This window comes from Streptomyces lacaronensis, assembly GCF_047337785.1.
Classification (GTDB): Bacteria; Actinomycetota; Actinomycetes; order Streptomycetales; family Streptomycetaceae; genus Streptomyces; species Streptomyces lycopersici.
The window spans coordinates 1,365,248-1,480,030 of the sequence record NZ_JBLHDK010000003.1; the positions used below are offsets into that span (position 1 = coordinate 1,365,248).

Genomic DNA, 114,783 nt, shown 5'->3' on the forward strand with positions numbered 1-114,783 from the left:
AATCCCTGGCAGCGCCCGGCCAGGGCCCGGGTGCGGCGCCGGAGTCCGTCCAGCGAGGCCGGTGGCACGGTGGCGGTCAGCGCGTCGCGGATCTCGCCCCGGGTGACGCGTTCGCAGTGGCAGACCACGGTGCCGTACGCGGGGTCTGCGGCGATGAGGTCGGCGCGCTGGTAGGGGCGCGGAAACGCCTCGCCGATGGTGGGCATCCGCACGGGCTCGATCTCCCGCTCCGGCCCGGGGTCCAGCCCGCAGCCGATGAGCAGCTCCGCCACATGCGCGGCGATCGCCATGGAGGCGGTGAGTCCGGTGGAGCGGATGCCGCCCACGGCGACATACCGCCGGCCAGGGTCGGCGTGGATCTGGTAGTCGCCGTGCTCGGTGGCGGCGCGCAGCCCGGCGTAGACGGCGGTGACCTCCTCCTCCAGCAGCTCCGGCAGGATCCGCGCGCCCTTCTCGCGGAGCGAGGCCAGTCCGTCGGCCGACGATCCGGTGGCCGTCTTGTCGTCGAGGTCCTCGGCGGTGGGGCCGAGCATCACATTGCCGTACACGGTCGGCGCCACCAGCACGCCCTTGCCGAGCGCGGTGGGCACCGGCAGCAGGATGTGGTCGACCAGGCCGCGGGCGAACTTGTCGAAGACGATGAGCTGGCCGCGGCGCGGGGTCACGGTGAACTCCTGGTGGCCGAGCCGCCGGTTGATCTCGTCCGAGTACAGCCCCGCGGCGTTCACCAGGTGACGGGTGCGCAGCACCCCGCGCGGGGTGGCGATCTCGTGGTGGTCCGCCCCGGTGGTGATGGCCCCGGCCGGGCAGTTCAGATGCAGGGCGACGCCCGCGCGGACCGCCTGGGTGGCGTAGGCGAGCGTCGTCGTCCAGGGGCAGATGATGCTCTCGCCGGGGACCTCGAGCGCGCCGAGGGCGCCGGGGCCCAGGCGGGGTTCGCGGGCGTAGACCGCCTCGGTGCCGAGGATGGCCGTCTCGTCGTAGCCGTTGCGCGCGGCCTTCTCGGCGAGCGACGGCAGCGCGGCGAGCTGCTCCCCGTCCCAGGCGACGAGCAGCGCGCCGAGCGGTTCGAGCGGGATGCCGGTCTCGGCGGCGTAGGCGGTCAGCCGCTGGTAGCCCTCGCGCACCAGGCGGGCCTCCAGGGTGCCCGGGGTGGCGTCGAAGCCGGTGTGCAGGATCGCGGTGTTGGCTTTGGACGTGCCGTCGCCGACGTCGTTCGACGCCTCGACCAGGGCGATCCGCAAGCGGTACCGGGCCAGTTCGCGGGCGATGGCGGCGCCGACCACCCCGGCGCCGATGATGGCCACGTCGTAGACCTCGTCGGGGAGGTCACCCGTGGTCGTAACGGTCATGCTGGTCCCTTGCTCGGTGGTGGACACGGCTCCTGGTGCGCGGGGTCCTCAGTCGTGGTCGGCGGCCGTCGGCGCGTGGTCCAGCAGCGCGGCCACGGCCGAGCGGAAGGCGGCCAGCCGCTCGGCGGCCCGCTCCGCGCCGATCCGCGGTTCGTAGACGGCGGCTGGCTCCCACGCGGGGACTGCCTCCTCGACCGTCAGGCCCGGATCCAGCCCCATCCGCGCGGCGGCACCTACGCCCAGCGCCGTGACGTCCGGCAACGCCGACACCTCCACCGGCCGCTGCAGCAGATCGGCCTGGGTCTGCATCAGCAGCGCCGAGCGGGTCAGTCCTCCGTCCACCCGCAGGACGGTCAGCGGCGCGCCCAGGTCGGAGGCGGCCGCCTCGGCGATCTCCACGACCTGGGCGGCGATGCCCTCGCACAGGGCGCGCACCAGATGTCCGGCGGTGGTGTCGAGGCCGAGCCCGGTCAGCGAGCCCTTGAGGTCGCCGCGCCACCACGGAGCGGCGAGTCCGGCGAGCGCCGGTACGAAGGTGACTCCCCCGGTGTCGGGCACGGTCCCCCCGACCGGGTCGAGGTCCTGGGGCCCTTGGATCACCCCCAGGTCGCTGAGCCAGCGCACCGCGGAGGCGGCGGTGTACACCTGTCCGTCCAGGCAGTAGCTGGTGCGCCCGCCGAACCGCCAGGCCACACAGGAGACCAGGCCGTGGGGGCCGCGCCGGGGCCGGTCGCCGGTCTGGGCGAGGAGGAAGGCGCCGGTGCCGTAGGTGCACTTGGCGGTGCCCGCCTCGGTCACCCGCTGCGCCAGCAGGGCGGCCTGCTGGTCGACCAGGAGTCCGGTGAGCGGGACCTCGCCGCCGAAGGCCGTGGTGGTGCCGACCGGCCCCGCGGCGTCGACGACGCGCGGCAGCCGTTCGGCGGTCAGCCCGTAGAGGTCCAGCGCCTTCGGGGACCAGGCGACGCGGTCGAGGTCGAGCAGTCCGGTGCGCCCGGCGGTGGCGGCGTCGGTGACGAACGCGCCGGTGAGCCGGTGGACCAGCCAGACATCGCTGGTGGTGACCACGCCCTCGCCGGTCAGATGGCGCCGGATCCACGCCATCTTGGGCGCCGCGAAGTACGGATCGAGGGGCAGGCCGGTGAGTTCGCGCAGCGTCTCGGCGTGCGGCGCGAGCTGCTCGCACACCGTCTGGGCCCGCCGGTCCTGCCAGACCAGGGCGTCCGTCAGCGGCTCTCCCGTGACGGGGTCCCAGGCCAGTACGGTCTCGCCCTGGTTGGCCAGCCCGACCGCCATGACCGGCTCCCCCGCGGCCGCGAGGGCCTGCCGCCCGGCATCGAGGACCGAGGTGAGCAGCGCGGCCGGATCGACCTCGACCAGTCCGCCGGGCAGATAACGGGGCCGTACGGGCACCTCGGCCGAGCCGAGCACCCCGCGCTCCGGGCAGAGCACCAGCGCCTTGGTGCCCGAAGTGCCTTGGTCGATGGCGAGGACCGGGCCGGTCGCGGGGCCGGCCGGGGTGCGGTGGCGACGCTCTGCAGGCAGCATGTCCGGTTCTTCGCTCGGGACGGGCGGATCGCTTCGGGCTCGGGGGACGGCGCGCTCGCGGGACGGGGCGCTCGCGGGACGGGGCACGGATCTTGCCGGAAAGCCTGGTGCAGGCGCGGGGCGGGCGTCAAGACGGTCCGTTCGGGCACGGACCGGAGTCCCCCGTTCCCGGATCGTTGCGCCGGGACTATAAGATCCCTGCAACCATCCCCCAGGCACCTCGTTTCCCCGCGTCCGGTACGTCAGCTCCGTACGAAAGTCATCCGATGCCCGAGGAAGAGTTCCGCCCCGTGTACCACCCCGCGGGCTATGACGGCGGGCTGCGCGTGGCGCTGCAGGATCTGCGCACCGGGCGCTGGATATCGATGCGCAATCTGCTCGCGGAGACTCCCACCTGGTCGCTGTGGACCCAGCGCACCCAGGTGCTGGCCACGGCCGCCGCCGGATCCAACGTGGTGGACGCGTGGCGGACCGAGGAGCCGCGGAGCGTGGCGGCGCTGGTGATGCACACCCGGGTCGGGGTGGAGCGCGCGGTGCGCGCACACCGTGAGGGACATCCCCGCACCCGGGAGCTGTGGCGCGAGGCGTGGCAGTCCTGCCAGCTGGCCGCGCACCACTCCCCGGCGGATCCGGTGCCCTGGGTGTGTCTGCTGGCCCTGGCCCAGCTGGACAAGGAGCAGCGGCAGGAGGAACACCGGGTGGCCCCGCCGGGTCCGCTGCTCTTCCCCGGCCCCTGGGGGCTGCTGGCGGAGGCCGACCGGCGCGATCCGTACAACCGCGAGGCGTACCACCGGATGCTGCAGTTCGTGTACGCCCGGCGGGCCGGGGGTTCGCTGGCCGAGGCGGTCAACTTCGTGCAGTGGGTGGTCTCGGGCGCGCCCGAGGGGTCCGCGCTACAGGTGCTGCCGCTGTACGTCCATGTCGAGCGGTACCGCGAGGAGCGGGGCTACGAGAAGGCGCTCGACCTTCACTGGGCCACCGAGGACGCCACCCGGGACGCGAGGAAGGCGCTGCTCGGCTGGTTCGACCACGCGGATGTCACGACGAGTTCCCTGCTCGATCTCAACCATCTGGCACACGCCCTGTGGGGCGCGCTGCTGTTCCCCGACGCGGCCCGCGTCTTCGAGACGCTGGGGCCGTACTTCACCCCGCTCCCCTGGGCCTACCGCACCCGCGACGCCGCCGACCGCACCTTGGCTGAAGAAATGTTTCTTCGCGCCCGGGTCCGCTCGCTGGCCGGGGCACGTGGGCCAAGACCCGGGTCCGGCGGCTGAGCCGATCTCCCCCCACCTGTACCACCCCTCGCCCGCCCCAGCATTCGGAGGTGCATTCATGTCCACGGCATGGTCGAGTTCAAGTCCCGCCCCCCACCGGGACGACGAACAGCGGCTGCGTGAGCTCGGCTATCAACCCGTCCTGGCCCGCCGCATGGGCGGCTTCGGCAATTTCGCCATCAGTTTCTCGGTCATCTCCATTCTCTCCGGATGCATGACGCTGTACGGCTTCGGGCTGGACACCGGAGGCCCCGCGGTGATGATGTGGGGCTGGGCCGGAGTGGGGCTCTTCGTGCTGTGCGTCGGGCTCGCCCTGGCCGAGGTGACCAGCGCGTACCCCACCTCGGGAGCGCTGTACTACATGGCCGACCGGCTGGGCGGACGGACCTGGGGCTGGTACACCGGCTGGCTCAATCTGCTGGGGCTGCTCGGGGCCATCGCCGGAATCGACTACGGCGCCGCCCTGTTCACCGGCGCGCTCTTCAACCTCCAGTGGGGATTCGATCCCACACCGGAATCGACCATGCTCATCTTCGTCTGCGTTCTGCTGCTGCACGCGGCGCTGAATCTGTTCGGAGTGCGGCTGGTGAGCGTGCTCAACTCGGTCAGTGTCTGGTGGCATCTGGCGGGCGTCGCCATCATCGTCGGCGCGCTGGCGATCGTGCCCTCCCACCACCAGTCGCCCGAATTCGTCTTCACCGAGTTCGTCAATGACACCGGCTGGTCGAACCCGCTGTATGTGACCGCGATCGGGCTGCTGCTCGCCCAGTACACCTTCTCCGGCTACGACGCCTCCGCGCATCTGTCCGAGGAGACCTCCAACGCCTCGGTCCACGCCGCCCGGGGGATCGTCCGCGCCATCTGGGTGTCCTGGGTGGCCGGATTCGTACTGCTGGCCGGGCTCACCTTCGCCATCCAGGACTACACCGGCACCCAGGGAAGCGCCACCGGAGTGCCACCGGCGCAGATCCTGATCGACGCCCTGGGCACGGGCGGTGCCACCGCGATGCTGCTCATCGTCATCGTGGCGCAGCTGTTCTGCGGGAACGCCGAGGTGGCGGCGGCCAGCCGGATGGTGTTCGCCTTCAGCCGGGACGGCGCGCTGCCGGGCTCACGGCTGTGGCAGCGGGTCAGCTCCCGTACCCAGACGCCGGTGAACGCGGTGTGGCTGTCGGTGGCGGTGGCCTGTGTGCTGGCCCTGCCGTCCCTGTACTCCGAGACGGCCTACGGCGCGGTGACCGCCATCAACGTCATCGGGATCACGCCCGCCTACGCCATCCCCGTCTTCCTGCGGCTGCGCGCCGGGGACCGGTTCCAGCCGGGCCCGTGGAACCTGGGCCGCTGGAGCAAGCCGGTGGGCTGGATCGCGGTGGTGTGGGTGGCGGTCGTGACGGTGCTGTTCTGTCTGCCGCAGTCCAGTCCGGTGACGGTGGACTCGATGAACTACGCCTCGATCGCGCTGGCCGTGGTGCTGCTGCTGGCCACGGTCTGGTGGTTCGTGGCCCGCCGCTCGTACAACACGCCGTCCGCGTACGGCTCGGCGCGCGAGCAGGCGGAGATCGCCGAAGGCATCGTCTAACGGTTCCTCGTATGCCTGAAGCCGGATGCGGAGGGGTCTTCCGCACCCGGCTTCAACGGCTCATCCGGAACGGCGCAGCGACTCGGCCGGGGGCCGCTCCCGGCCCGCGCCGTAGGCGAGGAAGTACGCGGGCGCCCGCTTCAGCCAGGGCGCCTTGGTGAGCACCTGGGCCAGCCGCAGCGGCTCCCCTCCGGCGACCGGTGAACGCCCTTGCAGCAGCGGCCCGATGACCCGGGCGTGGGCGATCCGCTGCAACCCCTGCGTCGCGACGGTGGTCGGCCACCGGCGACGCTGGACGGCGCGTACGTCGGCGAGGCCCACGGTGCCCTCGCGCAGCGGCCGGGCCAGCTGGCGGGCGGCGGCGACCGCGTCCTCGACGGCGAGGTTGATGCCGATCCCGAACACGGGCGACATCGCGTGGGCCGCGTCCCCGATGCACAGCAGTCCGGGCCGGTGCCAGCGGCGGAGCCGGTCCATCCGTACGTTCAGCAGCTTCACCTCGTCCCAGGACCGCGGGCCCGGCTCACGGTCGGCCGGCTCCCGCCGCATCCACGGGGTGGCCTCGGTGAACGCGGCGAGGAACCGGTCGAGACCTTCGGCGCGGCATTTGGCGTCGGCCCCCTTGGGGATCAGGGCGGCGCACTGCCAGTAGTCGCCTCGGTCGATCATCGCGGTGAGGAAGCGTTCACCGACGTTGCCCACCAGCCCCTGGGGGTCGCTCTCCTCGCGCGGCAGCCGGAACCACCAGACGTCCATCGGGCAGGCGAACTCCTGGAGTCCGAGCTCCGGCAGGTCGCGGGCGAGCGATCCCCGGCCGTCGCAGGCCACGGTGAGGGTGGCACGCAGCTCGCCGGTGGAGCCGCTCGTGCGGTCGCGGTAGCGCACCCCGGTGACCCGTCCTCGCTCCATGAGGAAGGAGGTCACCTCGGTGTTCGTCCGCAGTCGGAAGGTGGGTTCCCGCTCGGCCTCGTCCGCCAGCAGATCGAGCAGATCCCACTGCGGCACCATCGCCACGTAGTTGTACTTCCCCGGCAGTGAGCCGATCTCGCCGACCGTGAACAGTTCGCCGCCCCGCCCTATGGGCAGCTGGATGGAGTGCACATGCCGCTGCGGCAGGGCCGAGAACCGGTCGGCGAGGCCCAGGTCGTCCAGGAGCCTCAGCGTACTGGGGTGCACCGTGTCGCCGCGGAAGTCGCGCAAGAAGTCCCCGTGCTTCTCCAGGACGGTGACCTCCACCCCGGCCCGGGCCAGCAGCAGGCCGAGGACCATCCCGGCGGGCCCGCCGCCCACCACGCAGCATGTGGTCCGCTCCATCTCATGGCTCCCTTCGACGTCCCCGAGACCATGGGCACCCTCTCAGGACGGGTTACCCCGCGGCGCCACGCCACACCGGCGCCGCGGGGGCTCCGGGGCCTCCGGTTCACGATCGGCTTGAATCTTCCCGCGCCCGCGTCCGTATCCCCGCGTGATGGTGTGGGGCGTATAAGGAGGTCTGTATGGCAGCCGAACCCGATCCGGACCGACCAGCCGGGCGCCAGGTGATCGAGCCGACCGCCATCTTCCCCGCGACGCCGGAGTACGACGATGCCTCGGACGGGCCGGTCGAGGGATGGATGGAGGAGCTCGACCTCTTCCGGCCGCCGGGCACCGAGCTGCCGCCCGAGGCGCCGCCCATGGCGGATGACGACACCCAGGAGATGACGGGCGGCCCGTCCGCCGCCGATGCCTGGCCCCCGCAGGAGGCACCGGCCGCGCCTCGGCAACCGCCCGCACCGCCCGGCCCGGCCGGGCGACGCCGCCCCAGCGCCGCCCTGCTGGTGCTGGCCGGGCTCGGCGCGGGGGTCGCCCTCTCGCTGGTGGTGATGGTGGACCGGGACTCGGCGTCCGGCGCGGCCGGGGGCGGCGCGTCGGCCACACCGACCGCGACCTCCGGCGCGCCGCAGACGCCGAGCGCCCCCGCCTCGCAGGGCCCGGACGACCAGTTGCCGCCGCCGGGCGACCCGGGCGATGTGCTGACCCTCGGGAGCACCGGTCCGGAGGTCACCGAGCTCCAGAAGCGGCTGCTGCGGATCCCGAACGTGTATCAGGACGGGCAGGTCAACGGCCAGTACGACCAGACGCTGGCCCAGGCCGTCTCCCGGTTCCAGGTGTGGTACGGGATCCGGGGCGACGCGAACGGGGTGTACGGGAGCGCCACACGGCGCATTCTGGAGTCGCGCACCTGACGCCACGGCCGGAGGCGGACAGGGGCGGGGACGCCATCAGGCGGCGCCGAAGACCTGGGTCCAGTACGTGCCCGCGCGGCTGCCGGTGGCATGGCCGACGCCGATATGGGTGAAGTCGGGCTTCAGGATGTTGGCCCGGTGACCCGGGCTGTTCATCCAGCCGCGCACCACCTCCTCCGGGGAGCGCTGGCCGCATGCGATGTTCTCGCCGATGCCGCGGTGGGTGGCTCCGGCGGCCCGGGCCCGGTCCCAGGGCTGATGCCCCCCGGGGCCGGTGTGGGAGTAGAAGTCGCGGACCACCATGTCGTCGCTGTGTGCCTGCGCGGCCGCGGTCAGCCGCGGGTCCGGGGCGAGGGGCGCGAGCCGGGCGGCGGCGCGCTCCGCGTTGGTGAGGGCGATGACCTCGGAGGCCAGGCGCAGCAGCCCGTCCGGGGTGAACGGCCGGGCCCATACCGCCGTCCAGTAGACGTCCCCGGTGGTGGGCCCGTCGGCCCGGCCGATGCCCAGGTGGACGAGGGCCGGGTCGTGGAACGGGCCCCGGCGCTCGGCGCCTTCGAGGCAGTAGTCCACGAACTCGCGTGGGGTGCGCGGCCCGGAGACGATGTGCTCGGCGATGGTCAGCGGGCGGTATCCGTGCGCGGCGATCCGGTGGAAGAGCGAGGTGCCGTCCGGGCTCTCCAGCGCCAGCGCGCCGTGGGCGGCCATGGTCCGGGCGTGTGCCTCGGCCGCCGCGGTCAGCCGTCCGTCGAGGGCCACGGGCGCGGCCCCGGCCCCTGCCCGCGCCGCGTTCACCACGTCGAGGGCCTGCCGCGAGGCCGCGTCGGCGGGCGCCGGGGCGGCGGGCGCCGGGGCGGGAGGCGCGAGAGGCATGGGAGGCACGAGCACGGGCGCGGGGGACGCGGGCGGCGGGGGCGCGGGCGCGGGGGCTCCGTCGTCGGCGACGTCGACGCCGAAGTCCCGGGCCACCCCGGCCAGTCCGTCGGCGTACCCCTGGCCGATCGCCCGCACCTTCCAGTCGCCGCCACGGCGGTAGATCTCGGCGAGCAGCAGCACCGTCTCCCGCGCGGGGCGCGGCGGGGCGAACCGGGCCAGCGGCGCTCCCCGCTCGTCCAGGACGCTCAGCACGGGCGCCGGGAGCCGCCCCAGCGGGGTGCCCGGGTCGGCGGGGCTGATGACGAGGGTGACCCGGGCGGCGCCGGGCCGCAGCGCCCGTGGCCGCAGGGTGACGGTGTCGCCGTCCAGCCGGGCGCCGGGCGCGGTGGGCTGATTGAAGAAGACGAAGTCGCCGTCGCCCGCGACCTTTCCGTCCTCGCCGGTGATCAGCGCGGACAGGTCGAACGGGCCCGGCACTCGGATGGTCAGCGCGCCGTCGGGCAGCGCCTGGTTCCCGCCGGGCACCAACTCGCCCATATCCGCTCCTCACCGCCGCGTATCTGGGGCAACGCGTCAATGGGGGCAACGCCCAAGCGCCCCCGGCGGTTCCGGCGGGGGCCCTGGGCGTGCTGTTCGGAGAGGTTGGTGATGCGGCTGGTTGGGGTGTGGCAGCGGTCAGACCGGCACCGCGACGTACTTGTACTCCAGGAACTCGTCGATGCCGACGCGGCCGCCCTCGCGTCCGAGCCCGGACTGTTTGACGCCGCCGAAGGGGGCCGCGGGGTTGGAGACCAGTCCGGTGTTGAGGCCGACCATGCCGACCTCGAGCCGCTCGCTCACCCGCAGCGAGCGGTTGAGATCCTGGGTGAACACATAGCCCACCAGACCCCATTCGGTGTCGTTGGCGGTGGCGAGGACCTCGTCCTCGTCGTCGAAGGTGAGCACGGCCGCGACCGGCCCGAAGATCTCGGTCTCCATCAGCCGGCTGGCCGGGGAGACACCGGTGAGCACCGTGGGCGGGTAGAAGCAGCCGGGGCCCTCGGGGGTGCTGCCGCCGACCAGAACCTCGGCGCCGCGTGCCACGGCGTCCGCGACCAGCTCCTCGACCTTGGTACGGCCCGCCCGGTCGATGAGCGGCCCGACCTGGACACCGGCGCGGCTGCCGGGGCCGACCTCCAGCGCGCCCATGCGGCGGGCCAGCCGGTCGGCGAACTCCGCCGCCACGGAGGAGTGGACGAAGAAGCGGTTGGCCGCCGTGCACGCCTCGCCCATGTTGCGCATCTTGGCGGTCATGGCGCCCTCGACCGCGACATCGAGGTCGGCGTCCTCGAAGACGATGAAGGGGGCGTTGCCACCGAGTTCCATGGAGGTGCGGACCACCGCGGGCGCGCTCTGGGCGAGCAGGGTGCGGCCGACCTGGGTGGAGCCGGTGAAGGAGAGCTTGCGGATGTGCCCGCCGGTCAGCAGGGGCTCCACGACCTCTCCGGCGCGGGAGGTGGTGACCACGTTGAGCACCCCGGCCGGAAGCCCCGCCTCCGCCAGGATCCCGGCCAGCGCCAGGCTGGACAGCGGGGTCTGCGGGGCGGGCTTGAGCACCATGGTGCAGCCCGCGGCGATCGCCGGGCCAATCTTGCGGGTGCCCATGGCCAGCGGGAAGTTCCACGGCGTGATGAGCAGACAGGGGCCGACCGGGCGGCGCATCAGCAGCATGCGGTTCTTACCGTCCGGCAGCGTGGAGAACCCGCCCTCGACGCGCACGGCCTCCTCGGAGAACCAGCGGAAGAACTCCGCGGCGTAGGCCGCCTCTCCGCGCGCCTCGGCCAGCGGCTTGCCCATCTCGGCCGTCATCAGCGCGGCGAGCGCGTCGGCCCGCTCCATGATCAGCTCATAGGCGCGGCGCAGGATCTCGCTGCGCGCGCGGGGCGCGGTGGCCGCCCACTTCTCCTGGGCCTCCTCGGCCGCGGCCAGGGCGCGCTGCCCGTCGGCGGGGGCGGCGTCGGCGACGTCGCACAGCACCTCACCGGTGGCCGGGTCGTCGACCGGCATGGTCCGGCCGCCCGCCGCGTCGGACCACGACCCGGCGATGTAGAGCTGCTTGGGCACCGCGGCGAGGACCTCGGCGGCCGAGGGGTACGAGGGGGTGGACATAGGGGCAATCTCCTTAGTGACCGCCGCCGGTCCGAGGGGTTCGGACCGGCGGGCGGATCGGGCTCCCGTGGGCGATGTGCGGTACGCGTCAGGAGTCCGCTGTTCCGGCGCTGACGGCGGCGGACCAGGCGCGCAGACCCTCGTCGATCGCCGCTTCGTCGACGACGAGGGCGGGGATCATCCGGACCACATGGTTCCAGGCGCCGCACAGGAGCAGCAACAGCCCTTCGTCCACGGCGGCGCGCTGGACCCGGGCCGCGGTCGCCGGGTCGGGCTCGCCGTCAGCGGTGACGAATTCGCTGGCCAGCATGAGGCCGAGGCCGCGCACATCGCCGATGGCGGGGGTCTTGGCGGCCACGTCCTCCAGACCGCTGCGCAGCCGCGCCCCCATGGCCTCGGCGTTGGCGACGAGGTTCTCCTCACGGACCACGTCGAGGGTGGCGGCGGCCGCCGCGCAGGCCACGGCGTTGGCGCCGTAGGTGCCGCCCTGGGAGCCTGGCCAGGCCTTGCTCATCAGTTCCTCGGAGGCGGCGATGCCGGACAGCGGGAAACCGCTGGCCAGCCCCTTGGCGGTGACCAGGATGTCGGGGCGGATACCGAAGTGGTCATGGCCCCAGAACCGTCCGGTGCGGCCCACCCCGGTCTGCACCTCGTCCAGGATCAGCAGGAAGCCATGGCGGTCGGCACGCTCCCGCAGGCCCTGGAGGAAGCCCTCGGTGGCGGGCACATAGCCGCCCTCGCCGAGCACCGGTTCGACGATGATCGCGGCGGTGTCGTCGGGCGGGGAGATGGTCTGCAGGACGTAGTCCAGCTCCCGCAGGGCGAACCGGGTCGCGGTCTCCTCGTCCCAGCCGTACCGGTAGGCCGTGGGGAACGGGGTCACCACGACACCGCTCATCAGGGGCGAGAAACCGGACCGGAAGCGGGTTCCGGAGGTGGTCATGGAGGCGGCGGCCACGGTGCGGCCGTGGAATCCGCCGTGGCAGACCAGGACGTTGGGCCGGCCGGTGGCCTGGCGGGCCAGGCGCAGGGCCGACTCGACGGCCTCGCTGCCGGAGTTGCTGAAGAACAGACTGTCGAGGCCGGTGGGGAGCACCTCGCCCAGCTTCTCGACCAGCCGCCGCAGCGGCGGGTGCATCACGGTCGTGTACTGGCCGTGGATGAGGGTGCCCACCTGCTCCTGGGCGGCGGCGACGACCCGCGGATGGCAGTGCCCGGTGCTGGTGACGCCGATGCCCGCGGTGAAGTCGAGGTATCGCCGCCCGTCCTCGCCGTCGATGTAGGCGCCCTCTCCGCGGACGGCGACCACCGGAGTGGCTTGACGGAGCTGCGGCGACAGATTGGTCATGTTCTCTCCCACACCCACGGGTCGGCGATGCGCTCGGACACTTCGAGGGTGAGGGGACGGACCCGGTCAGGACAATGATCACTGTGTCGCGGGGTGGTGATCGCTATGGACGATCTGTCAACGACTCCGGGGACGGGACCTGTCAAGAGGCCGGCCGGGATCGTGGTTGCGCTCGGCGTACGGGCTTGCCAGAGTGAGCGGCATGGACGGCTCCGGCGGCACCGCGTACGACCCTGCCGGACGGCCGCTGACCCGGCCTGCCGAACCCCCGCGGATCCCGGGGCGTCCGCCGCTCAGCCTCGCCGAGGTGCTGCGGCTGCCGGTGCTGGCCGCCGGGGCGCCGGAGGTGGTCTCCGGCCATGGGCAACTGGCCCGGCCGGTCCGCTGGGTCCACATCACCGAGCTGCTGGACCCCGCGTCCTTCCTCAAGGGCGGTGAGCTGGTGCTGACCACCGGGATGCCGCTGCCCGAGGACCCGGCGCTGGTCCGCCGGTATGTCGACGAGCTCGCGGACGTCGGCGCCGCCGGGCTGGTCATCGAGCTGGTGCGGCGCTACCACCGGCCGCCCTCGGAGCTGGTACGGGCCTGTCTGGCGCGGGACTTCCCGCTCGTCCTGCTCTCGCGGACGGTGAACTTCGTGGAGGTCACCCAGGTGCTCCACTCCCTGATCGTCGGCAGTCAGGTGGAGAGCCTGCGCCGGGCCCAGGACGTCCATGACACCTTCACCGCGCTGACCCTGCGGGGCGCCGGGCCCGAGGAGGTGGTGGACATGGCGGCCGAGATGAGCGGGCACCCCGTGGTGCTGGAGAACCTGGTCCACCAGGCCGTCATCTGCGGTTCGCCGGGGCGCGGGGTGGAGGGGGCGCTGACCGGCTGGGAGCGGCGCTCGCGCGCCACGCCCTCGCCCGACCGGACCGGGCTGAGCGGTCCGGAGGACTGGCTGGTGACCGCGGTGGAGTACCGGGGCGAGCGATGGGGACGGCTGCTGATGCTCCCGGACGGGGCCCGGGAGCCGGCGGTCGGCCCCGAGGACGCGATGGTCCTGGAGCGCACCGCCACGGCGCTGACCATCGCCCGGCTCACTCATCACACCCGCTGGGAGCGGCGGGCCCAGCGCACTCTGCTGCTGGACCTGGTGGAGCAGCGCTGCCGGTCCAGGGGCGAGGCCCGGGCCAGGGCCGAGGCGCTGGGCGTGCCGGTCGCGGGCCGCCGGCTGATGGTGGTGCTGGTCAGCCCCGGGCCCGGCGCCGGGGAGACGACCGAGCTGGAGGACCGGCTGACGGACGAGCTGGGGGCGGCCGGGGCCGCCGTACTGGTCGGCGCGGTGCCCGGTGACCACATAGGGGTGCTGCTGGCCCTGCCCGCCGCCACACCCTGGCGGCCGCTGGTGGAGCGGCTGAGCCGGTCGGTGCGGGAGTCCCGGCCGGACGCCGTGATCAGCGTCGGCTCGGAGGTGTCGGACCTGTCGCAGACCGCCCGGTCGTTCCAGCAGGCGGCGCGGGTCGCGGACGCCGCCGTTCCGGGGACGCCGGACAAGGCGTTCCACGAGCTGTCCGACATCGGGCTGCGGCAGTTGCTGTACGCGCTGCGCGGCGATGTGCGGCTCCAGGAGTTCGTGGAGCGGCAGTTGGGACGGCTGGTGGACTACGACGAGCGGCACGGCACCGATCTGCTGCCGGTGCTGCACACCTTCCTGGACGCGGCGGGCAACAAGACGGTGGCCGCCAAGCGTGCGAATCTGTCCCGGCAGGCGTTCTACCAGCGGCTGCACTCGGTGGAGCGGGTGCTGGGCTGCGATCTGGAGTCGGGTGAGCAGCGCACCCAGCTCCATGTGGCGCTCACCGCCTTCCGTCTGCTGCGGCTGTCCCGGGGCCCGGCCCCGTCCTGAGACGGCGCCGCGCCACGGCCGGCCCGGATTCGAATCCGGGCCGGCCGTGGCGCGTTCGTGGACCTCCGCGGCGCGGAGGTCATTTGACGAAGTCGTCGACGACCTTTGGCGGCCAGCAGCCGACGTTGAGTACGCCGATGGAGTACGCGCGGGAGACGAGGGCCGCGCGGTTGGGCACCCGCAGCTTCCGCAGCAGTCGAGTCACGTGGTACTCGACACCCTGCCGGCTGAGGTAGAGCCGGGATGCCAGGGGGATGGTGGAGAGCCCGGCGGCGATGCCCTCCAGGATGCGCGCCTCGGTCTCGGTGAGGAGCTTCTTACGGTTGGTGGCCATGTCCACCTCCTCGCCACCCGCCGTGGGACGCATCACCACGAGGATCGAGGCCACATGGGCGGTGCCCTCGCGCACCGCCACGGCGGTGAGCCCGCTGGTGAAGGCGGCCCCCTCGGCCCCGATGGCCACCACATGGGTGGTGAACCGGTGGCGGGAGCCGTCGAGGAGCCGGGTGAACTGCCGCTTCAGCGCCTGTCGGACGCTGGGGTGGACAAGATCACAGAAGTCGCGGCCGCACACGTCCGAGGAGGCGTCGTCGAACTGCCGGAAGAATTCCCGGTTCGCCTGCTGGACGATGAGCGACGGGTCGAGACAGACGACACACGCCCCTGGCTGATCGAACTGGCGCAATAGATCCGTGTACTCGGTCTGCTCGTGTCCAAGCTCGTGGGGGGTTGGCCGAGCCGAATCCGCTAGTAAAGGCAATGCCAAGGGACTGCCATCCCTTCCTAATTCTCAGTATTCGGAATTGAATATCGATATTCAATTCCGAATGTTCATTTCAGAATTGAGACTAGGGATCTACGGGTACGGAAGTCAACGTCAACAGGGGTGTCGTCGCCCAATCCCGTGGTGGGGTGCCCCGAAGGTTCGGTCCGCACCCCACCCCTTCGGTGGGCCGGTACGGTCGGTTCACGAATCCTCGTCAAACAGCGTCCAATTATCGCCGTTAACGCTCCGTTCACGAATGCATGCGAGGCAGCAGCTCGATGAGCTCGCGCCGCCCGGAGACGCCCAGCTTGCGATAGGAACTCGTCAGATGCTTCTCGATGGCGCGGGAGCTCACCCCCAGCTCGGCCGCGACCTCCTGGTTGGTCAGGCCGCGTCCGACGAGGGAGGTCACGGTGCGTTCGGTACGGGTGAGGGTCGCCTCCGGCGGGGCGGCCGCCGCACCGCTGCCGTCCGCCGCCCGGATCCGCTCGACCAGCCGTGGCACCCCGCACGCCGAGGCCAGGGCCGCGGCCTCCCGGAATACCGCCGCCGCCTCGCCGCCGCCCGGCCTCAGCCGCTTGCCCAGCAGCAGGAGCGTGCGGGCGAGTTCGAGTTCATTGGCCGAGGCGCGCAGCACATCGACCGATTCGTGCAGCAGCCGCATCCCCTGGTCACCGTCGCTCAGCCGGGCCTTCGCCCGCAGCGCGCGGCCGAGCGCCACCGGGGCGCCCCATTCCGTCGCCCGCAGCAACTCCTCCTCGGCCAGCGCCCCGGCCGCGTGGGGGTCGCCGACCCGCCGGTGGAGGTCGGCCGCCCAGGGCCGCCAGGAGAAGAGCACGGGATTGCGCCAGCCCGACGCCTCCAGCTGCCGGCCGCAGGCCAGGAGGGTTTCCAGGGCGCCGGCCCAGCGGCCCTGCTCGGCGTCCTGCGCCGCCTTGACGAACTGCAGCGCCGCGGTCAGGGCCAGGCTCGAGGAGCGGCGCCGGCCGGGACCGTCCAGAATCCGCTCGATCAACGCGGAGTCCTGGAGGTCCAGGGCGACGCGGGTGAGGGCGAGGGTGGAGACGACCCCGACCTCCTGCCAGTGCACCTCGGCCAGCCGCACGGCGCGCTCGGCGTACTCACGTGCCTGGGCGACGCGGCCACGTGCGCCGAGCACCATGGCCTGCTGAACGTTGACGAGCGCGTCCACGACCGTGCCGCCCTGCCGCCGTGTCTGCCGCTCCATCGCCAGCCAGGAGCTGATCCCCCGTACCGAATCGGCGGCCACCAGCCCGATCACCACCAGCGGCAGCGGGGTGTGGACCTGGTCGGAGGTGGCCGGTTCGCGCTCCAGGATGCGGTTGGCCAGCCGGGAGACCTCGGCCGCGGGCCATCGGGCGGTCAGCACCGCCGCGTTGAGCAGCACCGCCGTCAGCTCGCGCTCGGCGGAGGTGATCAGCGGCGGCTCCTCGCCCAGCGCGGACAGCCGCTCGACCGCCGCGGCCAGCTCCGCCGGATCCTCGTGTCCGGCGTGCCGCAGCCGCGCCTCGAGCCGCAGCGCCACATCGCGCGCCGTGCCCTCCAGCGAGGCGGCGGGCCCCAGGTCCTCGGCGACCTGGTGCAGCAGATCGATGACCGACGGCGGTCCCAGGCCCACGATGGTGGGCGAGATCCGCAGGGCCGCGGCGGCCCGGAGCCTGGCCGTGGTCAGCAGGGGGATCGCCTGGGAGATATGGCGTTCACAGGCGGCCGGGTCGAAGGCGCGCTCCGCGGTGGCCAGATCGATCAGCAGCCGGGCCCGGCCCTCCCCGGTCAGCGAGCCGCCCAGGAGGGCGCGGCGCAGATAGCGGGCGGCGGTGCGTGGCGCGCCGCGGCGCAGCGCGGTGTCCGCCGCTGCCCGCAGCACCTCCACCGCCCAGGGGTGGTCGGAGCTGGTGACGGCCAAGAGCTGGGCGGCGACGAGTTCGGCGGGGCGTCCGTTGTGGTACATCAGGGCCGCCGCGGCGTCGTGCAGCCGCTCCCGTTCGGCCACGGTCATCGAGGACTCGACGGCGTCCTGCACCACCCGGTGGAGGAAGCGCGGCTCCTGCTCGGCGGCGAGCAGCCCCAGCTGGTGGAGGTCGCGCAGCGCGGCCAGGAAACCGATCTGGTCCAGCCCGGCCAGCCGGGCCAGGAGGTCCGGTTCGGCCTGGTCGCCGAGGACCGCGATGGCGGCGGCCAGGTCGCGCGGGGGCCGGGGCTGGGCGCGCAGGGAGCTGGCCAGCCGCTCGCGCAGCTGGGCGGGGCGCAAGGAGCGGGCCGATTCGACATGTTCGGCGGTGGGCCGGTGACCGCGCATGGCCAGGTCCGCCAGCACCGACTTCAGAAACAGCGGGTTCCCCGCGGAGCTCTCGTGGCAGGCGCGGGCGAACTCCTCGTCCCCCGGCACGCCGAACTGCTCGAGGATCACTTCCTTGGTGGCGCCCAGCGACAGCGGCGCGGGGCGCAGCACCCGCCGCGCCGCCTCGACGATCTCCCGCAGCAGTGGATCCCCGGGGCGCCGGTAGCCGTCCCGCAGCGCGCAGACGACCACGGCGCGCAGCCCGTGCAGCCGCTTGACGAGGAAGGCGAGCCAGCGCAGCGACGGGGTGTCGACCCACTGCAGATCGTCCACGAGGATGAGCAGCGGGCGCTCGGCGCCGGCGGTGGCCAGCACCGAGCGCAGGCCGTACAGCACCTCCTCGGGGATGGTGACGGCCCCGTCCTCGCCGAGCGGCGGGGCGTCGTCGGAGAAGACCGTCCGGCAGAGGTCGACCTCTGCCTCGACGCGCTGCCCGCGGAGCGCTTCCGGGGCGCCGGTGAGCAGGCTGTCGAAGAGCTGGCGGACCACGCCGAGGTCGAAGTCCTGCTCCATGGGCGCGGCGTTGGCGCGCAGGACTCTGATCTTCTCGCCCTCGGCGAGCATCGGCAGCTGGTGCAGCAGCGCGGTCCGGCCGGTGCCCAGTGGGCCGGTGAGCAACAGCAGTGACGAGTCCCCCGCCGCCGCGGCCCGCAGGGCCTCCGCGACCTGCGCCAGCTCGGCCTCCCGTTCAAGCAACATCGATTCCGCCTCCCTGTGCCGCCCGCAGCAACGCGATCAGCTCCGCGCGACCGCCGATCCCCAGCTTTCGGTACGCACCGCTGAGCCTCAGCTCCACGGTGCGTCTGCTGACGGAGAGGGTCTCGGCTATCTCCCGGTTGCCATGGCCGAGTCCGACGAGGGAAGCGGTGCGCTGCTCGGGTTCGGTCAGCGTCGCCCACGCCGGATGCGGGACGCGGCCGCGGACGGCGGAGGGCCCCGTCCGCTCGGACAGCTCGCGCACCTTCGCGACCAGCTTGCTGGAGGGCCGGTGGGCGATGACGAAGGTGAACAGCTCGGCCACCAGGGGGGCCGCGGCGCGCGGGTTCCCGGTGTCGAGTTCGGCCGTGGCCAGCTCCATCAGGGCCCCCGCGTAGGCGAGCCGGGCCGGGGTGCCGCGCAGGGTGGCCACCGCCTCGCGGAGCCGCTCGACCCGCCCCTCGCGGGCCACCCGTCCGGCGCCCAGCTGGGCCCAGCCGAGCGTGTTGGGGGCGCCCCACAACCGGGCCAGCGCGAGCTCCTCGTCGGCGAGCCGCCGTGCCTCCTCGTGGTCGCCGAGGGCGTCGTGGACCCGGGCGGCCATCGAACGCCATGGCATCAGGGCGGGGTTGATCCGCCCGCGGCCCAACTGCCATCTGCCGGTGGCCCGGAAGAGCTCCGCCGCCTCGGGCAGCCGGTCGTCCTTGACCGCCACCAGCGCCCGGGCGAAGAGCAGATAGCCCCAGGAGGCGCCCTCGCGCGACTCGGCGGGGGCGGAGGCGGCCGCGAGCACACCGGCCTGGCCGAGGTCGCCGTTCTCCAGGGCGATGAGGATCCGGACGGCCAGCAGATACGGAACGGTGTAGCGGTGCCAGAGGGAGCGGGGCAGTGATCGCTCGGCGGCGGCCACGTCCCGTTCGGCCACGTCGAGCCGGCCGCGCCGCAGGTTCAGCTCGCCGCGGACGGCCAGGGCCTGGGCGGCGGCCGCGCGGGCGTGCCGCCGGCGCAGGTCGGTGTGGAGGATGTCCAGCCGGACCTCGGCCTCGTCCAGGTCGTCGGTCAGCAGCAGGGTCCGGGCGGCGGTGAGCCGGGGCAGGATCAGGGCGCCCGCGCCGCCGTCCAGCGTGAAGACCCGGTGGGCCAGCGTCCGGGCGGTGGGCAGGTCCGTCCCGCGCAGGGCCAGCCGCCAGGCGCGCGCCGCGGCCTGCACCGGGCAGGTGGGGTCGTCGGGCAGCGGCGGGATCCCGTCCGGGACCAGATCGGTGTCGTCCTGCCCGTCGGACTCGGTGAGCCAGAACAGCCCCGCGAGCGCCCCCCGTTCCTCGCCGTCGGTCGAGGGCAGCACGTCGACGATCGCGCGGCGCAGCGCCTTGTCGTCGCCGCGGGAGAGCCCGAGGTCGGCGGCGCGCGCCCGGATCCGGCCGGGCCCGCCGTCCCCGGTGCGGATGATCTCCGCCAGTCGGCGGCCCGCGGCCTCGGGGGCGGCGAGCACTTCGATGGCGGCGAGTTCGAGGCCGAGCCGCGCGCGTGGCGCCGGGTCCAGCGGCTCCTCCAGCGCCCGGGACAGACAGGCGATCGCCTGGGCGGTCCGGCCCGCGCGCAGTGCGGCGGCGCAGGTGCGGCGCAGCACGGGGATCACCCAGGGCTCGTCGACCGGGCGGGCGGCGAGCAGCAGCCGGGCGATGTCCTCGTCGGCCACGGCCGCCCGGTAGGCCAACTCTGCGGCGCGGGCGTGGAGTTCGGCTCGCTCGTCACCGGGCATCTCGGCGAGGATCCAGCTGCGCGCCTCGGGCCGGCTCAGCCGGAACCCGGTCCCGGAGGCGATGGCGAGCCCGCTCGCCTGGAGCACTTCCAGCACTCCGGGCTCGCTCGCGGCGCGAGGGCCGGCGAGCGCGTAGAGCAGGGAGAGATCCAGCAGATCGCCGCAGACGGCGAGCGCGCGGACGAGCGCGACGGCCGTGCCGGACAGCCCTCCGAGCACGCGGACGGCGTGTTCACCGCCCACGGCCTCGCTGATGGTGGACAGTTCCGGCACTCGCCCGGCGACTGGCGCGTAGCCGTGTTTGGTGAAGCGGCGCAGTGCCTCGGACAGCACCTCGGGGTTTCCCGCGCTGGCCTCCAGGGCCGCGGAGATGAAGGCGTTGTCGCCGGGGCGGCCGCAGATCAGCGCGACCGTGGCGGCCACGTCGCGCGGGGCGAGCGGGGCCAGTTCGCATTCGAGGGTGATCACCTGCAGCGGCGCGGTGGACAGCGGGCACACGCTGGGGCGGAGCCCTCCGGTGCCGCTGACCAGGAGGGCCATCCGGGCGTCGGACAGCCGCCGTATGAGCGCCCCGAACCACCGCAGCGAGGCCGGGTCCAGCCATTCCACATCGTCGACGACCAGTAGTGTGGGCCGCTCCCGGGCGGTCCGCAGCAACTCGGTCAGGCCCGGTAAGCGGCTCTCGGGTCCCTGTCCGGTCAGGGCCTTCATCGAGCCTTCGGTGAGTCCGTCCACCGGGGCGAGCAGCTGTCCCACCACGCCGTGGCGCACATCGCGCTCACCGGGGGTCGCCTTGGCACGCAGCACGCGGAAGCCCTGGTCCTCGGCCAGCCGGGCGGCGAGGTTCAGCAGGCGGCTCTGTCCGTAACCGGGCCTGCCGATCAGTGTCACCACCGAGGAACGGCCCCGGCCGAGATCGGCGACGGTCTGGGCAAGCATGGCCTGCTCTCGTTCACGGCCGGGGAACGGGAGCCCGTTGAGCAGCATGGTGTGACTATATGCCTGGGGTGGGGCATGGACCTGTCACCGAACCACCGTGCACGCGTCAGCGCCGACCGCGTGAGGCGAAGACCCATGCGGGGGCCTGTGGGTCGGGAAGGCTCGGGGTGTTCAGCACCGAGGCCAGCTCCCCGCGCTGACCGACGCTCAGCTTCCGGTAGACGCTGGTGAGATGGGTCTCAACGGTCCGTACGGTGACGAACAGCGACTCGGCGATCTCGCGGTTGCCCGCCCCGCGCGAGGCCATCTGGGCCACCTTGCGCTCGGTGCCGGTGAGCAGGTCGACCGGTGAGGCGGTGATCTCGCGCATCCGGCCGCCCGCGGCCACCAGCCGGTTGCGGGCGTCCCTGGCGAGCGCGAGCGCGCCGCAGCCCTGGGCGAGGTCGACGGCCGAGCGCAGCCGCTCCCGTGCCTCGCGCGGCCGCCCCGCGTCCAGCAGCGCCCCGCCGAGCAGGAACTCGGCCCGGGCGTGCTCGGAGCGGGCGGGCGACCTGGAGAAGTGCTCGACCGCCTCGGTGAGCCCGGCGATGCCCTCCTCGCCGGGGGTGGTCACCCCGCGGGCGAGGGCGGCGAGCCCGAAGGCGCGCGGGGTGCTCCAGCGGCGGGCCAGTTCGGCGCCGTGCTCGACCAGGTCCCGCGCCTCGTCCGCCCGCTTCTCCGCCGCGAGCAGACAGGCCGCCTCGGTCCACCAGGGCAGGAACACCGGGTTGGCGAAGCCGGACTCCTCCAGGGAGGCGCCGCAGTCGAGCAGCAGCCGCAGCGCGGTGGCGCTGTCGCCGAGCGCCCAGCGGGCCCGCGCGCGGGCCATGAGGTACGAGTGGTACTCCATGACGAACCCGTCCAGGTTCGGCCGGGTGACGGCGGCCAGCAGCTCCTCGGCCCGCTCCGGTTCGCCCCGGTCGATCAGGATCGTCGCGAGCGCGGTCTGCGGCATGGTCACATTGGCGCTCCAGCGCTCCTCGCCGATGATCTCGACGGCGGTCTGGGCGTCGGCGAGGGCGTCGGGGATGGCCCCGACGCCGTGCAGCAGCAGGGCGCGGTAGGACAGCGTGATCACATACGACCAGACCGCGGCGCTGTCCTGGCCGTGGCGCAGCGCGTGCTCCAGGTTCTCCATCGCCTCCTCGATCTCGTCGGCCAGGCCGAGGGTGAACGCGGAGAAGAGCAGCGACCAGTTGTCGAGCCGGTCCGCTGAGCTCAGCGCACGGCGGGCCTGCCCCACCGCCCGCTGTACCGAGCGGCCCTCCATCGCGGAGAGGACCGTCATCATGGCGAGCATCTGGCGCTGGGCGGGGGTGTCCCCGGCGGGTTCGGGAATGCGCGTGAAGCGCTCCCGGACCGTGTGGATCGTGGCCTTCTCGTCGGATCCGCTGATCAGCAGCGTCGATTGGACGAGGGTGCGCAGCTCGCGGTCGCGCGGATCCGGGTCGGGCCCCAGCTGGGCCTCGAGCTCGTCGAGCACCTCGCTGAGCACCCGTACGGCGGCCGGTGACTGCTGGACGGTGAGGCAGGTGAGGCCGAACTGTACGGCGATGGGCGCCTTGGTGCGGACGTCCGTGGCCAGCGTGAGCGCCCGCTTGAGCAGGCGGATGGCCTCGGCGGGATTGATCTCCGCGAGCGCCTTGGCGAGCGGGACATGCGCCGACAGGCTGTCCGGCTCCGCCTCCAGGACCCGGTAGAGATAGCGGGCGGCGGCCTCCGGGGCGCCGCGGTGCTCGGCCTGGGCTGCGGCCTCCCGGAGCACCCAGCCCATCCACGGCTGGGGGGTGCCGGGCACCAGCAGCACCTGGTTGGCGACCTCCTCGGCGGGCCGCCCGGCGTCGCTCAGCAGCAGGGCCGCCCTGGCCCGCAGTTCGGCCAGCCGCTCCTCCCCGGCGGCCTCCAGCACCGCCGAGCGCACCACGTCATGGGCCAGGTCCGCCCGGTCCGGCGCCATCACCTCGGCCTCGCGCAGCTGCTCCACGGCCTCCGCGACACGGGCGGCGGGCACTCCGGCCAGCGCGCCGATGTGCTCCGCCTCCTCCTCGCCGAGCACCGCGATGGCGGTGGCCACGTCCCGGACCCAGTCGGGCCGGGCGTCGAAGAGCGCGCGCACGGACAGGGCGACCACGTAACTCCCGACCTCGGCGATCTCGCGGATGCCGGTCTCGTCGGGCGCCACTCCCTTGGCCCGCAGCTCGCGCAGCAGCCGGGTGACGGTCAGCGGGTTGCCGCCGCAGACGGCGGCGGCGCGCTCGGCGAAGGAGGGCGCGACGGAGGCGGCGAAGACCTGGTGAGCCATTTCGGCCACTTCCGCGTCGGTCAGCGGGTCGAGGCGGATCACCGTGGAGCGCGGCTGGGCGAGGATGTCCGCCAGGGCCGCGGGGGCGACCGGTTCCGCCTCGCTGCGCTGGGCGAGCACCACCAGCAGCGGCAGCTGATCGGCCCGGCGCAGCAGGAAGTCGATCCAGCGCAGGGAGCGCTCGTCGCACCAGTGCACATCGTCCAGGACGAGCACGAGGGGGCCCTGGGCCATCAGGTTGGCGGCGAGCCAGTACAGGCCGTGCAGCACCGGGTAGACGCTGGCGGCCGTGGGCGGCCCCTCCTCGCCGGGGCGGGGGCTGAGCGCGGGGAGGGCGCGGCGGGCGCTGCCGCGCAGCAGCGGGGAGTCCTGGGCGTCCTCGGCCGAGAGCCCGAGGCTTCCGAAGAGGGCGCGCACCCCGCCGTATCCGGCGCCGGCCACCACTTCACCGCAGGCGCCGTACAGCACGGTCATCTTCCGGCAGGCGTCACCGTCGAGGAAGGCGCGCAGCAGGCTGGTCTTGCCGATTCCGGCCGGACCGGACAGGACCACCAGACCGGAGCGGGCGCCGTGGGCGGCCTCCGCGTGGGCGGTCAGCGCGGCGAGTTCGGCGGCGCGTCCGACCAGCGCGCCAGGTAAACCGGAATCCGCTTTCCGGTCCACCACACAGCCTCCTCAAGCCACCAAATGCGAAGAATTTCGGAAAAGTGTGCTGCTGACGCGATCAGTAGGTTACACGAGCGCAATGACGACGATCAATCTCGATCAGTCGTCGGCCAATCCCGGTTGGTCATCCCGACCGGAGTCCGATCGGTGAAGTCCGGCTCCCGATCAGTCGGGCCCGGAAAGCGATCAGCGAAGCCCGGAGACGGAAGGCGTGGTGAGGGCGTTCACCATTCCGTCTCCGAGCCGTTCGGTATCACTGTGTGGGTACGAGGCGTGAAGTCGTCTATGGCATCTCCCTTCGTCGGCAAACGATCACGGGGTCGTCCGGGCCTCTCCCAGAGCGGCTTCCAGGGCGACGGCAGGCGGGTGGAGCTCGAACCAGACGACCTTGCCCGCCGCCGTACAGGTGGATCCCCAGCAGCGGGAGAGCAGATCCAGCAGATGGAGCCCCCGCCCGCCCTCGTCATCGCCGCACGCCCGGCGCACCCGGGGCTGCCCGGGGTCCTCGTCCGCCACCTCGCAGCGGAAGGCGCGGTCGACGGAGCACACGGAGAGCGTCAGGCGGATCGGTCCACCCGCGTGCCGCAAGGCATTGGTGACCAGCTCGCTGACGAGCAGTTCGGCGTCGTCGGCGAAGTCGTGCAGCCTCCACGCCGACAGCTGGGCGAGCGCCAGCCGCCGGGCCGTCGGCACCGAGGACGGCTCGGAGGGGAGCAGCCAGGACGTCCCGCCGCTGGTGGCGGGAAGCGCCGTGTCGGGGCGGTGCGCGGTGCTCATCGGCGAGCCGTTCGGGAGGGTGGTGGCGTTCATGCTGAGGGGTCGGGGCTGGTCCGGGGGGCGGGGATGGCGCGCCCGTCGGGAAGGATTTCACCCGTGTCCGCGAAGATCACCACTCCGTTGCAGAGCAGGCTCCATCCCTGCTCGGGGTGGGAGGCCACCGGGCGCGCCGAATCGTGATCCGGTGCTTCGGCGGGAGGACATGGGGGTTGATGGAGGCACATGGTCCGAACCTTCGATCTTCCGCCATAGGAGGCGGCGGAACTCACCGAGACCACCATGCTGGTCCCGCGCGGCCGGACGCGGCGAGGGGAGATATCCCCGCATCGGTACCCGTCCCGCTCCCCTCCCCCGCCACCACGGTCACCGACGGGCGGCCGCCGCTCACCCTCGGTGAAACCCGCCCGGCGCCCGCCCGGGGTGTGTGCGGCGGCCCCCGGCCCGGGCATAGCCTGGAAACAGGGCTTCGGGTCCGTGCGGGCACAAGGTCCCGCCCACCCGGGGCCGGTGCGAGGCATCGATGGGTGCGGTGGCGACAGGCACCCCGACCGGGCGGCAGACAGTCAGGCTGCCGGCCGAGGTGACAAGTTTCGTGGGACGTCGGCATGAGGCGGCCGAGGTCAAGCGGATGCTGTCCGCGTCCCGCCTGGTCACCCTGACCGGGGTCGGCGGGGTCGGGAAGACCCGGCTGGCGCTGCGGGTCGCGGACGAGGCGCGCCGGGCCTTCCCCGACGGGGTCTGGCTGGCCGAGCTCGCCGAGCTGGACAACCCCACGCTGCTCGCCCAGGGCGTCACCGAGGCGCTGGAGATACGCGACCACTCCTCCCGCCCGGCGATGGACATCCTCGTCGACCATCTGCGGGACCGGCAGGCCCTGATCGTTCTCGACAACTGCGAACACCTGCTGGAGGAGTGCGCCCGGCTCGCCGACCGGCTGCTGCGCGCGGCCCCCCGGCTGCGGCTTCTGACCACCAGCCGTCAGGCGCTGGGCACCGCCGGTGAGCAGAGCCTGGCCGTCCCCACCCTGGGGCTGCCGGACCCCGAGGGTCCACGGCCCTCCCTCGCGACGCTCGCGCAGTGCGACGCGATACGGCTGTTCGTCGAGCGGGCCGCGGCCATCGTGCCCGGGTTCCAGCTCGACGAGGACAACCGGGACGCGGTCGAGCTGACCTGCCGCCGGCTGGACGGCATCCCGCTGGGCATCGAGCTCGCGGTCGTACGGCTGCGTGCCCTGTCCGTACAGCAGCTGCTGGACCGGCTGGACGACCGGTTCCGGCTGCTCACCACCGGTTCCCGGACGGTCCTTCCCCGCCATCAGACGCTGCGGGCGCTGATCGACTGGAGCTATGAGCTGTGCACCGAACGGGAGCGGCTGCTGTGGGCCCGGGTCTCGGTTTTCGCCGGAAGCCTGGACCTGGAGGCGGCCGAGGCGGTCTGCTCGGGCGAGGGCATCGACCGCGAGGAGATCCTGGACCTCGTGGCCGAGCTGGTGGACAAGTCGGTGCTGCTCAGAGAGGAGCACCGGACGTCGGTGCGCTACCGGATGCTGGACACGCTGCGCGAGTACGGCCGTGAGCGGCTGGCCGCCTCCGGGGAGGAGGCCGTGCGGCTGCGGCGCCACCGCGACTACTACCGCGGCCTCGCCGCGGACGCGCGGGCGGCGCTCTTCGGACCGGCCCAGGTGCAGTGGTTCACCCGGCTCCACCTGGAGCACGCCAATCTGCGCACCGCCCTGGAGAGGTGTCTGGCCGAGCCGGAGCAGACCGTATGCGGACTCGACATGGCCGCCGACCTGCTCTACCACTGGATCACCAGCTACTACCTCGGCGAAGGCCGCCGCTGGCTGGACCAGGCGCTGACGCGGTGCACCGAACCCGACGGGCCGCGGGCGCGGGCCCTGTGGACCAACAGCTGGCTGGCCATTATCCAGTCCGACGTCGACGCCGCCGCGGCCATGCTCGAGGAGAGCCGGTCCATCGGCACCCGGCTCGGCCTGGAGCCGGTGCTCGCCTACGCCGCGCTCTACTCCGGCATGGTCGCCATGTACCGGGGCGATACCCGGTCCGCGATCGCGCTCTACGAGGAGGCCGTGGCCCGCCATCGCGCGACCGGCGATCCGGTGGGGCTGGCCCTGGCGCTCATCCGGCTCTCGCTCGCCCATTCCTTCATCGGCGACTCGCCGCGCGCGATCGCCCTGGGCGAGGAGTCGCTGGAGGTGTGCGACGCGTACGGGGAGGGCTGGCACCGGGCCTACACGATGATGGCGCTCGGCGTGGACGTCTGGCGCCAGGGCGACACCGCGAGAGCCGCCGCCCTGGAGAAGGAGAGCCTCACGTTCAACCGCTCGCTGGACGACCCGCTGGGCGTCGGGGTCAACCTCGAGGTGCTGGCCTGGATCGCGGCCACCGAACAGGACCACTCGCGGGCGGCCAGGCTGCTCGGCGCCCTGGGGATCCTCTGGCGCGCCATCGGCGCCCCGCTCTCCGGCTACGGGCACCTGGTCCACTACCACGAGGAGTGCGAGGCCGCGGTGCGGCGGGCCCTGGGCAAACCGGCCTTCAACGCGGCGTGCAAACAGGGTGCCCGGCTGTCCTACGCCGAGGCGCTGGAGTACGCGCTGGAGGACGAACTGCCCAGCGGGGAGACGTCTGCGGGCGGGCGGGCGTCGCCGCTGACACCCCGGGAGTCCGAAATCGCGCGGCTGGTCGCGCGCGGGCTCAGCAACAAGGAGATCGCCTCGTCCCTGGTCATCGCCCAGCGCACGGCCGAGGGCCATATTGAGCACATTTTGAGCAAGCTGGGTTTCACCTCGCGTGCGCAGGTGGCGGTCTGGGTAGCGGAACAGCACCGCACCACCGAGGCCGATGGCGAACGCCCGCCGGAGGATACGGCCTGAAGGCCGTGCCGACATTCTCAAGGGGCAAGGGGCGGAATTCTATTCGAGACCGGAGCAGGTGTCCCGGAAGTTTTCACAACCCCCACGAAAATCCTCGCCCGCCCCGGCTTCGAGAGATCATGCGTCAGGCTCGAGGGACGAGCCGCAACGGCCGTGTCAGTGCGTCGACGCGGCTCATGCGACCGAGGAGGTCCCGCCGTGACTGTTGCCGCAGTCGGCAATACCGGTGATGCCATGGAGCTTTTCCGTGGCACCGCCCACAGCCCGTCGTTCTTCGCGCTCAACCGCGCCGGGGTCACGGGTGGCGGACAGGAGCTCGTGGACTTCTGCATCCCCTGCAATCCGTACTTCCCCACCCCCGCGATGTTCGCCGTGATGGCGGTCAGGCTGCGGGACATCCTCACCTACTACCCGAGCTCCGCGGAGACCATCACCGCCGAACTGGCCGATGTGCTCGGGCTGCAGCCGCAGACCATGGCGATGGGCAACGGCTCGACCGAGCTCATCACCTGGATCGACCATCTGCTGGTGAAGGAAAGCCTGGCCGTGCCGATTCCCACCTTCGGCCGCTGGACCGACCAGCCGATGGAGACCGGCAAACGGGTCGATATGTTCCAGCTCCCGGAAATGAGCGGATTCGCGCTCGACCCCAACGCCTTCGTCAACTTCGTACGCTCCCGGGGCTCCCGGGTCGCCGTGATCTGCAATCCCAACAACCCCGACGGCGGTCTGGTGTCCCGCCAGGCCCTCATCGGCATCATGGACGCCCTGGCCGACCTCGACCTGATCGTGATCGACGAGTCGTTCCTGGAGTTCGCGGACGCCGAGGCGTATCCGAGCGTCGTGGACGAGGCCATCCTGCGTCCGAATGTGATCGTGCTGCGCAGCCTCGGCAAGAACTTCGGGCTGCACGGGGTGCGCTTCGGCTATCTGGTGGCCAATCCGTCGCTCGCCGTGCAGATCCGCTCCCGGCTGCCGAAGTGGAACCTCAACTCCTTCGCCGAGGTCATCGTCTTCATGCTGAAGCGGTACCGGCAGGAGTACGTGGAGAGCCTGCGCATGCTCAGCCGCGACCGGCAGCAGATGACCACCCAGCTGGCCGGGCTGCCCGGGATGACGGTCTACCCCTCCCAGGGCAACTTCGTCTTCGTCAAGCTGCCGGCCGGGACGGAGGGCAGCTGGGTCCGCGACCAACTGCTGTCCCAGCACGGTGTGCTGGTGCGCGAATGCGGCAACAAGCTGGGCAGCAGCAGCCAGTTCATGCGGTTGGTGGTGCGCTCCCAGCCGGATGTGCAGCGGCTGCTGACCGGGCTGAGCACGGTGCTGTACGGGACGTCCTTCTACGCTCCGCAGGTCGGCTGGGACCAGCAGCCGTCGCTGCCCTCGGGATACGCGGAGTCCTCGGGGTCCATGGGAGTCACCCCCTCGCAGGCGCAGTCCCTGGACTACTCCTACCAGCAGCCGCCCCAGCTGCCCGCGGCGCCGATGGCGCAGGAGCCCCAGCCGATGTACTCCGCGGCCGCCCTTCCGGCCCCGCAGGGCGTCGCCGGCGACCTGTACGGGCAGGCGTCCTTCGCGGGCGCGGGCATGGGCGCGGGCGCCTCGCCGGGGTACATCCAGCAGCAGCCGCTCCCGGAGCTGTCGCCCGCCTATGTCGCCACTCCCCCGGCCCAGCCGCCCCTGTACCAGGCCCCGGCCGCGCTGCCGCAGCCCCAGATGGTCCAGGCCCAGCAGCCGCAGATTCCGCAGCAGATGCCCGCGCAGCAGTTCCAGGCCCCACAGTTGCAGCCGGTCCAGAGCCAGGCGCCGCAGGGCCAGGCGCCGTTGATGCAGATGGCGCCCCAGCCGCAGAGCGCGCCGTACCAGGGCGCCCAGGCGCAGACCTCCCAGATGCCGATGGCCCAGGTCCAGGCCCAGATCCAGAGTGCCCAGGGGCAGGGGACCGCGGCGTACGTCCAGACCCGGCCCGAGGAGACGACCCTCGACCAGATCCCGGTCTACGGGCAGCAGGACACGGGAATACCCGAGCCGTCGCCGATGGAGCGGACACAGGCCATGACCTACGACCCCGCCGAGCTGAAGGCCGCGGCGGCGGCATCGGCCCCGGTCGTTCCCCTCAGCGAGCAGGACGACGACCCGACCGGCCAGACCCCGGCGCTGCAGCGCTATCCGCGCCCCGCGGCGTACCTCCAGGACGGCTCGACGGCATGACCGGGCCCCGGTGCCGAGGTCATGACCGACGCAGCCGGTCGTCGCACGGCCAGGCCGGGGAGACCCCGGCCGCCGCGCAGACCGCGATGTGCAGCAGCAGGGGATGGGTGTACGGCTCCCCGTCCCCCGGCCAGTGCACCACACCGGGCTCCTCGCTCCCCGTGAGGCCGTCCGTGGGGACGGCCCGCCCGGGCGGGCCGGTCACCATGGCGCCGGCCGCGTAGACGGCCGGTGCGGGCCAGTCGACCCCGACGTCCGAATGGGGCGGCACGATCCACCACCAGCACCCGGCGCCGGTGAGCACACATCCCGCCCGGGGCAGCAGGGCCATCACCCCGGGGCCGTGCCGCTCGGCGATCCCCACCGCGTCGTAGGCCCGGTCCGTCCGCAGCGCCGCAGGCAGTTGAAGGCGGTGGCGGCCGGACACCGCACGGAATCCGCGCCGGCCGAACCGGCCGCGGACGAGGCCGGTCAGCGCACCGGCGAAGGCGTACGTCATCTAGGGGCACTTCACAGAGGTCGGGCCGATGGTGCCTGCGGTCGCCGCGGCTGAGCGCGGTAACGGGATCATGCTGCAACTATGCGCATCGCCGGGGACACTTGGCAAGGGCCACTCTGAATTGTGCAGAGTCGTCAGTGCAATGTGTCTGTTCCGCATTGGCCATGGCACACTGCGAACATCAGCGTTGGGGAGGTCAGGGAGGGATTCAGGTGAGCGAACCGCGGTCGGCGCCGACCGTGGGTCAGGTCGTCCTCGGCAAGAGGCTGCAGGATCTGCGGGAGAAGGCGGGGTTCAAGCGGGACGAGGCGGCCAAAGTCCTGCGGGTGGCGCCCGCCACCATCCGCCGCATGGAGACCGCCGAGGTCGCGCTGAAGGTCCCGTATGTGCAGATGCTGCTGGACGCCTACGGGATCACCGGTGACGAGCTCGACTCGTTCATCACCCTGACCGAGGAGGCCAACAAGCCCGGTTGGTGGCAGCGGTTCCACGACATCCTGCCGGACTGGTTCAGCGTCCACGTCAGCCTGGAGGGCGCGGCCGAGATGATCCGGGCATACGAGCCGCACTTCGTGCCCGGGCTGCTCCAGACCGAGGACTACGCCCGCGCGGTCATGCAGACCGGCGCCGTCGGCCAGGCCGGCTCCCGGCAGACGGAGCGCCATGTGGCGCTGCGCATGGAGCGGCAGTCCCTGCTCACCCGGCGGGATCCGCCCCGGCTGTGGGTGGTGATGGACGAGACGGTACTGCGCCGGCAGGTGGGTTCGGCGGCGGTGATGCGCCACCAGGTCGACCGGCTGCTGGATGCCGTGGAGATGCCCCACATCACGCTGCAGATCTCGGAGTTCTCCTCCGGGCACCATCCGGGCACCTATGGGCCCTTCGTCCTCTTCCGCTTCGCTGTACCCGAACTGCCGGACATGGTCTACGTCGAGTACCTGACCGGCGCCGTCTACCTGGATGAGCGCATCGAGGTGGCCTCCCATCTGGAGGCCATGGACCGCATGGCGGCCCAGGCGGCAACCGCACGACGCACAAAGGAAATCCTCCGGGATTTCCGCAAGGAGCTCTGATCGGAATGGATCGCATTCACAACGGCATGCGCGCGAGCGACCTCGGCAGTGAGGGCTGGCACAAGCCGTGGAGCGGTGGCAACGGCGGCAATTGCGTCGAAGCCATGAAGCTGGACGACGGCCGGGTCGCGATCCGTCAGTCGACCGATCCGGACGGTCCGGCGCTGATCTACACCCGCGGCGAGATCATCGCGTTCATCCAGGGCGCCAAGGCGGGCGAGGCGGACTTCCTCGTCTGCTGACGCGGCCCCGTACGCCGACGCCGACAGCCGGTGGACCGTCGGCGTCGGCGCGGCGTCGGTGTGCCGTTATGTGGCGTCCGCCGCCAGTGCCCGCAGCAGACCGATGGTCAGCGCGGTACGGGCCGGGATCGGGGCGAGCACGGTGTGTTCGTGGCGGGCGTGGGCACCGGAGCCGAGGGCACCGAGCCCGTCGAGAACCGGACGGCCGAGCGCGGAGACGAAGTTGCCGTCGCTGGCGCCGCCGACCGCGGTCTCCTCCAGCTCCCAGCCGTGTTCCGCGGCGATCGCGTGGGCCTGTTCGAACAGCCGGCGGGACGGGCCGCTCGGGACCATCGGCGGACGGTTCCACTCACCGGTGACGGTCAGCCGCACCCGCTGGTCGGAGGGGGTGAGGGCGTGCAGCGCGGCGTCGATCCGCTTCATCTCCTCCGGTTCGGCGATCCGGATGTCGATGCCGCAACTCGCCTGTGCGGCGATCACATTGCGCCCCGTACCGCCGCTGATCAGCCCCACGTTCACCGTGGTCCCCCGCTCCGGGGCGCTGAGCGCGGCGATCCGCGGGACCACCTCGGCCAGCGCGTGGATGGCGCTCGCGCCCGCGAACGGATCGAGACCCGCGTGCGATTCGATGCCGTGGGCCGTCACGTCGAACAGCCCGACGCCCTTGCGGGAGGTCTTGAGCGCCCCGTCCAGCGATGCCTCGAAGACCAGCGTGGCCAGGACGTCCTCGCTCAGCCGCTCGATATGGCGGCGGGAGGCGGGGCTGCCGATCTCCTCGTCGCCGTTGAGCAGCAGCCGCACCGAGGGGTGGGGGAGCTCCAGCTCGCGCAGCAGCCGCAGGGTCCAGACGGCCTGCACCAGGCCCGTCTTCATGTCGAAGACACCGGGGCCGCTCGCCCGGCCGTCCTCGACCTCGAAGGGCCATTCGGCGAGCGTTCCGGCCGGCCACACCGTGTCGTAGTGGCACAGCATCAGCACGGTGCCCGGGGCCGTGCCGCGATAGGTCAGGGCGAGTACATCGCCGTGCGGTCCGCAGTCGTGGCGCTCGGTTCCGTCCGGCTCGCCGAGCCGGTCGACGACCCAGCCGCTGATCGTGGCGAGTCCGGCGTCCAGCAGCCGCTTGTCGTTGCTCGGCGTCTCCAGTTCCACCAGCGTCCGTAGGTCTTCGATCATCTCGGGCAGCGCCTGGGCGGTGGCGGCGGCGAGGTCGGAGGGGGTCATGCGACGAGGATTCCTTCCCGGGGGTGGCGGGGGTGAGGGAGCGGCCGGGGATCAGCGGACGGGCGCGCCGGGACCGAGCGGAATGCCCAGCGCCCACCAGAGGTAGAAGAGCAGGGTCCAGGCCACCAGCATGGCCACGGACAGCGGCAGGGTCAGTGAGGCGAGGGTGCCGATTCCGGCGGAGCGCCGGTAACGCTGGAGGAACCCGAGCGCCATGACGAAGTAGGCGCTCATCGGCGTGATGGCGTTGGTGCAGGAGTCGGCGATGCGGTAGACGGCCTGGGTGGCCTCCGGGGGGATGTGCAGCAGCATCAGCATGGGCACGAAGACCGGGGCCACCAGCGCCCACATGGCCGAACCGCTGGTCATCGCCAGATTGATCACCGTACACACCACCACGATGCCGAGGAAGGCGACCGGGCCGGTGACCCCGAGGTCCTTCAGCAGATCGGCGCCGCGGATGGCGAGCACCTGGCCGACTCCGGTCCACTTGAAGTAGGCGAGGAACTGGGAGATGGCGAAGAACAGCACCAGGATGGGGGCCATGTCCCGCATGCCCTGCGCCATGAAGTCCGGGATGTCACGGCCGCCGCGGACGGTGCCGGCCGCACGCCCGTAGACCGCGCCGAGGAGGGCGAAGAGCAGTCCGAGCACCACGGCGATTCCGGAGAGCACGGGCGATTCGACGATGCTGCCGCCCTCGCCGCGCAGCGGTGACCCGGTGGGGATCATCGCCACCACGATCACCGCGAGGTAGCTGACGAGGGCGACGGCGGCGCGGCGCAGCCCGCGGCGCTCCTCGGGTGCCAGGGCGAGCTCGACATCCCCGGTGGCTTTCCCGGTGGCTTCCGCGTCCGCCTCCTCGGGCTCGGGCGGAAGTGCCGCCACCCGCTTCACCAGCACCTTCTCGGTGACGAACGTGATCACGGCGGCCAGCACCACCGAGGAGGCGAGGGAGAAGAAGTAGTTGGACAGCGGGGTGACGACATAGCCGGGGTCCACGGTGTGCGCGGCGGCCGTGGTCAGCCCGGACAGCACCGCGTCCATCGGGGTGATCAGCGGACTGGCGTCATAGCCCGCCGATACGCCCACGAACGCCACGACGATCCCCAGCAGCGGACTGCGCCCGACGGCCCGGAAGGCCAGCCCGCCCAGGGGGACCAGCGCCACATAGGCGGCGTCGGACGCGATGTGGGCGACCATCGCGGTGAAGGCCAGGGCGAAGGTCATCCACCGCGCCGGGACCTTGGCGACACCGGCCCGCAGCATCGCCGCGAGCAGCCCCGACCGGTCGGCGACGGCGACACCGAGCATGACGACCAGGATGGTGCCGAGCGGTGGGAAGGTGGCGTAGTTGGTGATCGCGTCGTTGATCATCGACCGCACGCCGTCGACCGAGATCAGGCTGCGCACCGCCACGGTCTTCTCCCCAGCCGGGTCGACCGCCGAGACGTCCGCGGTGGCGAGCCCCCAGCTGATCAGCGCGAGGAAGGCGCTGAGGATGGCGAACAGCCAGAAGGGATGGGGAAGTTTGTTGCCCGCGCGCTCGACGGCGCCGAGCACCCGGAGCAGTGCGGACAGCGCCGCCGAGGAGTCCCCGGGCGCGTCGGGAGGCGGTTTGCCGGGGGTGTTGTCGGGTGTGGTCGTGGTGTCGTTGGAACTCACCGTCCGCACTCCTTCGTCGACGACGCAGTAGTGGTCGTCCATTAGAGAAGGAATGACGGAATGAGGCAAGTAAAAGACTCGTTACGCAAGAATGATTCACGCATGGAGCGCCAATCGCACGATAGATTCCTCACCATGGCAGCCGTTCCTTCCACCCCACCGGTGCTCGACGACGCCGACCTCGATCTGGTGGCGGCCCTGCAAGTGGCGCCGAGGGCGCCGCTCAGCGCCCTGGCCGAGGTGCTCGGCAGCTCCGCCAGCACCGTCGGCCGCCGGCTGGCCCGGCTCGCGGAGGAGCGGCTGCTGCGGGTGATCGGGCAGGTGGAATGGCCGATGCTGGCCGAGGGCAACCCCCTGCACATCTGGGTGTCCACGGCCCCGGGGCAGGCGTGGGAGGTGGCCCGGCAGCTGTCCGAGCTGCCCGAGATCCCCTTCGTCGCCACGACCACGGGCCGCGCGGATGTCTACTGCTCCCTGCACGCCACCCGCCGCGACCGGGCGCGTGAGCTGCTGATGACGCGGATCCCGTCCGTCCCCGGTGTGCGGTCGGCCCATACCGAGCTGGTGCTGCGGGCGACGGCGAAGTCCGACTCCTGGCGGCTGCGGCGGCTGGGCGACGCCCAGACGCGGGCGTTGCGGGAGGTCGCCGACCCGGTGGAGGAGCCCGCGTCCGTCACCGGGTTCGGCGACGACGAGCTGCGGGCCATGGAGCTGCTGCGCCAGGACGGCCGGGCGAGCGCCGCCGATGTGGCGCGCGGGCTCGGCATCAGCCGGTCCACCGCCTACCGGCTGACCCAGTCGCTCCTCCAGCGCGGGCTGGTGCGGCCCCGCGTGGAGATCGAACCGGCGCTGCTCGGCCATCCGCTGGAGGTCGTGATCGAGCTGCATGCCGCGCCCGGGGCCATCCAGGAAGTGGCCGACGCGCTGGCCCGGCACCCCTCGGCGCGCTATGTCTCGATCGTGGCGGGCACCTCCTCGGTGATCCACCACGGGGTGTTCCGGGACGAGGACGGCCTGGCCGAGCTGCTCACCCGCGATCTGGCGACGCTTCCCGGCATCACCGCCTGCGAGGTGTCGGTGGTCCTCGACGTGCTGCGCCGGTACTGGATCGGCCGCGAGGACGGAAGACTGCTGGGCCAGGACCGATGAGTTCCGCGCGGCGCGGCGGTCTGAGAGGTGGAACAGGGGGCGGCGCCTTCCCGCCCCCGCTCACCGAGGAGACACCATGAGCAGCGACGAGATCACCATCAGCCGGGACCTGGACGCACCGCGCGAGACGGTGTGGCGGGTGTGGACCGAGCCGGAGTACTTCGCCCGCTGGTTCGGCGCCGCGCCCGAGTCCGTCGACCTCGACGTCCGGCCGGGTGGCGCCTGGAGGGCGATCGTCGCCACTCCCGCGGGCGAGATGCCGATGCGCGGTGTCTACCGCGAGGTGGTCGGCCGGGAGCGGCTGGTGTGGACCCTGGACCTGCCGCAGGGCGCGATGGAGATGACCGCCACCTTCGCCGATCTGGACGGCGGCCGGACCCGGGTGGTGCTCCGGCAGCCCGCTCCGCCGGAGGAGCAGTGTGCCCAGGCCGAGGAGGGCGCGGCCCAGCTGCTGGACGCCTTCGCCAAGGTGCTCGCGTCGGTCTGAGCGCTCCCGGTCACTCCCCCGGCGGCGGTCCGTCCCACTCGATGACGTCCACCTCGTCACCCACGGCCAGTTTTCCGGCGCGGATCACGGAGAACTGGCAGCCGAACAGGGTGGCGCCGTCGGGGCCGCGCCGGTAGCCGGCCATGGTGCGCAGCGGCTCGGGCCCCGCCTTGACGCCCGCGCTCTGATCGACCGTCGTCACGGCACACCGGGCGGTGTGCTTGGCGAAGCCCAGCTCGGCTCCGCCGACGGCGATTCTGCGGACCCGGTCCTCCCGATGGGGTTCGTGCCATCCGCCGATCACGATGCCGGGGCGGAAGCGGTTCATCGGCAGTGGAGCGCCGCCCGCCTCGGCGATCCGCTCGTTCAGCCCGTCCAGGCTGGCCCGGGAGACGATGTGCACCGCGGCGCTGTCGGCGTAGCCGCAGGTGCCGGGGATCCATCCGTCGGTCACCCGGTCGTGCTCCGGGGGCACCCGCACCAGCCTGCTCGGCGCGCCCAGAAACCGGGAAAGCCACGTGGCGGCGTCCTCGCCCTGGTCGATGCCGAGATAGGGGGTGCCGAACACGGTGACCTCGCGCCGGGCGGAGGTGGTGTCGATGTCGATGGCCACCTCGTCCTCGCCGGGGGCGGACAGGGTGAGCCGGGTGCCGTGCCGGTCGATGGCGGGGCGGATGACGGCGAGCCGGGGATCCCGCCGCTGAGTGCGGCACTCTCCGTCCTCGCCGATGACCATGAAGCCGCGGTCGTGTTGCAGACCCGCCTCCGTCAGCAGCACCTCGGACTGGGGAACGCCCGCGCAGCCCTTGATGGGATAGCAGGTCAGCTCGACAACGATGGCCACGCTGGCACCTTACCCGAAGGGTGGCGGCGCCTCCGAGCGGCCGCCGGGGCGCTCATCCCCCATCGCCCGGTGCCCGACCGGCGTTTCATGGCACGGCCCGGTTCCGCCATGCGCCCCCGGCCCGGCGGCCAGCGGCAGGGCGTAGCGCCGAGTACGCCGAATGACCCACCCCGCACGGCCGGTGACCACGGGCATACGCCGTAGGCGCGCTGCGCCTCCCGTCGGCGGGAACCCAAAACGAACCGTTTCCAGGGGGCGACGGACGAGGCCGCGGGAAAAGCGCGGCCCCCCGGCGCGGCCCGGGGTCCCGGACAGGCGGGGTGAAGGGTGATGATTCCGGGGCCGCTCCTGCGAGCGGCTGGAAGGGAGGAAGTCGATGTGAGGCAATGATATGCGCGACGGCGCGGCTCCCGCCATACACGGGCGGCGTGATTCTCCCCCCGTTCCCCGCCGCCATGACGACCGGCCTTTTCGGAGAACTGCCGCGGCGCACGAGCGGTCGGCGAGCCGATGCCCGACAAGGGATACGGTAAACGCCGAGTCAAGTCCGCTCGGTGGCCCATGAGTTGGCCGGTGCCGAGCGGCTTCCCCTGTTCCGCGGGCCATACCGGAGGCGAGAGGGCATACGCGTCGGGGCCCTGGTTCCGCGCCCGGCGCCCTCGGCCGCCTCGCCGTCGCCGCGTCGTCTCCCCGCCGTGTCGGCGCCGGGGCCGCGTCCGCTCCCGGCGGGCTCCGGCCCTGAACGCCACGGTCGGCGGCGGCCCCCGGTCGATACGTTTTAAGTCTCCCGTCGCGCCCCGGGAAACTCCGCCGGGCACCTCCGGCGCGTTCGCTCACGCGTCCCCCTCTTCCCCGCCCCACCGCAAGGCCGTCCTATTTCCCGCCCCTGCCGCCGCCTCCCGCTCTCCCCTTCCCCTCCGCCCCTCTCCGGCATTCGCCGGATGCCGGGGAGGGGACCGGAACGGCCGGTTCCAGCGCGGTGCCGCGCGGTTACGGCGGCCTCATCGGGCCCGGCCGCCAAGCGGCCGACCTTGACCGGGAGGTGACGCAATAGCGCCGGGGGAAAGATCCCGTGCCGCGCGCCCGGCCCGCACCGGACGCCGTATTGAGCCGCCCGCCGCTCGTCCGGTCTTCAACCTCCCGTGCCCCGGCGGAAATTCACCCGAACCGCCGTCCGGGATCGGTCACCGATCACCCGGAAACCAATCCGGCGGAATAGCGCCCGCCCGGTCCGGCACCCCGGAGAATCATTTCCCGCCGTACCAGGACGTCCGGCTGCGCGTGATCGCCCGCGCCCGCCCCCGGACCACCGCTCCCGCCCCGCCGGCGGCCGTGCGCCCCCGGCCCTCCATGCGCCTCCCACCGCGCAACTGAGGGGGCGTCAGCCGATTCCGGGGTGGCACCGGGCGGCGCACGGCGGTCCATGAGGCCCCCTGCGCCTTGTGACCGGCCGGGCCTGGCTGCGGTACTCGTACAGCCGCCGGGTCCTCCGGAGGGCGACGTCGAGAGCCGTTGTGGAGAGGAACCAGCCTCATGGCCGTACGAGGAAGTCACCGACGCCCCACATCGCCCAGCCGGGTCTCGCCGCTGTGCGCGGCGCTCACCGCGGGCGGTGTCGGCATCGTCCTGCCGTTCCTCGGCACCGGCGCCGCCCACGCGGCCTCGGTCGACACCTGGAACCGGGTCGCCAAGTGCGAGAGCGGGGGCAACTGGCACATCAACACCGGCAACGGCTACTACGGCGGACTGCAGTTCTCCCAGCACACCTGGGAGGCGTTCGGCGGCACCGCCTACGCCGCGCGGGCCGATCTGGCCTCCAAGGCCCAGCAGATCACCGTGGCGGAGGCGGTGCTGCGCGCACAGGGCCCCGGCGCGTGGCCGGTGTGCTCCGTCCGCAGCCGGCTGACCCGGTCCGGTCCACCCGCCGGAGTGACGAGCCAGAACGCCCACCCCCGCGCCCAGCACCCGGCCAAGCCCAAGAAGTCGGCCAAGTCCGCCGCGAAGTCCCGGGCCCGGCAGCACACCGCCCGGCGCGCGGCGGCGTCCGGCTCCTACGCGGTCGTCCGCGGCGACACGCTGTCCCGCATCGCCACACGTGCGTCGGTCAGGGGTGGCTGGAAGGCGCTGTACCACGCCAACCGCGGGACCGTCGGCCCGAACCCGGATCTGATCCACCCGGGGCAGCGGCTGACCCTGCCCGCGGGCTCCCGGCATCCGCACCAGGCGGCCCCCCGCCATCGCGCCTCGACGGTCTCGAGCCACACGGCGGTCCGCAAGACGGCGGCCCGCCCGCATACGGCCCCGGTCAGCGGGCCGGTCAGCGCGGGGTACGGCATCCCCGGCTCGCGGTGGGCGACCGGCCATCACACCGGCGTGGACTTCGCGGTGCCCACCGGCACCTCCGTGCGCGCGGCCGCCCCGGGCACCGTGGTGGCGGCCGGGTGGGGCGGCGCCTTCGGCTACCAGGTGATCATCCGCCACGCCGACGGGCTCTACACCCACTACGCGCATCTGACGGCGCTGACGATACGCACCGGGCAGTCGGTCCAGGCGGGCCACCGGATCGCCCGGTCCGGCAGCACCGGGAACGCCACCGGGCCGCATCTCCACTTCGAGGTCCGCACCGGTCCGCGCCACGGGTCCGACATCGACCCGCTGGCCTATCTGCGCTCCCACGGCGTCAGCGTCTGACGCCGCACACCGGACGCTTGGCGTCCGCACGGTCCATCTCCGAGGGGTGGGGGAAGGGGAGGCCGCCCGAGGCACGGCTCGGGCGGCCTCCCGCCATCCGCGCGAGGACCGGTCAGTACCAGATCGCGACGGGCAGCCCGGTCTCCGTCGTCTGAGGCGGATCGGGAAGGCTCCGGGCGGCCTGGAGCGCGATGCGCCGCGCGCTCCAGGCCGCCGCCGCGGCGTCCAGGACGTCGTCGGGCGGCACCCGCCCCGCCGGTCCGAGGTCGTCGGGCAGGACGATGCCCTGGTCCTCCAGCAGCCGGCGGCGCACGGCCTGGCCGTTCCAGCTCTTCTTGCTCCAGGGCACGGGCCGCCCCTCGCCGAGGGCGGCGAAGGAGACCTCGGGATGGACCTCGTACAGCCGGTGGTCGCCCCCGTCGCGGCAGGCGTTGGCCTCGCGCAGCTTCGCCGCCAGCCCCCACGACTGGCGGCTCAGCCCCTGACCGGTCAGCCGCCGGCAGACCACGTTGGCGTCGTCGTAGCCGTCCGCCTCCCAGACCTCGCGCGGCGGTACGGAGAAGACCCGGGAGCGGTGCGGGGCCACCATCGCGGTGGCCAGGAGGTCGGCCTCGCGCCATCCCTCCGCCAGCAGCCCCAGCGGCATGTCGACCGCCACCACGGCGGCGTCCGGCACCCGGCCGAGCAGCTCGCTCAGCACCGCGGCGGTGTCGGCCCCGGCGAAGCGGCCCTCCTCCTCCAGGGTCACGGCCACCCAGCCGGTGCGGCAGGCGTCCACCCCCACGACGGGCGATTCGGCGCATCCGGGTGCGGGCGGAGTGTGAAACGCATCGCGACGGGAACCCATGCGCCGTATCCGACCACGCGGATGAGCCGGTGCGGGGCCGAACGGCGGGAAAGGACGGCGATGGGCGTACGTACATGGATCCAGGATTGGCCTGTCTACCGCCAGCTGACCGGAGGCGACCCGCTCGGCCGCGGCGCCGCCACCACCTCGGCCGCCACCCGTGAGCAGCGCCCCCGCACCGTCACGGCCGACAAGGTGGTCAAGTCGGTGTGCCCCTACTGCGCGGTGGGGTGCGCCCAGAACGTCTATGTGAAGGACGACCGGGTGGTGCAGATCGAGGGCGACCCCGACTCACCGGTCAGCCGCGGCCGGCTGTGCCCCAAGGGCTCGGCGTCGCTCCAGCTGACCACCGGCGAGTCCCGGCGCCACGAGGTGCTCTACCGCCGCCCGTACGGCACCGACTGGGAGCGGCTGGACCTGGACACCGCGATGGACATGGTCGTCGAGCGGGTGATCCGGACCCGCCGCGAGGGCTGGCAGTGGGAACGGGACGGGGTCGGCGTCAACCGCACCATGGGGATCGCCAGCCTCGGCGGCGCCACCCTGGACAACGAGGAGAACTACCTCATCAAGAAGTTGCTGACCGGGCTCGGGGTGATCCAGGTGGAAAACCAGGCCCGGGTCTGCCACTCCTCGACCGTGGCCGGGCTCGGCACATCCTTCGGCCGCGGTGGCGCCACCACCTTTCTGCAGGATCTGCAGAACGCCGACTGCATCGTGATCGAGGGCTCCAACTTCGCCGAGGCCCATCCCGTGGGCTTCCAGTGGGTGATGGAGGCCAAGGCGCGCGGCGCGAAGGTCATCCATGTCGATCCGCGCTTCAGCCGCACCAGCGCGCTGGCCGATCTGTACGTACCGATCCGGGCCGGCACCGACATCGCCTTCCTCGGCGGCATCGTCAACCACGTCCTGACCGGCGGCCACGACTTCCGCGACTATGTCCTGGAGTACACCAACGCGGCCAGCATCGTCGGCGAGGAGTTCGAGGACACCGAGGACCTGGCCGGGATCTTCTCCGGTCTCGACCAGGAGACCGGCCACTACGACATCTCCACCTGGGCCTACGAGGGCGCCGAGGTGCAGGCGCCACAGGGCGCGCCCGACGAGCTGTACGAGGACCGCACCCGGCGTGGCGCGTCCCTGTCGACCGCCGCCTTCTCCGAATCCCACGGCTCCGGCGGCGCGCCCACCTCCGCCAAGGTCCCCACCGACCGGACCCTGCTCCATCCGGCTTGCGTCTATCAGATCCTCAAGCGCCACTTCTCGCGCTACACACCCGAGATGGTCGAGCGGACCTGCGGAATTCCCCAGGACACCTTCCTGGAGGTGTGCCGCGCGCTGGTGGAGAACTCCGGCCCGGTCCGCACCTCGGAGTTCGTGTACGCCGTCGGCTGGACCCAGCACACCGTGGGCGCCCAGTACATCCGCACCGCGAGCATCCTCCAACTGCTGCTCGGCAACATCGGCCGCCCCGGCGGCGGCATCCAGGCGCTGCGCGGCCACGCCGGCATCCAGGGCTCCAGCGACATCCCCACCCTGTTCAACGTGCTCCCCGGCTACATCCCGATGCCGCACGCCCACGCCCACGAGGACCTGGACACCTTCGTCGAGGCCGTAAAGACCGAGAAGGGCTTCTGGGGCGAGATGCGCTCCTACGTCGTCAGCCTGCTCAAGGCGTACTTCGGCGACGCCGCGCACGCCGACAACGACTACTGCTTCGGCCATCTGCCCCGGCTGACCGGCTCCCACAGCACCTACCACACGGTGAAGGAGATGCTGGACGGAGTCTGCAAGGGCTACTTCCTGATGGGCGAGAACCCCGCCGTGGGCTCGGCCAACACCAAGATGCAGCGGCTGGGCATGGCCAACCTGGACTGGCTGGTGGTCCGTGACTTCTCCCTCATCGAGTCCGCCACCTGGTGGAAGGACGGCCCGGAGATCGAGACCGGCGAGCTGCGCACCGAGGACATCGCCACCGAGGTGTTCTTCTTCCCCGCCGCCGCCCACACCGAGAAGTCCGGCTCCTTCACCAACACCAACCGGATGCTGCAGTGGCATTTCGCCGCCAAGGAGCCGGACGGCGAGGCGCGCAGCGATCTGTGGTTCATGTACCACCTGGGGCGGCGGATCAAGGAGCGGCTGAAGGACTCCACCGACCCGATGGACCGGGCCGTCCAGGATCTGGCCTGGTCCTACCCCACCGGGGGACCGCTGGACGAGCCCAGCGCCGAGGCGATCCTGGCCGAGATCAACGGCCATGACGCGCGCGGCGAGCCGCTCAGCGCGTACACCCAGCTGAAGGACGACGGCTCCACCTCCTGCGGCTGCTGGATCTACTGCGGGGTGTACGCCGACGGCGTCAACCAGGCCGCCCGCCGCACACCGCACACCGAGCAGGACTGGGTCGCCGCCGAATGGGCCTGGGCCTGGCCGGCCAACCGCCGCATCCTCTACAACCGCGCCTCGGCCGACCCCGACGGCAAGCCGTGGAGCGAGCGCAAGGCCCTGGTGTGGTGGGACGAGGAGCGGGAGCGGTGGACCGGCCATGACATCCCGGACTTCATCCCCGACCGGGCGCCGTCCTACCGGCCGCCCGAGGACGCCCAGGGCCCGGACGCGCTCAGCGGAGTGGATCCGTTCATCATGCAGGCCGACGGCAAGGGGTGGCTGTACGCCCCGGCCGGGCTGGTGGACGGTCCGATGCCGACGCACTACGAGCCGCAGGACTCTCCGGTGCGCAATCCCCTCTACCCGGAGCAGCAGCGCAACCCGGTCCGCGAGGTGATCTCCGATGAGCACAACGCCTTCCACCCCAGCGGGGGCGAGCCGGGCAGCGAGGTGTTCCCCTACATGATCACCACCTATCGGCTCACCGAACACTTCACGGCGGGCGGGATGAGCCGCTGGACGCCGTATCTGGCCGAGTTGCAACCGGAGTTCTTCTGCGAGGTCTCCCCCGAGCTGGCCGGTGAGCGGCATCTGGAGCACACCGGCTGGGCGACGCTGATCAGCGCGCGCGGGGTGATCGAGGCCCGGGTGATGGTCACCGAGCGGATGTCCCCGATCAGGGCCGGGGGCCGCACGGTGCATCAGATCGGGCTGCCGTACCACTGGGGTCCCAATGGCTACGCCCGCGGGGACGCCGCCAATGAACTGTCCGCCATCGCCCTCGACCCGAATGTCCACATCCAGGAGGTGAAGGCGCTGAGCGCCGACATCCGTCCCGGCCGCCGCCCCCGTGGCCCGGAGCTGACGGCCCTGCTCGAAGAGTACCGGCGGCGCGCCGGCATCACGGTGCTGACCGGAACGGAGGTGCGGGGATGACCGACACCCCGAAACGCTCATCGCTGATCGGCCGCAATCTGCTCGCCGGAGCCGAACCGGATGTCGCCGGGGACGCCGGGCACGAGGACCATCCGCCCCGGGTCGGCTTCTTCACCGACACGTCGGTGTGCATCGGCTGCAAGGCGTGCGAGGTGGCGTGCAAGGAGTGGAACGCCGTCCCGGAGGACGGGCTGGACTTCACCGGCATGTCCTTCGACAACACCCAGGGCCTCTCCGCCTCCACCTGGCGCCATGTGGCCTTCATCGAGCAGAACAAGCCACTGGGCCGGGCCGAGACGGGCGTCGACCACGGCGATGTCGATGTGCTGGCCCTCGCGGCGCAGGGCTCCGGGACCCCGGTCGAGGAGGCGGCGATCACCCCCACCTCCCCGGCGTCCCCGTCCGACGGCGGGCAGCACGGGCTGCGGTGGCTGATGTCCTCGGACGTGTGCAAGCACTGCACCCACGCCGCGTGCCTGGACGTGTGCCCGACCGGTGCGCTGTTCCGCACCGAGTTCGGCACCGTGGTGGTCCAGGACGACGTCTGCAACGGCTGCGGCTACTGCGTGCCCGCCTGTCCGTACGGGGTCATCGGCGTACGGCCCGAGGACGGCGGAGCCCACAAGTGCACCCTGTGCTACGACCGGCTGGGCGCGGGGCAGGAACCCGCATGCGCCAAGGCGTGCCCCACCGACTCCATCCAGTTCGGCCCCCTGGACGAGCTGCGCGAGCGCGCCGCCGCCCGGGTCGAGGAGCTGCACCGGGTGGGGGTCTGGGACGCGCGGCTGTACGGACACGACCCGGAGGACGGCGTCGGCGGCGACGGCGCCTTCTTCCTGCTGCTGGACGAGCCGGAGGTGTACGGACTGCCGCCGGACCCGGTCGTCACCACCCGCGACCTGCCCTCGATGTGGCGGCACGCGGGTGCCGCGGCACTGACCCTGCTCGGCGGCGTGGCCGCCGTGTTCGCGGCACAGGCCGGCGTGAGCGGGCGCCGTACCGGAAGGAGGCGCTGATGAGCGAGTCGGACGTCACCCGTGACGGCATCCGCGGCGCCCGGCCGGGCCGGGACGCGCAGGTCGGCAAGGGGGTGGGGGACGGCAAGCGGCGCGGCCGCACGGGCGGGAAGGGCCGTCGGGGCGAGCAGTCGATGGTCCCCCGGGCGGAGTTCACCTCCTACTACGGGCGGCCGGTGCTCAATCCGCCCACCTGGCGCCCCCTGGACATCGCGGGCTACTTCTTCCTCGGCGGGCTCGCGGGCGCCGGGTCGGTGCTCGCGGCGGGTGCCGAGCTGACCGGCCGTCCGGCCATGGCCCGCGCACTCAAGGTGTCCTCGATCGCCGCCCTGACGGGCTCCACCGCCGCCCTGATCCACGACCTCGGGCGCCCCGGGCGGTTCGCCAATATGCTGCGGGTCTTCAAGCCCACCTCGCCGATGAGCATCGGCTCATGGCTGCTGGCGTCCTACGGCCCGATGGCCGGGGCGGCCGCCGCCTCGGACCTGGCCGGGCGGCTGCCGCGCGCCGGCCGGGCGGCCACGGTGGGGGCGGCGCTGCTGGGCCCGGCGGTGGCCTCGTACACGGCGGTGCTGGCCGCCGACACGGCCGTCCCCGCATGGCACGACGGCTATCGCGAACTGCCGTATCTCTTCGCGGGGTCGGCCGCCATGGCGGCGGGCGGTATGGCCCTGCTTGCCTCGCCGGTCGCCGAGAACGCCCCGGCACGGGGCGTGGCGCTGCTCGGCACGGCGGTGGAGACCGCCGCCGTGAAGGCCATGGAACGGCGGCTCGGGGTGGTCGCCGAGACCTACCGCGTGGGCCGGGCCGGCAAGCTGATGCGCGCCGCCGAGGCGCTTTCGGTGGCGGGCGCGCTCGGCGGAGCCCTCCTCGGCCGCCGCAGCCGCCCCGCCGCGGCCCTCAGCGGCGCCGCCCTGCTGGCGGCCTCCGCGTGCACCCGTTTCGGGGTGTTCCACGCCGGGATGCGGTCGGCGGAGGACCCGAAGTACACGGTCCTGCCGCAACGGGAACGGCTCGAGGCGCGGCGCGAGCGGTCGGAGGACGACTGACCCGGCCACTGACCCGGCCGCGCCGTACGGCCGGACGACGCCTTCACCCGCCGACTCGATCTCGTCCTGGACCTGGACTTCTGCGCCGAGTCCTGCGAAGTGGCCGGCGGCAACATCCGGTCGGTGGCCGTCACCGCCACCTACCTCGCGGCCGAATCCGGCAGTCCGGTGACGATGCCCGAACCTCATCCACGCCGTGCAGCGCGAGTACCAGAAGCTGGGCCGACTGACCCTGGCCGCGGAGTTCGGCCCGTACACGCCCCTGCTGACGGACTGACAGGCCGACGGGCCGACGGGCGACGGACCGGCGGGGCTTCGAGGCCTATCGCCCAGCCGAAGCCGACGGTGAGGTCGACGGCCCGCCGGACGGCCCGCTCGACGGCGGAGCGGGGGCGGTTCCCCCGCCGGGGTTCGGACCGTAGGCGTCCAGGAAGCGGTCACGGAAGGAGCTCATCTTCCACACCGGGGCCTTCGCGCCCGGCATCAGACCGTCGTCCCAGTTCCAGTGGGAGATCCGGTCCAGTACGGCCTTGTCGTGCGCGACGATCGCCACCGGCACGTCCCGGCTGGCGTTGTCGCCGCTGACCCGGGCCAGCGGCTGGTGGTCGCCGAGGAAGACCAGCACCGTGTTCTTGTTGCCGTACTTCAGCACGTAGTCGATGAGGCTGTTGACCGAGTACTGGATGGACCTTCCGTACTCGGTCTTCACCTTCGTGGAATCGGTGAACACGTCCGCGGGCTTCTTGCCCGCCTTCTGAATGGCCTTGTAGACCGAGCCGTCGCCGACCTGGCTCCAGGGGATGGTCTTGGGGATGGGCGCCCAGGGCTGGTGGCTGGAGGTCAGGATGATCTGCGACATCAGCGGCTTGTCGTGCTTCTTGCCGTGCTCCAGGCGCTGGAACGCCTTCAGGGCGTACTGGTCGGGCATGGTCGACCAGCTGAACTTCGGTCCCTTGTAGCCGAGTTCGCGGGAGTCGTAGACGTGGTCGAGGCCGTAGAACTTGCCCTCCGGCCAAGCCTTCTGCACCCCCGGCATGATGCCGACGGTCCGCCAGGCGCCGGTGCGCTGGAAGGCGCGGGTGATGGACATGTGGTCGCCCGCGGTGACGGTGCGGTAGCGGTTCTGGTTGTCGATCCACAGGCCGGTGAGGAAGGTGGAGTGCCCCAGCCAGCTGCTGCCGCCGTACGTGGCCGAGGTGAGCCAGCCGCTCTTGGACGCGAACCCGGCCTTGTTCAGCCGCTTGGTGGCGTTCTTGAGTGTCTTGTCGACACCGGGCGCGATCGCCGGGTCCTCGATGGCCGAGCGGCCGTAGCTCTCGATGAAGGTGAAGATCATGTCCTTGCCGCGCAGCCCGGTCAGCAGCTGGTCGCCGGGGGTGTCGCCGTATGTGTCCACGGCGGCCACCTTGGCGAACTCCCGCTCGTCCCTGAGGGTCTTGCGCACCCGCTCGGCCCGGTCCTGTACCAGCGCGGTGGTGCTCCTGGACGCGAACGGCGCCCCCGCCACCTGCACCCCGAGCGCCGCGCACATGACCCAGACGGTGCCGAGCACCAGGGTGGTACGGGTGGCCACGGCGGTGTTCCGCGCCATGACATTGCTGACCCGCAGGACGGCGAGCGCCATCAGGACGAGCAGGGCGACGGCGAGCACCACGACCCCGATCACGGCGACGGTGGCGGCCGTCCCGCCGACCGAGTCCTTGAGGTACGACTCGGCGTCGTCCAGCAGTATCCAGTCGAGCACCACGTTGAACCCGCGGCCGAGGAACTCGTTGAAGCCGATGTCGAGGAGGTTCAGGATGGTCAGCGCCCCGAGGGCCGCCCCGCCGAGCACCGCCACCACCCGCCGCGCCATCGTCGGCAGCATGAGCAGCAGCGTGGCGCCGAAGATCCCCTCCACCGGGATGCGCATGAAGGCGCTGGGTTCGACGAGGGTGAGTTTGGTCGGCAGGAGGAGGGCGATGAACACGAGGGCGAGGGACAGCCCCGTGACCGTCCACGCCACCGTCCGTGCCGCGACGGGGTACTTGGCCCGCCATCCCTTGCGGACGGGGGCGGCGCCGACCAGCGGACCGGTCACGGTGGTCTCCTCCGGGTCCTCCTCCGCATCGCCGGGCGGCCCGGGGGCCGTATCCCGCTCCCGGGCGTCATCCCGCTCCCGGGCGGGGACATCCGGCGTGCGCTCAGGTGGACCCTCCGGTGACGGGCCCTCCGTCAGGCCCTCCCCCGTGGTTCCCTTGTCCGATTCCGACCGCTGACGAGAGCTCGATTGGCGCGACAACCCGAAGGTCCTTCCCTGCGAAGCCCGTTGGTGGCACGGCGGACCTGGCTCGGGTGGCTGGGCCCGTCGTTATCCGTACGGAGTGCCAGGGGTCCGTGTTCAATCACCTGACACTTTTCCCGGCGCCTTCCGCCCCTCGCGAGCGCACCCACCCCACGATACGCTGAATCCTTCACATGAGTGTGAAGGATGCGAGGGTGAGAGGACGGGGCACATGCGCATCGGAGAGCTGTCGGAGCGCACCGGCACACCGCGCCGGCTGCTGCGCTACTACGAGGAGCAGGGGTTGATCCTGCCCGACCGCTGCGCGAACGGCTACCGCTCGTACGACGAGCGTCTCGTCGACCGGGTACTGCAGATCAGGGGCCTGCTCGACGCCGGGCTCCCCACCCGCATCATCAAGCAGATCCTGCCGTGCCTCGACAAGCCCCGGCTCATCCACTTCTCCGACGCCACACCGGAAATGGTCGCCACGCTGGAGAACGAGCGGGACCGCATGACCCGGCGCATCGACTGCCTGATCCGCAACCGGGACGCGATCTCCGAGTATCTTGACTCCGTGCTCGGCAACCACACCACCACCAGCTGACTCACCCAGGGGGAGCCCGCGATGACCGTCCGCCGTGTCGTACCCAACGTCCGGTCCGAAGCGATGTGCGAGAACCGGGAGTTCTACGGCCTCCTGGGCTTCGAGGAGGTGATGAACCAGGGCTGGATCATGACGCTCGCCTCCGCCACCACCCCCACGGCCCAGATCAGCGTGCTGACCCACGACGAGACCGGACCGGTGGTCCCCGATGTGAGCGTCGAGGTGGACGACGTGGACGCGGCCTACGCGGCAATGCGCGACAGCGGCGCCGAGATCGTGCACTCCCTGCGGGACGAGGAGTGGGGCGTCCGCCGCTTCTTCGTCCGCGACCCCAACGGCCGCGTGATCAATGTGCTGAGCCACCGCCGATAACCCGGTGTGTGCCGCCGGCGCACCGCGCTAGCGTTACCCCTCATGACGACGCCACCGCGCATCCGCCCGCACCGGTCCGCCGATGAGCGCACCCAGCTGCTGGGCTGGCTCGATATGCAGCGCGCCATCATCGCGTGGAAATGCGAGGGCCTGTCCGAGGCGGACGCCCACCGCTCCCTCCTCCCGACCTCGCCCCTGATGACCCTGGCCGGGATCGTCTCCCATATGCGCTGGGTGGAGCACCTGTGGTTCGAGATCGTCCTGCTCGGCCGCCCGGCCCAGGGCCCCCAGTTCAACGAAGACTTCGAGGACGCCGACATGAGGGTCGAGGGCATCCCGCTCGGCCAGCTCCTCAAGGACTACGCCCAGCAGTGCCAGGTGTCCAACGAGATCACCGCGGCCCACGCCCTGGACGACACCGGCCGTAACCCGGCCTTCAACGCCACCTCCACCAGCCTGCGGTGGATCCTCTTCCACATGATCGAGGAAACCGCCCGCCACGCCGGCCATATGGACACCATCCGGGAACTCATCGACGGTGAGAAGGGCTACTACTGACGTCCCGTTACGGTGGCCGGATGACGTACATCGAGATCAACGGATCGCCCGCCACCGCGGACACCCTGCGGCTGCCCGCGCTCAGCAGCTATGGGCACTTCACGGCGATGCAGATCAGGGACGCGCGGGTCCGCGGCCTCGGCCTCCATCTCGAGCGGTTGCGCTCCGCGACCCGGGAACTGTTCGACGGCGACCTCCACGACGAGCGCGTACGGGCGGACGTCCGGCACGCCCCGGACGCGCCGGAGGTGGTCGAGCCGCTGATCTCCGCACGCCCTCCGGACGAACGGATCCGTCAGCTGACCGCACTGCCCCTCACCACGCGCCAGGCCGTACGGAGTCGAGCGACGCACCGCCCACGTCCCCCTCCCCGCCCTCGCCACCGGTCCAGCGGTCCGCCGCCTTCGGGCCGGGCGAGCCGCTGACCGAGTTGCCGCCGACCGCCCAGCGCAAGCCCGTGGCGAGCACCGGAGCCCTGACGCCCGAGGAACCGGGAGCCGTGCCGCCGGAACTGCCGCGCGGCGATGCTCCGTCCAGGCCCCCGCTCCCCGACGATCCGCTGGTGGCGCGTACGGCGGACACCGGTCCCGCATCCGAGCCGGCGGCCGCGCCCGCATCCGCGACCACTCCCGTTCCGCTGCGACGGGCCACCGCCACCGGGGCACCGATCGCGGCCGAACCCACCCAGGCGGCGGATCCGGTGGCTGTCCGACGTCTTCACCTTCAACCAGGACCAGACCGGCGATCCGCAGGCGCTGCACCCCGCGACCGTGCGCGGCTCCAGCCAGGCGTCTGGTCACCGGGCGCAGGCGGCCTTCGACGGCTACAACAACCGCTACTGGGCGCCGGCCACCGCGGGCCCAGGTACGGGCGAGTATCTGGAGGCCGACTTCGACCGGCCGGTGCGGCTGCGGAAGCTGCTCATCACCTCGGGGCGCTCGGCGAAGGCGGATGAGTTCCTGACCCAGGCGCGGCCCTCGGAACTCACCCTCACACTGGTCGACTCCGAGGGCGAGCGCACCACGAAGGGCGTCAACCTCCAGGACCGGGCCGGTCAGCAGAGCTTCGATGTGCACGGCTCGGACGTGGTGCGGATCCGGCTGACGGTCGACGCGGCGTACGGCGCCCGGTCGGACCGGCGGTCGGCCGTCGCCGAGGTGGAGTTCTCCGGCCGTCAGTGACGCGTACGCCTCCTCCCTGATGGCCGGTCATGGGCGCCACCTGGCCCGCCCGGCGCGCGGCGGCCGGGTCAGCGGTCCCCCCGGGCGGCGGTGCGCCGGGCGCTTTCGCGACGGGGCCGCAAGGGGGCGTCCTCGTCGCTGAAGAGCTCGGGGTGCTTGGTGCGGATCTTCTCCACATCGCTGAAGACCAGCCGCAGATGGGAGCGGAGCGACTCGTCGGCGCGGTCCAGATCGCCCGCCTCCAGCAGGTCGACCACCTCGCGGTGCTGGCCGATGAGCAGGGACATCTGCTGGGTCATCGGCAGTGACAGCCTGCGGGCCCGGTCCAGCTGGGCCTTGGCCTGGCTGACAACCGGCCAGGCCGAGGCGTGGCCGCTGACGGCCATCAGCCGGGCGTGGAACTCCTCGTCCAGCTGGAAGAAGCCCTCCATGTCGGACTGGCGGTCGGCCTCCTCCTGCGCGGTGAGCAGCACCCGCAGCTCCGCCACGTCCCGCGCACCGGCCTTGCCGACGGCCTCGCGCAGCGCGGCGCACTCCAGCGCCTCCCGGATGAACTGGGCGGAGGCCACATCGCGCTCCCGGATGCGCGAGACGAACGTACCCATCTGGGGGTAGATGTCCACCAGCCCCTCGTCGGCGAGCAGGATCAGCGACTCGCGGACGGGGGTGCGGCTCACCCCGAGCTCGGCCGCCAGATCGTTCTCCGAGACGGCGGAGCCGGGCTCCAGCTCCAGGCCGACGATGCGCGAACGCAGCACCTCATGGACCAGTTGCCGGGTGTTACGCCCCCGGGAGCGTGCCGCGTGCAGTCCATCCGCCGATGTCATCTGGCCCCTTCCGAACCCTTGACTCCGCTTGCTGACGTACTTGTATGGTAGCCGACCGACAGCCCGGACTCCACCCCGGGAGCCCGCTCAGTGAGGAGCACGCACGCATGGCCACGATCACAGAGGCCAAGGTCATCGTCACCTCGCCGGGTCGCAACTTCGTGACCCTGAAGGTGACCACCTCAGACGGCGTGACCGGTCTCGGTGACGCGACCCTGAACGGCCGCGAGCTCGCGGTCGCCTCGTATCTGGAGGACCACCTCGTACCCCTGCTGATAGGGCGCGACCCCGCCCGTATCGAGGACACCTGGCACTACCTGTACAAGGGGGCCTACTGGCGCCGCGGCCCGGTGACCATGACCGCCATCTCGGCCGTGGACACCGCGCTGTGGGACATCAAGGGCAAGGTCGCGGGCCTCCCGGTGTACGAGCTGCTGGGCGGCAAGGCCCGCGAGGGCGCCCTGGTCTACGGCCACGCCAGCGGCGGCGACGTCCCCGAGCTGCTGGACGACGTCGCCCGCTTCCAGGAGATGGGCTACCGCGCGATCCGCGCCCAGGCCGCCGTCCCCGGCTCACCCGGCACCTACGGCATCCGCCACGGCACGGTCGCCACCGTCTACGAGCCGGCCACCGGCGCGCTGCCCGAGGAACAGCCGTGGTCCACCGAGGCGTATCTGGACTTCGCACCGCGCTATCTGGAGGCGGTCCGCGAGCGGTTCGGCTTCGGCTTCCACCTGCTGCACGACGTCCACCACCGGCTCACCCCCACCGAGGCGGGGCGGCTCGGCCGCAGCCTGGAGGAGGTACGGCTGTTCTGGATGGAGGACCCCACCCCGGCCGAGCTCCAGGAGTCCTTCCGCCAGATCCGCCAGTCCACCACCACCCCGATCGCGGTCGGCGAGGTCTTCAACTCCATCTGGGACTGCCAGCAGCTCATCACCGAGCGGCTCATCGACTACATCCGCGCCTCGGTGGTGCACGCCGGCGGCATCACCCATCTGCGGCGGATCTTCCACCTCGCCGAGCTGTACCAGGTGCGCACCGGTTCGCACGGCGCCACCGACCTGTCCCCGGTGAGCATGTCGGCGGCCGTCCACCTCGATGTCACCGTGCCCAACTTCGGCATCCAGGAGTACATGGCGCACGACCCGCTCACCCACGAGGTGTTCCGGCCGACCTACGAGCTGATCGACGGCGCCCTGCACCCCCAGGCCGCGCCCGGCCTCGGCATCGAGCTCGACGAGGAGGCGGCCGCCCGCTTCCCATACGACCCGAAGTACCTCCCGGTGAGCCGCCGTACCGACGGGTCGGTGCACGACTGGTGACCGCCGACTCCACGCGGCGCCTGTCGCTGGCCACCCTGCCCCGCGTCCCCGCCGAGAGCCGCCCGCCCATCGACCCGGGGGCGCTGCGCCCCCGGATCGTGCACCTGGGCATCGGCGCCTTCCACCGCGCCCACCAGGCCCTCTACACCGAAGCCGCCGAGGCCGCGCACGGCGGCGGCTGGGGCATCGCCGGTGTCACCCAGCGCAGCCGGTCCGTCGTGGACGCGCTGCGCCCACAGGACGGGCTGTACTCGTTCACCGAACGACGCCCCGACGGCCCGGCCACCCGCGTGGTCGGCACCGTGACCGAGGTGCTGCACGCCACCGACGACGGCACCCGGCTCGGCACGCTCCTCGCCTCCCCCGAGGTCACCGTCGTCACCCTCACCGTCACCGAGAAGGGCTACCGGCGCGACGCCGCCACCGGCGGACTCGCCCTGGACGACCCGCTGATCCGGGACGACCTGGCGGGACGGCCCGCGCCCGCGAGCGTGGCCGGACAGCTCGCCGCGGGGCTACGCGCCCGGCTGCGGGCCGGCGGCGCCCCGGTGTCGCTGGTCTCCTGCGACAACATGGCCGACAACGGCGCGGTACTGCGGCGCCTGGTACGGGAGTTCATCGCCGCCACCGCATGGGACGACCGCGACCGCCTGCTGGACTGGATCACCGGCTCGGTCGCCTTCCCCGCCACCGTCGTCGACCGCATCGTCCCCGCCACCACCGACACCGACCGGCGGACCGCCGCCCGCGCCCTGACCGTGGACGACGCGGGCGCGGTCACCGGCGAACCGTTCACCCAGTGGGTGCTCCAGGACATCTTCGCCGCCGACCGCCCGCACTGGGAGGCGGCCGGGGTGCGCTTCGTCCCCGATGTGAGCCCCTACCAGCTCGCCAAGCTCCGGCTGCTCAACGGCTCCCACTCGCTCATCGCGTATCTCGGACTCGGACACGGATGCGAGACCGTCGCCGACGTCCTGGCCACCCCCTGGGGCGAGGAAACCGTACGCGCCTACTGCGCCGAGGCCGCGCAGAGCCTGCCACCCACCGAGGGTCTTGACCTCCCCGCCTACATCGACAGCCTGGTGGACCGCTTCGCCAACCCCGCGATGCACCACCGCATCCAGCAGATCGCCATGGACGGATCCCAGAAGATCCCCGAACGGTGGCTCGCCCCGCTGCGCGAACTGCGCGCCGCCGGACGGGACACCCCGCTCCTGGCCACCGCCCTCGCCGCCTGGGCCCGCCTCACCCGCGACCGCCCCCTGGACGACCCCCGGGCCGAGGAGCTGCGCCGCGCCTGGGACGGCCCGCACACCGAGGCCCCGCGCCGGCTGCTGCGGCTGCTGGGCGCCGAGGACCTCGCCGACGACACCGCCCTCATCGCGTCCGTACGGGCGGAGCTTGACCCCGGCGCCCGGCCACCGCGCTGACCCCACGCACCACCCCTTCAAAGGAGAGCCGCCTTGAAGACCCCCAGAGCCGTCCCCGCCACCGACCAGCCCTCCCCGACCCAGGACGAGGCCACCACCGGACCACCGCGCCCCCGCGGGCTGCGCCACAACACCCGCTGGCTGATGGTCTTCCTCTGCTTCCTGGGCATGACCGTCAACTACGTCGACCGCGCCACCATCTCCATCTCCCTGCCCTATATGACCGATGACCTGCACATCGGCCCCGAATGGCAGGGCGTCATCCTCAGCATGTTCTTCGTGACCTACGCGCTGGGCCAACTGCCCGCCGGGGCGCTCATCGACCGCTACGGCGAGAAGCGCATGTTCGCCATCGGCGGGCTGATCTGGTCACTGGTCACCGTGGGCACCGGATTCGTCCGGGGCATCGGCAGCCTGCTCTTCGCCCGCCTCGCCCTCGGCGCGGGCGAGGCCCCCGCATACCCCTCGTGCGCCAAGTCCGTCTCCCGCTGGTTCCCGGTCCGCGAACGGGCCCTGGCCAACAGCGTCTGGGACAACGGCGCCCGCGCCGGCACCGCCGTCGCCGCCCCCGTCGTGACCGCACTGATCGCCTGGCAGGGCTGGCGGATGGCGTTCTGGGTCACCGGCGCCGTGGCCCTGCTGTGGGTGGCGCTGTGGCTCAAGACGTACCGCGAGCCCTCGGCGCGCGACGGGCTCAGCGCCGAGGAACGCGCCTACGTCACGGCGGGCGGCGCCCGGCTCGAGGAGAACCCCGCCGAGAAGACGACGGCGCCGGAGGAGCCCGCCGTCCGCTGGCGCGACCTGTTCCGCCACCGCACGGTCTGGGGCATGATGATCGGCTTCTTCTGCCTCAACTACGTCATCTACTTCTTCATCACCTGGTTCCCCAGCTACCTCGTCGACGCCCGCGGCTTCGACCTGCTCAAACTGGGCTTCTACGGCGCCCTGCCCGGCATCGTCGCCATCGGCGGCAGCCTGCTCGGCGGCTGGACCAGCGACACCCTGCTGCGCCGCGGCTGGTCGGTGACCCGGGCCCGCAAGACCTGTCTGGTGTGCGGGATGCTCTTCTCCTCCGTCATCGCCTTCGCCGTGCTCGTCCCCGGCGCCATGTGGGCCCTGGCCCTGCTGTCCGTCAGCTACGCCAGCCTGGCCTTCTCCGCCGCCTCGGTGGCCAGCCTGCCCGCCGACGTCGCCCCCACCCCGCGCCATGTCGCCTCGCTCGGCGGCATCCAGAACTTCGCCTCCAACCTCGCCGGGGTGCTCGGCTCGACCACCACCGGTCTGCTGCTGGGCTTCTTCCACCACTCCTTCGTCGCCCCGCTGATGCTGTCCGGCGCGCTGTGCATCGTCGGCGCCCTCACCTACGGCCTGGTCATCAAGCGCGTCGAACCGCTGCGGCTGACCGCCGCCTGAGCCCCTCCACGTCCTCGCGTACCAGGAGAACCATCCGATGAACGACGCCACCGCCGCGATCCTGCACGGCCCGAAGGACGTGCGCATCGAGCGGCACCCGATCCCCCGGCCCGCCCCCGGCGAAGTCCTCGTGACGATCGGCGCGGTCGGGCTGTGCGGCTCCGACCTGCACTACTACGCCCACGGCGAGAACGGCCCCAATGTGCTCCGCTCCCCCACCGCGCTCGGCCACGAGACGGCCGGAACGGTCGTGGCGGGCGACGGCACGCTCCCCGCGGGCACCCGGGTCGCGATCGAACCCGCCATCCCCTGCGGACGCTGCCGCGCCTGCCGCGCGGGCCGCTACAACCAGTGCCCGCACGGGCGCTGCTTCGGCTCCCCGCCCACCCACGGCGCCCTGACCGGACACCTGGCCGTGCCCCAGGAGTTCGCCCACCCCCTCCCCGACGACTTCCCCCTCACCTCCGGTGCGCTCATCGAACCCCTCGCGGTGGCCCTGCACGCGGTGCGCCGCGGTGGCGTCGCCGCCGGGGACCGAGTGCTGGTCACCGGCGCCGGGCCGATCGGCCTGCTGGTCCTTCAGGCCGCCCGCGCGGTGGGGGCGGGCGAGACCGTGGTGACCGACGTCAACCCCGGCCGGCTGGCCCACGCCCGCCGCCTGGGCGCCGACCGGACCCTGGACACCTCCCACGAACCCCTCCCCCAGGAGCCGCTGTTCGACATCGCGCTCGACTGCTCCGGCATCGAGGCCGCCCTGGCCGCCGCCGCACACGCGGTACGCCCCGGCGGCACCCTGGTCGCCGTCGGCAACCCGCCCCAGCCCCGGACCACCCTCCCGCTGGCCTGGATGCAGCGCCAGGAGCTCAGCCTGGTCACCGCCTTCCGCTACGCCGGGGAGTTCCCCGCGGCGGTGTCCCTGGCCGCCACCGGACGGGTCGACCTGGAGTCGCTGATCACCGCGCGCTTCCCGCTGGAACGCTCGGCGGACGCGCTCCAGACGGCGCTCACCGACCCGGCACAGCTGAAGGTCGTCATCGAGCCCTGAGCCGCTCGGGCCGCAGGGAGGCTACGGCGTGTCCGGCGGACCAGGGCTCCGCCCCCAGGCCCCGGGGTCTGGGGCGAAGCCCCCGTTGTGGGAAGGGGCGGGGAACAGCCCGCCGCAGGCGGCAACACCCGTCGGACGCCCCTGAGACAGAACCTGAGCAGGCGTGGCCGGGGCGGCACCCAGCCCGTCCCACCCGTCACAATGGGGATCATGTCCCGACGTACCCGACGCCCGCGGCCGACCAGCACCACCCCGGCCACCTGCCCCTGCGGGCTGCCCGAGGCCTACGACGACTGCTGCGGCCGACTGCACCGCGGCCAGGCCACGGCGACCACCGCCGAACAGCTGATGCGCTCGCGCTACAGCGCCTTCGCCGTCGGGGACGAGGCATATCTGCTGCGCAGCTGGCACCCCACCACCCGGCCGCCCGGCGCGGACCTCGACCCGGGGCCGCGCTGGGTGCGCCTGGAGATCCTGGGCACCACCGAGGGCAGCGCGTTCCACACCACCGGCACCGTCGAGTTCCGCGCCCACTACACCCAGGGCGGCCGCGCGGGCTCGCTCCACGAGAACAGCCGCTTCGTACGCCACGAGGGCGCCTGGGTCTATCTCGACGGTGTGACCGAAGACTGACCCCACCCGGCGTCAGCGATCACAGTCCGTACCGACTTGGTCATTTGTTTCCCGTGTCGTCGCCGACGCCTTCTGGTGCCCGGTCAACTCCGGGGCGATGCTGGGGCGCTGTGCGTGTGAACCACGCGTGTCCCCTGGCCCCATGGAGTTACCGTGCCTCCTGTCGCGTTCGCCAGACCACTGGCGGCCCTGGCCGCGGTGTCCGCCCTCGTGCTGGGCGCCGCCGGCCAGGCCACCGCCGACAACACCCCGGCCCCGGCGCCCGAGCCCGCCCCCCGGTCGTCCTCGGAGATGCTGCGCCCGGTCGCACCCCCGGCCGCCAGCGGTGCGACCGGCACCCGGTCCGTGGCCGACGGGGACGGGGTACAGACCGCCCGCTCCTCCCGGCCGGTCGCCCCGGGGATTCGGCTGACCTCGTACGACCGGCTGGAGTCGGACAAATGGCTGCGGGTCGACTCGCTGTCGGTGGACCTGGCCGGCGGCACCAAGGTCGACTATCTCCACCCCGACAAGGTCGCGGGGCGCCGGACCGTCTCCCAACTGGCCGCCGAACACGACCCCGGGCCGGGGCGCCGCACGGTCGCGGCCATCAACGGTGACTTCTTCGACATCAACCAGACCGGCGCCCCCGAGGGCAACGGCATCGGCGACGGCCGCCTCGTCAACTCCGCCTCCGCGGCCGGGCCCGCCCGGGCCGTCGGCATCGGCCCGGCCGACGCCGGCCGCGTCCTCCAGCTCTACTTCGACGGCACCCTGACCCTCCCCGACGGCCCCCACCCGCTCGCGGCGCTCAACGCCGCCAACGTCCCGGCCAACGGAATCGGCGCGTACACCGCCCAGTGGGGCGAGGCGGACCGCGCCCAGACCGTGGACGGCGCACGGCGCACCGCCGAGGTCACGGTCGTGGACGGCAAGGTCACCCAGGCGGCCGGCGCGCCCGGCAAGGGCCCGATCCCGGACGGTGCCACCGTGCTGGCCGGCCGGGACGACGGGGCCGACACGCTGTCCGAACTGGCCGTCGGCGACGCGGTGTCGATGGAGTACCGGCCCCGTACCGACGGCGGCGACCTGCCGCGCACCGCCCTCGGCGGCCGCGAATTGCTGGTGGTGGATGGCAAGGCGGTCGGCCACGAGGGCGAGGGCAACAACGCCACCGCGCCGCGCACCGCGGTCGGCTTCTCCCGCGACGGCCACACCATGCAGATCCTCACCGTGGACGGTCGGCAGGCCGACAGCGGCGGCGTCACCCTCACCGAGCTGGGCCTGATGATGAAGGACGCGGGCGCCTACAGCGCCCTCAACCTCGACGGCGGCGGCTCCTCCACCCTCGTCGCCCGCGAGCCCGGCAGCGACACCACCCAGGTGGAGAACAGCCCGTCCGACGGGGCCGAGCGCACCGTCCCCAACGGTCTGGCCCTCACCGCCCCCGACGGCAGCGGCCGCCTCAAAGACTTCTGGGTGGACACCGCGATGGACCGCGCGTCCGCTCCCACCGCCGATCCGGTCCGGGGCGGCCACCCCGAGCGGGTCTTCCCCGGGCTCACCCGCCGCCTCACCGCCGCCGGTTACGACGAGACATACGGCCCCGCCGAGGGCGCGCCCCAGTGGCGGACGGACGATTCCCACATCGGCCGGGTCGATGCCGACGGCACCTTCACCGCCCGCCACGGCGGCGACACCACCGTCACCGCCCGGCGCGGCGCCGCCCATGGCGACCTCGACCTCACCGTCCTGGACCGGCTGGACCGGATCCAGCCCACCAGCCGGCTGGTCGGCCTGGCCGACGCCGAGGCCACCGGCCGGTTCGGCATCGTCGGCCTGGACGCACACGGCACCAGCGCCCCCGTCGAACCGTCCGATGTGCGACTGTCGTACGACCACGCGCTGTTCGACATCGCCCCCGACCCCCGGACTGGCACCTTCACCGTCAAGGCGCGCCACGACCAGGCCGCGGGGCAGGTCAAGGTCGCCGTCGGCGGCACGACTACGGTGCTCGCCGTCACGGTCGGCCTGACCGAGCGGCAGGAGGCGTCCTTCGACGACGCCGACCGCTGGACCTTCAGCCAGGCCCGCGCCTCCGGTTCGGCCGAGGCCACGCCCGACGGACACACGAGCACCGGGCTCGAGCTGGACTACGACTTCACCCAGTCCACGGCCACCCGCGCCGCCTATGTCACCCCGCCCCAGCAGATCGCGGTGGACGGACAGCCGCAGTCCTTCGGCCTGTGGATCAAGGGCGATGGCAAGGGGGCCTGGCCCACCCTGCACCTGAAGGACGCGGCGGGTTCGGACCAGTTGCTGCGCGGGCCGTATGTGACCTGGACCGGATGGCGACATGTCGACTTCGCCGTACCGGCCGGGGTCGCCTATCCGCTGAAGGTCAACCGCTTCTACCTCGCCGAGACCTCCGCCACCCGCCAGTACACCGGCAGCGTGGTCATCGACGACCTCACCGCACGGGTGCCGCCCTCCGTCGAACTGCCCACGGAGAGCGCGCGCCCCGATCCACTGATCTCCACCGCCGCTCAGACGCGGGGACGCGACTGGCGGTTCGCGGTGATGTCCGACGCGCAGTTCGTGGCCCGCGATCCGAACAGCCCCATCGTCGCCCAGGCCCGCCGCACCCTGCGCGAGATCAAGGCCGCCAAGCCCGACTTTCTGGTGATCAACGGGGACTTGGTGGACGAGGGCTCCCCCACCGATCTCTCCTTCGCCCGCACCGTGCTGAAGGAGGAGCTGGGCGATGAGCTGCCCTGGACTTACGTCCCCGGCAACCATGAGGTGATGGGCGGCTCCATCGACAACTTCACCGCCGAATTCGGGCCCGCCCACCGCACGTTCGACCACCGGGGCACCCGCTTCCTCACCCTGGACACCTCACGTCTGGGGCTGCGCGCCGGTGGCTTCGACCAGATCAAGGAATTGCGCGCCCAACTGGACGCGGCCGCCGAGGACCCCGACATCGGCTCCGTCATGGTGATCGAGCATGTGCCGCCGCGTGACCCCACCCCACAGCAGGGCAGCCAGCTCGGCGACCGCAAGGAGGCGGCGCTGCTGGAGGGCTGGCTGGCCGACTTCCGCCGCACCACCGGCAAGGGCGCGGGCCTCATCGGCAGCCACGTCGGCACCTTCCACGCCTCCCGGGTGGACGGCGTCCCGTATCTGATCAACGGCAACTCGGGCAAGAACCCCGCCACCCCGCCCGGCCAGGGCGGATTCACCGGCTGGTCGATGGTCGGCGTGGACCACGTCTCGGCGCGGGAGCAGGCGGCCGCGCGCCACGCACCGTGGCAGGGCGGCCCGGACTGGGTGTCCGTACAGACCCGCGCCCATGTGGACGGGCTGACCGTCACCGCCCCGGCCGAACTGCGCACCGGGCAGTACGCGGATGTCACCGCGACCGTCCTCCAGGGCGAGGGGGCCGCTGCCCGCCGGGTGCCGGTCGGCTTCCCGCTCAGCGCGGACTGGACCGGCTCGCCCAACCTCCACATCGGCGATCCGGGCGACGCCGGGCGCCGCGATGTGGCGGCGTACGACCCGGCGACCGGCAGGCTGACCGCGCTGCGCCCGGGGACGGCCACCCTCGCGGTGAGCGTGAACGGCGCCATCGCACAGGCGCGGTTCACCGTCACCGCGGCGGCCGCGGCACCCGCGGCCTAGCCGGGCCGGTGGGGGCGGGACGGCCCGAGCGCCCCGCCCCCACCGGGCCCAGGCACCCCACCGGGGCAACCCCACCGGCCCAGTTGCCCCGCCAGGCTCAGGTGTCCCGCCAGACTCAGGTGTCCCAGACGCGGCGGACCTGCTCGAAGCGGGTGGGCAGCGGAGGGCGGCGACCGGCGTACCGGGCGTTCGTACGGTGGACGAACCGGCGCCAGGAGAGCACCAGCCCCTGCCGGGTGATGGGCAGCCCGGCGGCCACGGTCACGCCGTTGTCATGGGTGTGGTGCACCGTCAGCAGCAGCGCGTCCGGCACCGACCCCTCCAGCTCGGCGCAGAGCTCCTGACGCACCCGCAGCCAGCGGCGCAGCACCAGCACGGTGCCGCGATCCAGTCCGTGCCGGCGCGGGACGCGGTGTTTGCCGTGCTCGATGGTCACCCATCCGGAGTCCAGGTCCAGCGCCGACAGGGTGCAGCGCAGCAGCCCGCCGTACCGGGCGCCGCTGGCCCGCGCCAGGCCCACCACCACGGCGAGCCGTACGGTCTCCGGCTTCACGCCGTCCTCCATCGCCTCCACCGACAGCCGGCGCCAGATCCACTCCGCCTCCGCCGTCGTGACCACCGGCCGCGGATAGCGGTCCTGCGTCACCTCGTTCGCCGTCCGCGCCGCCACCTCTGCCCCCTGGGAACCTACCGATCGAGCCGCTTGGCACACTATTTCTTCCGTCGACGCGCTCGTCAAGGGATGCGCGGCGGTACCGTCGTCCATGTGCGCCTTCTGCTGATGTCCGACACCCACCTCCCCCGGCGCGCCAAGGCGCTTCCCGGGGAGCTGCTGGAGCGGCTGCCGGACGCCGATGTGGTGATCCACGCGGGCGACTGGGTCGACCTCGCCACCCTCGATCTGCTCGAGGAGCGCTCGCGGCGGCTGCTCGGGGTGTACGGCAACAACGACGGGTCCGAACTGCGGGCGCGGCTCCCGGAGGTGGCCCAGGCCGAGCTGGCCGGTGTGCGGCTGGGCGTGGTGCACGAGACCGGTCAGTCGAAGGGGCGGGAGCGGCGCTGCGCCGAGCGGTTCCCCGACCTGGATGTGCTGGTGTTCGGCCACAGTCACATCCCGTGGGACACCACGGCCGAGGGGCGGTTGCGGCTGCTCAACCCCGGCTCCCCCACCGACCGGCGCCGACAGCCGTACTGTACGTTTATGACGGCCGCGATCGAGGCCGGGCGGCTGACCGCCGTGGAGCTGCACCGGCTGCCGCCCCGCCGCTGACCGATCGCCGTTTCCCGGGCGTATCACCGCTCCCCCGGCCTATCGCCGTTTCCCCGGTGTATCGCCATTTCCCGGGCGTGCTGGCCGCGCCCGCGCCCGTTTCCTCCGAACTCGCCGGTCTCACTCTTCAGCCCCGGTATCCGACCTGTCCTTTTGGGGTGCCGAGGAGTGAGTGATGACGACGGCAAGCGGTGGATCCGCAGGGCGATGGGCGCTGGCGGCGGTGGCCGCGACCGTGTTCTGCGTGCAGTTGGACGCCTTCGCGCTGAACCTGGCCCTGCCCGGGGTCGGGCGCGATCTGGGGGCGGCGGGAGGCGGCCTCCGGTGGGTGGTGAGCGGGTATCTGCTCGCGGCCGGCTCCCTGATGGCGGCCGCGGGTCGGCTCGGCGATCTGTACGGCCGCCGACGGTTGCTGAGGGCGGGCCTGGCGGTGTTCGGCGGCGCGTCGCTGGTGTGTGCGCTGGCCCCGTCGCTTCCGGTGCTGGTGGCGGCGCGGGTGGTGCAGGGCGCGGGTGGTGCGGTGGCCATGCCGGTCGGGCTCGCCCTGCTGACGAACGCCTGCCCGCCCGGTTCGCGGGCGCGGGTCATGGGGCGGGCGCTGGGGATCGGGGGCGTGGCCACCGTATGCGGGCCGTATGTGGGCGGGGTCCTCACCGAGGCGGTCTCCTGGCGGGCGGTGTTCTGGCTGAACGTACCGGTCGCGCTGGTCGCCGGGGCGTGCGCGGCACGGGCCGGGGAGTCGCGGGACACCACCGCGCCGCCGGCCGTGGACGTGGTGGGGCTGGTCACGGCCACCGGCGCGCTCGCGGCACTCGCGGTCCTGGTCGACCGGGGGCCGCTGTGGGGCTGGGCGTCGGGCCCCTCGGCGGCGACGCTGGCGTTGGCCGTCGCGCTCGGGTGCGTCTTCGTACGGCATGAGCGGGCGGTGGCGAATCCGCTGGTGGATCTCGCCCTGTTCGGCAACCGGTCGTTTGTGGCTCTCACGGTGGCCGGGGCGGCGGCCAATGCCGCGACCGTGATCGTGCTGTTCGTCGTGCCTCTGGCGCTCCAGGGACCGTGGGGGCTGTCGGCCACGGGCGCGGGGGCGGCCTTCCTGGCCCCGGCGGCGGCGATGGCGCTGGCCGGGCCGGTGGCCGGGCGGATCCGCCCGGCGGACGCGGTGCGGGTGCTGGCCGGGGCCCTGGGGCTGGGGGCGGCCTCGCTCGGTGCCGCCGCCATGACGACGGCCCTGCCGGTCTTCCTCCTGGCGATCACGGGGTGCGGGGCGGCACTCGGGGTCGCGGGCGCCCTGACGCTCATCGCCACCCAGGCCGTGGTGCGGCCCGAGCGCGCCGGGGAGGCGTCGGGGGTGACCAAGACGGTCATCACCTCGGCGGCGGGGCTGGGGGTGGCCCTGTCCGGGGATGCCGCCGAGGCACAGAGCGGCGCCGCCGTCGACGCGGCCCTGACGGCGGCCGGGGGCTGCTGTCTGGCCGGGGTCGCGTTCCTGGTCGGCACGCTGCTGACGCGGATACGGCCCGATGGCTCCCACGGAGGCCGGTCCGCCGCCGACGGGCGTCCGGATTGAACCCGGCGCCCTGGTGGAATAAAGAGTAATTAAGGTGCATATCGGATATCGGCTCGGTGATTCTCGCCGAGCCCGACCAGACGAGGGCGCCATGTCTTATCCCCCCTACGACAACGGCCCGGAGAACTCCTCCGCACCCGCCCCGCACTCGCCCAGGTCCGCGGCGCACGTACTCCGCGCCCATGACGTCGGTCTGCTGGTCATCCGGCTCGGCGTCGGGCTGGTCGTCGCCGCGCGCGGCGCACAGCACCTCTTCGGCTGGTGGGGTGGCCTGGGCCTCGACAAGACGGCGGTGGCGTTCGCGCAGTTCGGCTATCCGGCGCCCAAGGCCATGGCCGTGATCGCCGGAATCGCCGAGACCTTCGGGGGCCTCGGCCTCGCCGTGGGGCTGCTCACCCCGCTCGCCGGTGCGGCCGTCGCGGGCACGATGGCCAACGCCGTGGCCGCCTCCACACCGCTCGGCTATTTCGGCGGCTTCGAGTTTCCGCTGCTCCTGGGCGTCGGCGCGGCCGGACTCGCGCTGTCCGGCGCCGGCCGGATCTCCCTCGACGCGCTGCTCCCGGTCCTGCGGTCGCAGCGGCTGATCTACGGCATCGCCCTGCTGGTGCTGGCGGCGATCCTGGCGACGGTGACGATCTTGCTCAGCAAGAACTGACAGCGCTCCGGCCGCCAGATGAACACGCGGCGCCGGTTCTCCGTATGGCTCTGTGCGCGTCCTGCCCACGGGGACGCGCGCCGCCCGCACAGGCCGAAACCGAGACCGGAGGCCCCGTTCCATGAATGACCGGTTCATCCCTCCCATCCAGGCGCTGCCGGATGGCGACGCCGAAGTCCGCCTGGTGCTCCATCTGCCCTGGGACGTGGTCGCCGCCCTGGGCCAGGAGGCCGGCCGGCTGGCGGCCCAGACACAGCGGCCGGTGAGCCTCGACGAGGCGGTCAGCCATCGGCTGCGCCACGGGACGGCCCAGACCATCGGCGTCCACGCCAAACCGGAGCGGGAGCGGAACCAGCCCGCGCCCACCGCGCCCCACACCTCGCCCCCGCTGGCGGCCCGCTCCCCCGGTGAGCAGGCCCGGCAGGCGATCGAGAAGATCAACGGCTCGGCGCATCCGCACAACGGCGCCGCGAACGGCGCCGCCGAGTCCACGGCCCCGCAGCACACCACCAGCGCCCCGGATCCGGCCCCGCCCGATGCCCGGGGCATCCTGGAGCGCCCGACGCGTGCCACCGGAACGGTGAACGGCACCGCGACGGAGATGCCGAGATAACACCGGGCCCCGGCCATGGGGAAACGGCCGGAAAGGCCGCGCATACGAGGGTGCCGTCCGGATCGGGACGGCACCCTCGTATGCGCGGCACCCTCGTATATGCGGCACCCTTCACAGACACGTACGAACGAGCCATTCGTCGGAGTTGTACGCGTCTCTCACCGAATCCGGTGCCGTGGCCGGCCTCTCCTCGACCATGTCCTCCACACGAACGCGCTCCGGCAGCGTGCCGAACCTGGCACGCCGCCTGGTCCCGTCGGCATCGGGGGGCCTGGGCTTTTCGGATGTCATGTCATCCTCCTCAGAATCCTCAGAATCGGTCGACGTCGAGGACGGCTTCAGCGAACGTCTCGGGCGCTTCCTGCGGCACGTTGTGGCCGATGCCCTTGAGCGTTCGGTGGTCATAGGGGCCGGTGAACTTGTCCCGGTACGCCGCGCCGTCACCAGCCGGGGTGAAGGGATCCAGCTCGCCGTCGAGGGTGATCGTGGGCACCGTGATGTCGGGCGCGGCCGCCAGGCGTGCCTCGAGCCTGTCGTAGCGTGGGTCGCCCTTGGCCAGGCCCAGCCGCCAGCGGTAGTTGTGCACCACGATGGGCACGTAGTCGGGGTTGTCGAATGCCGCCGCCGTGCGATCGAAGGTGGCGTCGTCGAAGTTCCACGTCGGGGAGACATTGCGCCAGACGAGCTTCGCGAAATCGTGTCGGTACTCCTCGAAACCCAGCGCACCACGTTCGGTCGCGAAGTAGTACTGGTACCACCACGCCCACTCGGCCGACGGTGGCAGCGGCAGCTTGTTCTTCTCCCGGTTGGTGATCAGGTAACCGGTCACGGAGACCAGGGCCTTGCACCGCTCCGGCCAGAGCGCGGCGATGATGTCGGCGGTCCGGGATCCCCAGTCGAAGCCTCCGAACACGGCCTTCTCGATCTTCAGGGCGTCCAGCAGGGCGACGATGTCGAGGGCGATCACCGATTGCTGTGCGTTGCGGAAGGTCTTGGGCGAGAGGAAGCTCGTGGTGCCATGGCCGCGCAGGTGGGGGACGATGACCCGGTAGCCCCGGGCCGCCAGCAGGGGCGCGACCTCCACGTAGCTGTGGATGTCGTACGGCCAGCCGTGCAGGAGGAGGACGGCCGGTCCATGGGCCGGACCGGCTTCGGCGTAGCCGATGGTGAGCTCACCGGCCCTGACCTGCTTCAGCGCCGGGAAGGACCCACTGCCGGTGGGCGACGCCGGCGCCGTCGCCGCCCTGTCGGCGCCCGGCCCGGATGACGATGAGGCCGCTGCCGACGAGGGGCCGCTCAGTCCGGTCAGTGACGCGGCGGCCGTTCCCGCCGCACCCGCGCCGATGGCCTTGCCGAAGGTACGCCTGTCGATCATCTGTGAACCTGAACCGTTTCTGTCCGTGTCGGCAGAGCGGGCGCCGCACGCCCGACTGAGTGCTCTGAGCAGCCATAGTGGTGCTCCGGCGGCTTCGGGGCCTCGGTGTCCGTCCGCAGGCGTCCTTCGGGTTTCCCGCAGTCGCCGCGCTCCGGAGCCGGGACCTCGTCCGATCGCTCCACCGCTGCCCTGGGGCCCGGACCGGCCGACCGCGCCGAGTACCTTTACTCCCGTGAATGCCGACCGCGCTGAACAGGGAGTGGATGCCGTGTCGCGCCTCAGCGTGGTGATCGCCGACGATCATCCTGTGGTCCGTGCGGGCATGCGCGTGCTGTTGTCCCAGGACGATGCCCTGGAGGTCGTCGCCGAGAGCTCCACGGTCCCGGAGACCGTGGAGACCGTGACAAGGCACCAACCGTCCGTGCTGGTCCTGGATCTCACCATGGCCGGGCAATCCAGCCTGCCCTCGATACCGGACCTGCTCGCGGCGTCCCCCGGCACCCGGATTCTGATTCTCACGATGCAGGAGGATCCCGCGTTCGCCCGCGCGGCCCTGCGGATCGGGGCGGCCGGATATCTGCTCAAGGAAGCGGCGGCGGAAGAACTGGTCGGCGCGGCTCGCCAGGTCGCGAAGGGAGCCACATACCTGCAACCCGCCATGGGCGCCCGACTGGCCATCGCGGACAACGGCGCTCCCGGCACCGGTGGAGATGCCGCTTTGACGGCGCGCGAGCTGCAGGTTCTCTCGCTGCTCGCCCTGGGCCACACCAACCAGGAGATCGCGCGGCGTCTCTACGTTTCCGTTCGGACGGTGGAGACTCACCGCGCCAGGATTCGGGACAAGCTCAAAACCGAGACCCGGGCGGAGCTCATCGCGGCGGCTCGCGAGCGCGGACTGCTGGGATGAACGGCTCGCCGCGGGCCAAGGCCGGCCCGATCATGGAGGCCGCCGGTGCGGCGCTGCTCGTCATCGCCTTCGCGATCGAGGTGCTCCAGCAGCAGCCTCGCTGGGTGATGCGGCTCTCCCTCGGCGCGGCCGTCGTCCTCATCATCGCGGCGGCGCTGAACACCGCCGTCCGGCGGGCATGGCTGGCGGCCCTGTGCGGGCTGGCACTCATCCTCGCCGTGTCACAACTGGTTCGCATGACCAAAGAGCCGCTGTTCAACGGCTTGAACATCGTGCCTCTCCTGCTGATCGGCTGCGCCATCATGCTGGGCCGCGGCGCGGTAGCGCGCCGCCGTAGTCTCGCGCGGGAGCGGGCTCAGGCTCGCAGCGACGGCGAGGAACGAGAACGGCGGCGCTGGGCACGTGAGTTGCACGATGAGACGCTTCAGGAACTGGTCGCTGTGCAGATCGTTCTGTCCACCGCCGTCGGCAGCGGCGAGCCCGCCGCCATGAAGGAGGCCATCAACCAGGCGCGCGGCCTGGTCGCGAACCAGATCACATCGCTACGGCACCTGATCGTGGAAATGCGGCCCTTCGCCCTCGACCAGCTCGGCCTCGCGCCCGCCCTCGACACGCTGTGCCGACGTACCGGGGAAACCTTCGGGCTGGAGGTGGAACTGCACGTGGGAGCGGAGTGGAGCGGGCTGGGGGACGAGCTGTCGCCGGAAGCCCAGGCCCACATCTACCGCATTGTGCAGGAAGCGCTGAACAACGCGGTCAAGCACGCCCAGGCCAGCCACCTTCTCGTGGAACTCGACAGCGACGATCACGCGGTCAGGGTGGCGGTCAGGGACAACGGCCGCGGAACGGCCCATCGAGCTTCCACACCGGTCAATCGATCCACGCTCCACACGGTGGTCTCCACAGGTACCGGCCTGTCGGCCATGCGCGAGCGCGGCCACCTGCTGAACGGACACCTCACCGTTGATTCCACCCCCGGTGAGGGAACCCGCGTCTCACTCCTGATACCCCGCCATGGCAAGCGACGTTCCAAGCCGAAGGACTCCGTGACACCATAACGCCGTGCGGGCCGAGGAGTTGGGCTTGCGAAGCTTCTGGGTGTACGACACCCCGATGGTCCACGGCGACCCTTCGTCGCTTTGAGCCTGTGTGCGAAGGCCACCAGCCGCATCAGGCTCGGCATCGGCGTGACCTCACCGGCCCTGCGCTCGGCCCCGGCCGCCGCGAACGGGCTGGCCAGCCTCAACGCCCTGGCACCGGGCCGGATCATCTGCGGGGTCGGCACCGGAAACACCGCCCGGCGCACCCTGGGCATGGGGCCGACCACGGCGGCCAGGCTGGAGAACTTCACCGCCGCACTGCAGGACCTGTGCGCCGGACGTTCGACGGAGTATCGCGAAGGCGCGAACTCCTCATCCAGCCGGTGATCGACCCGCCCACCGAGATGGCCCAGCTCGCGAAACTCCTCACCTGAGCGGACCCGCCCGCCGTGAGGCCGACCTCGACGAGGCCTCCAGGAGCGCCCCCGTAAGGGCGAGATGGCCCTCGAACTGCGCACCGCCGCGGTCGGCACAGGAGGCATCGCGCGCTCCAGCCATCTGCCCGCGCTACGGAACAACCTCTGGTGTCGATGCTCAAGAATGTGGGTTGATCTCGGCTGCGGTCAGGTCTGCAAGGCGTTGTGCGGTGTTGAAGTGGGGGGTGAGACGGGTCTTGGTCATCGCGAAGGAGGTGCCGGTGGCGGTGTCGGCGTAGACGTAGCTGCCGCCACCACCGACCCAGCCGAACGTAGTGGGTGTCTCGTCCGGCCGAGTACCGATACGGCCGAGCGGGTAGCCCAGGGCCATCCGCGCAGGGTTGCCGAAGACCTGATCGGTGCCCTCGAAGGCCACCGCCGTCAACTCCTCGAGCTGGCATGAGTCGATGAGCCGACCATCGAGGACCGCGGCATTCATGGCAGCCATTGCCCGCGCGGTGAAGGTGCCGACCGACGGGATGTCCGCTTGCAGGATCTCGTGGTTGTTGCCCATGGCTGCGGTCGGCCGCATTTCCCAGGGCGCAAGAATGGCATCGCCGTCCGGTGGGGCGACCGGACACGGTGCGGCGTCTTCGAGCCGTGCCAGCCGGGCCAGGTCGGTTTGGGGCACACCGAAATACAGCTCGCCGTCGATGCCGAGTGGCACGGTGACCCAATGGCACAAGAGGTGCCGCATCGGTTTGCCTGTGACCCGGCGTGCGATCTCACCGACCAGGAAGCCGTACGTGAACGAGTGGTACCCCGTCTCGGTACCGGGCCGCCATCGCGGTTCGGCGCCGGCGATCGCGGTGCAGACCCGCGCCCAGTCGGGCAGATCGGCGGGGCCGATGCCACGAGGCATCGTCGGCACGCCGACCGAGTGTGTCAGCACGTGCCGAAGAGTCGCGGTCGCCTTGCCGTGGGCACCGAACTCCGGCCACACATCGACCACTGGTGTGTCGTATCCGACCGCACCGGTCTTTACGAGCAGGTGGGCGATCAGCGACGTCATGACCTTGCCGGCAGAGAAGCTGAAGAACGGAGTCTCCGGGGTCACCCCGCGCCCGGTCCGGCCGTCGGCGACACCGGCGACGGCGTCGACAACAAGAACACCCTGGTGGTGAACGGCGACCTGCAAGCCGGTCTCGGCTCCGGTATCGACGAGTTCGTCGAGGACGCTTTGGACCTTGTGCCGCAGCGAGGGCATCATCGTCACCGGCTCGGCCACGCGTAGCGAGTCTGGCTGGACGTCGGCAGCTTGCCGAAAGCGAAGCCGACAGTCGGCGCGACTCGATACAGCCAAGGTTTCACGCCTTGCGCTCCTGACCACCCGTGGTGAAGCACATGCCACCCAGACTCCAAGCCGCCAACAAGGGCGTCACGTGCGGTCGCCCGTCAGGCCGCACCGTGGAAAGCCAGAACACTTCCGCCTCACCGAGGACCGCCAACGCCGACGCCCACGGCGTGGCCTGCGCGCCTGGAGACGAGAACGGCCCCAGCACAGCATCCGGTTCGCTGTCCACCATGTCACATCCTCAATGAGGCATGCCCGGCCGAGCGGCACTGGTGAAGCAGTGCCGACAACCCGACCCATCATGCCCTCCAGCAGGCGTTACGTACCGCCTTTGATGACCGGAACTCGCCGAGAAATTCATCGGTCGGCGCGCGCGCCAGCAAGCTGCTGCCGCGTAGCTCACCTGCTCGCAGTCCAGGGTTCTCCTCCAACCCGTCGTCGCGGCTGGTCACCCAACAGCTCGCCAGCGACGAAGCACCGATCGACCACACCCCCTCATGACGACGCCCACCATCGACGCACACGTCCGCCTCGACACCCAGCCCCGGCACTCCAGCGCCGTGACCGCCACACTCACCGGCGCCCGGCACGATCTGGCCCGCGGCCCGCCGACCGCCCACGGCTTCGAAGCCCTTGACGACCACACCCTGGTCATGGCCCGCATCGACCGCGAGGAGCCCCGTTGGGCCGAGAGGGCCGCCCGAGCCCTGACACGGGGAGAAGCACCTGCGCCAGGCAGCGGATACCTTCGGCTCGCCCGCCCGGGCCCTGGCATCCTTCGAACGCATCCATGGCGACACCATGCGCCCCGGACCCGCGCCGATGACCGACACCGAGCGCGAGGCCGCCGAAGCCCGCACCTCCCTCGGCACACCACGAGCGGCGGTGGCGGCCGCCCGGTGCATTGCGCGCGCCTGGCAGCCATGATTGGCTCGCCCGGTGAATCTTCTGTTGACGGCGAGTGGCCTGCGTAACGCGACGCTGCGGGATGCGCTGCGGGACCTGCTGGGAAAACCGTTCAATTCGGCGAACGTCGTATACATTCCCACGGCATCCGTCGCCGAGCCCGGTGACCACGGGTGGTTCGTCGCGAGTATGAGCCGGCTGCACGGCCTCGGCTGGCGGGAGTTCGACATTCTGGAGCTGAACGGCCTGCCTCGGCAGATGGTGCTTGACCGGCTGCTGCACGCCGACGTCGTTTATGTCGAGGGCGGCAGTCACTACCATCTCGCGCGCAGCATCACCGGCAACGGTCTGGCCGAGGGCTTCCTGGAAGCCCTGGAGAGCCGCGTCTATGTGGGGATGAGCGCTGGATCGATGATCTTCAGCCGGAATCTCACCGAACATTCCGCCGACGTCATCGGGGATGCCGCGGACCTGCACGTGCTCGGCGCCACCACGGTGGAGCCGCCGTTCGGTCTCTTCGACTGGTATCTGAAGCCGCATCTGCACTCGCCGGACTTCCCGGAGCGGGACGACGCCTGGGCTGATCGCATCGTCGAGCGGGCGGACTTCCCGATCTATTTCATCGACGACGACACGGCTATTCGCGTCAGTGACGATAAAGTGGACGTCATCTCCGAAGGCCGGTGGCGGTTTCATCCGTGACTCAACGGACGATGCGGCGCCTCAGTGCCTATTTCCGGCTGGTGCACTTCAAGCAGGAAGTGCCTGCTGACGTCATCCGCGCGAAGTGCCGCCCCTACATGGACCACGGCTGACCGATCCGGCGGACCGAACGCATGGTCAACAGCGACTTCTCCATCGTCGCCCAGTACCAGGACGAGTTCCGCGACATCGCCGTCGAACGCGGAGAAGGGCGAAAGCTGAACGTCCGAAGGCGGGCCGTCAAGCCCGCCTGGGCCCAGATGATGGCCGCGCGCCGTCGCAAGACCCTGGTCGTCCGCCGCGTCCGCCGTGAGGACATTCACTCTTCCGGCTTCCAGGCGAAGTCGGTGGCGGGTTCGGTGGCGTAATGGGCCATTACTTGGATGTTCGCCTGTGGAGTCAATGCCTGGCCGCCGGCGATCATGTCCCGCAGGTCTCGGAAGTACTGCACGTACAGGTCTGGCGTGAAAGTGCTGAGCATGACGGCCGGTTGGTCGGTCATGTTGGCGAAGGTGTGCGGGGCTCCGGGCGGGACCATCACGAGCGTGCCGGCGGTCGCGTCGTAGTCCCTTTCTCCGACCGTGAACCGCACCGTGCCGGAGATGATGTAGAAACCCTCGTCGTGCTGGGCGTGGCGGTGCTGCGGCGGTCCGGGCGTGTGCGGCGCGAGGACGGACTCGGCGAGCCCGAGGCGGTGCCCGGTGTTGCTGCCGTCTTCGAGGACGCGCAGTCGCGTGGTGCCCAGGAAGATCGTCTCACCGTCGCCCGGACCGATCACCGATACGGCGGGCTCGGCCATCAGCTCACTGGCCTTCGGTTCTTCAGTCATGCCTTGATTCCACTGTCAGGCACTGCGGCTGTCCAAGACTCATTCTGAGTTCTCGATACCGTACGGGTATCGTCGCACCATGGAGCTGCGCACGCCGCGCTATTTCGTGGCGGTCGCCGAGGAACTCCGCTTCGGCCGGGCCGCCGGCCGGCTGCATATGAGCCGGCCGCCGCCGAGCCGGGCGATCAAGCGCCTGGAGACCGAGGTCGGCGCCACGCTGTTCGACCGCTCCTCCGCCGGTGTCACGCTCACTCCGGTGGGAGCGGTACCGTTCGACGAGGCGCGCGCCCGCGCCCTGCTCGACCAAGCCACCGGATACGCGTACGCGTGGCTGCGGCGGCGGGCGCCGCGACCATCACCGTGGGCGTCCTGGGTGACAGTACCGACCCTGGCGCGACCCGGCTGGCCGACGGCCACCACCGGCGGCACCCGCGCGTCGAGGTGCACATCCGCGAGACCGACTTCACGACTGAGCGCCTCACCGGTGGGCACGCCGACACGAACAGCTCAATCGTCATACCGCGCACGACCATCAGTCATCGATCCACACGATCTGATGACGCGGCCCGGCCGCCCGCCGCAGAAATCCGGTTCACGAAGTCCACGACCAGGTCGCAGAAGGCCGTGGGTTGCTCCAGTGGCGCGAGGTGCCCAGCTCCGGGGAGGACCACGAGATCGCCCGCGTCAAGCTCGCGGGCGAGGTCCTCGCCTCCGTCGAAGAAGTCGGGTAGGTCATGCTCACCGACGCCCACGACCGCCGGGACGGAGAGTGCACGCAGCGCGGCCGGGTCCTTGCCGAGCGGGTCCTGCGCCTGGGCGGGCTCGCCGTACGCCAGCCGCGACTGCAACTGGTGGCGCATCATGCGAGCCGCGTGCGCTGTCACGTCGGGGGAGGCGCCCTCGTGTATCCACGCTTCGAGTCCCGCCAGTACGGCTGCGTCGACGTCGTTGGCCTTCAGCGCCGTCCTTTCCCTGTCCCACGCTGTCTTGAGGCGCGGGGAAGGTGCCTGGTCGTGGGGCCGGTAGCCCACCAGGACCAGGCCGTCGACCCGGTCGGGCACGGTCACCGCCGCTTGGAGGGCCACCAGCGCGCCGAGCGAGTTCCCGGCCAGCACGAAGCGGTCGATTCCGCGGTGGGCGAGAGTCTCGAGGACGTCCTGCCACGGCGCGACCTCATACCGGCCGTCGACGATCGCCTCACCATGTCCGGGCAGGTCCAGGGCGATCGGCCGAAAGCCGGCCTCGGCGAGCAGGGGCAGGTGGGCACTCCACATGGTCCGGTCCGTGGGACGGGCGTGGAGCAGCACCACGGTACGTCCGTGGCCTGCCTCATCAGCGGGCAACAGCATCAGTGAAGTCCTTGCGGGAGTGGGGGGAGGGGCGAGCCGTCGCGAGGGGGCGGCTGCCATGCGGAGTTGGTGAGTTCGTCGATCTCGTGGGTGTTCAGGCGCAGCTTCGCAGCGGCGGTGTTGTCCTCCAGGTGGGCGACCTTGGACGTGCCGGGAATAGGCAGCACGACCTCGGAGCGGGCCAGCAGCCAGGCGAGGGCGACCTGGGAGGGCGTGGCGGCGTGTGCGGCGGCGATACGGTCGACCGGCCCGCCGGACCGGGCCAGTTCACCGGCGGCCACCGGCGCCCAGGTAATGAAGCCGATGCCCTCGCGCGTGCAGTAGTCGAGCACGTCGGCCGAGCCGCGGTCGGTGAGGTTGTAGCGGTTCTGGACGGTGACGATGTCGACGACCTGGCGTGCCCGCTCGATCTGGTCGACGCTCACCTGGGACAGGCCGATCTCGACGACTTTTCCTTCGTCCTGGAGGTCCTTCAGTTCGCCGACCTGGTCCTCCAGCGGGACCTTCGGGTCGACGCGGTGCAGCTGGAAGAGGTCGATGTGGTCCAGGCCCAGGCGGCGCAGGCTCATCTCCGCCTCCTGGCGCAGGTATTCCGGACGCCCCACGGGCGGCCACGCCTTGGGGCCGAGGCGCACCAGTCCCTGAGTGGTCTGGATCACGTCGGGCCCGTTGCGGGTGAGACCGGCCTTGGTCGCGATGAGAACGTCGTCCGGGTAGGGGTGGATGGCCTCCCGGATGATCTCCTCACTGACGTACGGGCCATAGGAGTCGGCGGTGTCGATCAGCTGTACGCCGAGTTCGACGGCGCGACGGACCACACGAACGCACTCCTGGCGGTCGTCGGGTTCGCCCCACACACCGAGTCCGGTGAGCCGCATGGCACCGAAGCCCAGGCGGGCGACCTTCTTTCCGGCGATCTCGAAAACGCCGGAGGCGTGGGCAATCCGTTCGGTCATGAGGGCTCCCGCGTCATCACGTTGGCGGCAAGGACGTCCTGGGCCGAGCCGGAAGAGATGGGTCGTGGCGGCTTCGTCGAGCCGCAGTGCCCGGGCGATTGCCTGGAGCACCTGCTCGGACGGGTGCGGTTCTCGACCCTGTTCCAGCCGGATGTAGTAGTCCGTGCTCACCCCGGCAAGCAGCGCCACTTCCTCCCGGCGAAGACCAGGCACCCGCCGGGTGTCCCCGTCGGGGAACCCGACATCCCGCGGCCTGGTCGTGTCGCGGCGAACCCGCAGGTAGTCACCCAGCTCGTTGTCTCCGTCCATGCGGACCAGGCTAGGCGGGACAACGGGCGGGTGGCTGGGTGCGATGGACCCACCCAGCCCGGTCAACCTCTCTTCACGCCGACAGTCGAAGGACCGTGGTCGCGGCCAGGTCCTTGCCGCATGGCAGGGATACCGGCATGCGACGGGTGCCCATGCTGGATCGACGCTGGATTGAGCCCCGAATCGGGCGGTCATCGCAGGCAGAGTCGGCCGCTTTGCCACGGCGCATCCGCACGGTGGCGATCACCGGCCGGGAGGCGGGGGTGTAGACCGTGGCGAGCAGGGGGTGCAGGGTGCGGATGCCCTTGAAGCGGCCGTACCAGCCGCACCACCCGGACCAACCCCGCACGGGCGATCACATTCACCTCATCGAACGCAGCGGAGACCGCCGCCCGGATACGGGGTTCATGGGCGGGTGGCCCAGCGGCAGAGGGTCCGGGCGCGTCGCTCGCGCCTGCCGGCGTCGACGAAGCCACATCCGGGAACCTCACTCTTCGGCGATCCATCGGGCGAGGGAGATCAGGGTGGCTTCGACGCTGTTCGTCATGTAGTCGCGGAGTGTGTCGAGGTCGCCGCGGGTGGTGCCCAGCACCGGGTCGAGGCGGAGGAGTTGCCAGGACTGCTCCACGACGGTTCCGCGTCCCTGGGGGTGGAAGGTCCAGCTCCACCGCACGATGCCGTCTTCGGCCCCGCCGACCACGAAGGTGAAGGCGTTGCCGGGGTCGGCTCGTACGACCTGGGAGCGGGTGGTCCATTCCCTGCCGTCCTTCCGATTGAGGCCGCTGAACCAGGCGCCGACCCGAGGGCCGGCGCCCTGGTCGAACGTAACGTCGGTCGCGTTGGGGCTCCAGCGGCCGATCGCGGACACATCACTGACCAGGTCATAGACCCGGGCGGGTGCGGCATCGACCCATGCGCGTCTGGTGAAGGCGAAGGCTGATGCGTCCAGAGCCTCGAAGAGGTCGTGTTCGCTGGTGGTGGCGCTCAAGGCGTCCTCCTGGGTGCGTGCGGGATGGTGCCGGGTCGGCTCCGCCCACGTCACCATCAGTTCTGCCGGGGAGCCAGACCCGATGGTGCCTATCCACAGCTGGGGCAGGCTGTGCGTTTGCAGTCGGCCCATACTCGGATCCATGACCGGAAAATCGCAGCTCGGGGACTTCTTGCAGGCGCGGCGCTCCCAGCTGCGTCCTGAGGATGTCGGGGTGCCCACCTACGGCGAGCGTCGGCGTGTGCCGGGTCTTCGGCGCGAGGAGTTGGCGCTGCTGGCGGGTGTGAGCGCCTCCTACTACACCCGGCTGGAGCAGGGGCAGTCGCTGAGCGCGTCCTCTGAGGTGCTGGACGCGATCGCCGGGGCTCTGCGGCTGGACGATTCCGAGCGGCGGTACCTGCACGACCTGGCTCGGGCGGACAGGCAACGCACTCGGGGCCGGCGGCCCGCGCCGGAGCGGGTGACGGAGGCGACGGCTCAGCTGCTGGACGTGCTGGCGGACGTTCCCGCGATCGTGCTCGGCCTGCGCAGTGACGTGCTGGCGTGGAACCGCCTGGGTCACGCGCTGTTCGCCGGGCACCTGGACCGGGGCGCCCCGGATCTGTCGGGGCAGCGTCCCAACATGGCCAGACTGGTGTTCCTCGACTGTCATACCCGCGACCTGTACGCGGACTGGCCGAGCAAGGCCAGGGCGGTGGTGGGGAACCTGCGCCTGGTGGCGGCCCGGCATCCGCAGGACACCGCGTTGCACGCGCTGCTGGGTGAACTGAGCGCCAAGAGTTCTGAGTTCTCCTCGATGTGGGCCGACCATCGGGTCAAGGCGTGCACCGTCGCTACCTATGAGATGCGGCACCCGCTGGTCGGCCCGCTGAGCGTCGTTCAGCAGACCCTGAGCCGCGGGCCGGGCCCCAACATGGTGGTTGCCACCACGGAGGCGGGCTCGCCCTCCCGGGCCGCGCTGGCCCTGCTCGCCCAGGCCATCACCCAGAACACCGTCCCGGCTGACCCGGCGCGGAGGGGGCCCCGGGCCGGCACTGCCTGACCTCACACAACGTCACCGGGCGCTCGACCGGTACCGGCGAGCACCCGTCCCACCCGGGTACGGCCGACGACCGGCCGCCGCCCGGAGCAGCTCCGGGGTCACATGGCCCCGGAGCAGAGCCCACCTGCCCAACCCGCGCGTCGGCGTGTTGCTGCCGCATGCCCGAAAACCAGTGAAGGAACCATGCTCAAGAAGCTCTCCATGTCCGCTGTATCAGCGGCCGTCCTTGTCGCGGCCGCTGCCGCAGCGCCCACTCCGGCATCGGCGTCGGCCGAGTCCGCCCCGCTGAGCGGCGCGCGGATCGCCGCGCACTTCGATCTGACCAAGGGGCAGACGCCGGAGAACGTCGCCCTGGCACCGGGCGGCACCACGTACGTCACCTTCGCCCAGGGCCGCCAGGTCGCCAAGGTCTCCCCCAACGGCACGTCCCGGATCCTGGCCACCCTGCCTCTGCCCGCCGACGGCGGTATCCACACCCCAGTCATGGGCTTCCCGCTGACCGTCGGGATCGTCCGTGCCCACGACGGCACCCTGTACTTCCTGTACGCCACCGGAACCGCCGACCTCACCGGCGTGTGGCGACTGCGCCCCGGTGGCAAGCCGCGGCGAATCGCCGCACTACCCGCCAACGGCCTGCCCAACGGCCTGGCACTGGACCCGCGTACCCGCACCCTCTACGTCACCGACTCCGTGCTCGGCACCGTCTGGAGCGTGCCCACCACCGGCGGCACCCCCACCGCCTGGTCCACCGCCCCCGAACTCGCCCCCGCCGGCTTTCTCGGCGCCAACGGCCTGAAGATCCACAACGGGGCGGTTTGGGCCACCAACCTCGACAAGGGCACCGTCGTGCGCATCCCCATCCTCCGGGACGGGCGCGCCGGTTCGGTCCGGACCGAGGCCACCGGTCTGCCGGGGATCGACGACTTCGCCTTCACCGGCCGCGGAAACCAGCTGCTGGCCGCCCTCAACGGCCCCAGCCAGGTCGCCCTCGTCCAGCCCGACGGCAGCCACTCCACCGTGCTGACCCAGGCCGACGGCCTGCAGAACCCCACGTCCATCGCCCTGAGCGGCAACACCGTCTACGTGACGAGCGCCGCCTATATCACCGCCCAGGACCCCAACCTGATCCTCGCCCACCTGAACCGCTGAGCGTCGCGGGCACCGACCCGCCGAGGAGTCGCACCGGCTCGTCCCCCCGGCGACCGCGTCCTCGTCGACGGGCCGCCCCGCCATGCCACCCCGAGCACTCCAAGCCCCGCGCACCGAACGGAGAAGCACCATGCAGGACACCCATGAGATCACCCTGGGCGATGTCACCATCACCCGGATCGAGGAGATGCACGGGCCGATCATGCCCACGGACCAGTTCTTCCCGGAAATGCCCGAACAGGCATGGAAGGACCAGCGTGCCATGCTCGTGCCCGACCACCTGGGCGCCGACGACGCCATGGTCCACGTCGCCATGCAGACCTGGCTGGTGCGCAGCGAGGGCAGGACCATCCTGGTCGACACCGGCGTCGGCAACGACAAGCCCCGCCCGGCCGTCGCCGCGTGGGACCACCTGCGGCTGGACTACCTCGGCAACCTGTTGGCCCGTGCGGGTGTGCGGCCCGAGGACGTCGATCTCGTGGTCAACACCCACCTGCACGTCGACCACGTCGGCTGGAACACCCGCCTGATCGACGGCGCCTGGGTACCCACGTTCCCGAACGCCACCTACCTGATGCCCAAGGCCGACTTCGAGTTCTGGAACCCGGCGAACAACCCCGACATCGCCGGCGGCGTCAACGAGAACGTCTTCGAGGACAGCGTCGCCCCCGTACACGCCGCGGGTCAGGTGCAGCTGTGGGAGGAAGGCCACACCATCGACGCGCACCTGCGCCTGGAAGCAGCCCCCGGCCACACCCCCGGCTCCAGCATCGTCACGCTGACCTCCCGCAGCGACCGGGCCCTGTTCGCCGGCGACCTGATACACACCCCCTTGCAGGTCACGCACCCCGACCAGAACAGCTGCTTCTGCCACGACCCGGCCCAGGCCCGCACAACCCGCCGCAGGCTGCTCGGCTGGGCCGCCGACACAGGCGCCCTCGTCCTGCCCGCCCACTTCAGCGGCCACAGCGCCCTCGAAGTCGAGCACAAGGGCAGCGGTTTCACGATCAAGAAGTGGGCGCCGATCACGAGGTACTGACCCCGACTCCACCCCGCCGCCGCTCCGGCCAACCTCGGAGCGGCGGCACCCACATGAGCAACCAGCAGCCAGGAGATCCGAGACGGCACCCGCCGATCCCGCCACCGTCACCACCACCTCAGGCCCTGTCCACGGTCGCCGGCACGGACACGGGACTGTCTTCCTCGATGTCCCCTACTCCGCACCGCCCGTCGGACGCAGGCGTTTCGCCGCGCCGAGCCCGCACCAACGGTGGACCGGAGTCCGTGGACGCGACACGGCCGGGACCGACCGCGCCCCGGCCCACCCGGGACTCCTCCGGCGCCCCTCGACATGTAGCCCTGCTTCGGCCCGGGCCGGCCGCGCGGCGACGACTACCTCACGGTGAACATCTGGGCCCCGCAGCCGGACGGGCCGAACCGGCCGGTCATGGTGTTCGTGCACGGCGGAGGGCTCGTTGCGGGCTCCGGCCGTGCACCGCTCTACGACGGAACCTGGCCCCGCGGGGACTCCTGGCGAACACCACCGATGCCGAACCGGCCGGGGCCACATCCACCGGGACCTGATCACCTCCACTGATCGTCCGCCCCGGACCAGCAGACACTTCACCGGCGTCCGGGCGCGCTCACCCCTCGCCAGGGCGCACCACGACGGCTTCGACCTCGATCCGTCCGCTGTGCTCGAAGCGGAGGGTGAAGGGCACCACGTCTCCCCTCCTCCAATGCGCCGTGACCGGGACGGTCACATCACTGGTCTCCGGTGACATGTCGAGGGCGCCGCCCGCCGGAACCGGCAGTGACTCCGTGGCCTGCCGGTACGCGGCGCCTCTTCCGGTCATCCGGTGGCGGCTCAGGGAGATCTCCCCGGTGACCACCGAGGAGGTGACCCCGACCAACCGGTCCCGCGCACCGCCCGTGTTGGTGATCCGGAAGAACGCCGCGGTCTTCGGCAGGTCCGGCGACGGCAGGAAGAGCCGTGCCTCGGTGACGCCGATCCGCGGGGGGCTGCCCGCGTTGCCCTTGGCGGTCCACGCGGCGAGGCCACCCAGCGCGAGGACACAGGCGCAGACCGGAGCGACCACGGCCAGCAGGGAGTCCCTGATCCGACGAGGGCTGGGCAGCGTCCAGGAGGCGTTTGTCATCGGGCGGTTCTCCACCTCGGTGTCGGGCGACAGATCCGGGAATGCAGTGCGCAAGCGGCGGCGACGGGCGTCACCGTGGCATCCTGGCCACAGGACGGGAGGGACGCCTGCCGGTCGTCGACGGCTGCCAGACGCGCAGGCGGAGGCTGTTGCCGACCACGAGCAGTGAGCTGGCGGACATCGCGGCGGCGGCGAGCATGGGGTTGAGCAGTCCGACCATGGCCAGCGGCACGGTCACGAGGTTGTAGCCGAACGCCCAGAGCAGGTTGGCCCTGATGGTGCTCAGAGTGGTGCGGGCGAGGCGGATGGCGTCCGCCAGGGCCTCGATGTCTCCGCGGACCAGGGTCACGTCGGAAGCTCCGATGGCCACGTCCGTGCCTGTGCCCATCGCGATGCCCAGGTCGGCGCCGGCCAGGGCGGCCGCGTCGTTGACCCCGTCTCCGACGACGGCGACCCGGTGGCCGCTCTCCCTCAGCTCACGCACGAGGTCGGCCTTGGCCTCGGGCGTGCACCGGGCGTGTACCTCCTCGATGCGCACGTGGGCGGCGACCGCTCGGGCGGGCGCCTCGTGGTCGCCCGTGGCGAGCACCGGCCGTACTCCCAAGCGCTTCAGCCGGTCCACGGCCCGGTAGCTCTCAGGTCTGAGTACGTCGCCGACCTCGATCAGCGCCTCGGTGACGCCGTCGACGCGGACCATGACCGTGGTGCGGGCGCTCGCCTCGGCGGCCTTGAGCGCCTCGGCGAGTGCCTCGGGCAGGGCCTCGTCCGGTGCCAGCACCTCCACCAGCCTGCCGTCGACCCGGCCGCGCACGCCCCGGCCCGGCAGGGCGGTGAAGTCGGCCGTGTCCGGAAGTGGCTGTCCGGACGCGGCCCGCCGTGCGTACGCGGTGACAGCGCGTCCGAGGGGATGCTCGGAACCCTGCTCGACCGCGCCCGCGAGCCGGACCGCCGGCTGTTCGCCGACGCCGTCCGGCACGGCCGTGACCCGGACGACGCTCATATGCCCGGAGGTGAGGGTGCCGGTCTTGTCGAGCACCACGGCATCGATGTGCTGGAGGCCCTCCAACGCCCGCGGGCCACTGACCAGAACGCCCAGTTGAGCCCCGCGTCCCGTCGCGGCCATCAGCGCGGTCGGGGTCGCCAGCCCCAGGGCACAGGGGCATGCCACGACCAGCACGGCCACGCACGCGGTGATCGCGGCCTGGGGTTCCGCTCCGGCGCCGAGCCAGAATCCGAGCACGGTGGCGGCCAGGGTGAGCACGACCGGTACGAAGACTCCCGCGGCCCGGTCGGCCAGCCGCTGTGCTTTCGCCTTGCCTGCCTGGGCCTCGGTCACCAGCCGGGCGATACGGGCCAGTTTGGTATCCGCGCCGACGGCGGTGGCCCGGACCAGTAGCCGACCGCCCGCGTTGACGGCACCGCCGACGACGGGTTCACCCGGGCCGACCTCGACGGGCTCGCTCTCCCCGGTGACCAGCGCGAGATCCACCGCCGAACTGCCCCCGGTGACGACCCCGTCCGTGGCCACACGTTCACCCGGCCTGACGACGAAGATCTGCCCGACCCGCAGTTCCTCGACGGGGACCAGACGCTCGCCCGCGGCGTCCCGTACGGCCACTTCCTTGGCCGTCAGCCGTGCGAGCGAACGCAGAGCCGCACCGGTGCCCCGCCGCGCCCTCGCCTCCAGACAGCGGCCCGCCAGGACGAACAGGGGTACGCCGACCGCCGCCTCGAGGTAGATGTGGGCGACACCGTCCGAGGCCATGGGCATCAGGCTGAACGGCATCCGCATGCCGGGGTCGCCCGCCCCACCGAGGAACAGCGCGTAGGAGGACCACGAGAACGAGGCGGCCACACCGAGCGAGACGAGGGTGTCCATGGTGGCCGCCGAGTGCCGCAGCCCGGATACGGCCCTGCGGTGGAAGGGCCAGGCTCCCCAGACCGCCACGGGCGCGGCGAGCACGAAGCACAGCCACTGCCAGTTGCGGAACTGCCACGCGGGCACCATCGACAGGACCAGCACCGGCAGCGCGAACAGTGCGGTGACGACCAGCCGGTCCCGTTCGCGGCCGGGCCCGTCCATGGAGTCGTCGCCCGCTGCCTGCCGCGTGTCCCGGCGGGGCGGCTCGGGGAGCGCGGCCGTGTACCCCGCGCCCTGGACCGCCTCGACGAGTTGCTCGACACTCATCTCGCGCGGGTGGTGTACACGGGCTCGTCCGCTCACCAGGTTCACCGTCGCGGTGACCCCGTCCAGCCTGTTCAGCTTCTTCTCGACCCGCCTCACGCAGGCGGCGCAGGTCATGCCACCGATCATCAGGTCGGTCCCCACCTGCACAGAGGCCGGTTCCGTGGCCATCAGTGCCCGCCTCCGTGGCCCATGTCCATGTCTCCCATCTCCGGCTCACCGCCGTGTTGTCCGCCCTCCGAGCCACCTCCCACCGTCCCTGGGCCATGCATACCGGGGGCGACGGGCCCCACGTGGGCGCCCACGGCGTAGGAGGCCGTGAACACGAGGGCGAGCAGCAGAAGGAAGCCGCACAGGGCGGGCGGTGGCAGCGCGCGGGGCGGCCGCGTCTTGCTTCGGGCGGGTTCCCGTCTGGTGTGTGCCATGTGCCAGTCTTTCGATCGCGTCACCGGATTCCGCCGGTCCGGTACAGAGGGTCGGTTCGATCGACGGGCCCGTTCCAGGCGATCGGCGTGATGCGCGTCTCATCAGGTTTACGCCTGGCGTCGCTCTGGCCATCGGGCAACACCTTGTATGCCATGTTCCGCAGGCCGCCGTACGACCCCGGCCCCCGCCGGTTCACACCAGCAGGACGAACATGCCCCGCCATGCCCAGCGCCATGGCGGCATGGCACCCGAGCCCCAGGGCCCCGGCAGCCCATGTCCCTCCCCATGGCCCGCCATCGAACCGGAGGAGTCCCATGGCCGCGACCATCCAGGCCATGGCCCCCATCATCACGGCGTGCGGCCAGGTGGCGAGTACCGCCCTGCTCCGGGAGCGGCCACCGTGACCGTCCTTCATAGGAGCAGTGTGAACGTCACCGCCATCCCCAGTGCCATCGCGCCGTGGCAGCCGAGATCGAACGCGTCGCGCTCGGCCGGTGCCGAGGGGTGCCGCGACCCGGTGGTGCCGTCGAGCCGGGCGGCGTCGAAGCCCCGCGCCAGCCACCTCAGGGCGAGCAGAAGGAGCAGCCCGGCCAGCAGTCCGGCGGTCAGTCTCGGGCCGGTTCCGGTGAGGGTCATGGTCGCGGTGCCGGAGCCGCCGGACATGTCCATCCCGGGCATGTCGTCCATGCCGTCGGAGCCGCCGTGTCCCCGCATCGAGGAGGACGAGACCATCGCGGCGGCCATCCAGGCCATCGCGCCCATCATCGCCATATGCGGGAGGGCATCCGACAACGCGCGCGTGCGGGAGAGAGGAGCGGGGCGGGCCAGGGCCACCCCCGCGAACCACACCCCGCCCAGCGTGAACAGGACGGTCTGCGGCTGGGCGGGAACGTCCATGCCCCACGGCCAGACCATCGCCACCATGGCGAAGGCCATCACCGCGTGCAGCAGATGTGCGACTCTCCCGGCGGCGCCCGGTCCGCCACCGGCGCGTTCGGGTGTAACGGCGCGCCGCACAGCGGAGAGGGCGGGCACGAGGAACAGTACGGTCAGGATCCAGCGCAGCCCCGTCGCGGCAATCATCGGACCACCGCCGCGCGACGGCGCTCAGGAACGTCCGGCGATGTCGCCCGTTCCTCGGGCGTGGTCGGCCTGTCGGGCATCGCTGAACCTCTCTCGAGTAGTGCGGAGACCGTGATCACCCTTCCGTCCAGGAGTGGGACAGCCTGTTATCGCGGTTCCGCGGTGTGCGCAGAGCGACGGGGGTCAGGGGGTGGCGAGACCGGCGACGCCGTATCCCGCTTCGATGATGGCGGCGCGCACCCGCTCGTCGTCGACGGTGTTGCCGCGCACGGTGACCTCGTCGCGCGGGAGATGGGGCTGTTATTGCTTTCGGTGGGGAATTCGCGCGTATGCACGCCGGTGTTCACGTCAAGCACCGGCCGTTTCAGCCCGTTTCCCACGCCGGTCGGCCAGGCGGCCGAGCGCGAGGTCGACGACCAGGAAGGCGGCCAGGGGAATGCCGAGGAGCGGCAGGTAGTAGCCGAGGACCGCGACGACGACGGTCAACACCGCGAGGACGTACGACGGCACCTGCCGCCAGGCGCCGCGCGGGATGGGGCGGCCGAAGGCGCCGGCCCGACCGCGCTGCCACCACATCCGGTAGCCCCACACGATCAGGAAGATCAGGGCGAGCGCGAGGGCGGCCAGGGCGAGCTGGTTGGGCAGCCCGAACAGGCTCCCCATATGGGCGTCGATGCCCCAGCGGGAGAGCTTGGCCAGCAGCGGGTAGTCGGCGAACCGCACCACGTCGGTGACCTCGCCGGTGGCCGGGTCGACGGCGGCGGCGTCCTGCTTCTCGGGCCAACTGCGCTGGATCTGGCTGACGGTGTACGACGTGCCGGGCCCGGTGGGCGGGACGATCTCCACCGGGTTGCCCAGTCCCTCGGCGCGCGCGGCCTTCAGCACGGCGTCGACGCCGGCATCAGCGGATTCGCCGTCCTTTCCGCTTGACCCGCCCATGTCCATGCCCTCCATGCCCTCCATGGAGCCGTGTCCGGCGTGTTCGCCGCCGACGGCGGAGCTGACGGCCGGAGTGGCCTGGCCGAGGGAGGCACGGAGGTCGGTGACGTTCGCGCCCGCGTACGTGGACCACGTCAGACCGGTCGCGGACAGGAAGAACAGCCCCAGCGCCGCCCAGACCCCGACCGAGCCGTGAAAGGACATCGTGCGCCCGCGGCCGGTGGCGGACCGGTCCGGCAACGCCGTCGCACGGAGCTTCCGCTTCGCCGAACCCTTGCGGCGGCGAGCGATCCACAGCACCAGACCGCCGCCGGTGATCACCCACAGCCAACTGGCGGCGAGCTCGCTGTAGAGGCGGCCGGTCTCGCCGAGATGCAGATTGCGGTGCAGGTCGTCGATCCAGGTGCGCAGCGGCAGCGCGCCGCTGGTGCCGTACTGCTCCAGCGCCCCGCGTACCTTCCCGGTGTACGGGTCGACGAAGACCGCCAGCTTGTGCTCGGGGTCGACACCCTTGACGCCGGAGAGCAGCACGCGCGTCGTGGCGCCCGCCTCCGGTGAGGGGCGGATCGCGCCGATCTCCCCCTCGGGGTGGGCCTTGCGGGCGGCGGCGATCTGCTGGGAGAGCGGCAGTTCGCTCTTGCCGACCGGAACCCGCAGCTCGTGGTCGTAGACGATCTTCTCGGCCTGGACGGAGCCCGCGTAGAGGAGTCCGGTCACGGCGGCGACGAGCAGGAACGGTGCGACGAGGACTCCCGCGTAGAAGTGCAGTCGCAGCACCAACGGGCGCAGGGCCGACCAGCCACGAGGGCCCGCGACCGACTCCGATGTCCGGGGCGCGGCGCCGGGCTGCGGCGCATCAGGCGGCTGCGGTCCGTCCTCGGGGCCGGCGGCGACGGGTTCGGCGGACATGGGGAACTCCTGGCTCGGGGACGATGCCGGTCGGCCGGAGCCGCACCGGTCCAGTAGTCGGGCCCCGGAGGAAGAAGTTCCAGAGATGTGGCGTGACGTGCGCCACGTGGCTCCCCGCCGGTCCGCCCGGCGCATACGGGACCGTGCGCGGCCGTTGTCGATCGGTCCGCCGCGCGATCGTCGTGCGCCGCCGCACCGACCCGGCCGTCCGTTGCTCCCGCCTCGCTGAGACGATGAGCGGCATCATGGACGCGGGGCGGATGCTCAGGACGGTGCGCGGATCCGATGGCTGACGACCCGCCCCAGGATCTCCGGAACCGACGACTGGCAGGCGGCCGCGGAACGGAACCAGCCGGGCGATGTGCCGGGCTTCGAGGAGGGCGTCGCCATCGGCGAACTCCTCGCGGCCCTGCCCGCGCCCCGGCGGGAGGCGTTCGTGCTCACCCAATTGCTGGGGCTGACCTACCCGGAGGCGGCCACCGTGGCGCAATGCCCCGTCGGCACGATCCGCTCCCGCGTGGCCAGGGCCCGGGAAACCCTGATCGCCCAACTCACCTCCGATGAGGAACAACCAGCCGACCCGGAACCGGCGGAGGCGGCCCGGAACGGCGCCCTCCGTTCACCCGCCATGGTCGTAGCGGTGGCCTGACATCCCGTCCGGCAACGGACTCCCCGGGTGCGGTGGAGGCGCGACCGCTCGCCCTCCGCCGCACTCGGCCCCTCGGCTCGGCCGGGTGGACAGGTGCGCCCCCGCCGCCGCCCCGTCGGACCTTCCGCTCTCCGCCGGGCCGGGGCAGTAACCTCTCACAGCTCAGATGTCGGCTGACAGGCCCGGACAGTTCCCGGCCGGGCCGGTTTTTCTCCTTGTGTGACAGAGCCTCCGTTCGGTGAGCGGCCGGCACCCCAGGCCCGTAAAGGTGAACGAACCCCGGCCGTTTCCGCCAAGCCTGCACAGGGGAGTGCCGAAGATGCCGCTGACCGATACCGCCTCGCCGCCGCGACCGGCGCCCGACGGAGCGGAGCCGCGCGTCCCCCGGGCGCGGCGCGCGCTGCCGCCTCCCGCCCTGACCGGGTTTCTCGTCCTCCTGGCGGTGTTGATGGCCGCCTCCTACGCGGTGGGGCGGGCGGCCGGTCCGGTGGCGCCCGGCATCCATCGGAGTGTGCCGCAGGACGGCGGGGCCGGAGGCATGGATACGCACGGCATGGGGGCGCGGGGCCCCAGCGCCTGGGAGGGGGCGCGATGAGCGAGCGACCGGACACCGCTTCCGATCCGACAACCTCGTCCGGCGTGTCCGCCCGCACCACCGACCTGCTGATCGGCGGGATGACGTGTGCGGCCTGCGTGGCCCGGGTGGAGAAGAAACTGGCCCGCGTCGAGGGTGTGAGCGCCACCGTGAACCTGGCCACCGGCACGGCACGGGTCTCCCACCCGGCCACCGTAGACGTGGACGAGCTGATCGCCACCGTCGAACGGGCCGGTTACACCGCCGAGCTCACCGCGCCTCCCGCCGCCACCGGAGAAGACGACAGCCGATCGCCCCGGGACGGGGCTGACGACGGGCCCGGCCGGGACGAGGCCGTCGACATCGAACGGCTCGTCGTCACGGCGGTGCTGGCGCTGCCCGTGATCGTCATCTCGATGGTCCCCGCGTGGCAGTTCGACCGATGGCAGTTTGCCTGCTTCTCCCTCGCCACGCCGGTCGCGACCTGGGGTGCGTGGCCCTTCCACCGGCGGGCGTTGCGCGGTCTGCGCCATGCCACGGCCACCATGGACACCCTGGTATCCCTCGGCGTCCTCGCGTCGTACGCCTGGTCGGCGTACGCCCTGCTCTGGGGCGGCGCGGGCGTCACGGGGATGCGCATGCCGTTCAGCCTGCTGCCCTCGGCCGACGACGGACTTCCCCATATCTATCTGGAGGCGGCCGTCGCCGTGCCGCTGTTCGTCCTCATCGGGCGGCATCTGGAGTCGCGTGCCCGGCACCGGAGCGGATCTGCGCTGCGGGCGCTGGCTGAACTCGGCGCGAATGACGTGGAGTTGAGGGAGCGGGACGGCAGCCGCCGGGTTTCGGTGGCCGAACTCACCACGGGACAGGAGTTCATGGTGCGCCCCGGTGAGAAGGTCGCCACGGACGGGGTGGTGGTCGAGGGCGGATCGGCGCTGGATCTCTCCCTGGTCACCGGCGAGAGCGTGCCGGTGGAGGTGACACCCGGCACCGCCGTCGTCGGCGGCGCCGTCAACTCCGGCGGACTGCTCGTCGTGCGCGCCACAGCGGTCGGCGCCGATACTCAACTGGCCCGCATCACCCGTCTGGTGACCGAGGCGCAGGCGGGCAAGGCCAGGATCCAGCGGCTGGCCGACGCGGTGGCGGGGGTGTTCGTGCCGGTGATCGTGGCGATCGCCGGCACGGTGCTGAGCTTCTGGCTGGGCGCGGGCGCGGCGGGTGAGACGGCCGTCACCGTGGCCGTGGCGGTGCTCGTGGTGGCCTGCCCGTGTGCGCTGGGGCTGGCCACCCCCACCGCGTTCCTGGTGGCCAGCGGGCGCGGGGCGCAACTCGGCGTCCTCGTCCGCGGCCCGGAGGCGCTGGAGCGGCTGCGCCGCGTGGACACCGTGGTCTTCGACAAGACCGGCACCCTCACGACCGGCTGTATGTCCGTGGCCGACGTGGCGGTGGCGGAGGGCGGGCCGGGGCCAAGGGAAGTGCTCCGGCTGGCCGCGGCCGTGGAGCAGGGCTCGGAGCACCCCATCGGCCGGGCGGTGGTCGCGGCTGCCCGCCGCGAGGAGGACGGCGTCGCGCGGCTACCGGAGGTGACGGGCTTCCGGGCCGTTGCCGGTGAGGGCGTGTCCGGGCGTGTGGACGGCCGTGAGGTGCGGGTACGCCGCCCCCGGCCGTCGGAGCCTTTGCCGGAGCCGTTGCGCCGGGCGCGCGAGGCCGCCGGACGCGCCGCGCACACCGCCGTGATCGTGGAGATCGACGACCGCCCCACGGGGCTGCTCGCCGTCGGGGACAGCCTGCGGCCCACCAGTCGCGAGGCGGTGCGCGAAGTACGCGCGCTGGGCATCGAGCCGGTGCTGGTGACCGGTGACGGCGCCGCCCCCGCCCATGCGATGGCGGAACGGGCGGGCATCGACAAGGTCCACGCCGGAGTGACCCCGGAGGAGAAGGAAGGGATCGTCACCGCGCTGCGCGAGCGGGGCCGGTGCGTCGCGGTGATCGGCGACGGGGTCAACGACGCCGCCGCGCTGGCCTCCGCCGATCTGGGGATGGCGATGAGCGGTGGCACCGACGCCGCGATCGGCGCGGCCGACATCACCCTCGTACGCAACGACATGCTGGCCGTCGTCGACGCCATCCGGCTCACCCGGCGCACGCTGCGCACCATCCGCGCCAATCTCGTCTGGGCCTTCGGCTACAACGTGGTCACCGTTCCGCTGGCCGCGACCGGCTGGCTCAACCCCATGGTCGCGGCCGCGGCCATGTCCGCGAGCTCCGTCCTCGTCGTCACCAACAGCCTGCGGCTGCGGTACCACACCCCCGGCGGATGGCAGACCGGCACCCAGCCCGCTCCCCTCTCCTCATACGGCCCCGCGGCCACCGAGCACGGCTATCCGGGAAGGACGTCCGATGTCCTCAGCGACCGATGACCGCACCACGCCGCGACGCCGTCTGAGGGAGACGGTGGCCCGGGGAGTACGGGCTGCGCTGGTGCCGGTGAGTGGCTGCGCACTGGCGTTGGCCCTGCTCACGGGCTACACGGCGACCGGGGCGGCGGGAGAGCCCACACCGAGGATCCAGGTCAGTGGCGGCCGTATCGTCCAGTCCACCGGGCAGACGGCCGCCGCCTACTTCGAGATTCGCAACGTCGGGGACACGGACGACACCCTGATCTTCGCCGACTCCCCGGAGCTGGGAGTATCCATGCTGCGCGAGCCCGACCGGAAACGGCCGGGTACCATCCGGCGGCCGAAAGCAGTGACCGTACGCGCGCACAGCACGCTGCGGATGTCCCGGGAAGGCATCCACGTCGCGATCCTCGACCCCCCGACGCTGCGGCCGGGACAGAGGGTGTCCTTCAACCTGTGGTTCTCCGTACGCGGCCGGGTCGGGGCCGAGGCGATGCGATCGCATCTCACCGATCGTTGAGAGCGCGGCCTCCCGCCATCGACGAGGGCCGCTCTGGCACTCCAGTCGCAGATCGCTACGGATGCCGTCGCGGGCCGGCCGCGTCCCATCGCCACGACGGTGCTCAGCGGCCTGAGTGTGGACACGGTGAGAGCAGCCCACGAACTCCGTTGTGCCCAGTTGCCCGCGCCAACGCAAGGTGAGACCAGGGCTGCGGCGGCACCCCACTGCTCCGGGACCGGGCAGAATCCGAGCGGCGTACGTACGAGACTGAGGAAATGGCCGCTCCGGCGGCAGGAGTGTGGCCATCCCGTTGAGACAGGCAGGAGACCGACGGGTCACAGCACCGGGGACATAGCGCGGGCTGTGAAAAAATGCCGATGCCCGGAAGGCCGATTGGCCGCGCCGGGAACAGCCGGTCCAGTCGGCGCGGTTGCATCGACCGAGGGCCCGGCGCCGCACGGGCGGGGAGCACGGGGACCACACGGTCGTCCGCCCCACCAGGATCGGGGCCCCGGGATCGCGGTATGCCCGCCGCGCACTCGTACCAAGACGTATTTCTGCAGGAGGACTGTTTCATGACCGACCGGCCCTTGACGCTTATGGCAGTGCACGCCCATCCCGACGACGAGGCCACCGGGACCGGAGGGGTCCTCGCGCGGTACGCGGCGGAAGGCATCCGCACGGTTCTCGTGACGTGTACCGACGGCGGTTGTGGTGACGGATCGGGGGGTGCCAAACCGGGTGATCCCGGGCATGATCCGGCGGCGGTCGCCTTGATGCGCCGTCAAGAACTCCAGGCGAGCTGTGACGTCCTGAAGGTCAGCGATCTGGAGACGCTGGACTATGCCGACTCCGGGATGACGGGCTGGCCGAGCAACGACGCCCCGGGATCCTTCTGGCAGACCCCGGTGCAGGAAGGCGCGGCCCGACTCGCGGAACTCATGCGGCACTACCGACCTGATGTGGTCGTCACCTACGACGAGAACGGCTTCTACGGCCACCCCGACCACATCCAGGCCCACCGCATCACGATGGCGGCGCTGGAGATGACCGCGCTGACCCCGAAGGTGTACTGGACCACGATGCCCCGCTCGATAATGCAGCGGTTCGGCGAGATCATGCGCGAGTTTCATGAGGACATGCCGGAGCCGGACCCTGCCGAGGCCGCCGCGATGGCCGAGATCGGCCTCCCCGACGATGAGATCACCACGTGGGTGGACACCACCGCGTTCAGCGGTCAGAAGTTCGACGCACTGGCCGCGCACGCCAGTCAGGGCGAGAACATCTTCTTCCTCAAGATGGGCAAGGAGAGATTCGGCGAGTTGATGGGCATGGAGACCTTCGTACGTGTCCAGGACGCCACCGGCGCGGCCGTACCCGAGAACGATCTCTTCGCCGGACTGCGCTGATCCGCCCGTCCGGCCGGGGCCCGCACCGCCGACCCGACACCGCGCTCGACCCCGAACCACCTGGCGACCCCACAGGTGGGAAACCTGCGGGCTGCTGACTCGGAAGGTGCGCGACAGCCCAGATCGCAAGCCCGGCGGTCTGCTCCCATCAGGACAGACCGCCGAGGAGGTCACACCCGCCCCCCCGTCCGCTACGCCCCTTGTGGATACCCCACAATCCCGCCTCCCGCCCGAGCGGGAGAAAAATGAGACACCCGCGCCGCTTTCCCCGGACACTCATCCGTCGTCGCGCACATCGTGCAACTATGGCCGGGCGAAACCCGGCTGATCGAGGGGGAAGATCCCCGCTCCCCTCGGCGTTGCTGCCTCGCATAAGCTTTCGATGCGCGTGACAGGAGTGGAACACCGTATGCCCAGCCCTTCCACCGCCCAGCCCACGGCCCAGATCGGCGTCACCGGGCTCGCCGTCATGGGCAGCAACCTCGCCCGTAACTTCGCCCGGCACGGGCACACCGTCGCTCTCCACAACCGCACGTTCGCCAAGACCAAGGCGCTGATGGAGGAGCACGGCCACGAGGGGAACTTCGTGCCGGCCGAGAGCGCCGAGGAGTTCGTCGCCTCGTTGCAGCGGCCCCGGCGGCTGATCATCATGGTCAAGGCGGGTGCGCCCACCGACGCCGTCATCGAGGAGTTCGCACCTCTCCTCGAAGAGGGCGACGTGATCATCGACGGGGGCAACGCCCACTTCGAGGACACCCGCCGCCGGGAGAAGTCCCTGCGCGAGCGCGGGCTGCACTTCGTGGGCACCGGCATCTCCGGCGGTGAGGAGGGCGCGCTCAACGGGCCCAGCATCATGCCCGGCGGATCGGTGGAATCCTACAAGTCGCTCGGCCCGCTGCTGGAGTCCATCTCCGCCAAGGTGGACGGCACACCGTGCTGCACCCACATCGGCCCGGACGGCGCCGGCCACTTCGTGAAGATGGTGCACAACGGCATCGAGTACGCGGACATGCAGCTCATCGCCGAGTCGTACGACCTGCTGCGGCGGGCGCTCGGCATGTCGCCGGGTGAGATCGCGGAGGTGTTCCGCACCTGGAACGGCGGCCGGCTGGAGTCGTATCTGATCGAGATCACCGCCGAGGTGCTGGGGCACACCGACGCCGCCACCGGCAAGCCGTTCGTGGACGTGGTGCAGGACCAGGCCGAGCAGAAGGGCACCGGCCGCTGGACCGTGCAGACCGCGCTGGACCTGGGCGTGCCGGTGAGCGGGATCGCCGAGGCGGTGTTCGCCCGTTCGCTGTCCGGCCACGCGGATCTGCGGGACGCCTCGCAGGGGCTGCCGGGGCCGTCCGGCAAGGGGCTCTCGGGGGCCGCCGCGGAGCGGTTCGCCGACGATGTCGAGCAGGCGCTGTACGCCTCGAAGATCGTCGCGTACGCGCAGGGCATCCACCAGATCGAGGCGGGCAGCCAGGAGTACGGCTGGGACATCGACCCCGGGGCGGTCGCGCGGATCTGGCGCGGTGGCTGCATCATCCGGGCGCGCTTCCTGAACCGGATCACCGAGGCGTACGCCAAGGAGCGCAAGCCCGTCACGCTGCTGACCGACGACCACTTCGCCGAGGCGCTGGGCGCGGCGCAGGACGCCTGGCGTCGCGTGGTGGCCACCTCGGTGGAGCTGGGCGTGCCGGCACCGGGCTTCTCGGCGGCGCTGGCGTACTACGACGCGCTGCGCTCGGAGCGGCTGCCCGCCGCGCTGGTCCAGGGGCAGCGGGACTTCTTCGGCGCGCACACCTACCGGCGGGTGGACCGCGAGGGTTCGTTCCACACGCTGTGGGGCGGCGACCGCGACGAGCGTACGGCCTGAGGGCCGCGACGGCCGTGCCCCCGCCCGGGTTCCGGCGGGGGCACGGCCGTCGTCGCGTTCGCTCGTCCGCGCGGCCGCGTCGTCAGGGTGTGTAACGGCGGAAGGCGGGCACCGCGACGGCGAGCCCGAGTGCGCTGACGGCCACCAGCAGCCCGCCCGCGGCGACCGCCGCGCGGGCTCCGAAGAGGGAGCCCGCGGTGCCGTGCAGCAGATCGGCGATGCGCGGGCCGCCCGCCACCACCACGGTGAACACGCCCTGCATCCGGCCGCGCATGTCGTCGGTGGCGGCCGCCTGGAGGATCGTCCCGCGGAAGACCATCGAGACCATGTCGGCCACGCCCGCGAGGGCGAGGAAGGCCACCGCCCACCACAGGTTGAGGCTGAGCCCGAATCCGGTGATGGCCACGCCCCAGGCCACCACGGCGGCGATGACCATCAGGCCGTGGCGGCGGGCGCGGGAGAAGGTGCCGGACAGCAGACCGCCGGCCACCGCGCCGAGCGGGATCGCCGCGAAGAGCAGGCCGAGCGCGAAGCCCTCGCCCCAGGGCGCGTAGGTGTGCGAGGCGAGTTGGGGGAAGAGCGCGCGGGGCATGCCGAAGACCATGGCGATGATGTCCGCGAGGAAGGACATCAGCAGGACGCGGTGGGTGGCGATGTACCGGAAGCCGTCGGCCACATCGCGCCATCCGCCCCGCCGCGCGCCGCCCGTGGCGCCCTCGGTGAGGGGCGGCAGGGCGGGCAGCCGCCAGACGGCCCACAGGGTGACGCACAGCGCCACGGCGTCGATGAGGTAGAGCGCGGGCAGACCGAGGACGGGGATCAGGGCACCCGCGAGCAGCGGGCCGAGGATCATGCCGGTCTGGGCGACGGTGGACTGAAGGGCGCTCGCGGCGGGCAGTTCGTCGGCGGGGACGAGACGGGCCACCGAGGCGTTGCGGGCCGGGGAGTTCATGCCGAAGAAGCCCTGCTGGGCGGCGAGCAGCACGATGAGCACCGCCACCGAGTCCAGACCGGCGAAGGACTGGGCCCAGAACAGCACCGAGGTGACGGCGATGCCGACGTTGGTGACGAGCATCAGGGTGCGCCGGTCCATCCGGTCGGCGACCACCCCGCCCCACAGCGCGAAGACCACCAGCGGGATGAGCCCGGCGAAGCTTGCGTAGCCGACCCACGCCGATGAGCCGGTGATGTCGTAGATCTGCTTGGGCACGGCGACGGCGGTCAGCTGGCTGCCGATGGCGGTGACGGTGGTGGAGCTCCACAGCCGGCGGAAGGGACGGTGGCGCAGCGGCCGGGTGTCCATGACCCAGCGGCGCCAGCCGGGTCTCGGCGGCGGGGCGGGAGCGCCGGCCCCGGCGCCGGGGGCGGCGTCATCGTGGGCGGCGGTGGGTTCTATGTCGTCGTCGCTGCTTCGAGCGGTCTCCACGGCTGGTTCGATTCCTCCTACATCCATTCGGGCCGGGAACCATTGTGACGATCCCCGGCCCGGGCCGTGGCCCCGTCTCAGCCGCCGGCCGCGGGCCGCATCGGCTCCTGACCGTGGATGCTGCCGCTGAGGGAGGTCAGCCGGGTGCCGCTGCCGCCCCAGCGGTCGGCGATGATCTCGGCCGCGATGCTGACGGCGGTCTCCTCCGGGGTACGGGCGCCGAGGTCCAGGCCGATCGGTGAGGCGAGTCCGGCCAGTGCGTCCTCGCCGAGACCGGTGGCGCGCAGCCGGCGGAGCCGGTCGTCGTGGGTGCGGCGGGAGCCCATGGCGCCGACGTAGGCCAGCGGCAGGCGCAGGGCGACCTCCAGCAGCGGCACATCGAACTTGGGGTCGTGGGTGAGCACACAGACCACCGTGCGTTCGTCGATCCGGCCCGCCTCCGCCTCGGTGCGCAGATAGCGGTGCGGCCAGTCGGTCACCACCTCGTGCGCCTCGGGGAAGCGCCGCGGGGTGGCGAAGACCGGCCGGGCGTCGCACACGGTGACGTGGTAGCCGAGGTACGCCCCGATCCGGGCCATGGCCGCCGCGAAGTCCACGGCGCCGAAGACCAGCATCCGCGGCGGAGTGGCGTGGACCGAGACGAACAGGGTGAGTTCCTCGTCCATGCGGACGCCGTCGTAGCCGTAAGCCAGGGTCTCGGTGCGCCCGCCGGCCAGCAGTCCGCGCGCGTCCTCGGCGACGGCCGCGTCCAGCCGGCCGGAGCCGAGGGATCCGGAGGTGCCCTCGGGCCGTACGACCAGCCGGCGGCCCAGCCGTCCCTCCGGGTCGGGCCCGTCGACGGCCACGCAGATCACCTCGGCCACCGGCTCCCCGGCGGCGACCGCCTCGGCCACCTCGCCCAGTTCGGGGAAGCCCGTTGGTTCGATCCGCTCCACATAGACATCGATGATCCCGCCGCAGGTCAGCCCGACCGCGAAGGCGTCGTCGTCGCTGACGCCATAGCGCTCCAGCACGGGCCTGCCGCTGTCGGTCACCTCCTGGGCCAGTTCATAGACGGCGCCCTCGACACAGCCGCCGGAGACGCTGCCGATCGCCGCGCCATCGGGGCCGACCAGCATGGACGTCCCGGGCGGCAGCGGCGAGGAATGCCAGGTCGCCACCACCGTGGCACGGGCGAACGGCTCGCCCTCGCCCCACCATCGGTGCATCTGCGCTACGACGTCCCGCATGGAATTCATATCTCCTCGCCACGGATGTAAGAGGTTGATACATTCAATGTATGAGCCTCTCACATCACTCACCGAGTAGCGACATCACCTTGCGGATCAACGGCACGTCCCACTCCCTGACCATCGACAACCGGACGACCCTGCTCGATGTGCTGCGCGAGCGACTGGGGCTCACGGGCACCAAGAAGGGCTGTGACCACGGTCAGTGCGGGGCCTGCACGGTGCTGGTGGACGGTGAGCGGGTGAACAGCTGCCTGATGTTCGCCGTGACCGCCGAGGAACGCGAGATCGTCTCCATCGAGGGCGTGGCGGCGCTGTCGGACGGCGGGGAGCTGCACCCGGTGCAGCGCGCCTTCCTCGACCACGACGGGCTCCAGTGCGGCTATTGCACCCCGGGCCAGATCTGCTCCGCCATCGGGGCGCTGGGCGAGGCCGGGCGCGGCTGGCCCAGCCATGTCACCGAGGACACCGCCACCGGGGTGGCCGATGTGTCGGCGCTGGACGCGCGGGAGGTGCGCGAGCGCATGAGCGGCAACCTGTGCCGCTGCGGCGCGTACAACGGGATCGTCGAGGCCGTGCTGGAGGCCGCGGGCGCCCAAGGTGCCCAGGACACGGCCACCGTCGGAGGCGCCCGATGAAGGAGTTCGCCTACGCCCGCGCGGGCGACGCCGCCGAAGCGGCCACGCTGATCGCCCAGCGCCCCGATGCCACCTATCTCGGCGGTGGCACCAATCTGGTGGACCTGATGAAGCTCGGCGTCACCGACCCGGGTTTGCTCATCGACGTCTCCCGGCTGCCGTACGACCGGATCGAGCACCGCGAGGACGGCTCCGTGCTCATCGGCGCCACCGTACGCAACGGCGCGCTGGCGGGCGATCCGGGCATCCGCGAGCGCTTCCCGCTGCTGTCCCGGGCGCTGCTGGCGGGGGCCTCCGGGCAGCTGCGCACGGTCGCCACGGTGGGCGGCAATCTGCTGCAGCGCACCCGCTGCGGGTACTTCCAGGACGTGACCAAGCCGTGCAACAAGCGCGAGCCGGGCACCGGGTGTCCGGCGATCCAGGGCGCGCACCGCGATCTGGCCGTGCTGGGCACCTCCGACCACTGCGTGGCCTCCCACCCCTCCGACATGGCGGTGGCGCTGGTGGCGCTCGACGCGGTGGCACATGTGCGGTCGGTGGACGGCGGCTCGCGCACCGTTCCGGTGGCGGAGCTGTATCTGCTGCCCGGCGACACACCGCACCGGGAGACCGTCCTGGACCACGGCGATCTCATCACCGCCGTGGAGCTGCCCCCGCCGCCGCGCGGTGCCCGGATGCGCTACCGCAAGGTGCGTGACCGCTGGTCGTACGCCTTCGCGCTGGTGAGCGTCGCCACCGCGGTGTCCGTGGCCGAGGACGGCTCGCTGCGGGACGTGCGGATCGCGCTCGGCGGGGTGGCGCCGCGGCCGTGGCGCGCCCGGATCGCCGAGGAGCGGCTGCGCGGCGCCCGGCCGGACGAGGAGACGCTGCGCGAGGCGGCGATGGCCGAGCTGGCCGAGGCGCGGCCGCTGCCGGACAACGCCTTCAAGGTCGATTTGGCCACTGATCTGATCGTCGCGGGCGTCCGCGACCTCGTCGCGAGGAGGGATCGCGCATGACCACCGTCGAACAAAGTGTCGGGGCCCCGGTGACCCGGGTCGACGGCCTGGACAAGGTGACCGGCGCGGCGCGCTACGCCTATGAGTTCCCCACCCGGGACGTCAGTTACGTATGGCCGGTGCAGGCCACCATCGCCCGCGGCCGGGTGACGGAGGTGGACCCGGCCCCGGCGCTGGCCCTGCCCGGTGTGCTGACGGTGCTCGACCACACCAGCGCCCCGCGGCTGAACGCGGAGGCGGAGGCGAGCGCGGACCTCTTCGTGCTCCAGTCCCCTCAGGTGGCATACCACGGCCAGATCGTGGCCGCCGTGGTGGCCACCTCGCTGGAGGCGGCGCGCGAGGGCGCGGCGGCGGTCCGGGTGGGCTATGAGCGGGAGCCGCACGATGTGGTGCTGCGCGCCGACGACGAGCGGCTGGAGATCGCCGAGACGGTGACCGACGGCAGCCCTGGCCTGGTGGAGCGCGGTGACGCCGATGGCGCCTGGGCCACCGCCCCGGTGCGGGTGGACGCCACGTACACCACTCCGGTGGAGCATCCGAGCCCGATGGAGCCGCATGCCACCATCGCGGTGTGGGACGAGGACCGGCTGACGCTGTTCAACTCCGACCAGGGTCCCTATATGAGCGCGCAGCTGATGTCCGCGCTGTTCGGGATCGAGGTGGGCGCGGTGGAGGTCGTGGCCGAGTACATCGGCGGGGGCTTCGGGTCCAAGGGCATTCCGCGCTCGCCGACGGTGTTGGCGGCGCTCGCCGCGCGGGCCGTCGGACGGCCGGTGAAGATCGCCCTGACCCGGCAGCAGATGTTCCAGCTGATCCCCTACCGGTCCCCCACGATCCAGCGGGTGCGGCTGGGCGCCGAGCGCGACGGCCGGCTGACGGTGATCCAGCACGAGTCGGTGCAGCAACGCTCGGCCCAGGTGCCGTTCGCCGACCAGACGGTGTCCTCGACGCGGATGATGTACGCGGCGCCCCACGCCCGTACGACGGTGAAGGTGGCGCCGCTCGATGTGATGACACCCGCCTGGTTCCGCGCCCCCGGCCACACCCCGGGGATGTTCGCGCTGGAGTCGGCCGTGGACGAGCTGGCCGGGGCGCTGGGCATGGACCCGGTCGAGCTGCGGATCCGCAACGAGCCGGAGACCGACCCGGAGAGCGGCAAGCCGTTCAGCAGCCGCAATCTGGTCGCCTGTCTGCGCGAGGGCGCGGCCCGCTTCGGCTGGGAGCGCCGCGATCCGGCGCCGGGGATCCGGCGCGAGGGGCGCTGGCTGCTGGGCACCGGTGTGGCCGCCTCGCACCACCCGGACTACACCTTCCCCTCCTCCGCGGTGGCGCGCGCCGAGGAGGACGGGACGTACCGGGTGCGCGTCGGCGCGGCGGACCTCGGTACGGGCGCCCGTACCGCCCTCACCCAGGTGGCGGCGGACGCGCTCGGCATTCCGCTGTCCCGGCTGCGGCTGGAGATCGGCCGTGCGTCGCTGGGCATGGCGCCGTTCGCGGGCGGTTCGCTCGGCACCGCCTCATGGGGCTGGGCGGTGGACAAGGCGTGCCGTGCGCTGGTGAAGGAGCTGGACACCTACGGGGGTGTGGTCCCGGACGGCGGTCTGGAGGTGGTGGCCGACACCGCCGAGGATCTGGAGCGGCGGGCGGATCTGTCACGGCACACCTTCGGGGCGCAGTTCGCCCAGGTGCGGGTGGACGGCGATACCGGTGAGATCCGGGTGGACCGGATGCTGGGCGTGTTCGCGGCCGGGCGGATCGTCAATCCGCACACCGCCCGCTCGCAGTTCCTCGGGGCCATGACGATGGGTCTGTCGATGGCGCTGCTGGAGATCGGCGAGGTCGATCCGGTCTTCGGAGACTTCGCCAACCATGACTTCGCGGGCTATCACATCGCCGCCCATGCCGACGTTCCGCGACTGGACGTGGTGCTGCTGGAGGAGGAGGACAACACCACCAATCCGGTGGGCGCCAAGGGCATCGGTGAACTGGGCATCGTGGGCGCGGCGGCGGCCATCGGCAACGCCTTCCACCATGCCACCGGAGAGCGGGTGCGGGATCTGCCGATCCGCATCGAGCGCTCGCGGGACGCCCTGCGGGCCGCCCGGGACGCCGAAAGGCACAGGCCAGGGGCGGGTGAGCCGGAATCACGGGTCGGGTAGGGTCACCCGAATGGCACCCACCCCGAAGGGACGCGCCACCTACCACCACGGCGACCTGGCCGCCGCGCTGGTGCAGACGACCCTGGAGATCGTCGACGAGGTCGGAGTGCGCGGCTTCTCCGTGGCGGAGGCCGCGCGCCGCACCTGTGTGAGCCCCGGTGCGCCGTACCGCCACTTCGCCGACCGTGACGCGCTGCTCGCGGCCGCCGCCCTGGAGGTCTCGCGGCGGCTGCGGGCCATCTACCTGGACACGGTGGCCGACGTCGGGTCCGCCCAGGAGCGGCTGGCGACGGTGGCGGGCACCTTCGTGCGCGCGGCGGCCCGCTACCGCGGCGGGCTGGACATCCTCTTCGCGCCGGGGCTGCGGGCCACCCATCCGGAGCTACGGGACAGCAGCAGGGAGTTCGTGGATCTGCTGCTGCCGAGCGCCTTCGAGGTGGTCGCCCCGGACGAGGCCGCGGCGACGGCGGTGGCGCTGCTCGACGCCCTGCACGCGCTCGCCCGCGGCTATGTCGCCCAATTGCTGGAAGGGAAGTTCGGCGATCCGGATGACGTGGCCGGAGAGGTCGCCATCCGGGCGACCCGGGCCGCGAGGGCGCTGGTGGCGGGCTACGGCGTGCCGTCCGGGCCGGTCGGCGAGGAGGGCCGGGACCGCTGACGGAGGGGCAGAATTTCCCGTTCCGCTTCACGTTCTTCGTTCGGCGCGCATACCGTCGATGCGGAACGGATCGGAGGAACAGATGTCCCTGAAATCCGGTAAGGGCGTCCACCGGGCGCCTTCGCGTCTGCGCTCGCCCCACGCCATCGGCGGACTGGGAGTGGCGGTCACCGCCGCCGTCCTCGCCACCCTCGTACCGGCCACGGCCTCGACGACCGACCCCGACCCCGACGCCGGCAACGGCCCGGCCCCCGCGGCGTCCGTCCCGCACCCCGAGCGGGACTGGATGGGCTCGACCATCGCCCGCCATGAGAAGACCGACCCCGGCGCCACGCCCCGGGCCACCAGAGCGGCCTCGGTGGAGGGCGTGGACGTCAGCGACCACCAGGGGTCGGTCGACTGGGCGGCCCTGTGGGACGACAACGTACGATTCGCCTACGTGAAGGCCACCGAGAGCACGACGTACCAGAACCCCTCGTTCGCCTCGCAGTACAACGGCTCCTTCCAGCAGGGCATGGTCCGCGGCGCCTACCACTTCGCCCTGCCGGACCGTTCCAGCGGCACCCGTCAGGCGGACTTCTTCGTCGCCAATGGAGGCGACTGGTCGGACGACGGCAAGACGCTGCCGCCCGTCCTGGACCTCGAGTACAACCCGTACGGAGCAACCTGCTACGGCCTGACCGCCGCCCAGATCGTGAACTGGATCGGCGATTTCACCGCGCGGGTCAAGGAGCGCACCGGACGCCAGCCGGTGATCTACACGACCGCCGGCTGGTGGCAGACGTGCACCGGCGACAGCGCCGCCTTCGCCGACCGCAACCCGCTGTGGCTGGCGCGGTACGCGGCCACCCCCGGGCCGCTGCCGGCCGGCTGGAAGACCCACACCCTGTGGCAGTACACCTCGAGCGGGCCGCTGGTGGGTGACCACAACCGGTTCAACGGAAGCCTGGCGGGCCTCAAGGCGCTGGCCACGGGGTGAGGTGGCGGCGCTCAGCCGCCGAGCACCCCGCCGACCCCGCCGAGCACCCCGTCCAGGGTGTCGCCGACACCGTCCACCAGCCCGCCCACCAGGCCCTTGCCCTCGTGGCCACCCTGGCCGGGGGTCTGCGACGGCTGGCTGGGCTGCTGCGACGGGGTGGTCGGATCGGCACTCGGGGTCGTCTCGCTCGGCGAGGAGGGCGAGGAGGGCACCTGGTCGTTCCGCTGCGCGGGGGCGGTGGGCGCCATGGTGGGCGCGGCCTTGGAGGGGGCCGCGTCCGGGGTGGCCGGGGCGGCGTGCCGCGGCGTGCCGGCGCTCCGGTCCGAACCGCCGCCACCGGGGGTGGCGGCGTCGGTGTGGTCGGAGATCGGCTTCGGCTTCGTGGACTCGCTGGGCGAGACATGGCTCTGCGAGGGCGAGTGATCGGCGGTGGGCTCGACCTCGTCCGGCGCCTGCGCCTGCTGTGCGTTCACATCGGAGCGGGCCTCGACGGACTTGTCACCGCCGAGCGTCGAGTGGAGGCCGAAGGCTATGGTTCCGGCCACTCCGAGGGCGGTGGCCGCCTTGAGCGTCGTGGTACGCGCCTGCTGTGCGGCGGTCGGTCGGCTGTGTCGACCCATTTCGCTGGTCTCCCCGTTATGGCATGGGTTGGGTGGGGTGCCCCGGAAGCCCGATTCCCAGCGGAACTGATGTCCGACGCACACGTGTTACAGAGTAAAGAACGAGCCAGATGATAACCACCGTTCCCCGGTGCACGGCCACCCGTGCACCGGGGAACGTGTGTTCCTGGCTGGCGCGCGGCCTTAAGGATAGAAGTCGCGCGGACGGCCCTTGCCGTCCTTGAGCTTCCCGAGCAGGCTCGCCGGGTACTCGATGGCCCAGTAGCTCACCGCGGCGGCGGCCACGGCCACCACCAGCACGATGACCACGGCCAGCGGGAAGCCCGACTGGCCGTCGGGCGGCAGCAGCCCCGCGTTGTACAGGCCGAGCATGATCGGCTCATGCCAGACGAAGAGGCTGTAGCTGGCGAGGCCGACACCGGTGAGCCAGCGGGCCGTGAGCCATGAGTGCCACCGCCCCTGCCGCCGAACGTGGATGGTGCTGTACAGCAGCAGCATCCACAGCAGGGCGGACAGCGGATGGTAGAAGGTGGTGGGAAAGTCCTCCGCCTCCGTACCGGAGTAGGACAGCATGTACAGCCCCACGAGGGCGGCCGCCCGCAGCGGGATCGCCACCTTCGCGTCCAGCCGTCCGCGGTCGCCGAGGGCGATCATCGCCACGGCAAGGCCCATGCCCGCGGCGAACCCGCCGAAGCGGGCCTGCGGTCCGAAGTACACCGGCCATTCGGTGTGCGGGATGTCCAGCCCGTAGCGGGCGACCGCGATCCAGAGAAACGGCCCGATGTACAGCACGGCACAGCCCACCGCGCACACCGCCACCCGGGAGGCCCTCCGGCGCAGCGGACGGCAGGCGCGGACGGCCAGCGGACCGAGCGCCACCAGTGCCACATAGAACATGATTTCCAGCGACAACGACCAGGTGGGGCCGATGGTGTAGAAGATCTGCTCCTGGTCGAAGACCTGGGTGAAGGTGAGATGGTGCAGCAGATCGGACCACTCGCCGGGCAGGGTGGGGTTGCGGGTGGCCCAGATGAACGTCACCGCCAGGAAGTACAGCGGGACGATCCGGATGGCCCGCCGGAAGAGGAACACCCGGCCGGGCCGGGTCGAGCCCCCCTCGATCGCCGCCCGTGCGTAGGACAGCGTCAGCAGATACGCGGAGAGCACGAAGAAGAGGTCGATGACCTCCAGCGACACCAGAGCGTTCGCGTACCGGTTGGGCACCGGTGAGTGGGCGCCGTCCCGGTCGTAGGTGTAGTACTGCTGCCAGACGTGGAAGACGACGGTGAGGAGCGCCGCCACTCCCCGCAGGCCCTGGATCTCCTGGCTCATCCGGTTCCGCGAGGGCGCGCTCCTGGCGGGCGTGCCGTTGACCGCCCGGGGCGCGGTGGTGGACGCGATGGCCGTGGACACCGTGCTCATGTCCGCTTCACCGCCTTGTCACCGGGGCGCGGGGTGACCCGCCACTGGCGGTCCCGCAGCACCTCCTTGAGGAGCGACTGCCGGGCCACGATGTTCTTGAAGTGGCTGTAGAAGACGGTGGACACCAGCAGATACCGCCAGAACCACGCCTTGCGGCGGCGCAGTTCGGGCACCGCGAGCCGCCACGCGAACAGCGCCTGCACCAGCCCGGCGGACAGTGTGAACAGGGTGGCCAGCAGGCAGACCGGCACCGCCCAGTCGAGATGGTCCACTCCCCCGGCCCGCCACGCCGAGTACAGCAGCACGGGCAGGATCTGCAGGGTCAGCCACGGCTGGATCTCCCGCCACCCCAGCAGCACCAGCAGCCCCGCCTTCTGGCGGGTGGTGAAGGCCGGGGAACGCAAGCCCCGCCACAGATACTTCAGCGACACCTGGAGCCAGCCCTGGGCCCAGCGCGACCGCTGGTTCCACAGCGCCTTGAGGGTGGTGGGCGCCAGTTCACGCGAGATCAGCGTGCGGTCGGTGGCGATCCGCGCGCCCTCGTGCAGGGCGCGCATCGTGGAGTCGATGTCCTCGGTGAGCATCGTGCCGTGCATCCGGGTCCGGGCGAGCAGATCGGTGCGCCAGAAGCCGTTGGAGCCGCCGAAGACACCGAAGGTGTAGAGCCGGGTCCGGCCGGGGTGGCTGACGGCGTAGATGGCCTCGAACTCCACCCCCACCAGCTTGGAGACCCAGGAGCTCTCGCCGTTGCGGATCACGCAGTGGCCCTGGACCACGTCGTAGCCATTGGACAGCCAGTGCCAGGCGTGCTGGAAGGCGTCGGGCACCGGGTGGTGGTCCGCGTCGAAGATGCCGACGAACTCACCGCGCACCCGGGTGACCGCGGCGTTGACGTTCTGCGCCTTGGAGGTGCTGCCCGCCACCGGCATCAGCACCAGCCGCGGATCGCGGCGGGCCATCTCGCGCAGGGTCTCCTCGACGGGCATGGGGTGCGGCGTGTTGTACGCGAGCACGATCTCCAGCTCGTTGGGGTAGTCCAGGCGCAGGAACGACTCGATGGTGTCGACGATGGTCGCGGCCTCATTGGGCAGATACGCGGCGATGACGGCGCTGGCCGGAGGATACGGCTGCGCGGGCCGTTCGGGCCGGGGTTTGGCGTCGAGCGAGAAGAGGCACTCCAGCACGATCAGCGCGGCGGAGAGCACCAGGCCGGACACCACGACCCAGTACGCGGCCGAGCCGACGTCCCAGCCCAGTTCGTACATCTGCTGGTAGAAGACGAACGGTATGCCCACCCCGAAGAGGAGCACCAGGACGGGCGAGAGCGCCGACAGCAGGGTGCGGAGCGCGGTGGCGAGGGTACGGCGGCTGCGCCGGTGGGTGCCGCGCATCCACGCCGCGTACTTGACCGGCCGCAGATCCCGGTGGCGGATCGACTCCTCGACCGCGTTCCGGGCATTGGCGACGGCCTGCGCTCGGTCCGCGCAGTCGGCCAGCGGGGTCCATCCGATCGCCGGGGTCAGCCGCACGTTCTCATCGGCGACCACGAAGCGGGTCCCGGCCACGGCGTTGGCGAAGTTCTGCAGTTCGCGGCGCGCGGTGTCCTCGTCCACACCGGGCATCAGCATCAGCAGATGGCCTTCGTCGTCCCAGCCGAGCCGGTCGCAGACACCGCCCAGCTTCTCGGCCACTCCCGCGAGACGTTCGGCGACCTCACGGCGCACCCGCGGCCCCAGCCGGGCCTCGAGCGCGGCGATCTCGGCCACGCCCACCATGGCGACGACGCCACCGGTGCGGCTGTCGTCGACCCGCTTGAGCTCCCGGTCGAGCTCGCCCAGGAAGTGGGGCTGGGAGTACAGGCCGGTGCGCGGGTCGAGCAGCAGGTTCTCGACGGGGACCGGGACCCGGCGCAGCTTGGCCTCGATCCGGGCGGAGAGCTCGACGGGGTCGGAGGTCTCCGCCACGCAGTCGTCGGCGCCGCCACGCAGCATGTCGGCGACGCCGGTGGGGCCGGGGTCGGAGGTGACCATCAGCAGGGGGAGCGCCCGTCCCGCGGGGACGGCGCGGACCTCGCGTATCAGGTCAAGTCCGTCGTCGGCGTCGTCCAGGGCGACGATCGCGTCCGGCGGGGAGTGCCGCATCTGTCGGCTGACATCGCCGGGCTCCGCATGGCTCACCTCATGCCCGGTGGAAACGAGTGTCCGGGTCAGCCGGTCGAGCCTGGGGCCCGGTTCGCCAACCGCCAGCACATGCCCGCTCTGGCCCGTCACGCCGCCGCGAGCGGCGGGCACGGGTTGCTGGGGTTCGCGTGATCGTGGGTGGTGCGAAGTAAGCACCTCAGGGGTTCCTTTCGTGGGGGGTGCGTCACCGAACGGGCCGTGGGCACGCCGACGCTCCGGCCGGGGTCATGAGAGACCACGTGGCCATGACAGACCACATGACCGGGCAGACCACGTGGTCATGACAGACCGCATGGCCATGGCAGACCACGTGGCCCGCAGGCATGTGCACAGGTGCAGGCGCCTACGGGCAGGCCGGATGACGGCGTCGCCGGGAAGACCGGGGCGATCCGCCGTTCGGTGAGTGGTGAGAGGCGGCTACGCCGCTACCGTGGCCGATCCGCGCGGGGAGAGGTGAGATCTCCGGCGGGGTCTCGGACAGACGGGCACGACGGCGGCGGGAATCACGCGGACGTGCTCCAGTGAATTGCGCATTAGGTCCCATCCTGTTCGGATCGTGGGGGGCGGACCGAACATCACCAGTGCGGGGCGACCGATCTTTTGGGCTGACCGGTCGGAATCCCCAGTCTCATCGATCACTACGGAACCACACAACACATCGAAGTAACACTCTCATTAACCGATGAGAGAGTTCCGTTCGCCTACCGATCAACCCCGGCCATGCCCAACTCCCCCGCGTCAGCGGTGTGTCGGAGCCCTGTCGGTACCGCGTCGGCGGCTCGTCGGCGCGTCATCGGCCCGGCGTCGGTGCCGTGTCGGTGCCGTGTCGGTGGCTCCGGCCAGTCTTTTTCGAGGCACCACATTCGGTGGTTGAATTCGGAAGGGACAACACCATGCGGAATGCACGGGTTCTGATTTCCGGGGCCAGTATCGCCGGGCCCGCGCTCGCCTACTGGCTGGATCGTTATGGCTTCCAGGTCACCGTCGTGGAGCGCGCCGCGCGGCCGCGCCCGGGCGGGCAGGCGATCGACGTACGGGGCCCGGCGCTCGAGGTGTGCGAGCGGATGGGCGTACTGGAGGAGGTCCGGGCGCGCCGCACCGGGCTGCGTGGCATGTCGATGGTCGACGACGACGGAAAGGAGCTGTTCAGCACCACCGAGCGGACCGCGAGTGGCGGGGATCTCAACAGCTCCGACATCGAGATCCTGCGGGACGATCTGTCCTCGGTGCTGATGGCCGCGGGCGGCGAGGGGATCGAGTATCTCTTCAACGATTCGATCGTCTCGCTCGTCCAGGGGCCCGACGAGGTGGCGGTCACCTTCCACCGGAGTGGTGCGCGCGCCTTCGACATCGTGGTGGCGGCCGAAGGGGTGCACTCCTCCACCCGGGCGCTGGTCTTCGGCCCGGAGGAGGACTTCCTCCGCCATCTGGGGGGCTATCTGGGCGTGTGGACGGTGCCGAACTATCTGGGCCTCGACCGCTGGGAGGTCATCTACCAGATGGCCGGGGACGTCTGGGGCGGCATGATGATGAGTGTCCGCGACAACACCGAGGCCCGGGTCTACATCGGCATCGACTCCGAGGAACCGCCCGCCACGCTCCTCGGCTCCCGGTCCGTCTCGGAGCAGAAGCAGCTGGTGGCCGAGCGGTACCGGCACGCGCGCTGGGAGATGCCACGGCTGCTGGAGTACATGTGGGGGGCGCCGGACTTCCACTTCGACGCGGCGGCCCAGATCCACATGGACTCCTGGTCCCGTGGCCGGGTGGCCCTGGTCGGCGACGCCGGCTACTGCGGCTCGCCGGCGTCCGGGCAGAGCACCAGCGTGGCCGTGGTCGGCGCCTATGTCCTGGCGGGCGAGCTCAGGGCCGCGGGCGGCGACCACACCGCGGCCTTCGCCGCCTACGAGCGCGAGCTGCGGGGCTATGTGGCGGCCAACCAGCAGCTCGCGCTGGACAACATGGCCCGGAAGGGGGCGCGGGAGTCGTCGGCCGGGCAGGAGCCCGACACCAACCCGACCAATATCGACGACAGCTTCTACGAGGTGGTCAACTCCTACACCCTCAAGGACTACTGACCCGGCCCGGCTGCCGTGGCCGGGTCAGCGGCCGTGGCCGGGCTAGGACACCACGTCCTTGCGGCCGAAGCCGCGGAAGGCGAACGCGATGAGCACCAGGGCATACGCGACGGACACCGAGACGCCCTTCACCATTCCGCCCCACTCCAGGTGGGGCTGGAGTGCGTCCGCCCACGCGAACTGCCAGTGCGCGGGCAGGAAGTCGCGCCACGAGCCGAGCGCGGTGACCGCGTCCAGCACATTGCCCACGATGGTGAGCCCCACCGCGCCGCCCACCGCGCCCAGCGGCGCGTCCGTGACGGTCGAGAGCCAGAACGCCAGAGCGGCCGTGACCAGCTGGGACAGGAAGATGTACAGCACTACCAGGGCCAGCCGGACAAGGGCGTCCCCGACCGGCAGCTCACCGCCCGTGGGCATCCGCAGCGGCCCCCAGCCGTACGCCACGGTGCCCACCGCGAGCGCGACCAGCGGCAGCAGCACCATGGCGGCCGCGCTGAAGACCAGGGCCACCGTCAGCTTGCTCACCAGCAGCCGGGCCCGGGGCACGGGCGCGGCCAGCAGATAGCGCAGCGAGGACCAGCTGGCCTCGGAGGCCACGGTGTCGCCGCAGAACAGCGCGACCGGCACCACCAGCAGAAAGGCGGCCGAGACAAACAGCGCGGTGGCGGCGAGGTTGGCGCCGGAGGCGGTGGCCGTGGTCATCAGGGTGACCCGGTTCTCCCGCCCCTCTGGGGTGCCGCCGATGGCGAACGCGATCACGAGGACGAACGGCAGCAGGGCCAGCACCAGGCCCATCACCAGGGTCCGGCGACGGCGCAGCTGCCGTACGGCCTCGACCCGCAGCGGCAGGGTGTGGCCGGCCCGGTAGCCGGGCGCGACCTCGGTGACCTGGGACAGGGAGCTCACGCGGATCCTCCTCCAATCAGCGTCAAGAAGGCGTCTTCCAGGCGCCGGTTGGGCCCGAAGCTGGTCACCGGGACCTCCAGCCGCACCAGCTCGGCGAGCAGCCGCGCCGGGGTGATCCCGTCGAGCTGGACGAGCAGTCCGTCGGCGGTGCGACCGGCGGAGGCGACCCCGGGCAGCGCGCCCACCTTGTCCATCAGGGCCTCGCTCAGCTCGCCGTCGTGGCCCACCAGCACACTGCCGCCGTTGCCGGTGATCTCGCCGACCGGGCCCGCCTGGATCAGCCGGCCGCGGTCCATCACGACCAGATGGGTGCAGGACTGCTCGACCTCCGCCAGGAGATGGCTGGAAACAATCACCGTACGCCCCGCGGCGGCGTACCGGATCATCACCTCGCGCATCTCACGGATCTGCGGCGGGTCGAGGCCGTTGGTCGGTTCATCGAGGATCAGCAGATCGGGCAGGCCCAGCATGGCCTGGGCGATGGCCAGCCGCTGCCGCATGCCCTGGGAGTAGGTGCGCACGGCGCGCTCCAGCGCGCTGCCCAGGCCCGCGATCTCCAGGGCCTCCTCGATATGGGCGTCGGCGGCGGGGCGGCCGGTGGCCCGCCAGTACAGCTCGAGGTTGGCGCTGCCGGTCAGATGCGGCAGGAACCCCGCCCCCTCGACGAAGGCGCCGACGCGGGAGAGCACGGGCGCGCCGGGCCTGATGGCCTGGCCGAAGACCCGGATCTCGCCGTCGTCGGGGGCGATGAGCCCCATCAGCATCCGCAAGGTGGTGGTCTTGCCCGCGCCGTTGGGCCCGAGGAGCCCGAGCACCTGCCCCTTCTCGACGCGGAAGGACAGATCGCGCACCGCGTAGCGGTCGGCGGACTTGGCGTAGCGCTTGCTCAGACCGGTGATCTGCAGGGGCACGTCGGCCAGTTCGGGGTCCGGCGGCGGAGTGGCCGTACGCCGCCTGCCGGTCAGCAGCAGCGCGAGCGCCACCACGGCCGCGCCGAGCGGCAGCCCCCACACCCATGCGGGCAGCGGGGCGGGCTGGGTGTGCACCCCGGGGGCGGTGGGCACCGTCAGACCGCCGTCCGCGAGCCCGACCGTGTAGGTGGCGGGCTCGTCCGGGGAGGCGTAGCCGAGGTCGGTGGAGGCGAGCACGAGCCGCAGCCGGTGGCCCGCGATGAGCTCGTGGTCCACGGCGGGCAGCCGCACGGTGACCGTACGGCCCTGCTTGGCGCCGTTGACGCGCAGCGGCGCGACCAGCTGCTCGGGCAGCACCTGCTGTCCGTCCGGTCCCACGTCGTAGACCTTGGCGAAGAGCACGGCGTCGTCCGTGTCGGCCTTGACCCGCACCTTCACCTCGGGCGATCCGGTGATCCGCAGGGGCCGGTCCAGCGGCTCCGAGTCGAACCGGGCGAACTGGCCGGGGATGTCGAGGGAGAGGCCGACGCCGAGCGAGGACGCCTGGGACAGCCCGGCGATACCCGGCACGGTGGAGATGGAGGGCGGCCCCGCCCCGGGCGGGTTGGCGAACGACTGCTCGCGTCCGCGCAGTGCCACCTTCCGGCCGCCGTCGCCGAGGCCGGGGTAGCGGTCGCCGGTGGCGCCGCGCAGCTGGACCGCTCCGTTGGTGGTGTCGATGCCGCCGGTGCGGCTGACCCGGAAGGCGGGTCCGGTGTCGGTGCCCTTGTCGCCCTTGAGGTAGCGGTCGAACCAGGCGTCGGTGCGGGCCGCCACCCGCGAGGTCTCGCGGTCGCCGCCGTCATGTCCGCCGGCCGTCCAGTCGACGGCGACCGGCGCCCCGTTGGCCCGGATCGCCTTCGCCATGGCGTCGGCGTGACCGAGCGGGAAGAGGGAGTCGGCCTGCCCCTGGAGGATCAGCGTGGGGACCTTGATCCGGTCGGCGACGGCGGACGGGCTGCGGGCCTCGAGCAGCCGGCGGGCGGCGGCGTCGGGCGTTCCGGCGACCGCGACCCGCTCGTACATCTCGCAGAGCTGCTTCTCGAAGCGACCGCAGCCCTGGCCCCGGTCCGTCCTGGCCTCTTCACCGCCGTTCGTGTCTCCCGGGTCCGCCTGGGCTCCTTGGCCCGTCCCGCCGCCTCCGCCGCCCTGACCTCCTGGGCCCATCCCCCCGCCTGAGCCTCCCGCGCCGCTCGTGTCGCCCTGGCCGCCCTGGCCACCGGTGAGGTCGGCCGAGCCGGTGGTGAAGAACAGCCCGGCCCAGAGCTTCTTGTAGACGCCGTTCGGGAACAGCGCGTCGGCGAGGTTCCAGTAGGTGATCTCGGGCGCGATGGCGTCCACCCGGCGGTCGTATCCGGCGGCGAGCAGGGAGATCGCCCCGCCGTAGGAGGCACCCGCGACACCGACCCGGGGGTCGCCCTGGCGGTCGAGCCGCACCTCGGGACGTTTCGCCAGCCAGTCGATCAGCCGCCGGACATCGGCCACCTCGTGGTCCGGGTCATTGAGCCCGATCTTCCCCGTGGATCTGCCGAAGCCACGCGCCGACCAGGTCAGCACGGCGTATCCGTCGCGGGCGAGCTCCTCGGCGTGGTCGCGTACGTCCTCCTTGCTGCCGCCGAAGCCATGGCCGAGCAGGACCGCGGGCCTGCGGCCGGTGCCGGCGGTGAAGTACGAGGTGTCGATGCGCGCGCCCGGCATGTCCAGCACGCGGTCCTGGCGGTGCACGGCCGGCCGGTCGCCGGAGGCGGCGACCGCCCAGGTGCCGGCGCCCGCGAGGAGGACCGCGGCGGCCACGGCGGCGACCAGGCGCCGGCCCCGGGGCCGGGTCTTTCGGAGATCCATGTCTGAACCCTAAGAGGAGGAGGCAAACGCCGCGGCTGACACCAGACGGATTCTCGTCCACTCCCCGGGGAGTACCCGGACACCGTCCGTACACCCGGCGCGGTATGCCCCCGACCTTGGCACCCGGGCTTTTGGATCAGTCGGACGATGCTCCATAGGATGCGCCGGTGATCATAAAGAAACGTCTGGCGACAGGCGCGTTGGGGCTGCTCGCGGCCCTCGCCTGCGGCCTGATATCCCCTCCCGCCGCCATGGCCGGCGAACCGGCTCCCGATTCCCCCAAGGTCGAGCTGGTACTCGATGTCAGCGGCTCCATGCGGGCCCGCGACGTCGACGGCGACACCCGGATGGCGGCAGCGAAGCAGGCGTTCAACGAGGTGTTGGACGCCACACCCGAAGAGGTGCGGCTGGGCATCCGCACCCTCGGCGCCAATTACCCCGGCAAGGACCGTAAGGCCGGCTGCCAGGACAGCGAGCGGCTCTACCCGGTGGGCCAGGTGGACCGCACCGAGGCCAAGGCGGCCGTCGCCACGCTGCGCCCCACCGGCTGGACGCCCATCGGGCTCGCGCTGCGCGGCGCGTCCAAGGACCTCTCCGGCGGCGAGGGGACCCGCCGGATCGTGCTGATCACGGACGGCGAGGACTCCTGCGGTCTGCCGGACCCCTGTGATGTGGCCCGGGAACTGGCCGCCCAGGGAACCCACCTGGTCGTCGACACGCTCGGGCTGACGCTGGACCGCAAGGTCCGCGAGCAGCTCAGCTGTATCGCCGAGGCCACCGGTGGCACGTATACGGCGATCCAGCACCGGGACCAGCTCTCCAGCCGTATCAAGCAGTTGGTCCGGCGCTCCGCCGACACGCCCGTGGAGACGCCCACGCCGGTGCGGGGCGCCGCACAGTGCGCGAAGGCCCCGTATCTGGGCTCCGGCCTCTACAGCGACCGGGAGAGCTTCGGGGAACACCGCTGGTACCGGATGCGGGTGGCGCCCGGTCAGGAGCTGCGGGCATCGGCGAGCGTGGCCGTGGACCGCGCCGTCGACCCGGACTACGGCGTGCTGGTGCGGGCGGTGACGCCCGGCGGCCGGGAGCTGGTGCGCGGCAGCGAGGCGGGCAGCGGCCGTACGGACGTCATCTCCAGCGGGCTGCGCTATCCGGTCGCCGATGTGGACGACGACGGGGACGAGACGGCGCGGACGGTGTGCGTGGAGCTGAGCCAGTCGTTCTCCGCGCCCGCCTCCGTCAAGCGCGCTCCGGGCCTTCCGGTGGAGCTCGCCGTCGATGTGGTGGACAACGACGATCCGCCCGCCGACGTGGCCGCCTTCGGCCTGGGCCGCGGCTGGGTGCTGCTGGGCGTGCTCACCGTCGGCGGGCTGCTCGTGGGGTTGCTGTGGGGCTGGCTGGCCCGCTGGCGTGTCACCGTCTGGAGGTCCAACTGATGCGAGCCCTGCGTACCCTGGGCGCCGCGCTCACCCTGTGCGCCGCCGCCTGGCTGACCGCCGCCGCACCGGCCGCCGCGGACGGCACGGACGGCAAGAGCGGCACGGAGGCGCCCACCGAGGCGGGGACGAGCTTCCGCACCGCCACCGAGCTCAAGCCCGGTCAGCAGGCCACCGCGGCGGCCTCCACCGGCGACTATCTGTACTGGGTGTTCCCGGCCGCCGCCGGGCAGGTCCCCGAGGTCGAGGCGGAGCTGAAACTGCCCGACGCCTCGAGCCGCCATGGCAGCGCCACCTGGCAGCTGGATGTCTACGACGGTCTGCGCCGCCATCAGCCGTGCGCCTCGGGCACTCCGGCGCGCCGGGCGGCCCAGCAGGACCGGACGGTCACCGTGAGCTGCACCCTGCGCCAGGCGCGGTCCTGGTCCGAGCGCTGGGCCAACGACCCTCTGCAGGGCGCGTATTACGTGCGGCTCACCGTCGTCGATCTGCCCGCCGAGGACCTCGGGCTGCCGATCGACGCCGAGGTCGAGGCGTCCGTACGGGACGCGGGCGGGGCGCGTGCCGACGGCGGGGACATGACGCCGCTCAATCCGGTGCTGCGGGCCGGAACGGCCCCGGGGACGGACTCCGAGCCGCCGGACGACAACACGGCCTCGGATTCCCCGGACGACAAGGGCAGGGACATTCCGCACGCGGTCGCCGAGCCGGAGGACGGCTGGGGCTCCGGATGGTGGTCGGACCGATGGGTGTGGACCGTGATCGGCGCGGCGCTGGCGGCGCTCGCCGGGGTGGGCGGCTACACCCTCACCCGGGGGCCGCGCTCTCCGGGCCGCCCGCCCATCGGTCCCGGATCCGACATCTGACCCGATGTCCGGAATCGGCGCGGGGTCCGCACGACGATCGTGCGGGCCCCGCGCCGCATCGGGCCCCGGCGGCCCGGCCTCTCAGGAAGCTCTCGGGAAGCCGCCCGGACGCTCAGGAATAGTCCTTGCCCATGAGCTGTCCAAAGTCTTCGGGATCCGCGTCGAATCCACGAATAGCGCTCTGAATTCCCCATTCCCCCGCGTCGTCCCGGGTGAATACCGCGACCGTGGCGGAAGTGGCTTCTGAGACACCGGTGAAGTCACTCGTCATGAGTTCGGTGTACCCGTTGAGAATCCGGACACTGGTGTTCGGAACATCCCCGAACGTCTTCCGTCCCGAACCCTGCTGGATGGTTATCCCGACGACCACCCGGGCGTATTCGGACGACAGCCGTTCGAGCTCGAGGGTCATGGACTCGTCGGTGCCAAGGCCCTGACCGGTGCGGCTGTCCCTGTTGAGGTTGATGGTGCCGTCCGGTGAGCGGCTGTCGAAGTGGACGAGGTACGCGGGCGCACCGTAGGGATCGGCGGCGCGGTACGTCCCGGCCACGATGTCGAGATCATGGGGCGGCTCACCGAGGGGGCTCGGATCCCACTTGAGCGCCACCTCGATTTTCTGAAGCCCCTTGTTGAGACCAGTCACCCGGACTTCCCTTCCCTCGAACCATGCGGATTTGAATGCGCGTGGCGTCAAGCCTATCGCGGGCAGGGCGAGTTGAGGATTTCTCCACAGCCGGGTGCGGAGCCCCGCCGAGGGGTCTCTACTATGGGCCTCCGTACTAACGGCGGAAGGAAGCGTCCATGC

The 114,783-nt window shown here is 71.9% G+C and carries 93 protein-coding genes and 6 pseudogenes (2 of these 99 only partly in view); 56 read left to right on the plus strand and 43 right to left on the minus strand.

The window, feature by feature from the left end:
* Nucleotides 1-1,352, minus strand: partial view of an NAD(P)/FAD-dependent oxidoreductase gene (locus tag ACMTAK_RS06460; RefSeq protein ID WP_413805268.1) — the 5' portion only. The gene continues 76 nt to the left of window position 1, outside the view; 1,352 of the gene's 1,428 nt are visible here — the first part of the coding sequence; the start codon lies at nt 1,350-1,352; its stop codon lies beyond the left edge, outside the window.
* A 48-nt stretch (nt 1,353-1,400) separates the two neighbouring features.
* Nucleotides 1,401-2,897, minus strand: a complete 1,497-nt coding sequence (locus tag ACMTAK_RS06465) for an FGGY family carbohydrate kinase (RefSeq protein ID WP_413805269.1) — start codon at nt 2,895-2,897, stop codon at nt 1,401-1,403.
* Nucleotides 2,898-3,163: 266 nt separating this feature from the next.
* Here ACMTAK_RS06465 and ACMTAK_RS06470 point away from each other — a divergent pair, with 266 nt between their 5' ends.
* Both ACMTAK_RS06470 and ACMTAK_RS06475 read left to right on the plus strand, forming a co-directional pair.
* Entirely contained in the window at nt 3,164-4,171 is a 1,008-nt protein-coding gene (locus ACMTAK_RS06470; protein WP_413805270.1) for a hypothetical protein, read from the plus strand.
* Between the two features lie 58 nt (nt 4,172-4,229).
* Nucleotides 4,230-5,750 carry an amino acid permease gene (locus tag ACMTAK_RS06475; RefSeq protein WP_413805271.1) on the plus strand — a complete coding sequence of 507 codons (1,521 nt, stop codon included), beginning with the start codon at nt 4,230-4,232 and terminating at the stop codon, nt 5,748-5,750.
* 60 nt (nt 5,751-5,810) lie between these two features.
* On the opposite strand, the gene ACMTAK_RS06480 is transcribed toward ACMTAK_RS06475, so the two are convergent.
* Complete coding sequence (locus ACMTAK_RS06480) at nt 5,811-7,064, minus strand: FAD-dependent oxidoreductase (RefSeq protein WP_413805272.1); 1,254 nt, start codon at nt 7,062-7,064, stop codon at nt 5,811-5,813.
* A 182-nt stretch (nt 7,065-7,246) separates the two neighbouring features.
* Here ACMTAK_RS06480 and ACMTAK_RS06485 point away from each other — a divergent pair, with 182 nt between their 5' ends.
* Nucleotides 7,247-7,975 (plus strand): peptidoglycan-binding domain-containing protein, encoded by a 729-nt coding sequence (locus tag ACMTAK_RS06485; protein WP_413805273.1) that lies wholly within the window; start codon nt 7,247-7,249, stop codon nt 7,973-7,975.
* 36 nt (nt 7,976-8,011) lie between these two features.
* Here the strand turns inward: ACMTAK_RS06485 and ACMTAK_RS06490 are convergent, their stop codons facing one another.
* The 3 genes from ACMTAK_RS06490 to ACMTAK_RS06500 all read right to left on the minus strand — a co-directional run bounded on the left by ACMTAK_RS06490 (nt 8,012) and on the right by ACMTAK_RS06500 (nt 12,344).
* Entirely contained in the window at nt 8,012-9,385 is a 1,374-nt protein-coding gene (locus tag ACMTAK_RS06490; RefSeq protein ID WP_413805274.1) for a CAP domain-containing protein, read from the minus strand.
* A gap of 138 nt (nt 9,386-9,523) precedes the next feature.
* Complete coding sequence (locus ACMTAK_RS06495; protein ID WP_413805275.1) at nt 9,524-10,996, minus strand: NAD-dependent succinate-semialdehyde dehydrogenase; 1,473 nt, start codon at nt 10,994-10,996, stop codon at nt 9,524-9,526.
* 88 nt (nt 10,997-11,084) lie between these two features.
* Nucleotides 11,085-12,344 carry an aspartate aminotransferase family protein gene (locus ACMTAK_RS06500; RefSeq protein ID WP_037957403.1) on the minus strand — a complete coding sequence of 420 codons (1,260 nt, stop codon included), beginning with the start codon at nt 12,342-12,344 and terminating at the stop codon, nt 11,085-11,087.
* Nucleotides 12,345-12,546: 202 nt separating this feature from the next.
* Between ACMTAK_RS06500 and ACMTAK_RS06505 the strand changes: the two genes are divergently transcribed.
* A complete protein-coding gene (locus ACMTAK_RS06505; RefSeq protein WP_413805276.1) occupies nt 12,547-14,232 on the plus strand; it encodes a PucR family transcriptional regulator in 1,686 nt (561 codons plus the stop codon).
* Between the two features lie 79 nt (nt 14,233-14,311).
* Here ACMTAK_RS06505 and ACMTAK_RS06510 read toward each other — a convergent pair whose 3' ends face one another.
* The 6 genes from ACMTAK_RS06510 to ACMTAK_RS06535 all read right to left on the minus strand — a co-directional run bounded on the left by ACMTAK_RS06510 (nt 14,312) and on the right by ACMTAK_RS06535 (nt 24,765).
* Nucleotides 14,312-14,917, minus strand: coding sequence for a LuxR C-terminal-related transcriptional regulator (locus tag ACMTAK_RS06510; protein WP_413805277.1), 606 nt, complete (start codon nt 14,915-14,917; stop codon nt 14,312-14,314).
* A gap of 331 nt (nt 14,918-15,248) precedes the next feature.
* On the minus strand, nt 15,249-18,059 hold the full coding sequence (locus ACMTAK_RS06515; RefSeq protein ID WP_413805278.1) for an AAA family ATPase: 2,811 nt from the start codon (nt 18,057-18,059) through the stop codon (nt 15,249-15,251).
* The gene (locus tag ACMTAK_RS06520; RefSeq protein WP_413805279.1) at nt 18,049-20,805 is read right to left on the minus strand and encodes an AAA family ATPase; all 2,757 of its coding nucleotides are present in this window, start codon (nt 20,803-20,805) and stop codon (nt 18,049-18,051) included. The genes ACMTAK_RS06515 and ACMTAK_RS06520 overlap by 11 nt, the downstream gene beginning before the upstream one ends.
* A 58-nt stretch (nt 20,806-20,863) precedes the next feature.
* Nucleotides 20,864-23,764, minus strand: a complete 2,901-nt coding sequence (locus ACMTAK_RS06525; protein ID WP_413805280.1) for a helix-turn-helix transcriptional regulator — start codon at nt 23,762-23,764, stop codon at nt 20,864-20,866.
* Between the two features lie 312 nt (nt 23,765-24,076).
* A complete protein-coding gene (locus ACMTAK_RS06530; RefSeq protein WP_413805281.1) occupies nt 24,077-24,574 on the minus strand; it encodes an ATP-binding protein in 498 nt (165 codons plus the stop codon).
* Entirely contained in the window at nt 24,571-24,765 is a 195-nt protein-coding gene (locus tag ACMTAK_RS06535; protein ID WP_413805282.1) for a DUF5999 family protein, read from the minus strand. The genes ACMTAK_RS06530 and ACMTAK_RS06535 overlap by 4 nt, the downstream gene beginning before the upstream one ends.
* A gap of 368 nt (nt 24,766-25,133) precedes the next feature.
* On the opposite strand from ACMTAK_RS06535, the gene ACMTAK_RS06540 reads away from it, so the two are divergent.
* A complete protein-coding gene (locus ACMTAK_RS06540) occupies nt 25,134-27,437 on the plus strand; it encodes an ATP-binding protein (protein ID WP_413805283.1) in 2,304 nt (767 codons plus the stop codon).
* Between the two features lie 198 nt (nt 27,438-27,635).
* Nucleotides 27,636-29,648, plus strand: coding sequence for a pyridoxal phosphate-dependent aminotransferase (locus tag ACMTAK_RS06545; RefSeq protein ID WP_413805284.1), 2,013 nt, complete (start codon nt 27,636-27,638; stop codon nt 29,646-29,648).
* 19 nt (nt 29,649-29,667) lie between these two features.
* Here the strand turns inward: ACMTAK_RS06545 and ACMTAK_RS06550 are convergent, their stop codons facing one another.
* Nucleotides 29,668-30,147: a hypothetical protein gene (locus ACMTAK_RS06550; protein WP_413805285.1), complete on the minus strand. Its 480-nt coding sequence runs from the start codon at nt 30,145-30,147 to the stop codon at nt 29,668-29,670.
* Nucleotides 30,148-30,359: 212 nt separating this feature from the next.
* Here ACMTAK_RS06550 and ACMTAK_RS06555 point away from each other — a divergent pair, with 212 nt between their 5' ends.
* Together ACMTAK_RS06555 and ACMTAK_RS06560 are read left to right on the plus strand one after the other, a co-directional pair.
* On the plus strand, nt 30,360-31,220 hold the full coding sequence (locus ACMTAK_RS06555) for a helix-turn-helix domain-containing protein (RefSeq protein ID WP_413805286.1): 861 nt from the start codon (nt 30,360-30,362) through the stop codon (nt 31,218-31,220).
* A gap of 5 nt (nt 31,221-31,225) precedes the next feature.
* On the plus strand, nt 31,226-31,462 hold the full coding sequence (locus ACMTAK_RS06560; protein WP_413805287.1) for a DUF397 domain-containing protein: 237 nt from the start codon (nt 31,226-31,228) through the stop codon (nt 31,460-31,462).
* Nucleotides 31,463-31,528: 66 nt separating this feature from the next.
* On the opposite strand, the gene ACMTAK_RS06565 is transcribed toward ACMTAK_RS06560, so the two are convergent.
* Nucleotides 31,529-32,683, minus strand: coding sequence for a M20 family metallopeptidase (locus tag ACMTAK_RS06565; RefSeq protein WP_413805288.1), 1,155 nt, complete (start codon nt 32,681-32,683; stop codon nt 31,529-31,531).
* A gap of 51 nt (nt 32,684-32,734) precedes the next feature.
* The gene (locus tag ACMTAK_RS06570; RefSeq protein ID WP_413805289.1) at nt 32,735-34,390 is read right to left on the minus strand and encodes an AbgT family transporter; all 1,656 of its coding nucleotides are present in this window, start codon (nt 34,388-34,390) and stop codon (nt 32,735-32,737) included.
* A gap of 93 nt (nt 34,391-34,483) precedes the next feature.
* On the opposite strand from ACMTAK_RS06570, the gene ACMTAK_RS06575 reads away from it, so the two are divergent.
* Nucleotides 34,484-35,497, plus strand: a complete 1,014-nt coding sequence (locus ACMTAK_RS06575) for an Lrp/AsnC ligand binding domain-containing protein (protein ID WP_413805290.1) — start codon at nt 34,484-34,486, stop codon at nt 35,495-35,497.
* A 76-nt stretch (nt 35,498-35,573) separates the two neighbouring features.
* Entirely contained in the window at nt 35,574-35,984 is a 411-nt protein-coding gene (locus tag ACMTAK_RS06580) for an SRPBCC family protein (protein ID WP_413805291.1), read from the plus strand.
* A gap of 10 nt (nt 35,985-35,994) precedes the next feature.
* Here ACMTAK_RS06580 and ACMTAK_RS06585 read toward each other — a convergent pair whose 3' ends face one another.
* Nucleotides 35,995-36,828 (minus strand): MOSC domain-containing protein, encoded by an 834-nt coding sequence (locus tag ACMTAK_RS06585; protein ID WP_413805292.1) that lies wholly within the window; start codon nt 36,826-36,828, stop codon nt 35,995-35,997.
* A gap of 1,533 nt (nt 36,829-38,361) precedes the next feature.
* Here ACMTAK_RS06585 and ACMTAK_RS06590 point away from each other — a divergent pair.
* A complete protein-coding gene (locus ACMTAK_RS06590; protein ID WP_413805293.1) occupies nt 38,362-39,519 on the plus strand; it encodes a transglycosylase family protein in 1,158 nt (385 codons plus the stop codon).
* Nucleotides 39,520-39,631: 112 nt separating this feature from the next.
* Here the strand turns inward: ACMTAK_RS06590 and ACMTAK_RS06595 are convergent, their stop codons facing one another.
* Nucleotides 39,632-40,366 carry a DUF429 domain-containing protein gene (locus tag ACMTAK_RS06595; protein WP_413805294.1) on the minus strand — a complete coding sequence of 245 codons (735 nt, stop codon included), beginning with the start codon at nt 40,364-40,366 and terminating at the stop codon, nt 39,632-39,634.
* 60 nt (nt 40,367-40,426) lie between these two features.
* Between ACMTAK_RS06595 and fdh the strand changes: the two genes are divergently transcribed.
* The 4 genes and pseudogenes from fdh to ACMTAK_RS06615 all read left to right on the plus strand — a co-directional run.
* A complete protein-coding gene (fdh, locus tag ACMTAK_RS06600; RefSeq protein ID WP_413805295.1) occupies nt 40,427-43,690 on the plus strand; it encodes a formate dehydrogenase in 3,264 nt (1,087 codons plus the stop codon).
* Nucleotides 43,687-44,706: a 4Fe-4S dicluster domain-containing protein gene (locus ACMTAK_RS06605; RefSeq protein ID WP_413805296.1), complete on the plus strand. Its 1,020-nt coding sequence runs from the start codon at nt 43,687-43,689 to the stop codon at nt 44,704-44,706. Before fdh ends, ACMTAK_RS06605 begins: the two co-directional genes overlap by 4 nt.
* Nucleotides 44,706-45,755, plus strand: coding sequence for an NrfD/PsrC family molybdoenzyme membrane anchor subunit (nrfD, locus tag ACMTAK_RS06610; RefSeq protein WP_413805297.1), 1,050 nt, complete (start codon nt 44,706-44,708; stop codon nt 45,753-45,755). The genes ACMTAK_RS06605 and nrfD overlap by 1 nt, the downstream gene beginning before the upstream one ends.
* Nucleotides 45,756-45,788: 33 nt before the next feature.
* A pseudogene (locus ACMTAK_RS06615) lies at nt 45,789-46,032 on the plus strand (ATP-binding protein); the annotation flags it as partial.
* A gap of 45 nt (nt 46,033-46,077) precedes the next feature.
* Here ACMTAK_RS06615 and ACMTAK_RS06620 read toward each other — a convergent pair.
* Nucleotides 46,078-47,835 carry a sulfatase-like hydrolase/transferase gene (locus ACMTAK_RS06620; protein WP_413805298.1) on the minus strand — a complete coding sequence of 586 codons (1,758 nt, stop codon included), beginning with the start codon at nt 47,833-47,835 and terminating at the stop codon, nt 46,078-46,080.
* Nucleotides 47,836-48,250: 415 nt separating this feature from the next.
* On the opposite strand from ACMTAK_RS06620, the gene ACMTAK_RS06625 reads away from it, so the two are divergent.
* From ACMTAK_RS06625 to ACMTAK_RS06645, 5 genes are all read left to right on the plus strand, one after another.
* Nucleotides 48,251-48,625: a MerR family transcriptional regulator gene (locus ACMTAK_RS06625; RefSeq protein WP_413805299.1), complete on the plus strand. Its 375-nt coding sequence runs from the start codon at nt 48,251-48,253 to the stop codon at nt 48,623-48,625.
* Between the two features lie 21 nt (nt 48,626-48,646).
* The gene (locus tag ACMTAK_RS06630) at nt 48,647-48,997 is read left to right on the plus strand and encodes a VOC family protein (protein WP_413805300.1); all 351 of its coding nucleotides are present in this window, start codon (nt 48,647-48,649) and stop codon (nt 48,995-48,997) included.
* 42 nt (nt 48,998-49,039) lie between these two features.
* Nucleotides 49,040-49,555, plus strand: coding sequence for a DinB family protein (locus ACMTAK_RS06635; protein WP_413805301.1), 516 nt, complete (start codon nt 49,040-49,042; stop codon nt 49,553-49,555).
* 20 nt (nt 49,556-49,575) lie between these two features.
* Nucleotides 49,576-49,980, plus strand: coding sequence for an aminotransferase class IV (locus ACMTAK_RS06640; protein ID WP_413805302.1), 405 nt, complete (start codon nt 49,576-49,578; stop codon nt 49,978-49,980).
* 345 nt (nt 49,981-50,325) lie between these two features.
* On the plus strand, nt 50,326-50,736 hold the full coding sequence (locus ACMTAK_RS06645; protein WP_413805303.1) for a discoidin domain-containing protein: 411 nt from the start codon (nt 50,326-50,328) through the stop codon (nt 50,734-50,736).
* A gap of 68 nt (nt 50,737-50,804) precedes the next feature.
* On the opposite strand, the gene ACMTAK_RS06650 is transcribed toward ACMTAK_RS06645, so the two are convergent.
* A complete protein-coding gene (locus tag ACMTAK_RS06650) occupies nt 50,805-51,563 on the minus strand; it encodes a GntR family transcriptional regulator (protein ID WP_413805304.1) in 759 nt (252 codons plus the stop codon).
* A gap of 107 nt (nt 51,564-51,670) precedes the next feature.
* On the opposite strand from ACMTAK_RS06650, the gene manD reads away from it, so the two are divergent.
* The 6 genes from manD (at nt 51,671) to ACMTAK_RS06680 (ending at nt 61,069) form a co-directional block, all read left to right on the plus strand.
* A complete protein-coding gene (manD, locus tag ACMTAK_RS06655; protein WP_413104786.1) occupies nt 51,671-52,888 on the plus strand; it encodes a D-mannonate dehydratase ManD in 1,218 nt (405 codons plus the stop codon).
* Nucleotides 52,885-54,318 carry a mannitol dehydrogenase family protein gene (locus tag ACMTAK_RS06660; protein WP_413805305.1) on the plus strand — a complete coding sequence of 478 codons (1,434 nt, stop codon included), beginning with the start codon at nt 52,885-52,887 and terminating at the stop codon, nt 54,316-54,318. Before manD ends, ACMTAK_RS06660 begins: the two co-directional genes overlap by 4 nt.
* A 33-nt stretch (nt 54,319-54,351) precedes the next feature.
* Nucleotides 54,352-55,731 (plus strand): MFS transporter, encoded by a 1,380-nt coding sequence (locus ACMTAK_RS06665; RefSeq protein WP_413805306.1) that lies wholly within the window; start codon nt 54,352-54,354, stop codon nt 55,729-55,731.
* Between the two features lie 37 nt (nt 55,732-55,768).
* A complete protein-coding gene (locus tag ACMTAK_RS06670) occupies nt 55,769-56,776 on the plus strand; it encodes an NAD(P)-dependent alcohol dehydrogenase (RefSeq protein ID WP_413805307.1) in 1,008 nt (335 codons plus the stop codon).
* Between the two features lie 210 nt (nt 56,777-56,986).
* Nucleotides 56,987-57,409: a YchJ family protein gene (locus tag ACMTAK_RS06675; RefSeq protein ID WP_413805308.1), complete on the plus strand. Its 423-nt coding sequence runs from the start codon at nt 56,987-56,989 to the stop codon at nt 57,407-57,409.
* 153 nt (nt 57,410-57,562) lie between these two features.
* Nucleotides 57,563-61,069: a phosphodiester glycosidase family protein gene (locus tag ACMTAK_RS06680; protein ID WP_413805309.1), complete on the plus strand. Its 3,507-nt coding sequence runs from the start codon at nt 57,563-57,565 to the stop codon at nt 61,067-61,069.
* A 115-nt stretch (nt 61,070-61,184) separates the two neighbouring features.
* Here the strand turns inward: ACMTAK_RS06680 and ACMTAK_RS06685 are convergent, their stop codons facing one another.
* The gene (locus ACMTAK_RS06685) at nt 61,185-61,739 is read right to left on the minus strand and encodes a tyrosine-type recombinase/integrase (RefSeq protein WP_413805310.1); all 555 of its coding nucleotides are present in this window, start codon (nt 61,737-61,739) and stop codon (nt 61,185-61,187) included.
* A gap of 96 nt (nt 61,740-61,835) precedes the next feature.
* Here ACMTAK_RS06685 and ACMTAK_RS06690 point away from each other — a divergent pair, with 96 nt between their 5' ends.
* The 4 genes from ACMTAK_RS06690 (at nt 61,836) to ACMTAK_RS06705 (ending at nt 65,174) form a co-directional block, all read left to right on the plus strand.
* Nucleotides 61,836-62,339 carry a metallophosphoesterase family protein gene (locus tag ACMTAK_RS06690; protein WP_413805311.1) on the plus strand — a complete coding sequence of 168 codons (504 nt, stop codon included), beginning with the start codon at nt 61,836-61,838 and terminating at the stop codon, nt 62,337-62,339.
* Between the two features lie 175 nt (nt 62,340-62,514).
* Complete coding sequence (locus ACMTAK_RS06695; protein ID WP_413805312.1) at nt 62,515-63,906, plus strand: MFS transporter; 1,392 nt, start codon at nt 62,515-62,517, stop codon at nt 63,904-63,906.
* Between the two features lie 91 nt (nt 63,907-63,997).
* Nucleotides 63,998-64,561, plus strand: a complete 564-nt coding sequence (locus ACMTAK_RS06700) for a DoxX family protein (RefSeq protein WP_413805313.1) — start codon at nt 63,998-64,000, stop codon at nt 64,559-64,561.
* Nucleotides 64,562-64,682: 121 nt separating this feature from the next.
* A complete protein-coding gene (locus tag ACMTAK_RS06705; RefSeq protein WP_413805314.1) occupies nt 64,683-65,174 on the plus strand; it encodes a hypothetical protein in 492 nt (163 codons plus the stop codon).
* Nucleotides 65,175-65,484: 310 nt separating this feature from the next.
* Here ACMTAK_RS06705 and ACMTAK_RS06710 read toward each other — a convergent pair whose 3' ends face one another.
* Nucleotides 65,485-66,549 (minus strand): alpha/beta fold hydrolase, encoded by a 1,065-nt coding sequence (locus ACMTAK_RS06710; protein ID WP_413805315.1) that lies wholly within the window; start codon nt 66,547-66,549, stop codon nt 65,485-65,487.
* Nucleotides 66,550-66,781: 232 nt separating this feature from the next.
* On the opposite strand from ACMTAK_RS06710, the gene ACMTAK_RS06715 reads away from it, so the two are divergent.
* The 3 genes and pseudogenes from ACMTAK_RS06715 to ACMTAK_RS06725 form a co-directional block, all read left to right on the plus strand.
* Entirely contained in the window at nt 66,782-67,456 is a 675-nt protein-coding gene (locus ACMTAK_RS06715) for a response regulator (protein ID WP_413805316.1), read from the plus strand.
* Nucleotides 67,457-67,488: 32 nt separating this feature from the next.
* Nucleotides 67,489-68,514: a sensor histidine kinase gene (locus ACMTAK_RS06720; RefSeq protein ID WP_413805317.1), complete on the plus strand. Its 1,026-nt coding sequence runs from the start codon at nt 67,489-67,491 to the stop codon at nt 68,512-68,514.
* A 55-nt stretch (nt 68,515-68,569) separates the two neighbouring features.
* Nucleotides 68,570-68,859: pseudogene (locus ACMTAK_RS06725) on the plus strand (LLM class flavin-dependent oxidoreductase); the annotation flags it as partial.
* Nucleotides 68,860-69,090: 231 nt separating this feature from the next.
* Here ACMTAK_RS06725 and ACMTAK_RS06730 read toward each other — a convergent pair.
* The 3 genes and pseudogenes from ACMTAK_RS06730 to ACMTAK_RS06740 all read right to left on the minus strand — a co-directional run bounded on the left by ACMTAK_RS06730 (nt 69,091) and on the right by ACMTAK_RS06740 (nt 70,910).
* The gene (locus ACMTAK_RS06730; RefSeq protein ID WP_413812813.1) at nt 69,091-70,188 is read right to left on the minus strand and encodes a serine hydrolase domain-containing protein; all 1,098 of its coding nucleotides are present in this window, start codon (nt 70,186-70,188) and stop codon (nt 69,091-69,093) included.
* Nucleotides 70,189-70,282: 94 nt separating this feature from the next.
* A pseudogene (locus ACMTAK_RS06735) lies at nt 70,283-70,498 on the minus strand (pyridoxamine 5'-phosphate oxidase family protein); the annotation flags it as partial.
* A gap of 67 nt (nt 70,499-70,565) precedes the next feature.
* Nucleotides 70,566-70,910 (minus strand): hypothetical protein, encoded by a 345-nt coding sequence (locus tag ACMTAK_RS06740; RefSeq protein WP_413805318.1) that lies wholly within the window; start codon nt 70,908-70,910, stop codon nt 70,566-70,568.
* Between the two features lie 295 nt (nt 70,911-71,205).
* Here ACMTAK_RS06740 and ACMTAK_RS06745 point away from each other — a divergent pair, with 295 nt between their 5' ends.
* A complete protein-coding gene (locus ACMTAK_RS06745) occupies nt 71,206-71,874 on the plus strand; it encodes a Type 1 glutamine amidotransferase-like domain-containing protein (RefSeq protein WP_413805319.1) in 669 nt (222 codons plus the stop codon).
* A 134-nt stretch (nt 71,875-72,008) separates the two neighbouring features.
* Complete coding sequence (locus ACMTAK_RS06750; protein WP_413805320.1) at nt 72,009-72,242, plus strand: hypothetical protein; 234 nt, start codon at nt 72,009-72,011, stop codon at nt 72,240-72,242.
* On the opposite strand, the gene ACMTAK_RS06755 is transcribed toward ACMTAK_RS06750, so the two are convergent.
* On the minus strand, nt 72,194-72,703 hold the full coding sequence (locus tag ACMTAK_RS06755; RefSeq protein WP_413805321.1) for a cupin domain-containing protein: 510 nt from the start codon (nt 72,701-72,703) through the stop codon (nt 72,194-72,196). The two genes, ACMTAK_RS06750 and ACMTAK_RS06755, sit on opposite strands and share 49 nt — an antisense overlap.
* Nucleotides 72,704-72,782: 79 nt before the next feature.
* Here ACMTAK_RS06755 and ACMTAK_RS06760 point away from each other — a divergent pair.
* A pseudogene (locus ACMTAK_RS06760) lies at nt 72,783-73,171 on the plus strand (LysR family transcriptional regulator); the annotation flags it as partial.
* Nucleotides 73,172-73,239: 68 nt separating this feature from the next.
* Here ACMTAK_RS06760 and ACMTAK_RS06765 read toward each other — a convergent pair.
* The 5 genes and pseudogenes from ACMTAK_RS06765 to ACMTAK_RS06785 all read right to left on the minus strand — a co-directional run bounded on the left by ACMTAK_RS06765 (nt 73,240) and on the right by ACMTAK_RS06785 (nt 76,437).
* Nucleotides 73,240-74,052, minus strand: a complete 813-nt coding sequence (locus ACMTAK_RS06765; protein WP_413805322.1) for an alpha/beta fold hydrolase — start codon at nt 74,050-74,052, stop codon at nt 73,240-73,242.
* The gene (locus tag ACMTAK_RS06770; RefSeq protein WP_413812814.1) at nt 74,052-75,008 is read right to left on the minus strand and encodes an aldo/keto reductase; all 957 of its coding nucleotides are present in this window, start codon (nt 75,006-75,008) and stop codon (nt 74,052-74,054) included. The genes ACMTAK_RS06765 and ACMTAK_RS06770 overlap by 1 nt, the downstream gene beginning before the upstream one ends.
* Nucleotides 75,009-75,074: 66 nt before the next feature.
* Nucleotides 75,075-75,317 (minus strand): annotated as a pseudogene (locus ACMTAK_RS06775) (helix-turn-helix domain-containing protein); the annotation flags it as partial.
* A gap of 73 nt (nt 75,318-75,390) precedes the next feature.
* Nucleotides 75,391-75,666, minus strand: a complete 276-nt coding sequence (locus ACMTAK_RS06780; protein ID WP_413805323.1) for a hypothetical protein — start codon at nt 75,664-75,666, stop codon at nt 75,391-75,393.
* 138 nt (nt 75,667-75,804) lie between these two features.
* Nucleotides 75,805-76,437: an SRPBCC family protein gene (locus tag ACMTAK_RS06785; protein WP_413805324.1), complete on the minus strand. Its 633-nt coding sequence runs from the start codon at nt 76,435-76,437 to the stop codon at nt 75,805-75,807.
* A gap of 10 nt (nt 76,438-76,447) precedes the next feature.
* Between ACMTAK_RS06785 and ACMTAK_RS06790 the strand changes: the two genes are divergently transcribed.
* The 5 genes and pseudogenes from ACMTAK_RS06790 to ACMTAK_RS06810 all read left to right on the plus strand — a co-directional run bounded on the left by ACMTAK_RS06790 (nt 76,448) and on the right by ACMTAK_RS06810 (nt 80,093).
* Complete coding sequence (locus tag ACMTAK_RS06790) at nt 76,448-77,347, plus strand: helix-turn-helix domain-containing protein (RefSeq protein WP_413805325.1); 900 nt, start codon at nt 76,448-76,450, stop codon at nt 77,345-77,347.
* Between the two features lie 183 nt (nt 77,348-77,530).
* Nucleotides 77,531-78,496, plus strand: coding sequence for an SMP-30/gluconolactonase/LRE family protein (locus tag ACMTAK_RS06795; RefSeq protein ID WP_413805326.1), 966 nt, complete (start codon nt 77,531-77,533; stop codon nt 78,494-78,496).
* A 130-nt stretch (nt 78,497-78,626) separates the two neighbouring features.
* Complete coding sequence (locus ACMTAK_RS06800; protein ID WP_413805327.1) at nt 78,627-79,535, plus strand: MBL fold metallo-hydrolase; 909 nt, start codon at nt 78,627-78,629, stop codon at nt 79,533-79,535.
* Between the two features lie 160 nt (nt 79,536-79,695).
* A pseudogene (locus ACMTAK_RS06805) lies at nt 79,696-79,902 on the plus strand (carboxylesterase family protein); the annotation flags it as partial.
* Nucleotides 79,899-80,093: a carboxylesterase family protein gene (locus ACMTAK_RS06810; protein WP_413805328.1), complete on the plus strand. Its 195-nt coding sequence runs from the start codon at nt 79,899-79,901 to the stop codon at nt 80,091-80,093. The pseudogene ACMTAK_RS06805 and the gene ACMTAK_RS06810, both read left to right, overlap by 4 nt.
* Nucleotides 80,094-80,139: 46 nt before the next feature.
* On the opposite strand, the gene ACMTAK_RS06815 is transcribed toward ACMTAK_RS06810, so the two are convergent.
* The 5 genes from ACMTAK_RS06815 to ACMTAK_RS06835 all read right to left on the minus strand — a co-directional run bounded on the left by ACMTAK_RS06815 (nt 80,140) and on the right by ACMTAK_RS06835 (nt 86,197).
* Nucleotides 80,140-80,655: a copper chaperone PCu(A)C gene (locus ACMTAK_RS06815; protein ID WP_413805329.1), complete on the minus strand. Its 516-nt coding sequence runs from the start codon at nt 80,653-80,655 to the stop codon at nt 80,140-80,142.
* Nucleotides 80,656-80,725: 70 nt separating this feature from the next.
* Entirely contained in the window at nt 80,726-83,011 is a 2,286-nt protein-coding gene (locus ACMTAK_RS06820; protein WP_413805330.1) for a heavy metal translocating P-type ATPase, read from the minus strand.
* The gene (locus ACMTAK_RS06825; RefSeq protein ID WP_413805331.1) at nt 83,011-83,265 is read right to left on the minus strand and encodes a hypothetical protein; all 255 of its coding nucleotides are present in this window, start codon (nt 83,263-83,265) and stop codon (nt 83,011-83,013) included. The genes ACMTAK_RS06820 and ACMTAK_RS06825 overlap by 1 nt, the downstream gene beginning before the upstream one ends.
* A gap of 412 nt (nt 83,266-83,677) precedes the next feature.
* Nucleotides 83,678-84,349, minus strand: a complete 672-nt coding sequence (locus ACMTAK_RS06830) for a DUF5134 domain-containing protein (protein WP_413805332.1) — start codon at nt 84,347-84,349, stop codon at nt 83,678-83,680.
* A 348-nt stretch (nt 84,350-84,697) separates the two neighbouring features.
* Nucleotides 84,698-86,197, minus strand: a complete 1,500-nt coding sequence (locus tag ACMTAK_RS06835) for a PepSY-associated TM helix domain-containing protein (RefSeq protein WP_413805333.1) — start codon at nt 86,195-86,197, stop codon at nt 84,698-84,700.
* 361 nt (nt 86,198-86,558) lie between these two features.
* Between ACMTAK_RS06835 and ACMTAK_RS06840 the strand changes: the two genes are divergently transcribed.
* The 6 genes from ACMTAK_RS06840 to gndA all read left to right on the plus strand — a co-directional run bounded on the left by ACMTAK_RS06840 (nt 86,559) and on the right by gndA (nt 93,594).
* On the plus strand, nt 86,559-86,846 hold the full coding sequence (locus ACMTAK_RS06840; protein ID WP_413805334.1) for a sigma factor-like helix-turn-helix DNA-binding protein: 288 nt from the start codon (nt 86,559-86,561) through the stop codon (nt 86,844-86,846).
* A gap of 319 nt (nt 86,847-87,165) precedes the next feature.
* A complete protein-coding gene (locus tag ACMTAK_RS06845) occupies nt 87,166-87,441 on the plus strand; it encodes a hypothetical protein (RefSeq protein ID WP_413805335.1) in 276 nt (91 codons plus the stop codon).
* Nucleotides 87,438-89,840 carry a heavy metal translocating P-type ATPase gene (locus ACMTAK_RS06850; protein WP_413805336.1) on the plus strand — a complete coding sequence of 801 codons (2,403 nt, stop codon included), beginning with the start codon at nt 87,438-87,440 and terminating at the stop codon, nt 89,838-89,840. Before ACMTAK_RS06845 ends, ACMTAK_RS06850 begins: the two co-directional genes overlap by 4 nt.
* Nucleotides 89,821-90,339 (plus strand): copper chaperone PCu(A)C, encoded by a 519-nt coding sequence (locus tag ACMTAK_RS06855; RefSeq protein WP_413805337.1) that lies wholly within the window; start codon nt 89,821-89,823, stop codon nt 90,337-90,339. The genes ACMTAK_RS06850 and ACMTAK_RS06855 overlap by 20 nt, the downstream gene beginning before the upstream one ends.
* Nucleotides 90,340-90,896: 557 nt before the next feature.
* On the plus strand, nt 90,897-91,730 hold the full coding sequence (locus ACMTAK_RS06860; RefSeq protein ID WP_413805338.1) for a PIG-L family deacetylase: 834 nt from the start codon (nt 90,897-90,899) through the stop codon (nt 91,728-91,730).
* A 409-nt stretch (nt 91,731-92,139) separates the two neighbouring features.
* On the plus strand, nt 92,140-93,594 hold the full coding sequence (gene gndA / locus ACMTAK_RS06865) for an NADP-dependent phosphogluconate dehydrogenase (RefSeq protein WP_413805339.1): 1,455 nt from the start codon (nt 92,140-92,142) through the stop codon (nt 93,592-93,594).
* 82 nt (nt 93,595-93,676) lie between these two features.
* Here the strand turns inward: gndA and ACMTAK_RS06870 are convergent, their stop codons facing one another.
* Complete coding sequence (locus tag ACMTAK_RS06870) at nt 93,677-95,020, minus strand: MFS transporter (RefSeq protein ID WP_413805340.1); 1,344 nt, start codon at nt 95,018-95,020, stop codon at nt 93,677-93,679.
* Between the two features lie 77 nt (nt 95,021-95,097).
* Nucleotides 95,098-96,249 (minus strand): XdhC family protein, encoded by a 1,152-nt coding sequence (locus ACMTAK_RS06875; protein WP_413805341.1) that lies wholly within the window; start codon nt 96,247-96,249, stop codon nt 95,098-95,100.
* A 50-nt stretch (nt 96,250-96,299) separates the two neighbouring features.
* On the opposite strand from ACMTAK_RS06875, the gene ACMTAK_RS06880 reads away from it, so the two are divergent.
* The 5 genes from ACMTAK_RS06880 to ACMTAK_RS06900 all read left to right on the plus strand — a co-directional run bounded on the left by ACMTAK_RS06880 (nt 96,300) and on the right by ACMTAK_RS06900 (nt 101,681).
* Nucleotides 96,300-96,887 (plus strand): (2Fe-2S)-binding protein, encoded by a 588-nt coding sequence (locus tag ACMTAK_RS06880; protein WP_413104755.1) that lies wholly within the window; start codon nt 96,300-96,302, stop codon nt 96,885-96,887.
* Complete coding sequence (locus tag ACMTAK_RS06885; RefSeq protein WP_413805342.1) at nt 96,884-97,885, plus strand: FAD binding domain-containing protein; 1,002 nt, start codon at nt 96,884-96,886, stop codon at nt 97,883-97,885. The genes ACMTAK_RS06880 and ACMTAK_RS06885 overlap by 4 nt, the downstream gene beginning before the upstream one ends.
* Nucleotides 97,882-100,044, plus strand: a complete 2,163-nt coding sequence (locus ACMTAK_RS06890; RefSeq protein WP_413805343.1) for a xanthine dehydrogenase family protein molybdopterin-binding subunit — start codon at nt 97,882-97,884, stop codon at nt 100,042-100,044. Before ACMTAK_RS06885 ends, ACMTAK_RS06890 begins: the two co-directional genes overlap by 4 nt.
* 10 nt (nt 100,045-100,054) lie before the next feature.
* Nucleotides 100,055-100,702, plus strand: coding sequence for a TetR/AcrR family transcriptional regulator (locus ACMTAK_RS06895; RefSeq protein ID WP_413805344.1), 648 nt, complete (start codon nt 100,055-100,057; stop codon nt 100,700-100,702).
* 82 nt (nt 100,703-100,784) lie between these two features.
* The gene (locus ACMTAK_RS06900) at nt 100,785-101,681 is read left to right on the plus strand and encodes a lysozyme (protein ID WP_413805345.1); all 897 of its coding nucleotides are present in this window, start codon (nt 100,785-100,787) and stop codon (nt 101,679-101,681) included.
* An 11-nt stretch (nt 101,682-101,692) separates the two neighbouring features.
* On the opposite strand, the gene ACMTAK_RS06905 is transcribed toward ACMTAK_RS06900, so the two are convergent.
* From ACMTAK_RS06905 to ACMTAK_RS06915, 3 genes are all read right to left on the minus strand, one after another.
* Nucleotides 101,693-102,301, minus strand: a complete 609-nt coding sequence (locus ACMTAK_RS06905; protein ID WP_413805346.1) for an extensin — start codon at nt 102,299-102,301, stop codon at nt 101,693-101,695.
* Nucleotides 102,302-102,484: 183 nt separating this feature from the next.
* Nucleotides 102,485-103,723 (minus strand): acyltransferase family protein, encoded by a 1,239-nt coding sequence (locus ACMTAK_RS06910; protein ID WP_413805347.1) that lies wholly within the window; start codon nt 103,721-103,723, stop codon nt 102,485-102,487.
* The gene (locus ACMTAK_RS06915; RefSeq protein WP_413805348.1) at nt 103,720-106,014 is read right to left on the minus strand and encodes a glycosyltransferase; all 2,295 of its coding nucleotides are present in this window, start codon (nt 106,012-106,014) and stop codon (nt 103,720-103,722) included. Before ACMTAK_RS06915 ends, ACMTAK_RS06910 begins: the two co-directional genes overlap by 4 nt.
* A gap of 782 nt (nt 106,015-106,796) precedes the next feature.
* Here ACMTAK_RS06915 and ACMTAK_RS06920 point away from each other — a divergent pair.
* Nucleotides 106,797-107,978, plus strand: a complete 1,182-nt coding sequence (locus ACMTAK_RS06920) for an FAD-dependent monooxygenase (protein WP_413805349.1) — start codon at nt 106,797-106,799, stop codon at nt 107,976-107,978.
* 42 nt (nt 107,979-108,020) lie between these two features.
* Here ACMTAK_RS06920 and ACMTAK_RS06925 read toward each other — a convergent pair whose 3' ends face one another.
* Nucleotides 108,021-108,875, minus strand: coding sequence for an ABC transporter permease (locus ACMTAK_RS06925; RefSeq protein ID WP_413812815.1), 855 nt, complete (start codon nt 108,873-108,875; stop codon nt 108,021-108,023).
* 5 nt (nt 108,876-108,880) lie between these two features.
* Nucleotides 108,881-111,676, minus strand: coding sequence for an alpha/beta fold hydrolase (locus ACMTAK_RS06930; protein WP_413805350.1), 2,796 nt, complete (start codon nt 111,674-111,676; stop codon nt 108,881-108,883).
* A gap of 167 nt (nt 111,677-111,843) precedes the next feature.
* On the opposite strand from ACMTAK_RS06930, the gene ACMTAK_RS06935 reads away from it, so the two are divergent.
* Complete coding sequence (locus tag ACMTAK_RS06935; RefSeq protein WP_413805351.1) at nt 111,844-113,112, plus strand: VWA domain-containing protein; 1,269 nt, start codon at nt 111,844-111,846, stop codon at nt 113,110-113,112.
* Nucleotides 113,112-113,978: a hypothetical protein gene (locus tag ACMTAK_RS06940; RefSeq protein WP_413805352.1), complete on the plus strand. Its 867-nt coding sequence runs from the start codon at nt 113,112-113,114 to the stop codon at nt 113,976-113,978. The genes ACMTAK_RS06935 and ACMTAK_RS06940 overlap by 1 nt, the downstream gene beginning before the upstream one ends.
* 112 nt (nt 113,979-114,090) lie before the next feature.
* Here ACMTAK_RS06940 and ACMTAK_RS06945 read toward each other — a convergent pair whose 3' ends face one another.
* Nucleotides 114,091-114,672, minus strand: coding sequence for a TerD family protein (locus ACMTAK_RS06945; RefSeq protein ID WP_413805353.1), 582 nt, complete (start codon nt 114,670-114,672; stop codon nt 114,091-114,093).
* A gap of 107 nt (nt 114,673-114,779) precedes the next feature.
* Between ACMTAK_RS06945 and ACMTAK_RS06950 the strand changes: the two genes are divergently transcribed.
* Nucleotides 114,780-114,783 carry the start of a BlaI/MecI/CopY family transcriptional regulator gene (locus tag ACMTAK_RS06950; RefSeq protein ID WP_413805354.1) on the plus strand. Its footprint extends 365 nt past the window's final position, so the window shows 4 of its 369 coding nt (coding positions 1-4); its start codon is at nt 114,780-114,782; its stop codon lies beyond the right edge, outside the window.

Excerpts from the sequence above, each read along its gene's own strand:
- ACMTAK_RS06465 (WP_413805269.1), bottom strand. The coding sequence starts at position 2,897 with ATGCTGCCTGCAGAGCGTCGCCACCGCACCCCGGCCGGCCCCGCGACC.
- ACMTAK_RS06470 (WP_413805270.1), top strand. The coding sequence starts at position 3,164 with ATGCCCGAGGAAGAGTTCCGCCCCGTGTACCACCCCGCGGGCTATGAC.
- ACMTAK_RS06475 (WP_413805271.1), top strand. The coding sequence starts at position 4,230 with ATGTCCACGGCATGGTCGAGTTCAAGTCCCGCCCCCCACCGGGACGAC.
- ACMTAK_RS06480 (WP_413805272.1), bottom strand. The coding sequence starts at position 7,064 with ATGGAGCGGACCACATGCTGCGTGGTGGGCGGCGGGCCCGCCGGGATG.
- ACMTAK_RS06485 (WP_413805273.1), top strand. The coding sequence starts at position 7,247 with ATGGCAGCCGAACCCGATCCGGACCGACCAGCCGGGCGCCAGGTGATC.
- ACMTAK_RS06490 (WP_413805274.1), bottom strand. The coding sequence starts at position 9,385 with ATGGGCGAGTTGGTGCCCGGCGGGAACCAGGCGCTGCCCGACGGCGCG.
- ACMTAK_RS06495 (WP_413805275.1), bottom strand. The coding sequence starts at position 10,996 with ATGTCCACCCCCTCGTACCCCTCGGCCGCCGAGGTCCTCGCCGCGGTG.
- ACMTAK_RS06500 (WP_037957403.1), bottom strand. The coding sequence starts at position 12,344 with ATGACCAATCTGTCGCCGCAGCTCCGTCAAGCCACTCCGGTGGTCGCC.
- ACMTAK_RS06505 (WP_413805276.1), top strand. The coding sequence starts at position 12,547 with ATGGACGGCTCCGGCGGCACCGCGTACGACCCTGCCGGACGGCCGCTG.
- ACMTAK_RS06515 (WP_413805278.1), bottom strand. The coding sequence starts at position 18,059 with ATGTTGCTTGAACGGGAGGCCGAGCTGGCGCAGGTCGCGGAGGCCCTG.
- ACMTAK_RS06520 (WP_413805279.1), bottom strand. The coding sequence starts at position 20,805 with ATGCTGCTCAACGGGCTCCCGTTCCCCGGCCGTGAACGAGAGCAGGCC.
- ACMTAK_RS06530 (WP_413805281.1), bottom strand. The coding sequence starts at position 24,574 with ATGAACGCCACCACCCTCCCGAACGGCTCGCCGATGAGCACCGCGCAC.
- ACMTAK_RS06535 (WP_413805282.1), bottom strand. The coding sequence starts at position 24,765 with ATGTGCCTCCATCAACCCCCATGTCCTCCCGCCGAAGCACCGGATCAC.
- ACMTAK_RS06550 (WP_413805285.1), bottom strand. The coding sequence starts at position 30,147 with ATGACGTACGCCTTCGCCGGTGCGCTGACCGGCCTCGTCCGCGGCCGG.
- ACMTAK_RS06560 (WP_413805287.1), top strand. The coding sequence starts at position 31,226 with ATGGATCGCATTCACAACGGCATGCGCGCGAGCGACCTCGGCAGTGAG.
- ACMTAK_RS06565 (WP_413805288.1), bottom strand. The coding sequence starts at position 32,683 with ATGACCCCCTCCGACCTCGCCGCCGCCACCGCCCAGGCGCTGCCCGAG.
- ACMTAK_RS06570 (WP_413805289.1), bottom strand. The coding sequence starts at position 34,390 with ATGGACGACCACTACTGCGTCGTCGACGAAGGAGTGCGGACGGTGAGT.
- ACMTAK_RS06575 (WP_413805290.1), top strand. The coding sequence starts at position 34,484 with ATGGCAGCCGTTCCTTCCACCCCACCGGTGCTCGACGACGCCGACCTC.
- ACMTAK_RS06580 (WP_413805291.1), top strand. The coding sequence starts at position 35,574 with ATGAGCAGCGACGAGATCACCATCAGCCGGGACCTGGACGCACCGCGC.
- ACMTAK_RS06590 (WP_413805293.1), top strand. The coding sequence starts at position 38,362 with ATGGCCGTACGAGGAAGTCACCGACGCCCCACATCGCCCAGCCGGGTC.
- ACMTAK_RS06595 (WP_413805294.1), bottom strand. The coding sequence starts at position 40,366 with ATGGGTTCCCGTCGCGATGCGTTTCACACTCCGCCCGCACCCGGATGC.
- fdh (WP_413805295.1), top strand. The coding sequence starts at position 40,427 with ATGGGCGTACGTACATGGATCCAGGATTGGCCTGTCTACCGCCAGCTG.
- ACMTAK_RS06605 (WP_413805296.1), top strand. The coding sequence starts at position 43,687 with ATGACCGACACCCCGAAACGCTCATCGCTGATCGGCCGCAATCTGCTC.
- nrfD (WP_413805297.1), top strand. The coding sequence starts at position 44,706 with ATGAGCGAGTCGGACGTCACCCGTGACGGCATCCGCGGCGCCCGGCCG.
- ACMTAK_RS06625 (WP_413805299.1), top strand. The coding sequence starts at position 48,251 with ATGCGCATCGGAGAGCTGTCGGAGCGCACCGGCACACCGCGCCGGCTG.
- ACMTAK_RS06630 (WP_413805300.1), top strand. The coding sequence starts at position 48,647 with ATGACCGTCCGCCGTGTCGTACCCAACGTCCGGTCCGAAGCGATGTGC.
- ACMTAK_RS06635 (WP_413805301.1), top strand. The coding sequence starts at position 49,040 with ATGACGACGCCACCGCGCATCCGCCCGCACCGGTCCGCCGATGAGCGC.
- ACMTAK_RS06640 (WP_413805302.1), top strand. The coding sequence starts at position 49,576 with ATGACGTACATCGAGATCAACGGATCGCCCGCCACCGCGGACACCCTG.
- ACMTAK_RS06650 (WP_413805304.1), bottom strand. The coding sequence starts at position 51,563 with ATGACATCGGCGGATGGACTGCACGCGGCACGCTCCCGGGGGCGTAAC.
- manD (WP_413104786.1), top strand. The coding sequence starts at position 51,671 with ATGGCCACGATCACAGAGGCCAAGGTCATCGTCACCTCGCCGGGTCGC.
- ACMTAK_RS06670 (WP_413805307.1), top strand. The coding sequence starts at position 55,769 with ATGAACGACGCCACCGCCGCGATCCTGCACGGCCCGAAGGACGTGCGC.
- ACMTAK_RS06675 (WP_413805308.1), top strand. The coding sequence starts at position 56,987 with ATGTCCCGACGTACCCGACGCCCGCGGCCGACCAGCACCACCCCGGCC.
- ACMTAK_RS06695 (WP_413805312.1), top strand. The coding sequence starts at position 62,515 with ATGACGACGGCAAGCGGTGGATCCGCAGGGCGATGGGCGCTGGCGGCG.
- ACMTAK_RS06700 (WP_413805313.1), top strand. The coding sequence starts at position 63,998 with ATGTCTTATCCCCCCTACGACAACGGCCCGGAGAACTCCTCCGCACCC.
- ACMTAK_RS06705 (WP_413805314.1), top strand. The coding sequence starts at position 64,683 with ATGAATGACCGGTTCATCCCTCCCATCCAGGCGCTGCCGGATGGCGAC.
- ACMTAK_RS06710 (WP_413805315.1), bottom strand. The coding sequence starts at position 66,549 with ATGATCGACAGGCGTACCTTCGGCAAGGCCATCGGCGCGGGTGCGGCG.
- ACMTAK_RS06720 (WP_413805317.1), top strand. The coding sequence starts at position 67,489 with ATGGAGGCCGCCGGTGCGGCGCTGCTCGTCATCGCCTTCGCGATCGAG.
- ACMTAK_RS06750 (WP_413805320.1), top strand. The coding sequence starts at position 72,009 with ATGGTCAACAGCGACTTCTCCATCGTCGCCCAGTACCAGGACGAGTTC.
- ACMTAK_RS06755 (WP_413805321.1), bottom strand. The coding sequence starts at position 72,703 with ATGACTGAAGAACCGAAGGCCAGTGAGCTGATGGCCGAGCCCGCCGTA.
- ACMTAK_RS06765 (WP_413805322.1), bottom strand. The coding sequence starts at position 74,052 with ATGCTGTTGCCCGCTGATGAGGCAGGCCACGGACGTACCGTGGTGCTG.
- ACMTAK_RS06770 (WP_413812814.1), bottom strand. The coding sequence starts at position 75,008 with ATGACCGAACGGATTGCCCACGCCTCCGGCGTTTTCGAGATCGCCGGA.
- ACMTAK_RS06785 (WP_413805324.1), bottom strand. The coding sequence starts at position 76,437 with ATGGGCCGACTGCAAACGCACAGCCTGCCCCAGCTGTGGATAGGCACC.
- ACMTAK_RS06790 (WP_413805325.1), top strand. The coding sequence starts at position 76,448 with ATGACCGGAAAATCGCAGCTCGGGGACTTCTTGCAGGCGCGGCGCTCC.
- ACMTAK_RS06795 (WP_413805326.1), top strand. The coding sequence starts at position 77,531 with ATGCTCAAGAAGCTCTCCATGTCCGCTGTATCAGCGGCCGTCCTTGTC.
- ACMTAK_RS06800 (WP_413805327.1), top strand. The coding sequence starts at position 78,627 with ATGCAGGACACCCATGAGATCACCCTGGGCGATGTCACCATCACCCGG.
- ACMTAK_RS06815 (WP_413805329.1), bottom strand. The coding sequence starts at position 80,655 with ATGACAAACGCCTCCTGGACGCTGCCCAGCCCTCGTCGGATCAGGGAC.
- ACMTAK_RS06820 (WP_413805330.1), bottom strand. The coding sequence starts at position 83,011 with ATGGCCACGGAACCGGCCTCTGTGCAGGTGGGGACCGACCTGATGATC.
- ACMTAK_RS06825 (WP_413805331.1), bottom strand. The coding sequence starts at position 83,265 with ATGGCACACACCAGACGGGAACCCGCCCGAAGCAAGACGCGGCCGCCC.
- ACMTAK_RS06830 (WP_413805332.1), bottom strand. The coding sequence starts at position 84,349 with ATGATTGCCGCGACGGGGCTGCGCTGGATCCTGACCGTACTGTTCCTC.
- ACMTAK_RS06835 (WP_413805333.1), bottom strand. The coding sequence starts at position 86,197 with ATGTCCGCCGAACCCGTCGCCGCCGGCCCCGAGGACGGACCGCAGCCG.
- ACMTAK_RS06845 (WP_413805335.1), top strand. The coding sequence starts at position 87,166 with ATGCCGCTGACCGATACCGCCTCGCCGCCGCGACCGGCGCCCGACGGA.
- ACMTAK_RS06850 (WP_413805336.1), top strand. The coding sequence starts at position 87,438 with ATGAGCGAGCGACCGGACACCGCTTCCGATCCGACAACCTCGTCCGGC.
- ACMTAK_RS06855 (WP_413805337.1), top strand. The coding sequence starts at position 89,821 with ATGTCCTCAGCGACCGATGACCGCACCACGCCGCGACGCCGTCTGAGG.
- ACMTAK_RS06860 (WP_413805338.1), top strand. The coding sequence starts at position 90,897 with ATGACCGACCGGCCCTTGACGCTTATGGCAGTGCACGCCCATCCCGAC.
- gndA (WP_413805339.1), top strand. The coding sequence starts at position 92,140 with ATGCCCAGCCCTTCCACCGCCCAGCCCACGGCCCAGATCGGCGTCACC.
- ACMTAK_RS06875 (WP_413805341.1), bottom strand. The coding sequence starts at position 96,249 with ATGCGGGACGTCGTAGCGCAGATGCACCGATGGTGGGGCGAGGGCGAG.
- ACMTAK_RS06880 (WP_413104755.1), top strand. The coding sequence starts at position 96,300 with ATGAGCCTCTCACATCACTCACCGAGTAGCGACATCACCTTGCGGATC.
- ACMTAK_RS06885 (WP_413805342.1), top strand. The coding sequence starts at position 96,884 with ATGAAGGAGTTCGCCTACGCCCGCGCGGGCGACGCCGCCGAAGCGGCC.
- ACMTAK_RS06890 (WP_413805343.1), top strand. The coding sequence starts at position 97,882 with ATGACCACCGTCGAACAAAGTGTCGGGGCCCCGGTGACCCGGGTCGAC.
- ACMTAK_RS06895 (WP_413805344.1), top strand. The coding sequence starts at position 100,055 with ATGGCACCCACCCCGAAGGGACGCGCCACCTACCACCACGGCGACCTG.
- ACMTAK_RS06900 (WP_413805345.1), top strand. The coding sequence starts at position 100,785 with ATGTCCCTGAAATCCGGTAAGGGCGTCCACCGGGCGCCTTCGCGTCTG.
- ACMTAK_RS06905 (WP_413805346.1), bottom strand. The coding sequence starts at position 102,301 with ATGGGTCGACACAGCCGACCGACCGCCGCACAGCAGGCGCGTACCACG.
- ACMTAK_RS06910 (WP_413805347.1), bottom strand. The coding sequence starts at position 103,723 with ATGAGCACGGTGTCCACGGCCATCGCGTCCACCACCGCGCCCCGGGCG.
- ACMTAK_RS06920 (WP_413805349.1), top strand. The coding sequence starts at position 106,797 with ATGCGGAATGCACGGGTTCTGATTTCCGGGGCCAGTATCGCCGGGCCC.
- ACMTAK_RS06930 (WP_413805350.1), bottom strand. The coding sequence starts at position 111,676 with ATGGATCTCCGAAAGACCCGGCCCCGGGGCCGGCGCCTGGTCGCCGCC.
- ACMTAK_RS06940 (WP_413805352.1), top strand. The coding sequence starts at position 113,112 with ATGCGAGCCCTGCGTACCCTGGGCGCCGCGCTCACCCTGTGCGCCGCC.